This is a genomic window from Anaerostipes sp. MSJ-23 (assembly GCF_018918155.1).
In the GTDB taxonomy this organism is placed as follows: Bacteria; Bacillota; Clostridia; order Lachnospirales; family Lachnospiraceae; genus Anaerostipes.
Window position 1 is genome coordinate 115,343 of sequence record NZ_JAHLPY010000003.1, and the last position, 80,933, is coordinate 196,275.

At 36.7% G+C, this 80,933-nt stretch carries 89 protein-coding genes, 3 tRNA genes and 1 pseudogene (1 of these 93 cut by a window edge); 77 read left to right on the forward strand and 16 right to left on the reverse strand.

The window, feature by feature from the left end; all coding sequences use genetic code 11:
• Positions 1 to 317, forward strand: the 3' portion of a protein-coding gene (gene moeB, locus KQI71_RS04150; protein ID WP_216434369.1) for a molybdopterin-synthase adenylyltransferase MoeB. 784 nt of this gene lie to the left of the window's left edge; 317 of the gene's 1,101 nt are visible here — the last part of the coding sequence; its start codon lies off the left edge, out of view; it ends in the stop codon at positions 315 to 317.
• 93 nt (positions 318 to 410) lie between these two features.
• On the opposite strand, the gene KQI71_RS04155 is transcribed toward moeB, so the two are convergent.
• From KQI71_RS04155 to KQI71_RS04170, 4 genes are all read right to left on the reverse strand, one after another.
• Complete coding sequence (locus tag KQI71_RS04155; protein ID WP_216434370.1) at positions 411 to 1,439, reverse strand: sugar kinase; 1,029 nt, start codon at positions 1,437 to 1,439, stop codon at positions 411 to 413.
• A 3-nt stretch (positions 1,440 to 1,442) separates the two neighbouring features.
• A complete protein-coding gene (locus KQI71_RS04160) occupies positions 1,443 to 2,081 on the reverse strand; it encodes a bifunctional 4-hydroxy-2-oxoglutarate aldolase/2-dehydro-3-deoxy-phosphogluconate aldolase (RefSeq protein WP_216434371.1) in 639 nt (212 codons plus the stop codon).
• A 12-nt stretch (positions 2,082 to 2,093) separates the two neighbouring features.
• Positions 2,094 to 3,581 carry a tagaturonate reductase gene (locus KQI71_RS04165; protein ID WP_216434372.1) on the reverse strand — a complete coding sequence of 496 codons (1,488 nt, stop codon included), beginning with the start codon at positions 3,579 to 3,581 and terminating at the stop codon, positions 2,094 to 2,096.
• A 63-nt stretch (positions 3,582 to 3,644) separates the two neighbouring features.
• Entirely contained in the window at positions 3,645 to 5,126 is a 1,482-nt protein-coding gene (locus tag KQI71_RS04170; protein ID WP_216434373.1) for a UxaA family hydrolase, read from the reverse strand.
• Between the two features lie 376 nt (positions 5,127 to 5,502).
• On the opposite strand from KQI71_RS04170, the gene KQI71_RS04175 reads away from it, so the two are divergent.
• From KQI71_RS04175 to KQI71_RS04240, 14 genes are all read left to right on the forward strand, one after another.
• The gene (locus KQI71_RS04175; RefSeq protein ID WP_253287932.1) at positions 5,503 to 6,507 is read left to right on the forward strand and encodes a TRAP transporter substrate-binding protein; all 1,005 of its coding nucleotides are present in this window, start codon (positions 5,503 to 5,505) and stop codon (positions 6,505 to 6,507) included.
• 2 nt (positions 6,508 to 6,509) lie between these two features.
• Positions 6,510 to 7,007, forward strand: coding sequence for a TRAP transporter small permease (locus tag KQI71_RS04180; RefSeq protein ID WP_216434375.1), 498 nt, complete (start codon positions 6,510 to 6,512; stop codon positions 7,005 to 7,007).
• Positions 7,008 to 7,021: 14 nt separating this feature from the next.
• Positions 7,022 to 8,326, forward strand: a complete 1,305-nt coding sequence (locus KQI71_RS04185) for a TRAP transporter large permease (RefSeq protein WP_216434376.1) — start codon at positions 7,022 to 7,024, stop codon at positions 8,324 to 8,326.
• Between the two features lie 70 nt (positions 8,327 to 8,396).
• Positions 8,397 to 9,803, forward strand: coding sequence for a glucuronate isomerase (gene uxaC, locus KQI71_RS04190; RefSeq protein WP_216434377.1), 1,407 nt, complete (start codon positions 8,397 to 8,399; stop codon positions 9,801 to 9,803).
• A gap of 17 nt (positions 9,804 to 9,820) precedes the next feature.
• Positions 9,821 to 10,249 carry an HIT family protein gene (locus KQI71_RS04195; protein ID WP_216434378.1) on the forward strand — a complete coding sequence of 143 codons (429 nt, stop codon included), beginning with the start codon at positions 9,821 to 9,823 and terminating at the stop codon, positions 10,247 to 10,249.
• Positions 10,250 to 10,339: 90 nt separating this feature from the next.
• Positions 10,340 to 11,344 (forward strand): LacI family DNA-binding transcriptional regulator, encoded by a 1,005-nt coding sequence (locus KQI71_RS04200; protein WP_216434520.1) that lies wholly within the window; start codon positions 10,340 to 10,342, stop codon positions 11,342 to 11,344.
• Positions 11,345 to 11,467: 123 nt separating this feature from the next.
• Entirely contained in the window at positions 11,468 to 12,655 is a 1,188-nt protein-coding gene (locus KQI71_RS04205; RefSeq protein WP_216434379.1) for a phosphopentomutase, read from the forward strand.
• 127 nt (positions 12,656 to 12,782) lie between these two features.
• On the forward strand, positions 12,783 to 14,090 hold the full coding sequence (locus KQI71_RS04210) for an ATP-binding protein (protein ID WP_216434380.1): 1,308 nt from the start codon (positions 12,783 to 12,785) through the stop codon (positions 14,088 to 14,090).
• Positions 14,091 to 14,151: 61 nt separating this feature from the next.
• Positions 14,152 to 16,242, forward strand: a complete 2,091-nt coding sequence (glgX, locus tag KQI71_RS04215; protein ID WP_216434381.1) for a glycogen debranching protein GlgX — start codon at positions 14,152 to 14,154, stop codon at positions 16,240 to 16,242.
• 84 nt (positions 16,243 to 16,326) lie between these two features.
• On the forward strand, positions 16,327 to 17,187 hold the full coding sequence (locus KQI71_RS04220) for a class I SAM-dependent methyltransferase (RefSeq protein WP_216434382.1): 861 nt from the start codon (positions 16,327 to 16,329) through the stop codon (positions 17,185 to 17,187).
• Between the two features lie 173 nt (positions 17,188 to 17,360).
• On the forward strand, positions 17,361 to 18,365 hold the full coding sequence (locus tag KQI71_RS04225) for a rod shape-determining protein (protein ID WP_216434383.1): 1,005 nt from the start codon (positions 17,361 to 17,363) through the stop codon (positions 18,363 to 18,365).
• A 74-nt stretch (positions 18,366 to 18,439) separates the two neighbouring features.
• Positions 18,440 to 20,674, forward strand: a complete 2,235-nt coding sequence (recD2, locus tag KQI71_RS04230; protein ID WP_216434384.1) for an SF1B family DNA helicase RecD2 — start codon at positions 18,440 to 18,442, stop codon at positions 20,672 to 20,674.
• A gap of 91 nt (positions 20,675 to 20,765) precedes the next feature.
• Entirely contained in the window at positions 20,766 to 21,293 is a 528-nt protein-coding gene (locus KQI71_RS04235; RefSeq protein ID WP_216434385.1) for a helix-turn-helix domain-containing protein, read from the forward strand.
• Between the two features lie 78 nt (positions 21,294 to 21,371).
• The gene (locus tag KQI71_RS04240; protein ID WP_216434386.1) at positions 21,372 to 22,331 is read left to right on the forward strand and encodes a ribokinase; all 960 of its coding nucleotides are present in this window, start codon (positions 21,372 to 21,374) and stop codon (positions 22,329 to 22,331) included.
• 62 nt (positions 22,332 to 22,393) lie between these two features.
• Here the strand turns inward: KQI71_RS04240 and KQI71_RS04245 are convergent, their stop codons facing one another.
• On the reverse strand, positions 22,394 to 22,564 hold the full coding sequence (locus KQI71_RS04245) for a DUF362 domain-containing protein (protein WP_008393929.1): 171 nt from the start codon (positions 22,562 to 22,564) through the stop codon (positions 22,394 to 22,396).
• A 169-nt stretch (positions 22,565 to 22,733) separates the two neighbouring features.
• Here KQI71_RS04245 and KQI71_RS04250 point away from each other — a divergent pair, with 169 nt between their 5' ends.
• Positions 22,734 to 22,943, forward strand: coding sequence for a DUF1858 domain-containing protein (locus tag KQI71_RS04250; protein WP_216434387.1), 210 nt, complete (start codon positions 22,734 to 22,736; stop codon positions 22,941 to 22,943).
• Between the two features lie 114 nt (positions 22,944 to 23,057).
• Here KQI71_RS04250 and KQI71_RS04255 read toward each other — a convergent pair whose 3' ends face one another.
• Complete coding sequence (locus KQI71_RS04255; protein ID WP_253287924.1) at positions 23,058 to 23,762, reverse strand: adaptor protein MecA; 705 nt, start codon at positions 23,760 to 23,762, stop codon at positions 23,058 to 23,060.
• A gap of 226 nt (positions 23,763 to 23,988) precedes the next feature.
• On the opposite strand from KQI71_RS04255, the gene KQI71_RS04260 reads away from it, so the two are divergent.
• Complete coding sequence (locus KQI71_RS04260; protein WP_216434391.1) at positions 23,989 to 24,183, forward strand: hypothetical protein; 195 nt, start codon at positions 23,989 to 23,991, stop codon at positions 24,181 to 24,183.
• 46 nt (positions 24,184 to 24,229) lie between these two features.
• Here the strand turns inward: KQI71_RS04260 and KQI71_RS04265 are convergent, their stop codons facing one another.
• Positions 24,230 to 24,907 carry an N-acetylmuramoyl-L-alanine amidase gene (locus KQI71_RS04265; RefSeq protein ID WP_216434393.1) on the reverse strand — a complete coding sequence of 226 codons (678 nt, stop codon included), beginning with the start codon at positions 24,905 to 24,907 and terminating at the stop codon, positions 24,230 to 24,232.
• A gap of 118 nt (positions 24,908 to 25,025) precedes the next feature.
• Here KQI71_RS04265 and KQI71_RS04270 point away from each other — a divergent pair, with 118 nt between their 5' ends.
• The 12 genes and pseudogenes from KQI71_RS04270 (at position 25,026) to KQI71_RS04320 (ending at position 34,799) form a co-directional block, all read left to right on the forward strand.
• On the forward strand, positions 25,026 to 26,078 hold the full coding sequence (locus KQI71_RS04270) for an L-threonylcarbamoyladenylate synthase (RefSeq protein ID WP_216434395.1): 1,053 nt from the start codon (positions 25,026 to 25,028) through the stop codon (positions 26,076 to 26,078).
• Positions 26,059 to 26,502: pseudogene (locus tag KQI71_RS13075) on the forward strand (arsenate reductase/protein-tyrosine-phosphatase family protein); the annotation flags it as partial. The gene KQI71_RS04270 and the pseudogene KQI71_RS13075, both read left to right, overlap by 20 nt.
• A 42-nt stretch (positions 26,503 to 26,544) precedes the next feature.
• Entirely contained in the window at positions 26,545 to 26,973 is a 429-nt protein-coding gene (rpiB, locus tag KQI71_RS13080; RefSeq protein WP_253287933.1) for a ribose 5-phosphate isomerase B, read from the forward strand.
• Between the two features lie 390 nt (positions 26,974 to 27,363).
• Positions 27,364 to 28,047, forward strand: coding sequence for a F0F1 ATP synthase subunit A (locus KQI71_RS04280; RefSeq protein WP_216434399.1), 684 nt, complete (start codon positions 27,364 to 27,366; stop codon positions 28,045 to 28,047).
• Between the two features lie 33 nt (positions 28,048 to 28,080).
• On the forward strand, positions 28,081 to 28,299 hold the full coding sequence (atpE, locus tag KQI71_RS04285) for an ATP synthase F0 subunit C (protein ID WP_216434400.1): 219 nt from the start codon (positions 28,081 to 28,083) through the stop codon (positions 28,297 to 28,299).
• A 19-nt stretch (positions 28,300 to 28,318) separates the two neighbouring features.
• Positions 28,319 to 28,801 carry a F0F1 ATP synthase subunit B gene (atpF, locus tag KQI71_RS04290; RefSeq protein WP_216434403.1) on the forward strand — a complete coding sequence of 161 codons (483 nt, stop codon included), beginning with the start codon at positions 28,319 to 28,321 and terminating at the stop codon, positions 28,799 to 28,801.
• A 3-nt stretch (positions 28,802 to 28,804) separates the two neighbouring features.
• Positions 28,805 to 29,308: an ATP synthase F1 subunit delta gene (gene atpH / locus KQI71_RS04295; RefSeq protein WP_253287925.1), complete on the forward strand. Its 504-nt coding sequence runs from the start codon at positions 28,805 to 28,807 to the stop codon at positions 29,306 to 29,308.
• 7 nt (positions 29,309 to 29,315) lie between these two features.
• A complete protein-coding gene (gene atpA, locus KQI71_RS04300; protein WP_216434405.1) occupies positions 29,316 to 30,815 on the forward strand; it encodes a F0F1 ATP synthase subunit alpha in 1,500 nt (499 codons plus the stop codon).
• 10 nt (positions 30,816 to 30,825) lie between these two features.
• The gene (gene atpG / locus KQI71_RS04305; RefSeq protein WP_216434407.1) at positions 30,826 to 31,695 is read left to right on the forward strand and encodes an ATP synthase F1 subunit gamma; all 870 of its coding nucleotides are present in this window, start codon (positions 30,826 to 30,828) and stop codon (positions 31,693 to 31,695) included.
• A 22-nt stretch (positions 31,696 to 31,717) separates the two neighbouring features.
• On the forward strand, positions 31,718 to 33,106 hold the full coding sequence (atpD, locus tag KQI71_RS04310) for a F0F1 ATP synthase subunit beta (RefSeq protein WP_055196294.1): 1,389 nt from the start codon (positions 31,718 to 31,720) through the stop codon (positions 33,104 to 33,106).
• Positions 33,107 to 33,520 carry an ATP synthase F1 subunit epsilon gene (gene atpC / locus KQI71_RS04315; RefSeq protein ID WP_055159366.1) on the forward strand — a complete coding sequence of 138 codons (414 nt, stop codon included), beginning with the start codon at positions 33,107 to 33,109 and terminating at the stop codon, positions 33,518 to 33,520. It abuts the gene before it with no gap.
• A gap of 160 nt (positions 33,521 to 33,680) precedes the next feature.
• On the forward strand, positions 33,681 to 34,799 hold the full coding sequence (locus KQI71_RS04320) for a 4-hydroxybutyrate dehydrogenase (protein ID WP_216434409.1): 1,119 nt from the start codon (positions 33,681 to 33,683) through the stop codon (positions 34,797 to 34,799).
• Between the two features lie 111 nt (positions 34,800 to 34,910).
• On the opposite strand, the gene KQI71_RS12785 is transcribed toward KQI71_RS04320, so the two are convergent.
• Complete coding sequence (locus tag KQI71_RS12785; RefSeq protein WP_330655278.1) at positions 34,911 to 35,978, reverse strand: helix-turn-helix domain-containing protein; 1,068 nt, start codon at positions 35,976 to 35,978, stop codon at positions 34,911 to 34,913.
• Positions 35,979 to 36,388: 410 nt separating this feature from the next.
• On the opposite strand from KQI71_RS12785, the gene KQI71_RS12790 reads away from it, so the two are divergent.
• The 13 genes from KQI71_RS12790 to atpC (KQI71_RS04385) all read left to right on the forward strand — a co-directional run bounded on the left by KQI71_RS12790 (position 36,389) and on the right by atpC (KQI71_RS04385) (position 45,215).
• Positions 36,389 to 36,517 (forward strand): hypothetical protein, encoded by a 129-nt coding sequence (locus KQI71_RS12790; RefSeq protein WP_330655269.1) that lies wholly within the window; start codon positions 36,389 to 36,391, stop codon positions 36,515 to 36,517.
• Positions 36,514 to 37,728 carry an aspartate aminotransferase family protein gene (locus KQI71_RS04330; RefSeq protein ID WP_330655270.1) on the forward strand — a complete coding sequence of 405 codons (1,215 nt, stop codon included), beginning with the start codon at positions 36,514 to 36,516 and terminating at the stop codon, positions 37,726 to 37,728. The genes KQI71_RS12790 and KQI71_RS04330 overlap by 4 nt, the downstream gene beginning before the upstream one ends.
• 110 nt (positions 37,729 to 37,838) lie before the next feature.
• Complete coding sequence (locus tag KQI71_RS04335; protein ID WP_216434412.1) at positions 37,839 to 38,003, forward strand: hypothetical protein; 165 nt, start codon at positions 37,839 to 37,841, stop codon at positions 38,001 to 38,003.
• A gap of 187 nt (positions 38,004 to 38,190) precedes the next feature.
• Positions 38,191 to 38,427 carry an AtpZ/AtpI family protein gene (locus KQI71_RS04340; RefSeq protein ID WP_216434414.1) on the forward strand — a complete coding sequence of 79 codons (237 nt, stop codon included), beginning with the start codon at positions 38,191 to 38,193 and terminating at the stop codon, positions 38,425 to 38,427.
• Positions 38,417 to 38,821: an ATP synthase subunit I gene (locus KQI71_RS04345; protein WP_216434416.1), complete on the forward strand. Its 405-nt coding sequence runs from the start codon at positions 38,417 to 38,419 to the stop codon at positions 38,819 to 38,821. Before KQI71_RS04340 ends, KQI71_RS04345 begins: the two co-directional genes overlap by 11 nt.
• 22 nt (positions 38,822 to 38,843) lie before the next feature.
• Positions 38,844 to 39,572, forward strand: coding sequence for a F0F1 ATP synthase subunit A (gene atpB, locus KQI71_RS04350; RefSeq protein ID WP_216434418.1), 729 nt, complete (start codon positions 38,844 to 38,846; stop codon positions 39,570 to 39,572).
• A gap of 74 nt (positions 39,573 to 39,646) precedes the next feature.
• Positions 39,647 to 39,910: an ATP synthase F0 subunit C gene (gene atpE, locus KQI71_RS04355; RefSeq protein ID WP_216434420.1), complete on the forward strand. Its 264-nt coding sequence runs from the start codon at positions 39,647 to 39,649 to the stop codon at positions 39,908 to 39,910.
• Positions 39,911 to 39,935: 25 nt separating this feature from the next.
• Entirely contained in the window at positions 39,936 to 40,457 is a 522-nt protein-coding gene (gene atpF, locus KQI71_RS04360) for a F0F1 ATP synthase subunit B (RefSeq protein ID WP_216434422.1), read from the forward strand.
• Positions 40,442 to 40,987, forward strand: a complete 546-nt coding sequence (gene atpH / locus KQI71_RS04365) for an ATP synthase F1 subunit delta (protein WP_216434424.1) — start codon at positions 40,442 to 40,444, stop codon at positions 40,985 to 40,987. Before atpF (KQI71_RS04360) ends, atpH (KQI71_RS04365) begins: the two co-directional genes overlap by 16 nt.
• A 22-nt stretch (positions 40,988 to 41,009) precedes the next feature.
• Complete coding sequence (atpA, locus tag KQI71_RS04370) at positions 41,010 to 42,518, forward strand: F0F1 ATP synthase subunit alpha (RefSeq protein ID WP_216434427.1); 1,509 nt, start codon at positions 41,010 to 41,012, stop codon at positions 42,516 to 42,518.
• Between the two features lie 11 nt (positions 42,519 to 42,529).
• Positions 42,530 to 43,387: an ATP synthase F1 subunit gamma gene (gene atpG / locus KQI71_RS04375; protein WP_216434429.1), complete on the forward strand. Its 858-nt coding sequence runs from the start codon at positions 42,530 to 42,532 to the stop codon at positions 43,385 to 43,387.
• A gap of 14 nt (positions 43,388 to 43,401) precedes the next feature.
• Positions 43,402 to 44,805: a F0F1 ATP synthase subunit beta gene (gene atpD / locus KQI71_RS04380; RefSeq protein ID WP_216434431.1), complete on the forward strand. Its 1,404-nt coding sequence runs from the start codon at positions 43,402 to 43,404 to the stop codon at positions 44,803 to 44,805.
• Positions 44,806 to 44,810: 5 nt separating this feature from the next.
• Positions 44,811 to 45,215: an ATP synthase F1 subunit epsilon gene (gene atpC / locus KQI71_RS04385; protein ID WP_216434433.1), complete on the forward strand. Its 405-nt coding sequence runs from the start codon at positions 44,811 to 44,813 to the stop codon at positions 45,213 to 45,215.
• Positions 45,216 to 45,244: 29 nt separating this feature from the next.
• Here the strand turns inward: atpC (KQI71_RS04385) and KQI71_RS04390 are convergent, their stop codons facing one another.
• Complete coding sequence (locus KQI71_RS04390) at positions 45,245 to 47,668, reverse strand: cation-translocating P-type ATPase (RefSeq protein ID WP_216434435.1); 2,424 nt, start codon at positions 47,666 to 47,668, stop codon at positions 45,245 to 45,247.
• A 393-nt stretch (positions 47,669 to 48,061) separates the two neighbouring features.
• Between KQI71_RS04390 and KQI71_RS04395 the strand changes: the two genes are divergently transcribed.
• Positions 48,062 to 49,210, forward strand: a complete 1,149-nt coding sequence (locus KQI71_RS04395; RefSeq protein WP_216434436.1) for an iron-containing alcohol dehydrogenase — start codon at positions 48,062 to 48,064, stop codon at positions 49,208 to 49,210.
• A 49-nt stretch (positions 49,211 to 49,259) separates the two neighbouring features.
• Here the strand turns inward: KQI71_RS04395 and KQI71_RS04400 are convergent, their stop codons facing one another.
• A complete protein-coding gene (locus tag KQI71_RS04400) occupies positions 49,260 to 49,709 on the reverse strand; it encodes a CYTH domain-containing protein (RefSeq protein WP_216434438.1) in 450 nt (149 codons plus the stop codon).
• A gap of 103 nt (positions 49,710 to 49,812) precedes the next feature.
• Here KQI71_RS04400 and trmB point away from each other — a divergent pair, with 103 nt between their 5' ends.
• The 3 genes from trmB to KQI71_RS04415 all read left to right on the forward strand — a co-directional run bounded on the left by trmB (position 49,813) and on the right by KQI71_RS04415 (position 52,812).
• On the forward strand, positions 49,813 to 50,472 hold the full coding sequence (gene trmB / locus KQI71_RS04405; RefSeq protein WP_216434440.1) for a tRNA (guanosine(46)-N7)-methyltransferase TrmB: 660 nt from the start codon (positions 49,813 to 49,815) through the stop codon (positions 50,470 to 50,472).
• A 161-nt stretch (positions 50,473 to 50,633) separates the two neighbouring features.
• Positions 50,634 to 50,951, forward strand: coding sequence for a thioredoxin (gene trxA, locus KQI71_RS04410; protein WP_216434441.1), 318 nt, complete (start codon positions 50,634 to 50,636; stop codon positions 50,949 to 50,951).
• Positions 50,952 to 51,024: 73 nt separating this feature from the next.
• Positions 51,025 to 52,812, forward strand: a complete 1,788-nt coding sequence (locus tag KQI71_RS04415) for an ABC-F family ATP-binding cassette domain-containing protein (RefSeq protein WP_216434443.1) — start codon at positions 51,025 to 51,027, stop codon at positions 52,810 to 52,812.
• Positions 52,813 to 52,915: 103 nt separating this feature from the next.
• On the opposite strand, the gene KQI71_RS04420 is transcribed toward KQI71_RS04415, so the two are convergent.
• Complete coding sequence (locus tag KQI71_RS04420; RefSeq protein ID WP_216434445.1) at positions 52,916 to 54,094, reverse strand: AI-2E family transporter; 1,179 nt, start codon at positions 54,092 to 54,094, stop codon at positions 52,916 to 52,918.
• Positions 54,095 to 54,252: 158 nt separating this feature from the next.
• Between KQI71_RS04420 and KQI71_RS04425 the strand changes: the two genes are divergently transcribed.
• Both KQI71_RS04425 and KQI71_RS04430 read left to right on the forward strand, forming a co-directional pair.
• A tRNA-Lys gene (locus KQI71_RS04425) sits at positions 54,253 to 54,325 on the forward strand.
• A 71-nt stretch (positions 54,326 to 54,396) separates the two neighbouring features.
• A complete protein-coding gene (locus tag KQI71_RS04430; RefSeq protein ID WP_216434446.1) occupies positions 54,397 to 55,209 on the forward strand; it encodes a carbon-nitrogen hydrolase family protein in 813 nt (270 codons plus the stop codon).
• On the opposite strand, the gene KQI71_RS04435 is transcribed toward KQI71_RS04430, so the two are convergent.
• Positions 55,206 to 55,868, reverse strand: a complete 663-nt coding sequence (locus tag KQI71_RS04435; protein WP_216434448.1) for a TetR/AcrR family transcriptional regulator — start codon at positions 55,866 to 55,868, stop codon at positions 55,206 to 55,208. The two genes, KQI71_RS04430 and KQI71_RS04435, sit on opposite strands and share 4 nt — an antisense overlap.
• 115 nt (positions 55,869 to 55,983) lie before the next feature.
• Here KQI71_RS04435 and KQI71_RS04440 point away from each other — a divergent pair, with 115 nt between their 5' ends.
• The 14 genes from KQI71_RS04440 (at position 55,984) to KQI71_RS12690 (ending at position 67,492) form a co-directional block, all read left to right on the forward strand.
• Complete coding sequence (locus tag KQI71_RS04440) at positions 55,984 to 57,915, forward strand: penicillin-binding transpeptidase domain-containing protein (protein WP_216434450.1); 1,932 nt, start codon at positions 55,984 to 55,986, stop codon at positions 57,913 to 57,915.
• Between the two features lie 298 nt (positions 57,916 to 58,213).
• On the forward strand, positions 58,214 to 58,678 hold the full coding sequence (locus KQI71_RS04445) for a MarR family winged helix-turn-helix transcriptional regulator (RefSeq protein WP_216434452.1): 465 nt from the start codon (positions 58,214 to 58,216) through the stop codon (positions 58,676 to 58,678).
• Between the two features lie 12 nt (positions 58,679 to 58,690).
• Positions 58,691 to 59,116 (forward strand): zinc-ribbon domain-containing protein, encoded by a 426-nt coding sequence (locus tag KQI71_RS04450; RefSeq protein ID WP_216434454.1) that lies wholly within the window; start codon positions 58,691 to 58,693, stop codon positions 59,114 to 59,116.
• A gap of 6 nt (positions 59,117 to 59,122) precedes the next feature.
• Positions 59,123 to 59,977 carry a DUF5685 family protein gene (locus KQI71_RS04455; RefSeq protein ID WP_216434456.1) on the forward strand — a complete coding sequence of 285 codons (855 nt, stop codon included), beginning with the start codon at positions 59,123 to 59,125 and terminating at the stop codon, positions 59,975 to 59,977.
• A complete protein-coding gene (locus KQI71_RS04460; RefSeq protein ID WP_216434458.1) occupies positions 59,961 to 60,710 on the forward strand; it encodes a J domain-containing protein in 750 nt (249 codons plus the stop codon). The genes KQI71_RS04455 and KQI71_RS04460 overlap by 17 nt, the downstream gene beginning before the upstream one ends.
• Positions 60,711 to 60,724: 14 nt before the next feature.
• On the forward strand, positions 60,725 to 62,458 hold the full coding sequence (dnaK, locus tag KQI71_RS04465; protein ID WP_216434460.1) for a molecular chaperone DnaK: 1,734 nt from the start codon (positions 60,725 to 60,727) through the stop codon (positions 62,456 to 62,458).
• 174 nt (positions 62,459 to 62,632) lie between these two features.
• On the forward strand, positions 62,633 to 63,244 hold the full coding sequence (locus KQI71_RS04470) for a DUF3793 family protein (RefSeq protein ID WP_216434461.1): 612 nt from the start codon (positions 62,633 to 62,635) through the stop codon (positions 63,242 to 63,244).
• A gap of 54 nt (positions 63,245 to 63,298) precedes the next feature.
• Positions 63,299 to 63,730, forward strand: a complete 432-nt coding sequence (locus KQI71_RS04475) for a flavodoxin (protein ID WP_216434463.1) — start codon at positions 63,299 to 63,301, stop codon at positions 63,728 to 63,730.
• Between the two features lie 79 nt (positions 63,731 to 63,809).
• Positions 63,810 to 64,097, forward strand: a complete 288-nt coding sequence (locus KQI71_RS04480; protein ID WP_216434465.1) for a DUF2325 domain-containing protein — start codon at positions 63,810 to 63,812, stop codon at positions 64,095 to 64,097.
• A 258-nt stretch (positions 64,098 to 64,355) separates the two neighbouring features.
• Entirely contained in the window at positions 64,356 to 64,568 is a 213-nt protein-coding gene (locus KQI71_RS04485) for a FeoA family protein (protein WP_216434467.1), read from the forward strand.
• 88 nt (positions 64,569 to 64,656) lie between these two features.
• Positions 64,657 to 64,881: a FeoA family protein gene (locus tag KQI71_RS04490; RefSeq protein WP_216434470.1), complete on the forward strand. Its 225-nt coding sequence runs from the start codon at positions 64,657 to 64,659 to the stop codon at positions 64,879 to 64,881.
• A gap of 52 nt (positions 64,882 to 64,933) precedes the next feature.
• On the forward strand, positions 64,934 to 67,120 hold the full coding sequence (feoB, locus tag KQI71_RS04495; protein WP_216434471.1) for a ferrous iron transport protein B: 2,187 nt from the start codon (positions 64,934 to 64,936) through the stop codon (positions 67,118 to 67,120).
• A gap of 66 nt (positions 67,121 to 67,186) precedes the next feature.
• Positions 67,187 to 67,354 carry a FeoB-associated Cys-rich membrane protein gene (locus KQI71_RS04500; protein WP_216434473.1) on the forward strand — a complete coding sequence of 56 codons (168 nt, stop codon included), beginning with the start codon at positions 67,187 to 67,189 and terminating at the stop codon, positions 67,352 to 67,354.
• 3 nt (positions 67,355 to 67,357) lie between these two features.
• Complete coding sequence (locus tag KQI71_RS12690; RefSeq protein ID WP_256442115.1) at positions 67,358 to 67,492, forward strand: hypothetical protein; 135 nt, start codon at positions 67,358 to 67,360, stop codon at positions 67,490 to 67,492.
• 82 nt (positions 67,493 to 67,574) lie between these two features.
• Here KQI71_RS12690 and KQI71_RS04505 read toward each other — a convergent pair whose 3' ends face one another.
• Positions 67,575 to 67,973, reverse strand: coding sequence for a metal-dependent transcriptional regulator (locus KQI71_RS04505; RefSeq protein ID WP_216434475.1), 399 nt, complete (start codon positions 67,971 to 67,973; stop codon positions 67,575 to 67,577).
• Between the two features lie 335 nt (positions 67,974 to 68,308).
• Here KQI71_RS04505 and KQI71_RS04510 point away from each other — a divergent pair, with 335 nt between their 5' ends.
• From KQI71_RS04510 to KQI71_RS04520, 3 genes are all read left to right on the forward strand, one after another.
• Positions 68,309 to 68,563, forward strand: coding sequence for a transcriptional repressor (locus KQI71_RS04510; protein ID WP_216434477.1), 255 nt, complete (start codon positions 68,309 to 68,311; stop codon positions 68,561 to 68,563).
• Positions 68,564 to 68,710: 147 nt separating this feature from the next.
• Positions 68,711 to 69,445: a class B sortase gene (gene srtB / locus KQI71_RS04515; RefSeq protein ID WP_216434480.1), complete on the forward strand. Its 735-nt coding sequence runs from the start codon at positions 68,711 to 68,713 to the stop codon at positions 69,443 to 69,445.
• Positions 69,423 to 70,178 carry a glycoside hydrolase family 25 protein gene (locus KQI71_RS04520; protein WP_216434482.1) on the forward strand — a complete coding sequence of 252 codons (756 nt, stop codon included), beginning with the start codon at positions 69,423 to 69,425 and terminating at the stop codon, positions 70,176 to 70,178. Before srtB ends, KQI71_RS04520 begins: the two co-directional genes overlap by 23 nt.
• A gap of 52 nt (positions 70,179 to 70,230) precedes the next feature.
• Here the strand turns inward: KQI71_RS04520 and KQI71_RS04525 are convergent, their stop codons facing one another.
• Positions 70,231 to 71,148 carry a CPBP family intramembrane glutamic endopeptidase gene (locus tag KQI71_RS04525; protein ID WP_216434484.1) on the reverse strand — a complete coding sequence of 306 codons (918 nt, stop codon included), beginning with the start codon at positions 71,146 to 71,148 and terminating at the stop codon, positions 70,231 to 70,233.
• Positions 71,149 to 71,163: 15 nt separating this feature from the next.
• Positions 71,164 to 72,000 carry a CvfB family protein gene (locus KQI71_RS04530; protein ID WP_216434486.1) on the reverse strand — a complete coding sequence of 279 codons (837 nt, stop codon included), beginning with the start codon at positions 71,998 to 72,000 and terminating at the stop codon, positions 71,164 to 71,166.
• An 86-nt stretch (positions 72,001 to 72,086) separates the two neighbouring features.
• Between KQI71_RS04530 and KQI71_RS04535 the strand changes: the two genes are divergently transcribed.
• From KQI71_RS04535 to KQI71_RS04560, 6 genes are all read left to right on the forward strand, one after another.
• Entirely contained in the window at positions 72,087 to 72,491 is a 405-nt protein-coding gene (locus KQI71_RS04535) for a MazG family protein (RefSeq protein WP_216434489.1), read from the forward strand.
• A gap of 123 nt (positions 72,492 to 72,614) precedes the next feature.
• Positions 72,615 to 72,890: an HU family DNA-binding protein gene (locus KQI71_RS04540; protein WP_216434491.1), complete on the forward strand. Its 276-nt coding sequence runs from the start codon at positions 72,615 to 72,617 to the stop codon at positions 72,888 to 72,890.
• 79 nt (positions 72,891 to 72,969) lie between these two features.
• Positions 72,970 to 73,209 (forward strand): RNA-binding S4 domain-containing protein, encoded by a 240-nt coding sequence (locus KQI71_RS04545; protein ID WP_216434493.1) that lies wholly within the window; start codon positions 72,970 to 72,972, stop codon positions 73,207 to 73,209.
• A gap of 85 nt (positions 73,210 to 73,294) precedes the next feature.
• Positions 73,295 to 73,582, forward strand: coding sequence for a sporulation protein YabP (gene yabP / locus KQI71_RS04550; RefSeq protein ID WP_216434495.1), 288 nt, complete (start codon positions 73,295 to 73,297; stop codon positions 73,580 to 73,582).
• The gene (yabQ, locus tag KQI71_RS04555) at positions 73,582 to 74,055 is read left to right on the forward strand and encodes a spore cortex biosynthesis protein YabQ (protein WP_216434497.1); all 474 of its coding nucleotides are present in this window, start codon (positions 73,582 to 73,584) and stop codon (positions 74,053 to 74,055) included. The genes yabP and yabQ overlap by 1 nt, the downstream gene beginning before the upstream one ends.
• Before the next feature lie 4 nt (positions 74,056 to 74,059).
• The gene (locus KQI71_RS04560) at positions 74,060 to 74,329 is read left to right on the forward strand and encodes a septum formation initiator family protein (protein ID WP_253287926.1); all 270 of its coding nucleotides are present in this window, start codon (positions 74,060 to 74,062) and stop codon (positions 74,327 to 74,329) included.
• A 133-nt stretch (positions 74,330 to 74,462) separates the two neighbouring features.
• Here the strand turns inward: KQI71_RS04560 and KQI71_RS04565 are convergent, their stop codons facing one another.
• A complete protein-coding gene (locus KQI71_RS04565) occupies positions 74,463 to 75,266 on the reverse strand; it encodes an MBL fold metallo-hydrolase (RefSeq protein ID WP_216434499.1) in 804 nt (267 codons plus the stop codon).
• Positions 75,267 to 75,371: 105 nt separating this feature from the next.
• On the opposite strand from KQI71_RS04565, the gene KQI71_RS04570 reads away from it, so the two are divergent.
• The 6 genes from KQI71_RS04570 (at position 75,372) to KQI71_RS04595 (ending at position 80,734) form a co-directional block, all read left to right on the forward strand.
• Positions 75,372 to 76,772, forward strand: a complete 1,401-nt coding sequence (locus KQI71_RS04570; protein WP_216434501.1) for a SpoIIE family protein phosphatase — start codon at positions 75,372 to 75,374, stop codon at positions 76,770 to 76,772.
• A gap of 31 nt (positions 76,773 to 76,803) precedes the next feature.
• On the forward strand, positions 76,804 to 78,186 hold the full coding sequence (tilS, locus tag KQI71_RS04575; protein WP_216434503.1) for a tRNA lysidine(34) synthetase TilS: 1,383 nt from the start codon (positions 76,804 to 76,806) through the stop codon (positions 78,184 to 78,186).
• Positions 78,131 to 78,655 (forward strand): hypoxanthine phosphoribosyltransferase, encoded by a 525-nt coding sequence (gene hpt, locus KQI71_RS04580; RefSeq protein ID WP_216434506.1) that lies wholly within the window; start codon positions 78,131 to 78,133, stop codon positions 78,653 to 78,655. Before tilS ends, hpt begins: the two co-directional genes overlap by 56 nt.
• Positions 78,645 to 80,495, forward strand: a complete 1,851-nt coding sequence (gene ftsH / locus KQI71_RS04585) for an ATP-dependent zinc metalloprotease FtsH (RefSeq protein ID WP_216434508.1) — start codon at positions 78,645 to 78,647, stop codon at positions 80,493 to 80,495. The genes hpt and ftsH overlap by 11 nt, the downstream gene beginning before the upstream one ends.
• 67 nt (positions 80,496 to 80,562) lie before the next feature.
• Positions 80,563 to 80,644, forward strand: a tRNA-Tyr gene (locus tag KQI71_RS04590).
• A gap of 4 nt (positions 80,645 to 80,648) precedes the next feature.
• Positions 80,649 to 80,734, forward strand: a tRNA-Leu gene (locus tag KQI71_RS04595).
• The last annotated feature ends 199 nt before the right edge of the window (positions 80,735 to 80,933 follow it).

An 80,933-nucleotide genomic window follows, 5' to 3' on the forward strand; every position in this document is an offset into this window, starting at 1 on the left:
TTCCATGCTATCGCTGTATTTTTGAAGAGATACCAGAGAGTGGATCGATACCAAATTGTAGCCAGGCAGGTGTTATCGGTGCAATCGCTGGCATTATAGGAAGCATACAGGCTTTGGAGGCCATCAAATATATTCTGGATATCGGAGAGCTTCTAACAGGTAAGATGTTAATTTTTCATGGTCTTACAATGAAAATGAGAGTGGCAAACTTTGGAGAAAAAAATCCTGGCTGTAGAGTTTGCGGAGAACATGCCAATATTAAAGATATAAAAAAGAATGCGATGGAATATATGCCAAAGGGCTGTATGGTAAAATAGTATTTAAAAAGCGTACAAAGAACAATAGAAAGTTTCTTTGTACGCTTTTTCAAACTTAAGAGGTTTTTAAAAGGGAAAGTGCTATTAACTAACTTATCTTTGAACTCTTCCGCTTCCATCACTTTCCATTAAAGTGAGGACTTCTGATTCATAGATATAGTTAATATCACCAGGTATCGTGTGTTTAATGGCAGCAGCGGCAATGGCAAATTCTAGTGATTTTTCCATTCCCATGTTTGAGAGAATTCCATGAAGGAATCCAGAGGCAAACGAGTCACCGCCACCGACGCGGTCTACAATATGAAGGTTATAATTTTTTCCTTTATAAAGAGATGTTCCATCGCATACAGCGGCAGACCATCCGTTGTCGGATGCGCTGATGCTGTTGCGTAAAGTTGTAATGAGATATTTTAGATGGTATTTGTTGACAACATGTTTCATATGAGTTTCATCAACACAGATGCTGTATTCTCCATTGATGAAGTCGATACCATCTTCGTGATAGCCGAGGCATTTTGCTGCATCTCTGGCATTTCCGAAACAAATATCAGCATACTCCATAATTTCACGGAGTAGTTTTTGTTTTCCTTCAATATCTTCGGTCCATAATTTCGTACGGTAGTTTAAGTCGAAGGATATCTTTACTCCATGTTTTTTTGCCGATTTTAAGGCTTCCATTGTGACAGAAGCTGTCTGTGGGCTTAAAACTGGTGTGATTCCAGAGACATGGAATAAATCTGCATCCTGAAAAATGGAATCAAAGTCAAATTCTTCTGGTGCTGCTTTTGTAATAGCTGAGTCTTTTCGGTCATAAATAACACTAGAAGGACGGATGGAGGCTCCGTTTTCTAGAAAATAAATTCCGAGGCGATCACCGCCACGAGCGATGTGAGAACAATCTACGCCGAGTTTTTGTAAAGTACCAATTGCAGCATCACCGATGGAGTTGTTTGGTATTTTAGATAAAAAGGTTGTATGATGTCCAAGTTGTGTCAAGGATGCTGCGACATTTGCCTCAGCACCACCATACTGCACATCAAAAGAGGATGCCTGTAGGAAACGTTCATACCCTGGAGGGGAGAGACGTAGCATGATCTCTCCTAAAGTAACGATCTTAGCCATAACTTACCCCCTGATCTCTTTTACGATATCAGCAGCTTCTTTTGTTAATTCTTTGATCTTGTCAAAGTCTCCTGCATCAACAAGATTTCCTTTTACCATCCAGCTTCCACCGCAGGCAAAAATCTTGTCGTCTTTTAAGTAATCTCTGACATTACTTGGGTTGATTCCGCCAGTTGGCATGAATTTTAATGTTGTATATGCAGCAGAAACTGCGTGGATCATAGGAAGGCCACCTGATGGTTCAGCAGGGAAGAATTTTACAAGAGGAAGTCCTAATTCTACTGCCTGCGCTATTTCACTAGGAGTTACAACACCTGGTGTAACTGCGATGTTTTTCTCAAGGCAGTATTTTACGATCTCAGGGTTTAATCCAGGGCTTACGATAAATTTCGCTCCAGCAGCAACTGCTTCATCGACCTGCTCAATTGTAAGTACTGTACCAGCACCAACTAACATCTCTGGGTGTTTTTCATTCATGATTTTGATAGATTCGGCAGCAGCTTCTGTACGGAAAGTAACTTCCGCACAAGCAAGACCACCTTCGCAAAGAGCATCTGCAAGAGGCTCTGCATCTTTGCTGTCATTTAATACAACAACGGGTACAATACCATATTTTCCAAGTTTTTCTAAAATTTCGTTCATTTTATATTCCTCCTATTTCACTAATTTTTTCATGACTTCATAAGCACCATTTTCACGGATATCAGCAAGATAAGAAGCAACGGCAGCTTCGAATCCATCGATCGCGCTTAAGTCTTCACCCCAGAAGTCTTTGTTTGTGCAGACTGCATGAACAAGATCTTCTACAGAATCATCTTTGTGTGCTGCATAGAACTCAAGAACAGCTTTATCATCTTTGATCAGATAAGTGTTATCACCACGAGTTCCTACAAGACCTTCGTCAGTTAATTCCTGACCATTGAAGAATGCAATGTAGAATGCGAAAGAAGCAGTGATGCATGCTGGAAGTTTTTTCTTAAGATCAACATAACCTTTTAAAGAAGGCATAACTCTTGCACGCCATTTAGAAGTAGAGTTTAAGCTGATCGCTAATAACTGGTGATCGATAAATGGGTTTTTAAAACGTTCTGTTACAGAATGAGCAAATGCATCAAGTTCTGGTTTTGGCAGTGTTAATGTAGGGATGATCTCATCATAAATTGTCTGATTCATAAATTTGCAGATCACATCATCATGCATGCAGTCACGAACGATATCCTGTCCTGCAAGGTAAGCACCAAGAACGAAAGAAGTATGAGCACCATTTAAAATTCTTACTTTACGCTGTTTGTATGGTTTATGGTTGTCTGTAATCAGGATTGGAAGATCCGCTTTATCAACAGGAAATTCATCTTTAATAGACTGAGGTCCTTCAATAACCCAGAATCCAAAGATCTCACCTGTATCGATCAGGTTATCTTCATATCCAAGTTCAGCACAGATATCAGCAGCCTCTGCTCTTGGGTATCCTGTAACGATACGGTCTACTAATGTAGAGCAGAATGTGTTTTCTTCTTCTACCCAGTTGATGAATTCTTCAGACAGGTTCCACTGCTTTGCATATTTTAAGACACATTTTTCAAGTTCTTTTCCGTTATCATCGATCAGTTCGCAAGAAAGAATAATAAATCCTTTACCAGCCTCTTTACCGAATTTTTCAAAACGATGATATAAGAACTGAGTTAACTTTCCAGGATAGCTGTCTGCTGGAACGTCACTGAACTGACATGCTGGGTCATAAGCGATACCAGCTTCTGTTGTGTTACATGCGATAAAACGAAGATCAGGATTGTCAGCACATTTTAAAACTTCTTCAAAATCTTTATAAGGGTTTAAGCAGCGGCTGACACAAGAAATGACACGTTTTTTATTTACTTCATGTCCATCCTGGAATCCTCTTAAGAACAGAGTATATAAACCTTCCTGTTCATTAATCATATCAGCAAGACCAGGAGCAATTGGCTGGCATAAAACGACTTTAGAATTAAAACCAGCTTTTTCGTTTAATACATCGATAAAGTAGTCAACGAATGCACGTAAGAAGTTTCCTTCACCAAACTGAAGAACACGTTCTGGTGCATCTTCTAATAAATAACCATCATAGTTTTGTTCTTTTAATGTTGCATAAGATAATTTTTTCATAAGAATCAATAAGTCCTTTCTATAAAAATATTTATATATTGTTCAGAAAAGTTATTTATAAATTTATAATGTAACGCCTTGTTTAAAGATCGCCATATCATGGAATCCAGCTTCCTCAGATTTTGATTTCTTACCAGAAGCGATATCAATCACGAAATCAAATAAGTCTTTGGAAAGTTCTGCAGGAGTTCCATCTTCAACAAGAACGCCACAGTTAAAGTCGATCCAGTTCGATTTCTTATTTGCAAGAGCAGAATTGGAAGAAATCTTAACAGTTGGAACAGGAGAAGCAAAAGGAGTTCCTCTTCCAGTTGTAAATAAGACAATGTGAGCACCAGATGCTGCAAGAGCAGTGGATGCGACAAGGTCATTTCCAGGAGCACTTAAAAGGTTTAATCCATGGACTTTCACAGGTTCTCCGTAAGAGAGAACACCTTTGACTGGTGCGCTTCCGGATTTCTGTGTACATCCAAGAGATTTATCTTCTAATGTAGAAATACCACCTTTTTTATTTCCAGGAGATGGATTTTCATAAATTGTCTGATTGTGACTTTTGAAATAATTTTTAAAGTCATTTACAAGATTTACTGTCTCATCAAACAGTTCTTCTGTTTCACAACGGTTCATAAGCAATGTTTCAGCACCAAACATTTCAGGTACTTCGGTAAGAATCGTTGTTCCGCCTTTTGAGATCAGAAGATCGGAAAAACACCCAACCGTAGGATTTGCAGTGATTCCGGATAATCCATCACTTCCACCGCATTTCATACCAATGATTAACTCGCTGGCAGGAATCAGTTCACGTTTGTACTGACAGACTTGATCAGCAAGCTCTTTGATGATCTCCAGTGCATCTGCAATCTCATCTTCAGATTCCTGCGCAACAAGAAAACGGACTCTCTGTTCATCGTAATCACCGATATGTTTTTTTAATTCGTCAATGTTACTGTTTTCGCAGCCAAGTCCAAGAACGAGGACACCACCAGCATTTGGGTGATTGACAAGATCAGCAAGAATCTGTCTTGTATTTTCCTGATCATCTCCCATTTGGGAACAACCGTATGGATGAGGAAAAGCAACGATATCATCAATTGTTCCTGTCTTATATTTTTGAGCTTGTCGTTCAATGGCTGTTGCAACATTGTTAACACAACCAACGGTTGGAATGATCCAAATTTCATTTCTGACACCGACTTTTCCATTTGGTCTGCGGTATCCGTTAAAACAGACTGTATCTGATTGTTCAACAGGTGTTGGAATTTTATGATAAGAATAAGTAAGTAAATCACCAAGACTTGTTTTCAAATTATGTGTATGGATCCATGATCCGGTTAGAATATTTTCTTTGGCAATTCCAATCTGAGATCCGTATTTTATAACAGGAGCATTTTTAGTAATATTAGTTAAAGCAAATTTATGTCCCTGTGGAATATCTTCTATTAATACAATTTCCTGATTATCGACGGTGATCGTAGTACCTTTCTTTAATGAAGTTAAAGCAACGGCAACATTATCATCAGAATGAATCTTCAGGTAAGTTTTCATAAAATTGTGTTCCTCCTTTTTATAGATGGAAGGGTATCGGTATAGGTTTTCATGTGTTTCAATAGCTCAAAGGCAATACCCTTCCTGAAATATGAAATGTAAGAGCTTACATTCAAGCTACGCCTATTCGAGAAAAAAGTCAATAGAAAATATTCATGTATGCAAAATGCAACAATGTTTTGTGAAAAATAACCAAAAATATTAAAAAAATATTAGATAAAAACACAATTAAAAACAGATTGCCTTAAATGCTTAGTAAGGGTATAATGAAAATATAAATGTAAGAGCTTACACAAAGCATGAAACATTCAAGAAAAGAAAGGAAAGCATTATGAAACATGTAAAAAGGATCATTGCTGTGATGTTAAGCGTATGTATGTTAATCGGATGCGTAGGATGCGGTTCTTCTAATACAAATAAAGGAGAAGAAAGCCATTCAACGAAAAAGCGGATTATTCGTATTGCACATTCACAGGCAGAAACACATCCGGAACATATTGGACTTTTGAAATTTAAGAAATATGTAGAAGAGAAGCTGGGAGATAAATATGAAGTTCAGATTTTCCCGAACGAACTTTTAGGATCTCAGACAAAAGCGATCGAGCTTACACAGACAGGTGCGATCGACTTCGTATTAGTAGGAACACCAAACCTTGAAAACTTTGCAAAAGTATATGAGATCTTCAGTATGCCATATTTGTTTACTTCAGAAGAAGCTTATCATGCAGCGATGAATGATAATGCTTATATGAAGAAGATCTACGAATCTACAGATGAAACAGGATTAAGGGTAGTGACATGGTATAACGTAGGAACAAGAAACTTCTATGCGAAGAAACCGATTAAAACTCCGGATGATCTAAAGGGACTCAAGATTCGTGTTCAGCAGAGTCCGGCAAGTGTTAACATGGCCAATGCATTTGGAGCTGCAGCTTCTCCTATGAGTTTCGGTGAAGTTTATACAGCAATCCAGCAGGGTGTGATTGACGGAGCAGAAAATAACGAACTGGCACTGACAAGTAACAAACATGGTGAAGTAGCAAAATATTTCTCCTATAACAAACATCAGATGGTACCAGACGTTCTCGTTGCCAACTTAAAATTCTTAGATGGTTTAAGTGCGGATGAGAAGAAAGTATTTGAAGATGCAGCAAAACTTTCTACACAGGTAGAAGAAAAAGAATGGAACAAGCAGGTGAAGGAAGCAAAAGACTATGCACAGAAAGAAATGGGTGTAAAATTCATCAATGTTGATGTGCAGGCATTTAGAAACAAAGTACTTGGAGTACAGAAACAGATGTTAAAAGATAATCCAAACATCCGTGATTCTTACAAACACTTCCAGACATTCAACAAAAAATATGAGAAGGAGGCCAAATAGACATGGAATTTTTACAAATAATCCGAAAAGGACTCGATAAGGTCCTTTGTGCAGCATGTATTTTCTTATTTGGATTAATGGTTGTCATTGGTACTTATCAGATCGTAACAAGATTTATTTTTAACAGTCCAAGTACTGTATCTGAAGAATTATTAACTTACAGCTTTGCATGGATGTCTTTACTGTCTGCTGCATATATCTTTGGAAAAAGAGATCACATGAGAATGGGATTTTTAGCAGATAAAGTGACAGGATCTGCAAAGAAAGTCTTAGAGATTGCGATTGAATTATTAGTTGTAGCTTTCGCAGGAATCGCCATGGTCTATGGTGGAATCAACATCATGGGTCTTACAATGACACAGACAACAGCATCTCTTCCAGTAACTATGGGAGTGATCTATACGGTACTTCCATTATCAGGATTATTTATTGTAATTTATGGAATCTTAAATATCATCGATCTTGCCCAAGGTAAAGGTCTTGACCATCAGGAAAACTAGAGAGGAGAAAAAATATGAGTATCGCAATGATTTCAGGACTGATCATTTTAGTCCTGCTGGTAATTATGTTAGTTGCCGGAGTACCGATCGCAATCGCACTTGGAATTTCATCCGTATGCGCGATCCTTCCGGTTATGGATTTAAATGTAGCAGTATTAACAGGTGCCCAAAGAATATTCTCTGGTATTTCCGTATTTAGTTTGTTAGCTATCCCATTCTATATCCTTGCAGGAAATATCATGAACAAAGGTGGTATCGCCGTACGTCTTATCAATCTTGCAAAACTGATTACAGGACGTACACCAGGAGCTTTAGCCCATACAAATGTTATCGCAAATATGTTATTTGGTAGTATCTCAGGTTCAGGAACAGCCGCTGCATCAGCTATGGGTTCCATCATCGGACCAATCGAAAAAGATGAAGGATATGATCCAAGCTTTTCCGCAGCAGTTAATGTAGCAACAGCTCCAACAGGACTGTTGATTCCACCAAGTAACGTAATGATCACATTCTCTTTAGTCAGTGGAGGAACATCCGTAGCAGCCTTATTCATGGCAGGTTACATCCCAGGAATCTTATGGGGACTTGCATGCATGACAGTTATCTACTTCATTGCAAAAAAACATGGATACCGTGCAAAAACAAAATTTGCAGCAAAAGAAGCTGGAAGCATTATTTTTCAGGCACTACCTTGCTTACTGATGATTGTAATCGTAATTGGTGGAACAATTGCAGGTGTATTTACAGCAACAGAAGGAGCTGTGGTTGCAGTTGTATATAGCTTGATACTTTCTTTGATCTATGGGTCAATTAAATTAAAAGATATTCCAAAATTATTAAAAGACAGTGCAGAAATGACAGGAATTATTATTTTTCTGATCGGTGTATCAAGTATCATGTCATGGGTTATGGCATTTACTAATATCCCAACATTAGTATCTTCTGCATTATTATCCATCAGTAACAGCAAATATGTCATCTTCTTCTTGATTAACATTATTTTACTTGTTGTAGGAACATTTATGGATATGACCCCAGCCTGTCTGATCTTTACACCAATTTTCCTTCCAATCTGCTCAGCACTTGGAATGAGCACGATCCATTTCGGTATTATGATGATTTTTAACCTATGTATCGGAACGATCACACCCCCAGTTGGAACAACCCTGTTCGTAGGTGTAAAAGTCGGAGGAGTGAGACTCGAAGATGTGATCAAACAGCTGCTTCCATTCTTTGCGGTGATCATTGCAGTATTAATGTTGGTTACATATATTCCAAGCTTAAGCTTATGGCTTCCAAGTTTGATGGGATATGTATAAAATTTAAAAATGTTATAAAAAATTATAGATGTGCTTTTCATGGCACACTTACATAGAAAAGGAGTTAAAAATGAAAGAATTTATGGATAAAGAGTTTCTTTTAGAAACATCAATTGCACAGGAACTGTTCCATGAGTATGCAGAACAGATGCCGATTGTAGATTATCATTGCCATATCAATCCACAGGAAATTGCAGAAGATCGTAAGTTTGAGAATATCACACAGGTATGGCTTGGAGGAGATCATTATAAATGGAGACAGATGCGTTCTAATGGCGTAGATGAGTATTATATTACTGGAGATGCATCCGATCGTGAAAAATTTCAGAAATGGGCAGAAACATTGGAAATGGCAATCGGAAATCCACTGTATCATTGGAGCCATTTAGAACTGCAGAGATATTTTGGATATCATGGAGTGTTAAATGGAGATACAGCAGAGGAAGTATGGAATCTATGCAATGAAAAATTAAAAGAAGACAGCATGTCTGTAAGAAACTTGATTCGTCAGTCTAATGTAAAACTGATCTGTACAACAGATGATCCAGTGGATGACTTAAAATGGCATGAAGTGTTAGCAGCAGATGATACATTCGAAGTACAGGTATTACCAGCATGGAGACCTGACAAGGCAATGAACCTTGAAAAACCAGAATATGCAGATTATATCGCACAGCTTTCTAAAGTAAGCGGTGTAGAGATCAAGACATTTGAAGACTTAAAAGAAGCATTAAATATCCGTCTTGATTACTTTGCAGACCACGGATGCAGTGTTTCAGACCATGCGTTAGAATATGTGATGTATGCACCTGCAATAGCAGAAGAGATCGAAGCGATCTTTGCAAAACGTTTAAATAAAGAAGACATTACAAAAGAAGAAGAATTAAAATTCAAGACAGCATTTATGCAGTTTGTAGCAAAACAGTATCATAAGAGAGACTGGGTTATGCAGATTCATTACGGATGCAGAAGAGATAATAACACACCATATTACAAACGCCTTGGACCAGATACAGGATATGACTGCATTGACAATTATGCGCCAAGTGCACAGACAGCAGCATTTTTAGATTCTATCAATGCGACAGAAGAATTACCAAAAACGATTCTTTATTCTTTAAATCCAAATGATAATGAAGCAATTGGTACCATTCTTGGATGCTTCCAAGACTCATCTGTAGCAGGAAAAATTCAGCAGGGAAGTGCATGGTGGTTTAATGATCATAAGACAGGAATGATCGCTCAGATGACATCTCTTGCGAATCTTGGATTATTAGGAAACTTTATTGGAATGTTAACAGATTCTAGAAGTTTCTTGTCTTACACAAGACATGAATATTTCCGTCGTATTTTATGTAATCTGATTGGTGGATGGGTTGAAAACGGAGAATATCCTGACGATAGAAAAGCATTAAAGAAGATTATTGAAGGAATTTCTTATAATAATGCGGTAAAATATTTTAGATTTGATGTATAAGAAAAGGAAAAAATAAAATGAAAGATGAAAATTGCGCATATTGCGTAGAGGGTCAGCTTGTAAATATTTTTGGAATTAAAATTGGAGAATTAGAAAGTTCTAAAGTTTATTTGTTTCGTGAGCAAAGTCATCCGGGAAGGGTCATTGTGGCACATAAAAAACATGTTAGTGAGATTGTAGATCTTACGAAAGAAGAACGTGCATTATATATGGAAGATATTGCGAAAGTTGCAAAGGCAATGCATAAATTATTTCATCCCGATAAAGTAAATTATGGGGCTTATGGGGATACTGGTTCCCATCTTCACTTTCATATTGTTCCAAAATATAAGGACGGATATGAATGGGGAGGCGTTTTTGCCATGAATCCGGAAGATATTACTTTGAAAGATGATGCTTATGATAAAATGATACAAATGTATCAAAAAGAGTTATCCATTCATTAAAATAAAAAAAATGATACCTGTATTTGTTTTCACGTTACTGTTTTGTATGTTATACTTAAAAAGATTATAAAATGAAATGAGGGAACGGCTATAAATATTTATGATATTGCCAAACTGTCAGGAGTCTCGATTGCCACAGTATCACGTGTAATGAATGGAAGCCCTAAAGTAAGTGAAAAGACAAAACAGAAAGTTCTTGCAGTTATGGAAGAAAAAAGTTATACACCAAATATATTTGCAAGGGGGTTGGGACTTGATTCGATGAAGACAGTCGGAATTATGTGCCCGGATATTGCAGATGATTATATGGCAAAAGCGGTATCTTACTTAGAAAAACGTTTGCATAAATATGGATACGGATGTATTCTTGGCTGTAGTGGTTTTTCGCAAGAAGAAAGAGAAAATTATACAAAATTAATGTTGTCAAAAAGAATTGATACATTAGTAATGGTTGGATCTATTTATTCTGGAAGTGGAGATAATCCTGATGAAATTGCGTATATTAAAAATGCAGCCCAAAAGACACCTGTATTTTTAATTAATGGTCATTTAGAAGGTGAGAACATTTACTGTGCTTATGCAGATGATTTTCATGCTATGTATGAACTAACAACTTCAATGATTCGAAGAGGAAAGAAAAGAATTTTGTTCATGTATAATTCAGAGTCATTTAGTGCACGGCAAAAGATGGCAGGATATGAAGCAGCTTTGATTGATTCTGGATACCCTGTACTTGGTGAATTGAAATTTCGTACAAAAAATGAAATCCGTTATACAAGGGATATGTTATTACAGTATAAGAATCTTCAATTTGATGCTGTTATAGCTGTAGAGGATGAGATGGCTATTGGTGCGTTAAAGTATGCAAGAGTTAAGGGGATTTCTGTTCCGGAAGAATTATCAGTAGCGGGATATAATGATTCTAGTCTTGCAAAATGTTGTGAGCCGGAATTGACATCGGTAGATAGTAAATTATCGATTCTTTGTAATGTTACAGTAGATCATATGCTGGCTATGCTCGAGAAAAAAGAAGATATAGAACAATCAATAAAAGTCTCTTGTGAAATTAAAAAGAGATGTACTACGGATTTTTAATGAGAAAAAGGTTGCAGAAAAGTGAAATTTCCTGCGACCTTTTTTTCTACGTAGCAAACTTCTTTTCAAAACTTTTGTGTGGTACAATAAAGATAAATAAAAGCTCAAAAGGAGGTCCTTATTATGAAAAAATATCAAAGAGTGTTTATGATTGTATTGGATTCTCTTGGAATCGGAAGTATGGAAGATGCAGCAGATTTTGGAGATATGGGAGCAGATACGCTTGGACATATTGCAGAGCATGCCAGACATTTGAATATTCCAAATTTAAGGAAACTTGGTATTGCCAATATTCGTCCGCTTGCAGGAATAGAGCCATATGAGGATCCAATTGGGAAATTTACGAAATTAAGAGAAGCAAGTCTTGGAAAAGATACAATGACAGGACATTGGGAGATGATGGGGCTTCGAATTACGAAACCATTTCGAACATTTACAGAAACAGGTTTTCCAAAAGAACTAATTGAAGAATTAGAAAAAAGAACGGGAAGGAAAATTATTGGAAATCGAAGCGAGAGTGGAACGGTGATTCTTGATGAACTTGGAGAAGAAGAAATCAAGGAAGGTCATTTAATTGTTTATACATCTGCGGATTCGGTTTTACAGATTTGTGGAAATGAAGAAACAATGGGACTTGATACCTTGTATCACTATTGTGAGATTGCAAGAGAGCTTACAATGAAAGATGAGTGGAAAGTTGGAAGAGTCATTGCAAGACCCTACATCGGAAAGAAAAAAGGAGAATTTATTCGGACGGCCAATCGACATGATTATGCGTTAAAGCCATTTGGAAAAACGGCATTGGATGCATTGAAAGAACATGGATATGATGTAATTTCTGTTGGTAAAATTAAAGATATTTTTGATGGACAGGGAATTACGGAAGCTTATAAATCCAAATCATCTGTTCATGGAATGGAACAGACGATCGAACTTACAAAAAAGAATTTTCATGGACTTTGTTTTGTAAATTTGGTAGACTTTGATGCTTTATGGGGACATCGAAGAAATGTGCAGGGATATGCACAAGAATTGGAGCATTTTGATGAAAAACTTGGAGAGCTGATGCCTCTCTTAAAGAAGGATGATCTTTTGATTTTGACGGCGGATCATGGAAATGATCCAACATGGACTGGAACTGATCATACAAGGGAAAAGGTACCATTTCTTGCATGGTCACCGTCAATGCAGCATGGCGGCAGATTAGAGGAACAAGATTGTTTTGCTGTTTCCGGAGCAACGATTGCACAAAATTTTGGAGTATCTATGCCAGATGGATGTATTGGAACTTCTCTTTTAAATCAGCTGTAGTCAGATGAATAGGAAAAAAATGACAATAAGGCTTGTATTCTCGTTTTAAAAGGTATACAATCCTATCTAAGACGACTTTGTTGAGAAAAAAGCCGAAAATTTTAGAAGGAAGTTTGAGGAAGGCAATATGTACAAAATAGTTTCAAAATTATTAATATATGGAGATATGGATGAAGATTCGATCTTAATGCAATTAAGTGATATTTTCCGTTGCCTGGATGAGGGAACACAGAGCAAAGAAATATTAACAACAAGAATTTTTAAACAGGTGAAAAGAATTCTTGAAACGGCAACGGATTATGCGTTTGATAAAAATTTATGGCATAATTATTTGACATTTTTGTTGATTACAAATGAAAATCCATTCAGTATTACATGCGAGAAAATTGGAGCAAGCGAAGGAAGTGTTAATTATTTTGCCAAAAATGATTTTCATGCATTTAAAGAATTATTTGATTTTGATTTTTCTAAAGTGGAAGAATTACTCGAAATTGATTGCTTCAGCCGTATTTCTAATTATAAATCCATTGGAAAACCAGAACTTATGTATAACAAAAATGTAAGTGAAAAAGTTCGCGCATTAAGCGAACGTTTAGAAACAGCAAAAGATGAAAATGAATTTTTTGATATGGTAACAGACTTCTACAAGGCTTACGGTGTTGGAATGTTTGGATTAAATAAAGCGTTCCGTATTGAAGAATGTGGAGATAATGATATTCGCTTCCGTGCGATTAATAATATGGATAAAGTATTGCTTTCTGATTTGGTTGGATATGAAATCCAGAAGAAGAAACTGGTAGATAATACGGAAGCATTTGTACAAGGAAGAAAAGCAAATAATGTTCTTTTATTTGGTGATAGCGGTACTGGAAAATCAACAAGTATTAAAGCAATTGTGAATGAATATTATGATCAGGGATTACGTATGATCGAAATTTATAAACATCAGTTTAAAGATCTATCGAATGTGATTGCAAAAATCAAAAATAGGAACTATCGTTTCATTATTTATATGGATGACCTTTCTTTTGAAGAATTTGAGATCGAATATAAATTCCTGAAAGCAGTTATCGAAGGTGGTGTGGAAACAAAGCCAGAAAATATTTTAATTTATGCCACATCAAATCGTCGTCATTTGATTAAGGAAACATGGAATGATCGTAATGATGTAGAAAATAGCAATGGTATGCATAGATCAGATACAATGGAAGAAAAATTGTCTCTGGTTAATCGTTTTGGTGTTACAATTAATTATTCTAAGCCGAGCCAGAAGGAATATTTCCATATCGTTACAGAACTTGCGCATAAAGCTGGCATCACATTGAGTGATGAAGATTTATGTAAAGAAGCAAATAAGTGGGAATTAAGTCATGGCGGAATTTCAGGAAGAACCGCTCAGCAATTTATCAATCATATGCTTGGTATTCAGGCATAATTTAATCGCGGGGGCCCTTTGGGGCCTCTTTTTCTTTTTTAGAAGAAAGGTGGGTGGTTCAATGAGAATAAAACAAAAGGAACAATTAATTCCAGTGGATGAATATAAAGGGTTTCGGATACGTCCGGGATTTTTTTTACAGAATGGAGCAGTAGCAATCCCAGGCGGTGTTAGTTTTACTGTGCATACACAGGATGGGACAGGTTGTGAATTAGTCTTATTTAAACGAAAAGCAAAAAAACCATATGCAATCATTCCATTTCCAAAGGATTATTGCATTGGTCATGTGTATTCAATGATTGTTTTTGATTTGGATATTACGGAGTTTGAATATGCGTATCGTGTAGATGGCCCTTACGATCCACAGAAGGGACTATTATTTGATAAAAATAGATTGCTTTTAGATCCGTATGCGAAAGCTGTTACTGGACAAAGTCAATGGGGTGTTCATCCGGATTATGGATTTGCCTATCGAGCAAGAGTCGTGGCACAAGATTTTGACTGGGGAAATTCTAGTCACGAGGAAATTCCAATGGAAGAATTGGTGATTTATGAGCTTCATACAAGAGGATTTACAAAAGATGATTCTTCGAAGGTAAAATATCCGGGAACCTTTGAAGGAATAAAGGAAAAAATTCCTTATTTAAAAGATCTTGGAGTAAATGCGCTAGAGCTGATGCCAATTTTTGAATTTGATGAGACAAGAGAGAATCGTACGGTCAACGGGAAAAAATTATTGGATTACTGGGGATATAATCCAGTTAGTTTTTTTGCACCAAATACGAGTTATGCTTCTGGCAAGGAGTTTAATCACGAAGGAGATGAGCTAAAATCTTTGATTAAAAAGCTTCATGAAGAAGGAATGGAAATTATTCTAGATGTAGTTTTTAATCATACAGCAGAAGGAAATGCAAATGGTCCGTGTATTTCTTTGAAAGGTTTTGATAATAAGGTTTATTATATGTTGACGGCGGATGGACAATATTATAATTTCAGTGGATGTGGAAATACGTTAAATTGTAATCATCCAGTTGTGCAAAATATGATCCTTGATTGTCTTCGTTATTGGGTTATTGAGTATCGTGTAGACGGCTTTCGATTTGATTTAGCATCGATTCTTGGTAGAAGTGAAGATGGAACCCCATTAAGTAAACCGCCAATTTTAGAACGTCTTGCATTTGATCCGATTCTTGGAAATGTAAAATTAATTGCAGAGGCATGGGATGCTGGAGGTCTTTATCAAGTTGGAAGTTTCCCGTCATGGAACCGCTGGTCGGAATGGAATGGAAAATATCGTGATGATATGCGTTGTTTTTTAAAAGGAGATGGCGGAATGATATCGGCGGTTATGGAACGTGTAACAGGTTCTATGGATCTTTATAATCCTTCCATCAGAGGGGATGATGCTTCTGTAAATTTTATTACATGTCATGATGGATTTACTTTGTGGGATCTTTATTCTTATAGTCAGAAACATAATGAAGAGAATGGATGGAATAATACGGATGGAGATAACAATAATAATAGTTGGAACTGTGGTCAGGAAGGCGAAACATCAGATGAAGGTATTTTGAGACTTCGAAAGAAACTTGTGAAAAATGCAGCCGCTTTGCTTCTTGTTAGCAAAGGAGTTCCGATGCTTTTATCGGGTGATGAATTTTGTAATACACAATATGGAAATAATAATGCTTATTGTCAGGATAACAAAATTTCGTGGTTGGATTGGAATCGAAAAGAACAGTTTCAGGATGTCTTTGAACATTTTCGGAAGATGATTCACTTTCGAAAAGAACATCATGTTGTAAAAGGGCATGGGAAACCTTCATTTTGTGGATTACCATCCATTAGTTTTCATGGAGTGTGCCCATGGGAACCAGACCAGAGCTGGGAGTCAAGAGTTCTCGGTATCTTGTTTGCTGGCAGAAATCAGAAGGATACAGAAGATGAGATTGTTTATATTGGAATGAATATGTATTGGGAGTCTCATCATGTAGAATTACCACTTATGCCGGAAGGATATCATTGGGAAATTGCGGTAAATACAGCATGGAATCAGAATGTTTGTGTATATGATAACAATCATATCTGGATGGAAGAGAGAAGCGTTGTTATTTTAGAAGCAAAAAAAGATGATCAGAGACCTTGCGCATGAAATTATGTTTAGGCTATAATAAATAAGGAAGAGAAATCTTTAAGTATTATTACAGATTAAGAACAGAAAGAGAGAAAGTACGATATGTGGGCAGCAGATCAGTGGAAAGATTATGAAGTGTTGGATACTTCCGGTGGGGAGAAACTGGAACGTTGGGGAGATTATATTCTGGTTCGTCCGGATCCGCAGGTCCTATGGAATACACCAAAGAAATTAAAACAGTGGAAACATCCAAATGGTCATTATCATAGAAGCAGTAAAGGTGGAGGTCAGTGGGAATTTTTTGATCTTCCAAAGAAGTGGGATATTTCTTATAAAAATCTCAAATTTCATCTTCAGCCATTTAGCTTTAAACATACAGGTTTGTTCCCGGAACAGGCTGTAAACTGGGATTGGTTTTCTGAAAAGATTAAAAATGCAGGCCGTCCGGTAAAAGTATTAAATCTGTTTGCGTATACAGGAGGGGCAACACTCGCTGCAGCTGCAGCCGGAGCAAGTGTGACACATGTGGATGCATCCAAAGGAATGGTAAACTGGGCAAAAGAAAATGCACAGCTGTCAGGGTTAAGAGAGAAGCCAATTCGTTGGTTGATAGATGATTGTGTGAAATTTGTAGAAAGAGAAATTAGACGTGGAAATCATTATGATGGAATTATCATGGATCCTCCGTCTTATGGAAGAGGGCCAAAAGGGGAAATCTGGAAGATTGAAGAAAAGATTTATCCTTTTATCCAGCTTTGTACAAAGATTTTATCGGATGATCCGATTTTTTTCCTAATCAATTCTTATACGACAGGTTTACAACCAGCTGTTTTAAGCTACATGCTGGAGACAGAGGTAAAATCTAGATTTGGAGGAAGAGTCCTTTCAGATGAAATAGGGCTCCCTGTTAGCAAAAATGGACTTATCTTACCATGTGGAGCTTCTGGTAGATGGGAAAAATAAGGGAATTTCTTAAGTTTTGCTGAATTTTCAGGGAATCTGTAAAAAATGATTGAATTTTTTGACCAAATGTATATAATAAGAGAAGTATGTATACGAATAATTCAACATTAACATAATAACATAGAGAACTAACAAATATATTAAGAATAATTTGAAAGGGGAATTTATTTACCATGGCAGCAGGAACAGATATTGGAATCGATTTAGGAACCGCCAACGTCTTAGTGTACGTTAAAGGTAAAGGCGTTGTTTTAAAAGAGCCTTCCGTAGTGGCTTTTGATAGAAATACAAATAAAATTAAGGCAATTGGAGAAGAAGCACGTTTGATGCTTGGAAGAACACCAGGAAATATTGTGGCAGTACGCCCATTACGTCAGGGTGTTATTTCTGATTATACAGTAACGGAAAAAATGTTAAGCTATTTTATCAATCGTACGGTTGGTAAATCTTTATTTGGAAGAAAACCAAAAATTAGCGTTTGTGTACCAAGTGGTGCAACAGAGGTTGAAAAGAAAGCAGTAGAAGATGCTACTTATCAGGCAGGAGCAAGAGAAGTCTTTATTATTGAGGAACCAGTAGCAGCAGCGATTGGTGCAGGAATTGATATTTCTAAACCTTGTGGAAATATGATCGTTGATATCGGAGGAGGTACTGCTGATATCGCAGTTATCTCACTGGGAGGTGTCGTAGTAAGCACTTCAATTAAAGTAGCAGGTGATGATTTTGATGAAGCAATTGTACGTTTTATGCGTAAAACACATAATCTTCTGATTGGAGATCGTACAGCAGAAGAAATTAAGATTAACGTTGGTACTGTTTACAAACGTCCAGAAAACCTGACAATGGATGTTCGTGGACGTAACTTAGTAACAGGACTTCCAAAGACAGTAACCGTTACATCCGAGGAAACACAGGAAGCTTTAAGAGAACCTGCTTACCAGATCGTTGATGCAGTTCATAATGTTCTGGAGAGAACTCCACCAGAATTAGCAGCAGATATTTCTGACCGTGGAATCGTCTTAACAGGAGGAGGAGCTTTGATTCAAGGACTGGAAGAATTGATCGAAGAAAAGACAGGAATTAATACAATGACAGCAGAAGATCCACTGACAGCGGTAGCCATTGGTACAGGAAAATATGTTGAATTCCTTGCAGAAGACGATAAAAAGAAAAAATAAGATAAAAAATACGGGGCCAGGATATAAATCCTGGTCTTTTTTATACGATAAAAAACTTGAGGGAAGGTGAATGGATGGAACATCTGGAGGGATATGTGGAACATATTCGGTTTCGAAATGAAAATAATGGTTATACGGTTTTAAGTTTGGATACAGATGGTGATGAAGAAACGGTTGTCGGGCTGTTTCCTTTTTTAAATGATGGAGAGTATATTTCTATGGAAGGAGATTATATCGATCATCCAGTTCATGGCCCACAGTTTCAGATGAAAACCTATGAAATTTCGGCACCAAGTGATATTGATAGTATGGAGCGATATCTTGGCTCTGGTGCAATCAAGGGAGTTGGACCAGCAATTGCAAAAAGAATTACGAAAAAGTTTAAAATGGATACATTTCGTATCATTGAAGAAGAGCCAGAGCGTTTAGCAGAAGTAAAAGGAATTACAGAAAAAAAGGCAAGAACGATTGCGGTAGAATTTAATGAAAAGCAGGAAATGCGTCAGGCGATGATGTTTTTATCCGGCTATGGAATCAATCACAATTTGGCCGTTAAAATTTTTAAAGAATATGGAGATCAAATGTATACTATGATCCGTGAAAATCCTTATCGGATGACGGATGATATTTCCGGTGTGGGTTTTAAAATCGCTGATGAGATTGCAAAACGGGTTGGAATTGGAACGGATTCAGATTATCGGATTATTTCTGGTATTTTTTATACTCTAATGCGGGCTTTGAATGAAGGTCATGTCTATTTGCCAAAGCATATTTTGTGTAGAAATGCTGCCTATACACTTGGAGTAAGTGAACAAACTGTCGAAGAGCATCTTTTAGAAATGATGATTGATAAGAAGATTGTTATTAAGGAAGAAGAGGAAATTAAAATTTATGCAGCGCCTCAGTATTATATGGAAGTAAATACGGCAAGCATGCTTTGCGAGAGAAATCTTCGTTATGATGTTTGTGCTTCTGAGATTGAAACAACCATTGGTAGGATTGAGGAAGCGGATCAGATTACATTTGCTCAAAAACAAAAAGAAGCCATTAGGGCGACTGCAGAATATAGCATTGTGATTTTGACAGGTGGTCCTGGAACTGGAAAAACAACGACAATCAATGGAATGATTCAGTATTTTGAAACAGAAGGACTTGATATCCGTTTGGCCGCGCCAACGGGGCGTGCTGCGAAGAGAATGACAGAAGCAACAGGGTATGAGGCAATGACAATTCATCGTTTGCTAGAGTTAAATGGAGAAGTTAGTCATGATTTGGACCGGGAAGGCATGGCATTTGAAAGAAATGCCGCAAATCCTTTGGAAACAGATGTTATCATTATTGATGAAATGTCTATGGTTGATCTGTATTTGATGAATTCTCTCTTACAGGCAATTGTTCCGGGAACAAGGATCATCATGGTTGGAGATGCAAATCAGCTTCCATCGATTGGAGCTGGAAATGTATTGAAGGATATGATCAATTGTGGGCAGTTTAAAGTTGTGGAATTAAATCAGATTTTCCGCCAGGCGGAAGGAAGTCATATTGTGCGTAATGCGCATAGAATTCATCAGGGAAGAGGGATTGAACTTGATAATAAGAGCAGGGATTTTTTCTTTTTACAGAGAAATTCTATACAAGATATTCTTGGAGTGATGATTTATCTTGTGAGGGATAAACTTCCGGATTATGTCCATGTAAAACCATATGACATTCAAATTTTGACACCGATGCGAAAGGGAGAACTTGGAGTGGAACGACTAAATCAAGTTCTTCAGCAGTATCTAAATCCTCCGTCAGAGGAGAAAGAAGAAAAAGAAGTTGTATCTGGAATTTTGCGTGAAGGGGATAAAGTCATGCAAATTAAAAATAATTATCAGATGGAATGGAAAGTAAAAAATGAAAACGGATTTACGGTAGATAAAGGTATCGGGGTTTTTAATGGAGATATTGGCATTGTTACAGAAATTAATGATTTTACAGAGAAAGTTACGGTTCTTTTTGAAGATTCAAGACAGGTGGAGTATGGATATGGAATGCTTGATGAACTAGAACTCGCTTATGCAATCACAATTCATAAATCACAGGGAAGTGAATATCCGGCAGTAGTTATACCACTGCTTTCTGGGCCTAGAATCTTATTTCATAGAAATCTTTTATATACAGCCGTTACGAGAGCAAAAAACTGTTTAACGATTGTTGGAGATCGCCCAATGGTAAATGCAATGATTGGCAATGTAAATGAACAGAAAAGATATTCTACACTTGCCAGACGAATCAATGAAATTGCACAAGACAATTCATTTGAATAAAATGCCAAAAACCGTCGTCATTTAGAGGACGGTTTTTCTGTACCGGAAAGTACCTGCCTTTTATAATAAAAAGAAAGAAAGGAAGGGACTTATGAAAGAAAAGAAACGTATGATATCAGAGGCAGCCAGAGAGCTTGGTCTTGAAACTTATCATCTAAGAACTTGGGAAGATGAGTTTGGGTTGCTGATTCCACGAAATGAAAAAGGATATCGATGCTATGGAGATAAAGAAATACATACTTTTCAAAAAATACGAGATATGAAAGAAGAAGGCTTGGATGCAGAACAAATCAAACAGAAATTAAGCGGGAACATTATTCCCTTCCCAAAAGAAAATCCAGCAGCTTCCGCAGAAAAAATGGCTCATTTTCAAAATGTTATGGTAAAGATTATGGGGCAAGCAATCCGGCAGCAAAAGGAGTTTCTTGAAAAAGAGATTACAGAAAAAATATCAAAAGAGATGAAAGAACAATTCAGAATCCGGGAAAGGGAGGAAGAACGAAGATATCAGAAACTTGATGAGATGATTCGAATCCAGCAAAAAACAAGAGAAGAGATTGCTGCGACAAAAGAAAAACGTAGAATTCTATTTTGGCATCGTAAAAGACGGGAAAAGTAGGTTCCAATCAAAACGCTCTTTTAGTATAATGATGGAGAAGCGAAAAATATTATCATTTGTGCAAATGGAGAGTGGAACATGGAAAGAAAACCAAAGATGCTGGTGGTGGGAAGTTTTGTCAAAAGTCAGATTATTTCGACAAAAAAATTACCGGAAGAAGGAGAAACGATTCTTGGAAAAACTGTTTTTGCTACCTTAGGCGGAAAGGGTGCCAATCAGGCGGTGCAGATGGCAAGGCTTGGTGCAGATGTCACCATGATTGGAAAAATTGGACGAGATCAGAATGGCGAAGATTTGTTAGATGCATGTCGTCGGGAAAGTATTAATGTAAAACATGTACTGTATGACGCCAAAGAAGAAACTGGTTTTGCATTTGTTGTCCTAGAAAGACTTTTAAACGAACATGCAAAAAACAGGGTAATGGTCATTCCTGGAGCCAATATGACCATTCAAAAGGAAGAAATTGCTTTTTTAGAAGATCAGATTGATCAATATGATATGGTATTGCTTCAAAATGAGATTCCGCAGGAAATTAATGAAACAGTGGCTGAGTATGCCAGTAAAAAAGGGGTTCCAGTCATGTTAAATCCGGCTCCATATGAGCAATTATCAGAAAAATTGCTTCACTCTGTTACTTATATTTCTCCAAATGAGCATGAAGCAGCACATATGAGTGGAATTAAAATTCATAGAGATAAAGGAAGATTTAATTTAGAAGAGGCAAAAGTAGCAGCTTTAATTCTAAAGGGATGTGGAGTAGCGAATGTTTTGATTACCCTTGGAAAATCTGGAGCTTTTATGATGACAAAAGATCATTCTTATTATAAGCCAGCGCTTGAAAATATTGAGATCGTTGATCCTTCAGCTGCAGGAGAAGCTTTTGTTGGAGCTTTCTGTACGAGAATTTGTATGGGGGATAACATTGGAGAGGCAATGGTTTATGCAAACCATGCTGGAGCTCTGGCTGCATCCAGAATCGGGGCAATGCCAGCACTTCCAACGAAAAAAGAAGTAGAACAATTACTTTATGGGCAATAAAAAAGGATAACAAAAAGGAGATGCTGCCATTGCATCTCCTTTTGTTGTACGTTTTTTCAGGATTATTCCTGGCTGATAGCACCAGCTGGACATCCATCTGCGCAAGCACCACATTCCATGCATGTGTCTGCGTCGATTACGTACTGTCCATCTCCTTCGCTGATAGCTCCTGCTGGACAAGTTCCTTCACAAGCTCCACAAGAAATACAAGCGTCTGAAATTACATATGCCATAGTTAAATTCCTCCTCATAATATAGTTATAATAATCAATGGAAAAGCGGTTTCCCGCTTTCTGATTTTATTTTAATATACTTGCGAAAGAATAGCAAGAGATTTTGTTGTATTTTTAACGATAATGTAATATACTATAAATGTTGACTATTTTGATGGAGGAAAAAGAAATGAGTTTAATTTCAAAAGATATGGTAATTGCAGATCTGCTTGCAATCGATCAGAATTTCGCAGCAATTTTAATGGCATCTGGTATGGGATGTGTAGGATGTCCCTCTGCTCAGGGAGAGACATTAGAAGAAGCAGCATTCGTGCATGGTATGGATGTTGATGAACTTGTTGGAAGACTGAACGAATATCAGGCATCAAAAGAAGCATAATTAAGATCAGACTTGAAAAAATAATTGATAAAAATTATCATAGCAAAAGAAAGAAGCCATAGAACATATCACAAGGATTGTTCCATGACTTCTTTTTTTCATTCATATAGGCTTTTATTCGTAGTCTATCATTTCTTCTACGGCCTGTGTTTTAATAATCGGTACCAAATGTTCATTAAATAAAGCTTTTGTCGCATAAGTGTTTGGCAAACGTCTGCAGTATTCAGAGAGAACAGAATGCATCATATCCATTGTATTGTCTTTTGGATCATCTGTTTCAATACTTAATGTAAGATAATAACAATGATTGACTGGATCTTTATATAAACTGCTTCTTGTTGTGTAGTCTCTGATCATTTTTGCAGCAGCAGATACTTCTTCAAGTGTTTGGAAATAATAAATGTTTGTGCTGGAATCTGCCAAGGCAAGTCTCATAGGATCTTCCGTACCTTTTAGTGGATGGTCTGTCTGATGATTTAGAAGATCAAGGAGATCTTCTTCATTACCAACAGATATATGGTCGGAAGGCATATTTTTTGCCAGCTTTTTATAGTGTTCATTGAAATCTTCTGGATTATCTACCCGTGTAATGACAAGGATTAAGCATTCTTTTGATACAGGAATTGCCTCTACCATCAATGGAATATCGTTTGTCTCAAAACCTAATTCCGCAGAAGCCTTTTTCATTAATTCACGAAACAATCCTTTGGCTTTGTCAGAACCAAAAGCCAGTTCATTTAACAGGGTTTCCTTTCCTTCAAGATCTTCTTTATTTAAAGTACATCGGATTTGATTATCGCTGATACGTTCAATTTTCATGCTCATCACTCCTTTACTTTGATGTTATTATAGTATTACTTTTGAGATGTGTAAAGTACTTCTCATGTTTTTACAAAAATCTCCAAAAATATCTTGAAAAATTTTCCAAAAATGTATATGATTAGAATATGTCGCGACAGTATCTTACATAATGATAGATAGGATATCTTTGTATACCACGAAGAAACCATAACATGTAAGAAAAAAATGGATCGGAGGTTTTTTTATGACGAATCATGATGAATTATCTCATTATCTATCCATGGGTTTGGCAGTCCGTGTGGATGGTATTACGGTTGATAATCGTAATTTGGAACATATAAATCTCATATTAAAGGAAGATGATTCTTACATGAAGGAATTTGTCGGAAATAAGAAAGGAGAGATTTCTGCCGTTAATTTTCAAAAAATAAAAGAATGAATAAAATACAAAGAGCCAGAAGCCGGGGAATTTTTCCCGGCTTCCCCTATTTAATATTATTTAGATATGATTTTATACCATTAACAATACATTTTGCTGCTTTGTCTTGATAAGAATCTTTCATTAATAATTCTTTTTCTTCATTATTAGATAAAAAACCACATTCTACGATAACTGTTGGATATGGATTATCACGTAGAAGATAATAATCAGTATTTGCTTTCGATTTTCGATGATTGGAAGGATCGAGACCTTTCACAAGAGCATCTTGAATGGAATCTGCAAGAAGTTTACTTTTAGAAAATCCATGATAATAAAAAACTTGGGCACCGTGAACGTCACCACTCGGATAGCTGTTTTGGTGGATACTAATAACAGCAACCGGTTCCAAATCAAAGATTCGTTGTTTGCGGTTTCTTAAGTCAGATCGTTTGGAATCTTTGGAGAGATTGTAATCATCATCGCGTGTGAGATAAACTTTAAATTTTTCATGTTCTAGGGCTTTTTTTAATTTTAAAGAAAGAGCGAGATTAATATCTTTTTCTAGAACATTTCCAGAACCAACTTTTCCTGGATCTGAGCCACCATGCCCAGGATCGATCAGAATAATATTTTGGTGGCGCATTGTCTGACCAACTAAAATTGGAAATGCTACCGAAGATAAAAAAATAAAAAGGATCATAATCAGACATCCGATCACAAATATTTGTTTTTTTTGTTCCATAATCCAGTATCAACTTTCTTTTTGTATAATATATTCATGGAAATGCTATCAATAGAATCGAGACTTTTCTTTTAATACAAACAATGCTATAATAAATATTGTATGTTTAGGAGAAGATATGGAGACAAAATTAGTAAAAATTGAACAAATGAAAGACTGCCTTGATGAAATGAAAGAAGCAGCCAGATTAATTCGTGAAGGAGAAGTTGTTGCGTTTCCGACGGAGACTGTTTATGGCCTTGGTGGGAATGGATTGATGGAGTCTGCTGTGAAAAAGATTTATGCAGCAAAAGGAAGACCATCGGACAATCCGCTGATTCTTCATGTTTGTGACATGGAAATGGCACAATCTCTTGTAAAGGAGATTCCGAAACCTGCAAAAAGAGCGATGGAACATTTCTGGCCAGGACCATTAACTGTCATTTTACCAAGAGCAGATCATATTCCGGATTGTGTGACGGGTGGACTGTCAACAGTTGCAATTCGAATGCCTGCGCATCCTGCAGCTCTTGAGTTGATCAGACAGGCTCAGCTGCCGATCGCTGCACCAAGTGCAAATACATCTGGAAGACCAAGTCCTACAAAAGCAGAACATGTCTTTGAAGATTTACATGGAAAGATCCCAATGATCTTGGATGGAGGAGCAGTAAAGGTAGGAGTAGAATCAACGATTGTTGATTTTACGGAACCGATTCCAGTGATCTTACGTCCCGGACGAATTACAAAAGAAGAACTGGAAACCGTGATCGGTGGAGAAGTTCAGATGAATACATCTTTTAAAGGAATTGAGAATGGAGTGCCAAAGGCTCCAGGAATGAAATACAAACATTATGCACCGAAAGCAAGGATGGTTCTTGTTCTTGGGGAAGATACAACTTTGGTAGTGGAAAAAATCAATGCATTGGTAAAGTCCGCTCATGAAGATGGGAAGAAGGTTGGTGTTATTGCAACAGATGAGACCATCCATAAATATCACGCAGATGAAGTTCTGTCTGTAGGCAAAAGACAGAAGATGGAAACAGTTATAGCAAATTTATATGACGTTTTAAGACAGTTTGATCATAAAAACGTTGATATCATTTATTCTGAAGGATTCGAAGGGGAACCGTTAAGTGATGCGGTAATGAATCGTTTGGTGAAGGCAGCAGGCCATGAGGTCATCCGAATCTGAAAAGGAGAATGTTTTGAAAAAAATTATTATAGTGAGTACCAATAATACCTGCCGTAGTTTTATTGCGGAATCGGTGTTGAGGCAGTATCTGAAAGAAGCGAACCAGGAAGATGTGGAAGTTATTTCCCGGGGGCTGGTTGTTCTTTTTCCGGAACCAGTACATGCAAAAGCAGCTGATATGGTAAGAAACAGTGGGATTGAGATCGTTGATTTTCAATCGGCTCAGCTTCTGCAGGAAGAAGTAGAACAAAGTGATTTAATCCTTACGATGACAGAAGATGAAAAAGAAAAACTGATGGAAGAGTACCATGGATATAAAGAGGTTGCAACGATTAATGAATATGCTCGGGTAGAGGGAGCTGTCATTGATCCGTACGGTATGGAAGATGCTGATTATGAACGCTGCTTTATGCAGATTGTTCAGTTAATAAAAAAAATATGGGAAGAACGATTAGGAGGAAATCAGATGATTGGTATTGGAAGTGATCATGGTGGATACGCACTGAAACAGGCAGTGATGAAGCATCTGGAAGAAAAAGGATATGCGGTTAAAGATTATGGGTGTTTTTCAGAAGAATCCTGTGATTATCCTGTTTATGCCAAAGCGGTTGCACATGCGGTAAAAAAGGGTGAAGTAAAACAGGGTATTTTGATTTGTGGAACAGGAATTGGAATTTCAATTACAGCAAATAAGATTCCTGGAATCCGTGCAGCACTTTGTGGAGATACATTTAGTGCAAGAGCAACGAGAGAGCATAATGATGCTAACATTCTGGCAATGGGGGCAAGAGTCATTGGGGAAGGACTAGCTCTTGATATTGTAGATACATTTTTAGAGACAAAGTTTTCAAACGATGAAAGACATATCCGTCGTATCAACATGATCGAAGATTAGAAAAGCAAAAAAATTATTACAAAGAAATATTGCAGGGAGAAAAATGATAAATTTTTTCGAATCCTGCAATATTTCTTTTTTTAGCATTTTTAATCAAATGAGACTATTTAACTTTTGCTGAAAAATGACCATTTTTCAGTTCTTTTCAAGATTTATGGTATAAAAAATCTAGTAAAAATAACTAAATTTGTATGCAAACTACTGTGCAGGTTAAACAAAAAATATACACAATCTTAACAAAAAAAGAATTGACAAATAAAGACAAGAAGCATAGAATAACCACAAACAAGGGTGTTTACAAAAAAAGAGAGTAGGCGCCCATTTACTTTGCAGTATTATATTGTATACAATATAAGCAGCAGAGAATTCATAATAAAGAAGGTGAGGAGAATGGGTTCATTGGCAAATTACCTGATGGAAGAGCTTTCGCTTAAAACCAGTTTTGTTATTCCGATTGGTCCTGGAATTCCAGTTCCGCAATCCGCAGTAACAACTTGGGTGATTATGGCGATTGTTGTTGTGCTCTGCATCATATTTGTACGGAACCTGAAAGTCGTACCGGAAGGACCGCAAGTCTATGTAGAAGCCCTTGTAGGATTCATTTATGGATTTATTGGTGACTTGCTTGGAGAAAAAGGAAAGAGATATATTCCATTCCTTGGAACAATTCTGATTTATTTGGCTGTTTCCAATATTTCAGGATTTTTCAGAGCAACACCGCCTACAAAGGATCTAAATGTCACGGCGGGATTGGCCTTGATCAGTCTTTTCTTGATCATTTATTCCGGAATTCATGAAAAAGGTTTGAAAGGATATTTACACAGTTATGTTGAGCCGATGCCAATGATGGCAGCAATCAATATTTTGGAGTTGTTTACAAGACCATTATCACTTTGTATGCGACTTTTCGGAAATATCTTGGGTGGATTTGTTCTGATGGAGCTGATCACCTACGCAGCGCCGTTAATCGTGCCGTTGCCATTCAGTTGTTATTTTGACTTTTTTGATGGATTATTGCAGGCATATGTATTTGTATTGTTAACATCATTATTCATGAACGAGTCAATTGAGTAAAGAAAAATAAGTAAGAAAAAGGAGATAAGTATCATGGGATTAGCAGCAGTAGGAGCAGGTATTGCAGTATTAACAGGTTTAGGAGCAGGTATTGGTATTGGAGTTGCAACAAATGGAGCACTTGGAGCAATTGCAAGACAGCCAGAAGAATCAGGAAATATCAATAAAACATTATTACTTGGTTGTGCATTAGCAGAGTCAACAGCTATTTATGGTCTGGTTATCGCGATCCTGTTAATTGTATTGAAATAATAGATAGGAGGCAGAAGATATGTTTCTGAAATTAGACTGGGGCATTATCTGGCCGATTGTCAATATTATCATATTTTATCTGTTGCTTCGTAAGTTTTTATTCGGGCCGGTAAGTAAGATTATGGAAAAGAGAAAAGAAATGATTTCCAGTGATCTAAAAGAAGCCGCAAAGACAAAAACAGAGGCAGAAGGCATTAAAAAAGAATATGAACAATCTCTGGCACAGGCAAAAGATGAGGCAGGACAGATCATTTCTGATGCAAGAGCAAGAGCTAAAACAGAATATCAAGACAAGATGGATAAGGCAAAAGCAGATGTTGCTCTTATGAAAGAAAATGCCCAAAAAGATATTGAAGCTGAAAAACAGAAGACAATAGCAGGTTTGCAGACAGAAATTGCAGGTATTGCACTTATGGCAGCTTCTAAAGTTGTGGAAAAAGAAACAGATAACAAAGGCAATGAAAAACTTCTGGATGATTTCCTGAAAGAGGCAGGTGTCTAAGATATGAAAAGAATTTCCATGACATATGGACAAGTATTGTTTGATCTAAATGTTGCAGAAAAAAACATACAGCAGGCAGAAAGTATGTTTCGTGAAAATCCGGAACTTTTTAAGGCACTGGAAAACCCAACGATCACAAAAGAAGAAAAAGCAGCTGTGATCGATCGTCTTTTTTCCGATGATTTAAAGAGTTTCTTAAAAGTTGTATGTGAAAATGGTGATGTTGATTGTTTCGAAGAAGCATGTGAATATTATTATGAATTAAAGCGTCAGGAAAGCAAAGTAGTCAAAGCAGAATTTGATTACGTCACAAAGCCAAAGAAAGAGCAGCTTGAACGAATCAAACAGTATCTTAAAAAACAGTATCAGGCAGACGAGATAGATCTTAATCTTAAAGAAGATGCTTCTTTAATTGGAGGGTTTATCTTGAAAGTAAAAGATCATGTTTATGACAATAGCCTGAAAGGAAAAATGAAGAAAATGCAGCAAAGTCTTACATGGAGGTGAGAATCAGGTGAGCAGTATCAATCCGGAAACTGTCGTTTCTGTGTTAAAAGATCAAATTGAACATTATGACCAGAAGACAGAGGTTAAAGAAGAAGGACGTATTATTCAGATTGCGGATGGAATCGCAACGGTCTATGGAATGGATCAGGCGATGTACGGAGAACTGGTTATTTTTGAAACTGGTGTCCGCGGTCTTGTATTAAATGTAGAAAGAAACTGTATCGGATGTGTTTTACTTGGTTCCGATCATGGTTTAATGGAAGGCTCGAAAGTGGTAAGAACCGGAGTTCAGGCAGATATTCCGGTAGGAGATGCCATGATCGGAAGAGTCGTAAATGCCATTGGAGAACCAATTGACGGAAAAGGTGAAATTAAAACAGATGAAAGAAGACCAATCGAGCATGAAGCAGCAGGTGTTATTGACAGAAAATCGGTTGATCAGCCATTGCAGACAGGTATTCTTGCAATTGACTCAATGTTCCCAATCGGACGTGGACAGCGTGAGTTAATTATCGGTGACCGTCAGACAGGTAAAACATCTATCGCAGTCGATACGATCCTGAATCAGAAAGGACAGGATGTTATCTGTATTTATGTAGCGATCGGACAGAAAGCATCTACCGTATCACAGATCGTAACAACACTAACAAAACATGGGGCAATGGATTACTCTATCGTTGTATCTGCATCTGCAAGTGATCTTGCATCTTTGCAGTATATTGCACCATATGCAGGAACAGCAATTGCAGAACATTTTATGCACCAGGGAAAAGATGTATTGATTGTATATGATGATTTGTCCAAACATGCGGTTGCTTATCGTGCAATTTCCTTACTTCTGGAGAGACCACCTGGACGTGAAGCTTATCCTGGTGATGTATTCTATTTACATTCCAGATTGCTGGAACGTTCTTGCCGTTTGAGCGACGAACTAGGCGGAGGATCTATCACAGCACTGCCAATTATTGAGACACAGGCTGGTGATGTATCTGCATACATTCCAACCAATGTAATTTCTATTACAGATGGTCAGATCTTCCTGGAAAGTGAATTATTCTTCTCAGGTGTTAGACCAGCCGTCAATGTAGGTTTGTCTGTATCTCGTGTAGGTGGAGCAGCTCAGACAAAGATTATGAAGAAAGTAGCCGGAAATTTACGTATTGACTTGGCACAGTACCGTGAACTTGAAGTATTTACACAGTTTAGTTCTGATCTAGATGAAGGAACAAAAGCAACATTAAATTATGGTTCTCATCTGATTGAACTGTTAAAACAGCCACTGTATCATCCAATGGCTCTTCATAAACAGATTTTACTTCTGTTTGCAGCATCTCATAAGATGTTAAATGACATTCCTGTAAAAGAATTAAAAGCAGAGACAGAAGAAATGACAGCATTCTTTGAACAGAAATATCCAGAAACAGCGAAGAAGATTGATGAAGAAAAAGTATTAACGGATGAAATTGCGAAGGAATTAAATGAGGCAATTGAAGCCTATTTGAAGTAGGTGATACTTTATGGCAAATATTAGAGAAATTAAGACAAGGATGAACAGTATTGAAGATACATTAAAAATTACAAATGCAATGTATCTGATTTCTTCTTCTAAATTAAAAAAAGCCAGAAAACAGTTGGATGCCACAACACCTTACTTTGAAATGATACAGGCATCTTTGTTGGATATTACAGTACATACACCGGATTTGAATCATATTTTTCTATCTGGAAGAAAGAAAGAACATCCGAAAAAAGGTTATCTGGTCATGACTGCAGATCGTGGTCTGGCCGGAGCCTATAACCATAATGTGCTAAAAATGGCAGAAGAAGAAATTGATGATGATGCAAAACTGTTTATCATTGGTTATATGGGAAGAAATTATTTTGGAAGAAAAAATGCTGCCAGAATGGATGAAGATTTCTTCTATACAACTCAGGACCCAACCATTTATCGTGCAAGAAGAATTGCAGAAAAATTGATTGAAGAGTATGTATCAGGAGAACTTGATGAAGTGTATGTTATTTATACAAAAATGATTTCATCTATGGCATCAGAGCCTCGCATGATTCGTGTACTTCCATTAAATCCAGATGAATATGGAATCGCAGGAAAAGGAAAACGTACGCATATGACAGAATTTCAGCCTTCTGTAAAGGCTGTTTTGGACCGTCTGGCACCAAACTATATCAAAGGTCTTATCTATGGTGCAATGGTAGAATCTTTTTCTAGTGAATTGAATGCCAGAATGATGGCAATGGAAGGTGCAAGTAAGAGTGCAAGAGAAATGATAAAATCACTGGGACTCATGTATAACCGTGCCCGTCAGGCAGCCATTACTCAGGAAATTACTGAGGTGTGCGCCGGAGCAAAATCATTAAAGAAGAAGTAACAGTGAAGGAAGGGATAAAAACATGGAAAAAGGAAAAATCGTACAGATTCTGGGTCCAGTTATTGACGTGGAATTTGAAACAGAACAGCTCCCTTTGATTCATGACGCTTTGACAGTTGTTAATAAAGGAAAAGAAGTTGTTATGGAAGTGGAACAGCATATGGGAAATCGTACTGTGCGCTGTATCCTCCTGGCTGCCAGTGAAGGACTTCACAAAGGTATGGAAGTCACAGCAACTGGTGGACCAATCAAAGTTCCAGTCGGAAAACAGACATTAGGACGTATGTTTAACGTACTTGGAGAAGCTATCGATAAAGGAGAGCCTGTTGAGACAGAAGAAAAATGGGCGATCCATCGTGAACCACCAAAATTTGAAGACCAGAGTCCTGTTGTAGAAATGTTTGAAACAGGTATCAAAGTCATCGACCTTTTAGCACCATATGCGAAAGGTGGTAAGATCGGTCTGTTCGGAGGTGCCGGAGTCGGTAAGACAGTCTTAATTCAGGAACTGATTCATAATATTGCAACAGAACATGGAGGATACTCCATCTTCACAGGTGTAGGAGAACGTTCAAGAGAAGGAAATGACCTCTGGAATGAAATGACAGAATCCGGAGTTATCAAAAATACAGCCTTAGTGTTTGGACAGATGAACGAGCCACCTGGATCTCGTATGAGAGTTGCCCAGACAGGACTTACCATGGCAGAATATTTCCGTGATCAGGAAAAACAGAACGTGTTATTATTCATCGATAACATTTTCCGTTATGTACAGGCAGGATCAGAGGTATCTGCTCTGTTAGGACGTATGCCATCTGCTGTAGGTTATCAGCCAACACTGGCAAATGAAGTCGGTGCTTTACAGGAACGTATCACATCCACAAAGAACGGATCTATTACATCCGTACAGGCAGTTTATGTGCCAGCCGATGACTTAACAGACCCAGCACCAGCAACAACATTTGCCCATCTGGATGCAACAACTGTATTATCAAGATCAATTTCTGAACAGGGTATCTATCCAGCTGTAGATCCACTGGAATCAAGCTCACGTATTCTAGAGCCAGATGTTGTTGGAGAAGAACATTACGAAGTAGCAAGACGTGTAGAAGAAGCACTTCAGAGATACAAAGAATTACAGGATATCATCGCAATCCTTGGTATGGAAGAATTAGACGAAGAAGACAAGATTACAGTATATCGTGCAAGAAAGATTCAGAAATTCTTATCACAGCCATTTAGTGTAGCAGAAACATTTACAGGAATTCCTGGTAAATACGTTCCTGTCAAAGAAACAATCCGAGGATTTAAGGCAATCCTTGATGGAGAAATGGATGAATATCCAGAACAGGCATTCTTAATGGTCGGAACAATTGATGATGTAAAGGAAAAGGCAAAAGAGGTGATGTAAATGGCAGAAACCTTTTATTTTGAGATCATTGCCAGTGACAAAAAGTTCTACAGTGGAGCCTGTGAACATGTCATTTTCCCAGCAGTCGATGGACTTTACGGAGTATTAGCAAACCATGAAGACACAGTAACAGCTGTAGTCGCAGGAGAACTTCGTTTTAAAGTTGATGGAGAATGGAGAGTCTGTGTTGTCGGAGAAGGATTCGCAGATGTTACCAGAGATTTCGTGGTTATCGTGGTTGATACCGTGGAACGTCCAGAAGATATCGACATCATCCGTGCAAGAGAAGCCAAAACAAGAGCCGAAGAAAGACTAAAACAAAAACAAAGCCGTTTGCAGTATTATCATACACAGGCAGCATTGTCCCGTGCAATGGCAAGACTAAAAGTTACATCAAAATACGTAAAAAAATAAAATATAGCGAAGAAAGAGAGATCAGTGATCCGTGTATGTGGAAAGCTGGTCTTTTCTTTTATGCATGAAGTACAAATAAATGTAAATGTTTTATGCATACAACCTAATTGTGTTTGAGATAAAATGTGATAAAATTACCAAAAAAGGAGGAAAAACGACAATGAAACAGTTTTGTATAAGACCAACAATCAAACAGTTGGATACTGTTAGAGAATTTTGTGATACATATGAAATTAAAGAAGGAGATCTTGTTTTTGTCAGCAACTCTACGTATGAGCGTTATTTTAAAGATAAGATAAATGGTGCGATTGTTGTCAATTACCGTAAATACGGTTCTGGGGAACCGACCGATCTTATGGTAGAAGGTATTTATGAAGAAGTAAAAGACATGGATTATCATAGAGTTTTTGCAATTGGTGGTGGAACTATTTTGGATGTAGCTAAATTATTTGCATTGAAAAATATTTCACCAGTTGTAGATCTTTACGATGGAAAATTAGAGGTAAAAAAAGAGAAAGAACTGATCTTAATTCCAACAACCTGCGGAACAGGAAGTGAAGTGACCAATATCTCAATTTTGGAACTGACAACAAAGAACACAAAAATGGGATTAGCAGTCGACAAATTATATGCAGATGAGGCAGTCTTGATTCCAGAATTATTAGAAAGCTTGCCATTTCGGTTTTTTGCGACAAGTTCCATTGATGCGTTGATTCATTCGATTGAGTCTTATACATCACCGAAAGCCAGTCCTTTCACACAGATTTTTTCATTAAAAGCAATGAAAATGATTTTGGAAACATACAAGGCAATTGCAAAAGACGGAGAAGAAGCAAGAAAACCACTGATCGGACAGGTACTCCTGGCAAGTACCTACGCAGGAATCGCCTTCGGAAATGCAGGTTGCGCAGCCGTTCATGCAATGAGCTATCCATTGGGAGCAGCCTATCACGTACCACATGGAGAAGCAAACTATGCAATGTTTACAGGGGTTTATAAGAAATATCAGGAGATCGATCCAGATGGAAGTATCAAAGAATTAAATGAATACCTTGCAGAAATTCTTGGATGTAAACCAGAAGAAGTTTATGAAGAAATTGAGGTTTTGTTAAATCATCTGATTCCAAAGAAATCGTTAAAAGAATATGGTGTAAAAGAAGAGGAACTAGAAGAATTTACAGAAGTAGTCATGACAAAACAAGGTCGTTTGATGGCAAATAACTATGTGGAATTAGATCGCAATACGGTATATGGAATTTATAAACAGTTGTATGAATAATTAATTAAAAATGACTTATACATTGTGAGTATAAAAAGGCAGCGGGATACAATTATTTAGTATCCCGCTACTTATTTTTATAAAATTAAAATTGGTCTTTATTAGATAAAATTAATAAAAATATTTATAATTCCGAATGAAAAAGGCAGTCATTAGATGAAAACGTGAGATGGTATCATCTAAATTTAAATGCCAGTTTTCTTCTAAAACATGAATTCGATAAGTGATCGTGTTACGGTGACAGAACATGTTAGCAGCTACTTGCTGAATACTTCCATTGCATAACAGATACTGATGCAGTGTTTCTAGATAATTTGTATCATGAATTTGATCATAAGTTTCAATTGGTTCTAGATATTCTTTTTCATACTCCTGCAAAAGCTGCGGGTCATTAACAGAATGAAGCAGTTTGAAAAATCCCATCTCATTAAAAGAGATGATAGTCTTTTTTTGATTTTTGGCCATAGAAAGAGCAACCAATGCTCGTTGATAACTGGTAGAAAGATATTCTAAATTGTGAATAACGGTTCCAATTCCGGCATAAAAATGTAAGTTTTTATAGGAAAGTTGTAATGCCTTTATCGTATTATTCATTACTTTATAAATTTTTTCCTCATAACTGCTATGAAAAATAAAAACAAATCGATTTTTATAGAAAGCAATATGTAGAGGAAGATTTTCTGTTTTTATATTGCTTTCCATTTGGAAGAGAAGTCTTAATTTGAGATCTTCTGAGATTAGTTGATCTTGACAGTGAAGAATGCAAATATCATAAGAATTTATGCGAAGATAATTATATTCTTCTAATATACGTCTTGCATCTCGGTATTTTATCGTATCTTTTTCTATATAAGTAAGAAATGCATCTGTAATTGATGTATCCTGCTGTGTATCAACAAAAATACGGTTGTAATAATCTCTTGTAATATCGTAAATATGAATTTCCCATGGCATAGTGAGAAGTGGATAATGAGCATGATTACATAAATCTTTGATTCGTTGTGTGATATGTTCTGTCAGAATATAGTTTCCTGTATTTAAGATCATGCCACATGTATGGCTTTGGATCATAACGGAAATAAAATTATATAGGTCTTGTTCATTTTGGCATTTAATGCCTGTTGTAATAATTAATTCCCCGCCCTTTAAAAAATTGTGAGTAGAACTGTCTTCTGATATATAAACCTAATTCATAATGTGATGAAGTCCATCGATACCAGCAATTAATGATAAATGATATTGATTTTTGGTCGCAGTATAAATTTCATCTAATGTAAGTGGCATAAATTTCACTCCTGACAATATAGTATAAATATTCCTCCATGTTTTACCATAATCGAAAGCGTGCTGGTATGTTTTTTCTGGACATTTGTGCTTCGTACACAAGAAATCGGAAGAAAATTGTGAAGGGAGAATATACAAAAAGCCTGAAAAATATGGAAGAATAATGATATTAGGTACGACAAAGGTGTGGAAGAGAGCTTCTTGTCGTATTTTTTATAGGAAATTTCGATAAAATCTCCTATGAAATAAAAAGCCCTATTTGCGAAGTAAAACCGAAAACGGATGTACATAAGGAGGAGCAAGATATGTTAAGAACAGATTTACCAGAGATCATCACAGAAACATTACCAGGACCAAAAGCACAGGCAATCATCGACCGAAGAGAAGCAAATGTATTTATCCTGTTGTTATTGAAAAAGGGGAAGGAGCTATGATCCAGGATGTTGATGGAAATAAATTCTTAGACTGGATCGGTGGAGTTGGAGTTTTAAATATCGGATTTTCACAGCCAGAAGTTGTAGAAGCAGTCAAAGAACAGGCAGAAAAATACTTTCACGGAATGTACAATGTCGTCACACATGAAGGTTACGTTGCATTATCCGAGAAATTAGCTCAGATCGCACCAGTCAAGGGTGACAAGAAAAAAGTATTCTTCGCAAACAGCGGTGCTGAAGCCGATGAAAATGCAGTCAAGATCGCAAAAGCGTTTACGAAACGACCAAATATCATCGTATTTTCTGGGGCATTCCATGGAAGAACTTTGATGACAATGTCTATGACATCTAAGAAAGCATATGCCGTTGGAATGGGACCTTTCCCAGATGGTGTTTACCGTGCACAGTTTCCATACTACTATAGAAATCCAGAAGGGATGCCACAGGAAGCAGCATTAGATTACTATTTAGATTCTATCAAAGTAGTCTTTGAACAGTGTGGACCATCAGATATGATCGCAGCCATCGTTGTAGAACCATTACAGGGTGAAGGTGGATTTATCCCAGCACCGATCGAATGGGTCAAAGCAGTCAGAAAGATTTGTGATGAAAATGGAATCTTATTAGTTGCTGACGAAGTTCAGACAGGATTCTGTCGTACAGGAAGAATGTTTGCTACAAATTACTGGGAAGAAGCAGGTGTACAACCTGATATCCTGGCAACAGCAAAATCTATTGCAGCAGGTGTTCCTCTTTCTGCTATCATCGCAAGAGAAGAAATTATGGAAGCACCAGCACCTGGAATAATCGGTGGTACTTTCTGTGGTAATCCATTAGCATGTGCAGCAGCATTAAAAACGATTGAAATTATGGAGAGAGATGATCTTGCAGGACGATCTTGTGAAATTGGTGAAAAAGTTTCTAAGAGATTCAATGAATGGAAAGAAAAGTATCCAGTGATCGGAGATGTTCGTGGTCTTGGAGGAATGATTGGTTTGGAATTTGTCAAAGATCAGAAGACAAAAGAACCATATCCTGAATTTTCTTCTGCAGTTATCAATGGATGCGCAAAGAAAGGTTTGATGATCGAGGGGGCAGGAACTTATGGAAATGTTATCCGTTTCCTTGCACCTCTTGTTATGACGGATGAACAGTTAGAAGCAGGACTTAATATTTATGAATCTGTAATCAAGGAATTATTGGAAAAATAAGTAACATTATAGAGTGTAATTATAAAAGATATAAAAAGACAAACTTACTTTAAAAGAATGATAAAAGGCAGGGGAAATGATGTATCATTTTTGATTTTAAAGAACCTGATATGAATCGTCCATATAAGGTGAGCCATGGAAAGCTGGTTGGAGTGATCGTGATCATTCTTTCAGGGATCCTTTCTATATTTTATATTGTACCACTTCCATTTTCGAGTAGTGTATTGGTCGCACAAGAATGGATTGTACTTGGAGTAATTTTTTATTTTCATTAAGAGTAGAAAAATGAAATTATTATAATAGGAAGAGAAAGTTTTTCTCTTCCTTTTTTTGGAATATATAATGAGAAAAAATACCAAAAATTGGATAAAATATATAAAAAATAAAAAAATAGTGGAGTATTTTTGTGAAAAATGTTATAATCATAGACATAAAGATTCTGTTAAAAAGGAGGGTTCCTCAATGCATAAGTATGGGCCGGTGATTCGAATGTTGTCACTGGTTACACAGATTGGAATCACAATGCTAACTTCTATTTTTCTTTGTATGTTTATCGGAATATGGATTGATAAAAAATTTTCTACAAATCTATTTCCTCTATTTCTGATTCTTGGTATCATGGGAGGGATGCGAGGCGTTTATGCGCTAATCAGAAATATGCTGGAAGAAGATAACATGGAGGAAAAAAATGAAAAATAAGTTAAGACAGCTGGATGAAACATTTTTAGATTTAGTCGTTGGGATTGTTTTCTTTGGAGTGGTATCTGCAATTTTGGGTATGATAATAACCAGAGGAGATTTTTTGTATTTAACCGGAGCTGTAGCTGGTATGGTTGTTGCCATAGGGCTGGTTGTTCATATGACAGTAAGTGTAAAAAGGGCAGTTCATATGGATACACATGAGGCGACAAAATATATGGTAAAGTGTTCGATCATACGTTATGTAGTAATGTTACTGGTACTTGTTATAGGGATAAATGGTAGTCTTACATGTTTTTTGGCAATTGTTATTGGCTTTTTAAGCAGTAAGTTTTCTGCATTTTTACAAAGCCCGATTCATCGGTATATTACAAAGAGAATCCTGGAAGAATAACAGACGGAAAGGAGGGTATGCGATGGGAATGATCAAAGCCCCCATGATGCTTGCTACATCAGGAAATGATGTAGACTTCATGGTTCATGGGCTGATTCCTTTGAATTTTTTTGGACATCGTGTCTATATTACCACAACGCATGTGACGACACTGATCGTCATGGTGTTTATTCTTGTTCTTGCATTAATCGCAAGACATGCGGTTTTAAAAGGAGCAGAAAAACCAACAGGATTACAAAACGCGGTAGAAATGGTGATAGAAACTTTGGATAAATTGGTTCAGGGGAATATGGGCAGACATTGGAGGCCTTTTGTCAATTATATTGGAACAATTATGGTTTTTATCTTTTTTTCCAATACATCAGGATTGTTTGGGTTGAGGCCTCCGACTGCTGATTATGGAACAACGCTAGCGCTGGCATTGATGACTTTTGTTCTGATTCAGTTTAGTGCATTTAAGACAAGCGGACTTGGTGTTTTTGTCGATTTATTCCGACCAATTCCAATCTTATTTCCAATCAATCTGATTGGGGAATTTGCAACACCATTATCTATGTCATTGCGTTTGTTTGGTAATATCATGGCAGGAACAATCATGATGGCTCTCTGGTACGGACTTTTACCGGTTTTTGCAAAACTGGGAATACCGGCCTTTCTTCATATGTATTTTGATCTGTTTTCCGGAGCAATCCAGACATTTGTATTTGCGATGCTTACGATGACATTTATTACAGACAAACGAAATGCATAAGAGGGCAGATTTTCTATGAAGACTGCGTGAATTTATGACACATATTTATTCGGAAAAAACAGGAGGAAAAAAGAATGAATATTTCAAGTGAAGCATTTGTATTAGGGTGCTCTGCCATTGGAGCCGGGTTGGCATTGATTGCAGGTATTGGACCTGGTGTTGGACAGGGATACGCAGCTGGGCAGGGCGCATCTGCAGTAGGACGTAATCCGGGAGCAAAGGGAGATATTACATCTACAATGTTGCTCGGGCAGGCCGTTGCAGAGACAACGGGTCTTTATGGTCTTGTTATCGGTCTGATTTTATTATATGCAAATCCATTAATCGGAAAGCTTTAAAATATAGCCGAAGGGAGGCCAAGGCGTGGACGGAAGGATATTTGGACTCGATATTCAGCTTGGCTTTGATGTGATCTTTGAGGCAATTGCCATATTGATTATGTTTGTGCTGCTTTCGTACCTTTTGTTTGAGCCGGTTCGAAAGATACTGGAAGATCGAAAGAAAAAAGTTGCAGGACAACTGGATCAGGCACAGAAAGATCAGGAAGAAGCGGCCAGATTAAGAGCGGAATACGAGGGAAAAATAAAAAATATTGAAAAAGAAGCGGATGAGATTTTGACACAGGCAAGAAAAAAGGCCTTAAAGAGAGAGGAAGAAATCGTTCAGGAAGCGAAAGAAGAAGCAGCCAGACGAATTGCCCGTGCAGATCATGAAATTGAACTTCAGAAAGCCAAAGTGCAAGATCAGATGAAAAAAGAAATGGTTCAAGTTGCCGTAATGATGGCAGGGAAGATCATTGCAGAGAAGATTACAGAAGAAGAACAAGATTCACTGGTTGATGCGACTTTAAAAGAAATGGGTGATCAGACATGGCTTCAAAAGTAAGCAGAATCTATGGGGATGCCTATGTCAATCTGAAGCTTGAAGAAAAACAGCTTGAAAAGGCGATGGAAGAGACAAAAACTGTAAGAGAAGTACTTCGTTCTAATGAAGAGTTGAAACGTTTTTTGCATCACCCGCAGATTACAAAAGAAGAAAAAATGAAAACCATAGAAACAATATGGAAAGGAAATGTTTCAGATGATATGGTAGGCTTTTTAAGGATCATTATCCGTAAAGGCCGTAGCAGAGAAATGGATGGAATCCTTGATTATATTATAGAGCGAATTAGGAAGCTGCTTGGAATCGGATGTCTTGAAGTAACATCTGCCATTCCATTATCAGAGGAACAAAAAAAGAAAATCCGAGAGAAAGTGCTCGGAGGATCCGACTATCAGGATCTGGAAATTTCTTATAAGACAGATGTATCAATCATAGGAGGATTGATTCTTCGAATGGATAACCGAATTGTGGATAGTTCCATACGAACGAAATTGACTTCTATGGGAGATTATTTGTCAGGAATATCACGATAAAACAGAAGGGAGAGAGCCCTCTATGAATTTAAGACCAGAAGAAATCAGCTCAGTGATCAAAGAGCAGATGAAGCAGTACTCGGTAAAGCTTGAAACTTCTGATGTTGGAACGGTCATACAAGTAGCTGATGGAATTGCCAGAATTTATGGACTTGAAAAGGCCATGCAGGGTGAATTGCTGGAATTTCCGGGCGGCGTATATGGAATGGTATTGAATCTGGAAGAAGATAATGTAGGAGCAGTATTATTAGGAAACCAGAAAAATATCAATGAAGGTGATACCGTAAAAACAACAGGGCGTGTTGTAGAAGTTCCGGTAGGAGATGCCTTGGCAGGACGTGTTGTCAATGCTCTTGGGCAGCCAATCGATGAAAAAGGACCGATTGAAACAAAGAAACATCGTCCAATTGAACGTGTTGCGTCCGGTGTTATTTCAAGAAAATCCGTTGATACACCGATTCAGACTGGGATCAAGGCGATCGATGCTATGGTGCCGATTGGAAGAGGACAGCGTGAGCTAATCATCGGAGACCGTCAGACTGGGAAAACAGCGATTGCGATTGATACAATTATCAATCAGAAAGGTCAGGGAGTACATTGTATTTATGTTGCCATTGGGCAGAAAGCTTCTACCGTGGCAAATATTGTAAAAATATTAGAAGAACATGGTGCTATGGAATATACAACGATTGTTGCATCAACAGCAAGTGAGCTTGCACCACTTCAATATATTGCACCATACGCAGGTTGTGCGATTGGTGAAGAATGGATGGAAAAAGGAGAAGATGCATTAATTATATATGATGACTTAAGCAAACATGCAGCAGCTTATCGTACCTTATCTTTGCTTCTTCGAAGACCACCTGGACGAGAAGCTTATCCGGGAGATGTCTTCTATCTTCATTCAAGATTATTAGAAAGAGCAGCACGTTTATCGGATGAACTTGGAGGAGGTTCGTTAACGGCACTTCCGATTATTGAAACGCAGGCGGGGGATGTATCTGCCTATATTCCAACCAATGTTATCTCGATTACAGATGGGCAGATTTATCTGGAAACCGAAATGTTTCATGCAGGATTCCGCCCAGCAATTAATGCAGGACTTTCTGTATCACGTGTTGGAGGTTCCGCACAGATTAAGGCAATGAAAAGTATTGCAGGCCCAATTCGTACAGATCTTGCCCAGTACAGGGAACTAGCAGCCTTTGCTCAGTTTGGTTCTGAGCTTGATGATGATACGAAAGAAAGGTTAGCACAAGGAGAGAGAATCCGTGAAGTGCTAAAACAACCGCAGTATCAGCCATTGGCAGTAGAAAAACAAGTTGTGATCATTTATGCAGCAGTAAAAAAACATTTGCTTGATCTTAAGACAGAGCAGGTTCTAGATTTCGAAAAACAATTGTTTGAACTCATTGATACAAAATATCCAGAGATTTTTGAATCAATTGCGAATACAAAAGTAATCGAAGAAGAAATAGAAACGAAATTAATAGAAGCTATTGGTGAATGCAAACGTTCTTTTGGAAAGTAGGGTGATACGTCATGGCATCAATGATTGATATTAAAAGACGAAAAACCAGTATTGAGAGTACCGAACAGATCACCAAGGCAATGAAACTTGTCTCCACGGTAAAACTGCAGCATGCAAAGCAAAAAGCAGAAGAGTCTCTGCCGTATTTTCACAAGATGCATGAGACGATATCATCGATTCTTGCAGGGTCAGCCAATATAGAACATCCATATTTGAGTACAGGAGCATCTGATAAAAAGGCAATCATTACCGTATCATCAAATCGCGGACTTGCGGGAGGATATAATAATAATATTGTAAGGATGATCAGAGATAGTAAATGGAACAAAAAAGATGTTGATATTTATGCTGTTGGTCATAAGGCAATGGAAGTTCTTGCAAATCGTGGATATCACATTGCATCGGATGATTCGGAGATGATTAATGAGCCATCTTATGAGGATGCAAGAATTCTCGGAGAAAAAGTCCTAAAAGCTTTTGAAGATGGAGAAATTGGAGAAATTTATTTGGCATATACGGAATTTAAAAATACGGTTGTGCATATACCAAAATTAATCAAATTACTTCCTGTGGAAATATCGGCAGAAGAAGGAAAAGAAGGGGAAAAGACACTGATGAATTATGAACCAACAGCGGAAGAGGCACTATCTATGCTTATTCCAAAGTACATCTGCAGTATGATATATGGAGCATTTGTAACATCAGTGGCAAGTGAAAACGGTGCAAGAATGCAGGCAATGGATTCTGCAACAAGTAATGCGGAGGAAATGATCTCAACATTAGATCTTGCTTATAACCGTGCAAGACAGGGAGCAATCACACAGGAACTGACAGAAATTATTTCAGGAGCGGAGGCACTGAATGAATAGTAGGAGGAAATGAGATGGCAGATAATCATACAGGAAAGATTACGCAGGTAATTGGTGCGGTCCTGGATATTAAATTTCATGAGGGAGAGCTACCGGAAATTCACGATGCAATTCGAATTGAAACAAGAGATGGAGAAACTCTTGTTGTGGAAGTAGCACAGCATCTGGGAGATGATACCGTTCGCTGCATTGCCATGGGACCTACCGATGGATTGGTAAGAGGAATGGAAGCAATTTCAGAAGGCGGTCCAATTTCGGTTCCGGTTGGCGAGGCAACTCTTGGCCGTATTTTCAATGTGCTTGGTGAACCAATTGACAATAAACCGGCACCGAAAGATGTACGCAGACTTCCTATTCACAGACCGGCACCAAAATTCAGTGAACAATCCACAGAAACAGAAGTATTAGAAACAGGAATCAAAGTTGTCGATCTTCTTTGTCCATATCAGAAAGGTGGAAAGATCGGGTTGTTTGGAGGAGCCGGCGTAGGAAAAACTGTGTTGATTCAGGAACTGATAAGAAATATTGCAACAGAACATGGAGGATACTCTGTGTTTACTGGTGTAGGGGAAAGAACACGAGAGGGAAACGACCTCTATTATGAAATGAGTGAATCTGGAGTTATAGATAAAACGGCGATGGTATTTGGACAGATGAATGAACCACCTGGAGCGCGTATGCGCGTTGGACTTACTGGACTTACAATCGCAGAAGATTTCCGTGATCAGGGAGGAAAGGATGTATTATTATTTATTGATAATATTTTCCGTTTTACACAGGCTGGATCGGAAGTATCCGCGCTGCTTGGACGTGTGCCGAGTGCGGTAGGGTACCAGCCTACTCTACAGACGGAAATGGGGGCATTACAGGAACGTATTACATCGACAAAAAATGGTTCTATTACTTCTGTGCAGGCAGTATATGTACCAGCCGATGACCTTACGGATCCAGCACCAGCAACAACATTTGCACATTTGGATGCAACAACAGTATTATCTCGCTCAATTTCAGAGATGGGAATTTATCCTGCCGTAGATCCATTGGAATCTACATCAAGAATTTTGGATCCTAAAATTGTAGGAGAAGAGCATTATCAAGTAGCAAGAGGTGTGCAGGAAATCCTGCAGCGATACAAAGAACTTCAGGATATTATTGCAATTCTTGGAATGGATGAATTATCAGAAGATGAAAAGCTGATTGTTGATCGTGCAAGAAAAGTACAGAGATTTTTATCGCAGCCATTTTTCGTAGCAGAACAGTTTACCGGAAAACCGGGACAGTATGTATCTTTAAATGATACAATCCAGGGATTTAAAGAAATTCTCGAAGGAAAACATGATGATATTCCAGAAGGAATGTTTCTGAATGCAGGAAGTATTGAAGAAGTTGTAGAGCGTGCAGCACAAAAAAGCAGGTGATCCACATGGCAGAGAATTTAATGAAATTGGAAATCATTACCCCAGAGAGGATTTTTTATCAGGGTGATGTAAGTATGGTGGAGCTTACAACGACAGAAGGAGAAGTTGGAATTTATCCAAAACATATTCCAATGACTATGATCATCGCGCCAGGAATCTTAACGGTTACGGAAAGTGATGGGACAAAGAAACAAGCTGCTTTAATGAAAGGATTTTTGGAAATTACACAAGATTCCATGAATATTCTTGCAGAAGTGATTGAATGGCCCGAAGAGATTGATGCTGATCGTGTGCGACAATCAAAAGAGCGGGCACAGAAAAGACTCAATGAAAAACAAGAACAAGTTGATTTGGTACGTGCGGAAATGGCAATGCGAAGGGCACTTGTAAGGGAAAAGTTAATAGAGTGAAAAAGACAAAAAGCTGCATAGGCTGAGAACTATGCAGCTTTTTTGATTTTAATTTTTTTATATAATTCTCGCGATTTTTTTGTGATCTTGGTTAGTAAATAAAGAACTGGCTGTGTCGCAAGAGAAAAAATAATAAATAAAATGATGCATGGGATGGACATACCAGTCAATGCAAATAATTTTGGCAGGAAAATACTGCAGGCGATCAGTCCGAGGATTGAAAGAATAAAAACAGCAGCTCGAAAATGGTTTAATGGGCGGCAGATAGAATAAAGAATCATAAATCCTACGACTGCAAGTAACAAAGTTGCAGCTGTAGAAATATCGCTGGATGGAATATGAAATAGTGGTCCGCATATAACAAGGGCTGCAACAGCGATCAAATCCGTAATTCCTGCTGGTAATGCCTTTAGAATTACATTTGTAATAAAGTGTCCTTTGATGATATCTTTGTTTGGTTGGAATGCGAGAAAAAATCCTGGAATTCCAATCGTAAACATGCTGATTAGTGAAATCTGAGATGGCTCCAGTGGATAAGTAATCATTAAAACAGCAGAAAGCAAAGACATCAAGAAAGAAAAAATATTTTTTACAAGGAAAAGACTTGCGGAACGCTGAATGTTATTGACAACTCGTCTTCCTTCCATAACAACAGATGGCATACAGGAAAAATTAGAATCCAGTAGTACAAGCTGTGAAGCCTGAGCTGCAGCGTCACTTCCGGATGCCATAGCAATACTGCAATCTGCATCTTTTAATGCAAGTACGTCGTTTACTCCATCTCCAGTCATAGCAACAGTTTTTCCCTGAGCTTTTAAAGCTTGTACAAATTGCCGCTTTTGAGCAGGAGTCACACGGCCAAAGACAGTATATTTTGTAATAGCATTGGTGATGTCTTCTTCTGTTTTCAAAGTAGTAGAATCAATGTATTTATCTGCATTTAAAATGCCAGCATCTTTTGCAACTTCTGATACAGTGAGAGGATTATCCCCTGAAATTACTTTTACGTCAACTCCTTGTTTTGCAAAATAGGCAAAGGTTTCAGGAGCTTCTTTTCGAATTGGATTTGCAAGAAGAATATAACCAAGAGGAAGAACAGGTTCGGTTAATGCTTCGCCAGTTAATGTATGATTATATTCACCAAAAACAAGAACACGGTATCCCTTTTGAGCATAGGAGCGAATGTCTTTTTCAAAAAGAGAAAAGTCTTCTCGTAATACAAATTCGGGTGCTCCAAGAACATAAGATTTTTCTTCAAAAGTTACACCACTATATTTCGTAGCAGATGTAAATGGAGTAATGCCGAGTGCTTTTTTTCCTGTTGTTTTTGTAAAATACTTTTTTAAGGCATCCATTGTACTATTATCGTTGCTGATAGCTGTTACAAAATCACCAACTAAGTGAGAAAGTTCTGGCATTTTGGTTGAGTCATATTTTCTTGTTGGAACTAGTTTTTTTACTTGCATAGTATTTTCTGTAATTGTACCAGTTTTGTCAACGCATAATACATTGACACGAGCCAGGGTTTCAATGCTTCGCATATCATGAAGGAGTACTTTCTTTTTTGCAAGGCGCATCGAGCTTACAGCAAGAGCCATGCTTGCAAGAAGATAAAGACCTTCTGGAATCATTCCAATTACAGCAGCCACCATAGAAGTAACACTTTCAGAAAAAGTTTCATGATTTAGGAAAAAACTTTGTACAAATAAAATAATTCCAATTGGAATCAGTGCAACACCGACAAATTTAACAAGGCGATCCAGAGAACGAATCATTTCAGATGGTTCTCCTTTTTGCATAGATTTTGCTTCCAATGTTAGTTTGGAAATATAAGAATCAGCTCCAACACTAGTTAGTCGGGCATAGCACTCTCCTGCAACGACAAAACTTCCAGACATTAGGGAATCTCCAGTTTTTTTCTCAATTTCGTCAGATTCTCCAGTTAGGAGAGATTCATTCGCCTTCACTTGACCATTGACGACGATAGAATCCGCACAAATCTGATCGCCAGATTTAAAAATAACAATGTCATCAATTACAAGATTTTCCGAGTCGATATGGATCATTTCTCCATTGCGAACGACATTGGCATGTGGAGCATTTAACATATTCAATTTATCTAAAGTTTCTTTTGCACGAATTTCTTGAATGATACCGATAAGTGTATTTATAATAATAATAGGAAGAAAAGTAAGATCGCGAAAAGATCCAACGAGGCAGAGAAGGACTGCTAGGATGGCGAAGATCAGATTGAAATATGTAAATACATTTTCATGAATGATCTCTTGAACAGTTTGAGCAGGCGGATCTACATTAAAATTAGCCCAGCCACAAATTTTTCGTTCGTTAACCTGTTGATTGGTAAGACCTGTCTGATAGTCAGGTTCTAAACGTTTGATGGGTGTTTTCTCTATATTATAATCCTCTTTTGTTTCTTTTTTTATATTCTTCATGTTGCAGCTCCCTTATGTTTCTTATGCGACTTGTTTCTGTAGATTAAAAAAACAAAGAATGATTGGGTAGTAATACTTATTATACACCTTTTTCCATGAAAATTTCGTGAACATAGGTTTTTATTTGACTTTCTATGAGACAGGTGATACGATAAAACTGTGCAACGGAGCATTGTGTTTTTCACAATGCTCCTTTTTACTTTTTTCAGGTAAAAATGTACTTCTTCTTTTCTAAATGTAACTTTGTAAATTTTTCTATTGGAAATAATAAGATGCCAATATCCTATAAATTGTGAGTGGAAGCAAACAAGGACTCATTGGTGCAATTTTCCGAGAAGAAAGCCTTGACAAACATGCCAAGGGAGACTTGAAAAAATTAGGAGGAATCAGATAATGAGCGGATTTGAATTTTATATGCCGACAAAAATTGTTTTTGAGCAAGGTGCCATCAGAAAAGTTGCAAAAGAGGGAAAAGTACTTGGAAAAAAAGGATTAATTGTTACCGATGGTCCATTACTGAAAACAGGGATTCTTGATCCGATCTTTAAGGATTTTAAAGCAGAGGGAATGGATTATGTATTATGGTCAGAGATTGTTCCCAACCCGAGAGATGTGGATATTGAGTGCGGTGCAAAGTTTGCAGCGGAAGAAAAAATCGATTATATAGTAGCTGTTGGGGGAGGATCTGCGATTGATACGGCCAAAGCAATTGGAGCAATTAAAGAAAATGGTGGTAAGTGTAATGATTGGTATGAAGGAAATTTAAAAAAGAAAATTACGCCTTTGATTTGTGTACCGACAACTTGTGGTACTGGAAGTGAGGTTACACATGAGTCTATTGTAAATAATACGGTTACGATGGTAAAGGATTGTATCTGGGGCCCTGAGGTAAGTGCAGCAGTAGCAATTCTTGATCCGGACGTACTTGTAAATCTGCCAAAAAAAATTCTAGCATCTACAGGAATTGATGCACTAACGCATGCTGTGGAAGCGTATGTTTGTAAAGCAGCAAATCCATTTACTGATGCGTTGGCAATTTATGCGATCCGTTTGATTGGAGAAAGTTTGACGGAAGCCGTTGAAAACAGTAGTAATGAAGCCTATGTAAAAATGATGGCGGCAAGCTGTATGGCAGGTGCAGCATTTGGAAATTCAGATGTGGCTTCTGTACATTCGATTGCAGAAGCACTTGGTGGATATTATGATATTCCTCATGGAGTTGCCAATGCAATGATGCTTCCAGAAGTCAGTCGATTAAGTATACCAGGAGCACCACAAAAATATGCGGATGTTGCTAGAGCACTTGGTGTTCACACAGAAGGAATGACAACACAACAAGCCGCAATGGCCGGAGTTGATTATATGGAAATGTTATGTAGGAGGTTGAATATTCCAAAGTTTTCTGAACTGGATGTTGTAGATCCAAAAGATTTTGAGCGATTAGCGACAACGGCAGCAGAGGCATCTGAGACGGAAGATAATCCGGTATTATTTGATAAGCAAGATTTTATTGATATTTTTACAAGATTATATAAAAAATAAAAGAGATCGGAAGCATATCACAATGCTTCCGATCCCTTTTATTCTTGAACTAAGAATTACGGTTTGCGAGATTATTATTTTGATAACGAGGATCGAAAGTGACTTCATCATCAAACCATTCAGGACCATCGTATTCAAGAGCTGATTCTTTATTTGGAAATTCAACTTCCGCCATGATGAGTCCTTCATATTCGCCGTGAAAAACATCGAGCTCTATTAGATATCCGTGGCTGTCTGGAATCTTATAACGAGTTTTCTGAATCAGAATGCCATCTGTTTTTGGCAGTAGATGTTCGTAAGCTTGTTTATCCAGAGGAAATTCAGTTTCAGCACGTGCGAGAAGTCCTTTGGATTTATAAGTCAGAATATATTGTTTATTAATGCGGCGTATGCGAATGACTGGTTCCATGCACAAATATCCCTGTTCAATTTCAGAATGTGGATAGCTATCAAGGTTTTCAGGGAGATTGTGGACAATAAATTTACGTTCGATTTCCATGGGAATTTCCTCCGTTTTCTTTTTCTTTATTATAACCAGCGTCTATGATATAATCAACAAAGGATTTGAGAAAAAACAAAAGCAAGGAGAATTTGAGAAAATTATGCGATTGAGAAATGTACCAGGGGCGAGAGAAATGATCATTGAAAGCGATTATTCAATTCAAAATCCGCAAGAATATAAAGGAAAATGGTCACAGGAATTTGAAAATGATCATCCGATTCATATTGAAGTAGGGATGGGAAAAGGAAAATTTATTTTAGAAATGGCAAAAAGAAACCCACAGATTAATTATATTGGAATTGAAAAATATTCTAGTGTATTAGTGCGTGCGATAGAAAAAACGGAAGATTTTGAAGGAGATAATCTTCGTCTGATTCGTATGGATGCAGAAGATATTGAAAATGTTTTTGATCATGGAGAAGTGGATCGGATTTATCTGAATTTTTCAGATCCATGGCCAAAAGACCGTCATGCAAAAAGGCGTTTGACTTCTACAAGATTTTTAGAAAGATATGATCATATCCTGGCAACAGATGGATATGTTATGTTTAAAACGGATAACAGAGAGCTGTTCGATTTTTCTCTGGAACAGGTAAAAGAAGCTGGATGGATTTTAAAAGATTATACTTATGATCTTCATAACAGTGAATATAATGAAGGAAATGTTATGACAGAATATGAGGAAAAATTTTCTGCAAAAGGTAATCCCATTTGCCGTTTGAGTGCATATCGTCATCGTCTGGAAGATAGTTGCATATGATAAAGAAAAAGTGGTAATATAAGAATGAAACCAGGAAAATGTCAAAGAAATATTTGCTTATTTCTTTATCAACATCCATGTATTTATCATTGGATCTGCAAATTTTTTCGTTCACTTCATGAAGCAGAAAAATGTTTGTGCAGAAGATAGGAGATTACATTATGGAATATAAATTTACGAAGGAAAATTTTCAGGAAGAAGTTTTGAATGCAAAAGAACCTGTTTTGGTTGATATGTTTGCAACATGGTGTGGGCCATGTAAGATGATGGGACCTGTCATTGAAGAAATCGCAGCGGATTATGAAGGAAAAGTAAAAGTTGGGAAACTGGATATTGATCAGGATCCAGAACTGACAGCACAATATAAAATCATGTCTGTGCCGACATTTCTTTTGTTCAAAGACGGTCAGGTTGCAGATAAGATCATCGGAGGTGTTCCAAAAGAAACGCTGACAGAAGCGATTGAGAAATTATTATAGACACGAAACGGAAAAAGGCTCTGAGTAGATCAGGGCTTTTTTCTTTTGAAAAGAAAAACAGGAGAATAATTATATGAATATATTAAACGTTGAGCACATCAGCAAAATTTATGGAGAAAAGGTGATTTTTGATGATGTTTCTCTTGGAATTCATCAGGAGGATAAAATAGGTATTATTGGTGTTAATGGAACCGGAAAAACAACATTACTTAAGATCATTGCAGGACTTGAGGAAACAGACAGTGGAGAGGTCATTTATTCGAATGGCACACGGATTTCCTATCTTCCGCAAAATCCGGAATTTCATGGGAATCCAAGCATTTTGCAATATGTTATGGAAGGAAAAAATCATCAAGATCAGAAAGCACAAAGTGAGGCAAAAACAATTCTTACAAAGCTAGGAATTTATGATTTTGATGAAAAAACACAACATCTATCCGGAGGACAGAGAAAGAGAATTGCACTTGCAAGAACATTGGTTGATCCATCGGAAGTTTTGATTTTAGATGAACCAACAAACCATTTAGATAATGATATGGTTTTATGGCTTGAGTCATATTTAAATCAATTCCGAGGGGTATTGATTATGGTAACACATGATCGATATTTTCTCGACCGTGTAACAAATAAAATTGTTGAAATCGATCATGGGAAATTGTATGAGTATGATACAAATTATTCCGGATTTGTTACATTAAAAGTGCAGAGAGAAGAGATGGAACAAGCAACTGAACGAAAAAGAAAGAGTCTGCTTCGTGTGGAAATGGAGTGGATGAAACAGGGAATCAAAGCAAGAGGAACAAGGCAGAGGGCGAGAACGGAACGTTTTGAAGCTTTGAAAAATGCAAAAGGGCCACAGATAAAACAGGATGTTGAAATAGACTCGGTAAGTAGCCGTCTTGGAAAAAAGACGATTGAATTTGATCATATTTCCAAAGGATTTGAAGGAAGAGAATTCATTCGTGATTTTTCTTATATTGTATTAAGAGATGACCGCCTTGGCTTTATTGGACCAAATGGTTGTGGAAAGTCGACACTAATGAAGATGATTATGGGCATTCTTTCACCAGATGAAGGTGAGATTATCATAGGAGATACAGTAAAAATCGGATATTTTGCACAGGAAAATGCACAGATGGAAGAAAATATTCGTGTGATTGATTATATTAAAAATACAGCAGAGTACATCCAGACAACCAGAGGACAGGCAAGTGCATCACAGATGCTGGAAAGATTTTTATTTCCACCAGAACTTCAGTATACGCCACTAGGCAAACTTTCCGGTGGAGAAAAAAGGCGTTTATATTTATTAAAGGTTTTGATGGAAGCACCAAATGTTTTAATTCTTGACGAGCCAACCAATGATCTTGATATTGCAACATTGACGATTCTTGAAGATTATTTGGACAGTTTCCAGGGAATCGTTATTACTGTTTCACATGATCGTTATTTTTTGGATCGAGTTGTAAATCGTATCTTTGTTTTTGAAGAAAATGGAAGATTGACGCAATATGAGGGCGGCTATACAGATTATCTTGAAAAAACCAAAGATAAAAAAATTTCAGGACAAAAAACAGAGTTAAAGTCCGAAAAAACAAAAAAATTTCAAAAAGAGCATCAGAAGAAGTTGAAGTTTACTTTTAAAGAACAAAAAGAATTTGAAACAATTGATGATGATATTGTAGCATTAGAAGAGAAATTGGAACAACTGGATGGAGAAATTATGGCAAATGCAACAAATTCAGGGAAATTAGCTGAATTGACAACGGAAAAAGATAAGACTCAGGAAGAACTAGATGAAAAAATGGATCGTTGGGTATACTTAAATGATTTGGCAGAAAAAATAGAACAGCAATCATAAAACATAAAAGTCAATCATATAAAAACAACCAGAAAAGTAACAAGAAATTAGAATAAAAGTATGTGACTTACTGGTTGTTTTTATTTAAAGTTTTTTGAGCTTTTTATAATTTTGTATTTTCGATAGAAATTTGCTTTTGGTACAGACGATAGTTGACCCAATTTTCTATTAAATATTGGATGCATGCGAAAAATGGAACACCAAGGAACATTCCAAGTGGACCAAAATAGGCGCCTCCAACGGTAATAGAGAAGAGAATCAAAAGTGGTCGGACACCAGTTGAATCTCCAAGAATTTTTGGACCAAGAATTAATCCGTCAAACTGTTGAAGTATGAATACCATGATGATAAAAATAAGAGCTTTCATCGGACTTGCGATAAAAAGAATAAATGCGCCAGGAATAGCACCGATAAAAGGTCCGAAGTAAGGAATCATATTGGTAATACCAACGATAACGCTAATTAATACCGTATAAGGAAGACCAAGAATTGTCATTAAAACAAAACATAAGATTCCAATGATTAGGGAGTCTAGTGATTTTCCTACGATAAATCCAGAAAAGATTTTGTGACAATCTTTGCATGTTTTTAAAATAGAAGCTGCACGTTTTTTGTTAAAAATGGCAAGAATCATTTTTTTCATAGCTGTTTTTAGGATTTTTTTATCTGCTGTCATATAAATCGATACAATTAAAGCGATAAAAATATTAAACAACCATTTTGCAAAAGATAAAGTCATCGCATAAATCCATGGAATTAACTGGGTTAAAAGACCATTGGAAATATTCATAATTTTTGGAAGTACTTTTGTTTCTAAAATTTTTACAATTTCGGGGGAAAGCACATTTGTACTTGTTGCCTTATAGTGGGTAACAAATTTACCGATCATTTTATAAATGTCAGGAACCTGTTCTGCCAGTTCTTGAATGCTTTCGACTAATTGTGGAATGATAAAAATCAAACAAATGACTACGCCACCAAGAAACAGAAGATAACTAAATATAATAGAACAACCTCTGGAAAACTTTTTTGCCTTTTCCGGAAGGAGTCGGTAAAACAGTTTGTTATGAAAAAAAGAAATAACTGGATTTAAAATATATGCAATTAAAAATCCCATAAAGAATGGAAATAAAGTTCCCCAAAGTTCCGACAATAATTTCTTTGTAATATCCCATTGTGTAACGAAACGGAAGATAATACATCCAATTAAAATAACAGCAATTGAGTAGATGCTGATGGTAAAATATTTTTTATTTGATTCAAATTTATGATTTCCAGCCATATAAGTTTCTCCTTTTTTTCTTACTCTCATTATTATAAATTCTATCCAAAAGAAGTACAAGTTAAAAAAAATAAAAAAAGTACTTGCATTCTTTGAGAGAATCATATATAATAAATCTTGCGTCAAGGGAGCAAACCCCTTGAAAAGTGAATAAATATGCGTGATTAGCTCAGTTGGTAGAGCACCTGACTCTTAATCAGGGTGTCGAGGGTTCGAACCCCTCATCGCGTACTGAAAGCACTGTTTTTGGTTGAAGCACCGGGGATGGTGCTTTTTCTTTTATAGAAAGGAACGGGATTTTTATGGCAAGACTGGCATTGGCACAAATAACTTCTTCAGAGTGCTGGGAAGAAAATTTAAAGAAGGCAGAGCAATGGATGAAAAGAGCCAGTGAGCAAGGAGCAGATATGATTGTATTTCCGGAATACTTTATGATGTATTATCCTGCAAAAAGAGTCAACTATCATAAAGGAGCACAAACTCTTTATGGCCCTTTTGTATCAGAAATGAAAAGATTAGCAGAAAAATATCATATATGGACAGTCTTTAGTATGAATGAAGATTCAATCCAGGAAGGAAAGAGTTATAATACAACGGTTATTCTTGATGATCATGCGGTACAAAAAGCAATTTACCGTAAGAACCATTTGTTTGACGCATATACATGGCAAGAATCAACCGATACAATAAAAGGAGAAAAAATGTTCCTTCCATTAAGGACGCCTATAGGAGTTCTTGGTATTAGTGTTTGTTATGATCTTCGATTTCCAGAAACTGCAAGAATTGCAGCATTATATGGGGCAGAGGTTATGATTTATCCATCAGCATGGGTGAAGGGAGAAGGAAAATTTCTTGCATGGGAAACGTTACTTCGGGCAAGAGCAATTGAAAATGAAATGTTCGTTTTTGGATGTTGTCACTTTAGTGAAGAACATTATATGGGACGAAGTCTTGGATTTGGGCCTTTGGGAGAGAAAATTTTGGAAGGAAAAGAAAGAGAGGAATTACTTTTCTGTGAGTTCGATTCTGAGAAAATAAAAAAAGTACGACATGAAAATCCGGTGTTTAAGAATCGTCGTACTGATTTATATTCTGTATTTTTAAAAGAACGTTAAATTTTTTCAACAAGAAGTTTAAAGTCATTTTCAATTTTAAGTTCGTAATGACAAATGCTTTTAAGTGTACGATCGATCAGAGACTGAATTTCTTCTTTTTTATATCCGATATAGCCAAGAATCATAAATAATTCCATTGAGACAATATGGTTGCAGTATGCTATATCTGGTTGATGATACATCATTTGGATGATTTCTTTTTCAATTCCACAATCCATCTGAAAAAGGATGGATAAATCCTTTTGATTGATTTCGCAGTGTTTGTCGGTAATAGATTTCCAGAAAAGTTTTTTCCCTTCTATGATCTTTTGATTGTGAAAATGATGGCAGTGAAGTTCCATTAAAAATCTTGCGTAATGAGAGTCTATTAGAAGATGATGGGAAAAGAAAAAATAGGCATAATGGCGTATTTCTGGCTCCAGAGAGGTTAGAATCTGCCATAAAATTCTTGAAATTCCCGACCATACTTCTTCATAGACAGCAATAGATAAAGAATCTTTGTTTTTAAAATAATAGGCAATCATAGCACGATTAATATCTGCTTTTTCACAGATATGATCAAATGTTGTTTCCTGAATACCTTGTTCGTAAAATAGGTGAATACTTGTCTGTAAAATTTGTTGTTTTGTATGTCTTCCAGTGTTGTAAGATTTTGTCATGATCATTCTCCTTTTCTAAAGTATAACATATTTTTTTAGGATAAAGATGCAATCATTTAAAATACCTGTTAAAATAGAAGAAGGTAGAATTTGAAAGTAGAAAGGAGCTTTGAAAATGCAAATATTAAAAAGAGTTTTGCTGGCAGTGGCATTAGTCATAGCAGCGGCGGGTGCATTTTTGTTTTATAAGAATAATATTGCAAGTAGCCCAGGAGGGGCACTTTTAAATTATATGAAATGTCTGGAAAATGGAGATTACGATAAAATGTATGATATGTTGGATCAACAGAGTCAAGACAGTATTTCAAGAAAAGCATTTATTGAACGAAATGAAAAGATATACGAAGGAATTTCTATGAAAAATCTTCAGGTTTCTCTTACAACAAAAAAAAGAGAGCCAGTGGTAGGCTATCGCCTTTCTATGGATTCTTGTGCTGGAACGATTCGTTTTAGTGAGAGGGTTCGATTTCAAAAAGAAAAACACAGATGGAAATTGGAGTGGGATGATTCCGTTATCTTTCCAGGATTGGCTTCCACAGATAAAATAAGAATTAAAATATTGGAAGCAGATCGAGGGGAAATTACAGATCGTAAAGGAAGGACACTTGCTGGCCAGGGAACGATTTATGCGATAGGGATTGTTCCTGGAAAAATGAAAAAAGATACCGTGAAGAAGACAGCAAAACTTCTAAAAATGTCAGAAAAAGAAATTCAAAAGCAGATTCAACAGAAATGGGTGAAAAAAGGTTCTTTTGTTCCAATTTGTAAGACAGACGAATATCCTGAAGAAATTCTTGATATTGCGGGTATTATGGTTTCTAAAAGTAAAGACAGAGTTTATCCTATGGGAGAAGCTGCAGCACATTTGGTTGGATATGCACAAAATGGAGAAGGAAAGACTGGACTGGAAAAACTTTATGATGAAAAATTGCGCGGCACTGATGGAAAAATGATTTATATCCAAGACTCCAAAGGGAGCATGAAAGAAAAAATTGCAATTAAGGCAGAAGAAAATGGGCAGGATATTCAAACAACCATTGATGGAACACTTCAAAAGAAAATTTATGATCAGTATAAAAAAGATAAAAGTGCCCATGTTGCTATGAACCCAAAAACAGGTGAGATTCTTGCTTTGGTGAGTACGCCGTCTTATGACAATCAGGCATTGTCACTTGGTATGAATCATGATCAGTGGAAAGCAATTGTAAAAAATAAAGATCATCCAATGCAAAATCGTTTTAAAGGAATTTGGAGTCCAGGTTCATCGATGAAACCAATCGTTGGAGCAATTGGTTTGACTCAGAATAAATTTAAAGCATCGGATGATTTTGGAAACAATGGAACTAGATGGCGTAAAGATGGAAGCTGGGGAGGATATTATGTAACAACGCTCCATAACTATGCAAATCATAATCTAAGAAATGCGTTAATTTATTCAGATAATATTTACTTTGCAAAAGCAGCATTAAAGATTGGAAAAGATACATTTGAGAAACAATTGGAAGCCATTGGATTTCGGGAAAATATTTCTTTTCCATTCGGTCTTACACCATCTTCTTATGGAGGAAATGGCATTACCTCTGAAATACAACTGGCGGATAGCGGTTATGGACAAGGACAAATGCTTGTGAATCCTGTTCATATGGCAGCAATTTATTCTGCATTTTATAATCAAGGAAATATGCTGCAACCGCAGTTGATCAAGACAGAAGATTTAAAAAAGAAAATATGGAAATCATCTGTTTTCTCAAAGAGTGCAGTAGATACGATTTATAAAGATATGGTTCAAGTTGTAGAAAGTCCACATGGTACAGGAAGAGCAGCCCAGACTTCTGACCTTAAGATTGCCGGTAAGACGGGAACGGCAGAAATTAAGGCATCACAAGGAGATACAAAGGGAACAGAAATAGGATGGTTTGTGACGATTACGAAAAAAGCAGATAAATCACTGGAACTTGTATCAATGACAGAAGATGTAAAAAAACGTGGAGGAAGTGGTTATGTGGTTGCAAAAACGAAGAAAATATTGGAAAGCTATATGCAGTAGGTTTCTTCTTTTGATTACCATTGTATCACCTGGATTTAAATGCCTGTTTATTTCTAAAACATGAATTCAATAAGTGATTGTGTTACCGCAGCGAAATGAAAAAAACAATCAGAGAGCAGCTATATGAACACGTGAGTACTGTTATGTGTGAATCAAACAAAAAGCGTGCTGCTCAAAGATTGTTTTTTTATTTTTTATAAATTGTTCATAGTCTCTTCATTGACATTTTGAAGTGTCAGCTGTATTCTTTTCTATACGATTGATAACATTGTTAACTATCTGAAAACAGAGGTGAAAAATGAAAACAAAAGAGAAAAATATGGAACATGAGCTTCTTGTATTATTTCGAAAAATGATTCGTATAGATTTATCTGCTTATTTACAGGAACTTTCGAGAGAAGAATTTTATATGTTGGATCTTCTTTCCAAACAAATTCAAGAAAAAGAGATCGAAGGAATGAAAGTGTCTTCGATTGCGGAGGCATTGGATATTTCTTCCCCGGCAGTATCGAGAATGCTCGGAGGAATGGAACGAAAAGGATATATTCTTCGGAAAGTAAATCCGCACAATCGCAGAAATACGATTGTGAAAATCACAAAAAATGGACAGAAGATTTATGATAAAACAGAAAGTCAAATGAATCGTTTGCTTGATCATGTGACGAAGCGGGTGGGACAAGAAGATATGGAGGAACTTTTAAGACTCTGGAATCGAGTTGCAGAGGCATTTCTTGAGGAAACAAAATTTGAGTTAAAGATATAAAGGAGATTGATTATGAGAGAAAAATGGAATCAGTTTATGCAGGGAAGGTACGGATATGATGATCTGAGCCGTTTCCTGATGAAGGTATTTATTGCGGCAATTATATTGTCATTGTTTACAGGAAGAATTTATATTGCAGGGGTATTTTCTCTTGGGAGAGTTTTTTACTGGATTGCACTTATTTTAATTGTTTATAGCTATTTTCGAATGTTTTCAAAAAATATTTATAAACGTTCACAGGAAAATTTGAGATTCCTTGAAAAAACAAGAAATATCCGGAATTTTTTTTCAACACAGCAAAATCTTATGAAGCAGAGAAAAAAATATCATATTTATACTTGCCCGGATTGTAAACAGAAAATTCGTATTCCAAGAGGAAAAGGAAAAATAGAAATTCGTTGTCCAAAATGTGGAAGAACATTTATAAAAAGGAGTTAATACAACATGTTCGGTTACATCATTGTGAATAAACCAGAAATGAAATTTAAGGAATTTGATGTATATCATGGATTTTACTGTGGTCTTTGCAGGAAGCTTAAGAAGCATTATGGAAAGATCGGGCAGATGACATTGACTTATGATATGACATTTGTTGTACTGATGCTTACGAGTCTATATGAACCAGAAACACAGATTGGTGTGACAAAGTGTATCGCGCATCCTTTTGAAAAACATCCAACGAGAATAAACGATATCACGGATTATGCAGCACATATGAATGTTTTATTATCGTATTACAAATGTGAAGACGACTGGCAGGATGATCATAAATACAAAAAACTTCTGACGGCAAAAATGTTATACAAAAAAAGCGGATTTTCAAGAAATTTTTACCGTGAAAAGTGGAATAAGATCGAACAATTATTAAGACAGTTATCTGAAGAAGAAAAAAAAGGCAATGAAAATTTGGATGAGATGTCTGGGTTGTTTGGTAAGATCATGGCAGAAATTATGTTGTATCGAAAAGATGAATGGGAAGAACTTCTTACAAGGTTTGGTTTTTATCTTGGAAAATTTGTTTATTTGATGGATGCTTATGAGGATATAGAAGATGACATAAAAGAAGAAAATTATAATCCATTTCGTTCTATGTATCAGAAACCAGATTTTGATCAAAAATGTCATCAGATTTTGACAATGATGATGGCAGAATGTTCCAGGGCATTTGAACAGCTTCCGTTGATTGATCACATTGAGATCCTACGGAATATTCTGTATTCTGGAGTATGGTATCGATTTGAACAAGTACGGGCCAAAAGAGAAGAAAAAAAGGGAGAAAAGAATGGTAGATCCATATGAAATTCTTGGTGTGTCAAGAGATGCATCGGAAGAAGAAATTAAAAAAGCATATAAAAGGCTAAGTCGTAAATATCATCCAGATGCGAATTTGGATAATCCAAAGGCAGCGGAGGAAAAATTTAAACAAATCCAGCAGGCTTATCAACAAGTGATGAAGGAAAAAACGCAAGGTTACAGTCAAAGTAGTTATGGAGGTCCACAGGGAAGTTCATATGGTGGACAAGGTGGCCAATATACGCAGCAAGGTAATCCATATGAAGATATTTTCCGAGAATTTGGGTTTGGTGGTTTTGGCGGAAGCTATTATGGAGGCGGTCAGCAAAACACGAGTACAGGATATGAAAAAGATAACCATTTACGGGCTGCTGGAAATTATGTTCGTAATGGTTATTATCAGGAAGCAAGAAATGTGCTGGATGGCATGGAAATCTCAAAAAGAGATGGTAGATGGTATTATTACAGCGCTTGTGCAAATGCAGGGCTTGGAAATAATGTGACAGCTATGGAACATGCCAGAAAAGCAACGGAAATGGAACCTGGAAATATGGAATATCAGGCATTATATAACCAACTAAATGGAAATGGTAGCTGGTATGAGCAACGTCAGCAGACATATAGCAGTCCTTATGCAACCGGTGGTGACTGGTGCATGAAGCTGTGCTTGTTAAATCTTGCATGTAATATCTGCTGTGGAGGCGGTGGATTCTGCTGTGGAGGACCGTATTACAGATAATGGAGGAAAAAACAATGAGCAAGATCATAGGAATTGATTTGGGAACAACAAATTCCTGCGTAGCAGTTATGGAAGGTGGAAAACCGGTGGTTATTCCAAATAGTGAAGGACAAAGGACAACACCATCGATTGTTGCATTTTCTAAGAATGGAGAACGATTAATTGGGGAGCCGGCAAAACGCCAGGCAGTAACGAATGTAAAACGTACCGTTGCATCGGTAAAACGACAGATGGGAACAGATCGCAGGGTAAAAATTGATGGAAAAAAATATAGCCCGCAGGAAATATCAGCAATGATTCTTCAAAAATTAAAAAAAGATGCAGAGGCGTATCTTGGTGAGACAGTAGATCGTGCGGTTATTACGGTACCGGCATATTTTAGTGATGCACAAAGGCAGGCAACAAAAGATGCCGGAAAGATTGCTGGATTAAAAGTGGAACGTATTATTAATGAACCAACATCAGCAGCATTGGCGTATGGCCTCGATAAGTCAGTATCCCAAAAAATCATGGTTTACGATCTTGGAGGAGGAACTTTTGATGTATCTGTTATTGAAATTGGGGATGGTGTCGTAGAAGTTCTTGCAACTGCAGGTGATAATCATCTTGGAGGAGACGATTTTGATGCGCGAATTGTAGATTATTTGTTAAAAGAATTCAAAAAACAAGAGGGAATTGATCTATCCAAGGATCATACAGCTGTTCAAAGAATCATGGAAGAATCAGAAAAAGCCAAAAAAGAATTATCTACTGCTATGACTGTTCAGATCAACCTTCCATTTATTACAGCAACCTCAGATGGACCAAAACATATGGATATGACATTAAATCGTGCTAAATTTCAGGAATTAACGGATGATCTTGTTGATAGAACATCTGGCCCTGTGCATCAGGCATTGTCAGATGCAGGAATTTCGGCATCTCAATTAAATATGGTTCTTCTTGTTGGAGGGTCCACAAGAATGCCAGCCGTTTGTGATAAAGTAAAAGAACTGACTGGAAAAGAGCCAAGTCGAAATATGAATCCGGATGAATGTGTTGCTCTTGGGGCAGCTATTCAGGGAGGAAAAATGGCTGGAGAATCAGGATTAAATGAGATTCTTTTGATGGATGTTACACCACTTTCTTTATCAATTGAGACAGCAGGAGGAGTTGCTACAAGGCTGATTGAGCGAAATACAACAATTCCAACAAGATACAGTCAGATTTTTACAACAGCAGCTAATTTTCAAACGGCCGTGGATATCAAAGTTCTCCAAGGAGAACGTACAATGGCAAGAGATAATCAGCTTCTTGGAAATTTCCGATTGAAAGGAATTAAAAGGGCAATGCGCGGAGTGCCGCAGATAGAAGTTACTTTCGATATTGATGTCAATGGAATCTTAAATGTTTCAGCGAAAGATCTTGGAACGGGAAAAGAACAATCCATTACGATTACATCAAGTTCGAATTTATCGGATGAAGATATTGAACGTGCTATGCAGGAAGCAAAAACTTATGAAAATCAGGACCAAGAGAAAAAAGAAGCGATTGATATTTACAATGAAGCTGAAAGAAGTATTTATAAAGGACAGCAGTATCTAGCAGAAAAGAAAAAAGAATTATCGAGAGAAGAAAAATCAAATATAAAAACAGCAATGAAAAATCTTCAGAAAACGATGAAACATATCAAACCTCAGAATATTACAGAGGAAGATGGGAAACGGATTCGAGAAGCAAAGGATGCACTAGATCAGATAATATGGTAAATGCATAAAAAGAAATAAAAGCGGGAAGTTTATCTTAGTAGGAGTTTAAATTCCTTTCAAGCAAGGAATACTTTAATTGATAAAACTTCTCGCTTTTTCCTATGGACATTTTGGAAAAGATAGCGTATGATACAGGTAGTTAGTTAGTCAGGACTAACCTAAAGGAGGAACCAGATGAGGTATCGATTGGAATTAAGTCAGGTAAAGTGGAAAAAAAATATGCAAATGCAGATTGCAATGCATTGTGGTCCTGTATTTGCAGGAATCAAACCATCCAATACAGTTACTTTAAATCTTGAAGATTCTAGAGAATTGGTGGAAACTTTTCAGGGGAGTGAAATCAAATGTGCATTAATTTATGCAGGATCTGGAAAATGCTTATGGCTTTTATATCGCGAATGGGACGTTCAGCAATATTTAATGAAACCAGAGCATCAGAAATTTTTAAGGGACTGTGGATATTCATCCTTTCAGTTAAAAGACATTCTTCATGCACTAAGGGGACGGTATCATTCTTATCGAAATGGTGCACAAGAGTTCCCTCACGAGCTTGGCTTAATTCTAGGATATCCTCTATGTGATGTTTTGGGCTTTATACAACATCATGGTCAGGATTACCTGTATTCCGGATATTGGAAAATTTACGGAAATTTATCCAATACAAAAAAACTTTTTGATGCTTACGATCTGATCCGTTATCAGATGGTGAAGCAGGTAGAATACGGGAAATCTCTTAAAGAGATCATGGAAAGCTATAGCAGATACAGGGTTCCAAGTTACGCATGACAATAACAACGACATCAAACAAAAAAACAAAATGTTCGCAAGGAGGATATGGAAATGAGCGAAATCGTGGTTGCATACTGGTCAGGAACAGGAAATACACAGGAAATGGCAGAATATGTTGCAGAAGGAATCCGTGAAGGTGGAAAAGATGCAAAAGTTGTTTCTGTTGATGAAATTAGCGCTGCAGATTTAAAAGACGCACCAGTATTTGCACTTGGATGCCCATCTATGGGAGTGGAAACACTGGAAGAATCCACAATGGAACCATTTGTTGAAGAAGTAACAGGATTTGCTACAGGAAAAAACATTGGACTGTTCGGATCTTACGGATGGGGAGATGGAGAATGGATGCGCAATTGGGTTGACCAGATGGAAGAAGCAGGAGCTACTGTATATGGTGGAGAAGATGCCATTTGTCAGGAAGCACCAGATGATGATGCACAGGAAGCATTAAAAGGTCTTGGAAAAGAGCTTGCAGCTTTATAATTAAGAAAAAAATAATGGCTGGATATGTTTAATATCCAGCCTTACTTGAAACTTTAGATAGAATGAAAAGGAGAAAATTATGAGTGTGGTAATTATTGGGGGACATGACCGTATGGTTTGTCAGTACAAACAGATATGCAAGAAACATAAGTGTAAAGCAAAGGTATTTACTCAAATGCCATCTGCATTGAATAAAAAGATAGGAACACCAGATTTGGTTGTGTTATTTACGAATACGGTATCTCATAAAATGGTAAAATGTGCGGTCGCAGAGGCAAAAAATAAAAATATTGAAATTGTAAGATGTCATACAAGCAGTCAGGCGGCATTAACAGAAATTTTAGAAGAAAGATGTAAAGCAGTGTGAAGATCTATGTACAGAAAAAATGATTGCAGTTAAAGAAGAATCCTTCCACAGGGAAAGGTTCTTCTTTTATTGTAATCATAAAAATAAGATTGTTTCTTTTAAAAAAATATGACAGAGAGATATTGACAGAAAAAAAATAATCTGCTATGGTACAAGGTAGCAATGGTTAGAAAATGCTAACTTTTGTTAGGAAAAACTAATATTTGTTAGCAATAACTAATCCCAAAAATAGTATATTTACGAAGGAGAAGATAAAAGATGATGCCTTTGATGATGGTCGGAATCGGCGAAAGATGTGAGATCAAAAAAGTCGGTGGAAATGACGAAACAAGAAGATTCTTGGAAAATCTTGGATTTGTAGCAGGAACAGAAGTTGAAATTGTATCAGCAATCGGAGGAAATGTGATTGTAAATATCAAAGACTCTAGAGTTGCGATTAATAAGGATATGGCAAAGCATATTATGGTATAGGCTTGTTATATTATTCTGATGCTCATTTTTTATTACATAAAATTCATCGGAATGGAATAGATAGAATGTTAAGAAAGGAGATAGCAGCATGACTTTAGGAGATGCAGCGGTAGGAACAACTGTTGTCGTAACAAAAATTAGTGGCGATGGTGCTTACAAACGTCGTATCATGGATATGGGAATCACAAAAGGAAGTGAGCTTTATATCCGTAAAGTGGCACCTTTAGGTGACCCTGTTGAAATTACAGTAAGAGGCTATGAGCTTTCTGTAAGAAAGAACGACGCTCAGTGCGTAGAAGTAAAAGAGGCATAGGAAAGACTTTACATGAAAATGGACGTAAGTCCAAGGGAGGTAAAAAGAAAAAATGGCTATTAATATCGCGCTTGCGGGTAATCCGAACTGTGGTAAAACAACCATGTTCAATGCCCTGACAGGAGCCAACCAGTATGTTGGTAACTGGCCGGGAGTTACCGTTGAAAAAAAAGAAGGAAAACTAAAGGGGAAGAGAAAAGGTGAAGATATTACGATCACTGACCTTCCTGGTATTTATTCTTTATCACCGTATACTTTGGAGGAAGTGGTTAGTCGTGACTTCCTTTTAAATGAAAATCCAGATGTCATTATTGACTTGGTAGATGCGACAAATATTGAACGTAACTTATATTTGACAACACAGCTGATTGAAACTGGTGTACCGGTTGTTATCGCTTTAAATATGGCAGATTTGTTGGAAAAACGTGGAATTAAGATTGATATTGAGCGTCTTTCCATGTTACTGGATTGTCCAATTGTTCAGACATCAGCATTGAAAAATGAAGGTCTTGACGAAGTTGTTGACGAAGCAATCCGCGTTGCAAAGAAAAAGACTGTAGATCTTCCAAAAGAGATCTTCTCAAAGGAAATTGAATCTGCAATTACAAGAGTAAAAGATGTACTTCCAACATCGATTACAGAAGACAAAAAAAGATGGTATGCAGTTAAATTCCTGGAAAATGACAGCAAGATTGTAGAAAGTACAGGTCTTGCAGGTTCCGGAGCAGCTGTTGTTGAAGAAAACAGAAAGAAAATTGAAAAGGCCCAGGATGATGATATGGAAAGTATTATCACAGACGGACGTTATCAATTTATTCAGAAAGTTGTATCAACAACTGTGAAAAAAGGTGGAGCAAAATTAACAGTATCAGATAAGATTGACCGTATCGTAACAAACCGTATTCTTGGTATTCCAATCTTTATCGCAATCATGTTTGTTGTTTACTATATTTCTGTAACAACTATTGGTACTCTTGTAACAGACTGGACAAATGATACCTTTGTCGGAGAAATCATTCAGCCGGCTGTCAGTGGATTCTTGACAAATATTGGTGCTAGTGATTTAATCAATGATCTCGTTGTTAATGGTGTTATCGGTGGATTAGGAGCTGTTCTTGGATTCGTTCCTCAGATGGCAATCTTATTCCTCTTCTTATCTGTCCTTGAAGATTGTGGTTATATGGTACGTATCGCATTCGTTATGGACCGTGTATTCCGTCACTTTGGATTATCAGGAAAATCTTTCATTCCTCTTCTGATTTCTTCAGGATGCGGAATCCCTGGTATTATGGCATCTAAGACCATTGAACAGGACAACGACAGAAGACTGACAATTATGACAGCAACATTTATCCCTTGTGGTGCAAAACTTCCAGTTATTGCCATGATGGGTGGTGTTATGACAAGTTATGCAACAGGAAGCTATGAAGCTGGTGGACTTATGGCACCAATCATGTACTTCGTTGGTATTGTAGCCGTATTAGTTGCAGCAATTATCTTAAAGAAAACAAAACCATTTTCTGGAAAACCAGCTCCATTCGTAATGGAACTTCCACAGTATCATATTCCATCTGCTAAGACAGTATTGCTTCATGTATGGGAAAGATTAAAAGGATTCATCATCAAAGCTGGAACAATTCTGTTCCTTGCATGCGTTGTAATGTGGTTCTTAAGTGGATTCGGATTTACACATGGAAGCTTTGGAATCGTAGAAGACAGTGGAGACAGTTTATTAGCTGTAATCGGTGGATTTATCGCACCAATCTTTGCTCCACTTGGATTTGATAACTGGCAGGCAGTTGCATCTTCTTTATCAGGATTCTCCGCAAAAGAATCTATTGTATCTACAATGGGTGTCCTTGCAAATGTAACAGGAGACGCTTCCGAAGATGCAGTAACAGTAGCACAGGCGGTAAGACAGTGGTTCCCAACTTCCGTTGCAGCCTTCTCATTCTTACTGTTTAACCTGTTAGATTCTCCTTGTCTTGCAGCAATTTCTACAATGGCAAAAGAAATGCAATCTAGAAAATGGTTCTGGTTCGCAATTCTTTTCCAGAATGTATTCGCTTATGTTGTTACATTGATTGTATATCAGTTAGGAACATTTGCAACAGGCGGATCTTTCGGTGTTGGAACTGTTGTAGGTATCGTATTATTGATTGTAATGTTATATTTACTGTTCAGACCAGATCCATATAAAGATCAAAAAGTTTATGCTAAGAGATCCGTTCAGGAATAATAGATATTAAAATAAGGAAGCTGGGTGCGATGCATCCGGCTTCTTATTTTCAAAGGAGGGAGAAGCATGCTGGCAAATATTGTTATTGTACTTTTGATTGTAGGATATTGTGCTTATATCATTTATACTCGATTGATTAAGAAAAAAGGTGGGTGTGGCGGTGATTGTGCCGGATGCTCTGGATGTAGCAGCCATACGGATTTTAATAAGCACTCACACAAGAAAGGGAAATAGCTTATGGGAAATTCAACAGGTTCTATGTTTTATGCATTTGCAATTTTTATCATTCTTTATATCGTTGGAGTTTCAGCTTATCAGATTTATAAATTTATTCAAAAAAAATTAAAAAATCGTGGAGATTCTTCAAAATAGAGAAAAGAAAAATGATAGTATAGAAATTGTAAAAGAAAAAAGATGCTTTGGTCACTTCCTAAAAGTTTCCAAAGCATCTTTTTTAATTGTTATCTTTTTTTAATGTATTTAGATGTTCCTGAGAACGCAGATGTTCTTTAATTGCATCAAAACTTTCAGGGCTAATTACATGTTCCATGCGACATGCATCCTCTGTTGCGATCTCAGTTGGTACACCGAGATTAACGAGCATGGTAGATAAAACCTGATGTCGTTCATAAATAGTTTCTGCGATTTTTCGTCCGGCATCTGTCAGAGAAATAAATCCATCATTATCCATGATAATGAGATCAGCCTGACGAAGATTTTTCATAGCGACACTGACGCTTGGTTTGGAAAAATTCAGTTTGTGCACGATATCAATCGAGCGAACTGCTCCTTTTGTCTGGCTCAGGATAAGAATAGTCTCTAAATAATTTTCAGCGGATTCTTGTACTTTCAAAAAAGATTCCTCCTTGATTAAATCATATTTTGCGTACAGTGCAATACTTCCTTCATTCTGTTTCTATGTAATTTTAGCATAAAAACAAGGTGTTTTCAATCCGTGGTATTTGAGAAAAAATGTTGGTAGATAAATATACAAAAAAAATACAAAAAAATTGAGAAAAATAGTTGACAAATTGGTTAGACAATGCTAACCTATAAGTGAATTAGATGAGACTAACTCATCGATCCTTATATAGTTTAATAATCAATGATGGAACATGATAGACGGATAGAGTGACATGCCATAGGCTTTATCCGTCCATTATGTAACAAAGGACAGGGTGTAAGATCATGAGTCAAGAACAAGTAGAAAAAGCATTACAAAAAAATGGAAAAAGAATTACCCAGCAGAGAAAGATTCTTCTGGATGTTATATTAAATGGTCAGTGGGAATGCTGCAAAGAAATTTATTATGAAGCAGTTAAGCGAGATCCTACGATTGGAATGGCCACTGTTTATCGTATGATGACAACATTGGAAGAAGTCGGTGTTATGGAGCGCAGATGTGTCTTCCGTGTAAGAGACGAGATAGAATTGCCTTCTTAGTCTGGTATGACAGACAGATGAGACTGTTTGTTTAAGATTAGATCCATACATAACAAAACAAAGCAAAAATTAAGAAAGTATTTGGTTTCTTTCAATGAAATCAAATACTTTTTTGTTTATAATAAAAAAAGAAAGGAGAGAGCGTTTGTGAAAAAAACAATATGGACAATCTTATTTTTTTTATGTGCTGTAGTTTTTTGTTATAGTGGGTGGAAGTTGTATCAGTCTCTTTATTCTTATAAGGAAGCAGATCATGAATATCGGGAAATTAGAAAAATTACTGAAAAGAAGGAAAAATCAGGAATTGATTTTAAAAAATTAAAAAAGATAAATCCAGATATTATAGGATGGATTTATATAGAAGGAACTAGGATTGATTATCCAATTGTACAAGGAAAAAATAATCAAGAATATCTTCATAAAACAGTTCAAGGGAGGAAGAATGCTTCGGGATCTATTTTTATGGATGCAAAAGGGAAAAAAGATTTTACTTCTGATAATAATGTGATTTATGGACATCATATGCGTAATGGATCCATGTTTGCAGATCTTATGAAATTACGAGAAAATTCTTTTGTAAAAAAACATCCTTATATCTTTTTGTATACTCCAAAATATAAACTTCGTTTAAAAATTATTTCTGCATATGCAAAACCTGCAGCTGGTGCACAGATTCCAATTGACTTTTCTAGTCGGAAAGAGAAGAAAAAATATATGGAAAAAATACAAAGAAGCAGTGAGATTTTAGAACAAACAGCGTACAAAAGAATTCCGAACCATCTTTATACTTTTGTAACATGTAGTTATGAAAGAAAAGACAATCGGACATTTGTTCATGCTGTAGAAAGTGAAAGAACATATGAAATGGAAACGAAGAAATAAGATAAAAAAATGGATAATAGCAATTATAGGAGGTTTGACTATTATTATAGTGATAGCAGTACTATGGGAAATTCGTAATATTGGTTGGCCAATTACGACAAAGGTACATAATGGAAAAATTCAAGTGATCGATGTTTCGTTTTATAATGGTACAATCAACTGGAAAAAAGTAAAAGATCAACAGATTAATCATGCGATGCTGAAAATAGGATCAGGGATTGATAGGAATCATAGGGGGAGTGAAGATAAGAAGTTTGCAGTAAATGCTCGGAATGCAAAGTATGCTTCCATTTATCGTGGCGTTTATTATTATTCTTATGCAAAAAATATAGATGATGCAAAAAAAGAGGCACAGCATTGTATTTCTATTTTAAAAAAACATCAGATAAAACCATCTGATTTAGATTTGCCGGTTGCACTTGACATAGAAGAAAAAAGTGTTTTTCAGACAGGAAGAAAAAATGTGACGGCAATTACAGTAACATTTTGTAAGGAAATAAAAAAAGCCGGCTACACACCAATGATTTATTCACAGGCATATGCTCTTAGAAATTATTTTGATTATAGTAAAATAAAAAGTTATAAAATATGGGTAGCACATTATACAGAGGCAATAATTCCTGCAATTCCGTTCTCTTATCAAATGTGGCAGTATACATGTAAAGCATCGATTCCAGGAGCAAATACAAAAAGTGGACATTGTGATGTTAGTTATTACCGAGTAAAATATTGAAAGGAGCTGGAATTTCCAGCTCCTTATCATTAAATGGATGATTCCATCAAAATTAATGTAATTGTCCTGCAACTTCTATAATGAAAGCAATAAAAATACAAATGCCAATAGCAATCCAGTAAGAAATACTGGATGCTTTTTCTTTTGGCCATGTTTTACGGATATCTTTTGAAAACCAAGTTTTTATATAACCAAGTCTTCCATTGAGTTTAGCAATCGCAAGGAACAGAAGAATACTCAAAACAGCTCCTAAAAAAGCAGATGGGATTAATATAATGACAGAATCCCAAGTTGTAGTTTGTGCTACTGTCGAAGAGTTTAAAATCTTTGACAAGGTTCCTGAATGGTACATTATATATGATATAGCAACTGAAAGTCCGTTAAAACACATATGCATCAGCATCGTAGAAAAAATACTGTCGGTAGCTTCTATAACGAGTCCAAAAACGAGTCCAAGAAAGAAAGCATAACAAAATTGCTGAAAGTTCATATGCGCAAGTCCGAAAAACAATGCAGATAGTAAAATTCCCTTGATAGGATTTGCTTTTCGAAGTCCAGAGTAGATAATTCCACGGAAAGTCATTTCTTCTACAAGACCAGGAAGGAATGCCATAGTGGTCAAAGCAGGAATTAATCCGTTGGAAAGCTGGCGATTGATGGAAGATGTTGTAATATCCTGAAAAATCATCGTGCCCATTTGGCTGATAAGTGAGGCAAATGGACGAATCGTAAGTGACATAAGAATCACAAGAATTATGGAACCAACATGCATTTTATGAAGACGTAATGTCTTTTTGATGTCTTTTCCACTGATTATGGTAAATAAAATGCCGCATAGAGCGATTCCAACATATACGATAGCATTCGTGATCTGCGAGTTTGGAATCAAGATGGAGACCCCAAAACTTAAACACCAAAAGACGCCAAGATACAACAAGCAAAAAAATCCGGTCGATTGAAAATATTTCATACGAAAACATCTCCTTTATTTTTTGATGATGCCTGTTTTGGTAATAGTGATTTTTCCTTCTTTCAAAAGGCGACCGACGGCTCGTTTAAAAGCATTTTTGCTAAGTCCGAGTTCTCTTTCAATTACGGCTGGTTTTGCCTTATCATTAAATGGAAGACGACCATCATAACTATCAATCGTATCCATGACAAGTTTTGCATCACGGTCCATTTGAAGATAAGCTTTTTCATGAGGGCTTAATTCCAGTTTGCCATCTGGAGCAACTTTTGTAATACGAAGATGAAGTTGTTCACCGATGGAGATTTTCTCATGGATCTCTTTTTTAGGAATTCGTCCAAGGTACTGGTCTTCTACAGCAACGAATGCTCCATATTCTGGATGAATATTATAAATTGTTCCCATAACCCAGTCATTGACATGATAAGAATGATCCTGAGATAAAAGTTGTCCGATTTTCATTGTAGCACATAAACGAGAACTTTTATCGATGTATAAAGAAACAAGATATTCTTTACCTGCACGAACTCTTCCGAGCTGCTCTTTAAATGGAAGGAAAAGATCCTTTTCCAGTCCCCAGTCAAGAAATGCACCAATAGATCCTACTTCCTTTACCATAAGTGGACGGATTGCGCCAAGTGTGATTTTAGGAATGTGAACAGTGGCAATTGGACGATCTTCAGAGTCTTTGTAGACAAAACATGAAATTTGATCTCCAATAGAGGCACCATCTGGTACTTGCTTTGCGGGAAGTAGGATACTTCCTTCGGTAACATCTTTTTTGTCATTGACATAGACACCAAAGTCTTTTTTCTTTACAATATATAAATCTTGAAATTTTCCTAATTGAATCATTGTTTCTCCTCTTTCTGTAATTATTCTTATCACAGTATATCATAGTTTCCTTAGGTTGTGGTAAAATAACGACAGGAGGAATTGTTATGGAAATAAAAGAACAGTATTCTTTTGATGAATTAGTAAAAATCATAGAGGAACTTCGAGGAGAGCATGGATGTCCATGGGATAAAAAGCAAACACATAAGACATTGATTCCATGTCTTAGGGAAGAGAGTGAGGAAGTAGTAGAGGCGATTGAAAAAAATGACATGGAAAATTTAATGGAAGAACTTGGTGATGTGTTGCTTCAAGTAGTTATGCATGCAAGAATCGGAGAGGAAAACAAAAAGTTTGATATAAATGATGTGATTACTGGAATTTGCCAGAAAATGATACGTAGGCATCCTCATGTTTTTGGTGGGATACAGTTTCAGGATGAGGAAGAGCTCCTTTTGAACTGGGAAGAAATTAAACGTCAGGAAAAACAACTCAAAAAGAAGGCAAAGTAGCATAAAATCAAGGTTTTCGTATATTTTTTACTTGACAAACAGGACAAAAAACTATAGGATTAGCTTATGCAAATTCAAGAGCATAGATAAATATGTTTGGATTGAGATTAGGAGGAATAATAAATGAACAAGACAGAATTAGTTGCAGCAATTGCAAAAAGAACAGAATTGTCTAAAAAAGATGCAGAAAAGGCATTAAAGGCATTTACAGATGTCGTAGCTGAAGAGCTTAAAAAAGGTGAAAAAATCCAGTTAGTTGGATTTGGAACATTTGAAGTAACACAGAGAGCTGCAAGAGAAGGAAGAAATCCTCGTAGTGGTGAAGTTATGAAAATTGCTGCTTCTAAAGCACCAAAATTTAAAGCAGGAAAAGCTTTAAAAGACATTGTAAACGAATAGTTAAGAAGTTCATTTAATTTTTACAGCTGTCGGTTTCTCGTTTAAGAACCGGCAGCTTTTGAGTTTTTAGGAGGTATATATGCGCTTAGATAAATTTTTAAAAGTTTCACGTTTGATCAAAAGAAGGACCGTTGCTAATGATGCATGTGATGCAGGTCGTGTCAGTATTAACGGGAAAGTAGCCAAGGCAGGAACAAATGTAAAACCAGGAGATCGTATTGATATCCAGTTTGGAAATAAAGAAGTTTCTGTTGAAGTTTTAGCTGTTATGGATACTGTAAAAAAAGATCAAGTAGCAGATTTATATCGTTATTTATAAGCATGTTTTTTTAAATCTTTTCATAAAATATACCCTGGAGAGGACATAAGCGTTTCCGTATATTAAAGTGGAAGGAGAAACAGATATGATCGAAGACAGACAACCTTTAAAGACGCATAAGATCAGTCTTTTAAACAGATCCCTTGGTGTGATTACTGGTGTTCGAGATGTTGTATCTTTTGATTTAAATGAAATCATTTTAGATACAGAACAGGGACTTTTGATGATTAAGGGAGTTAATCTCCATGTAAAACGCCTGTTAGTGGAAAAAGGTGAGGTGGAGATTGATGGAAAAGTGGATAGCTTTTTGTATTCGGATATGGAAGAGTCAAAGGGAACAAAAGAAGGGTTTCTTGGAAGGTTGTTTAGATAATGAAAGAAGCAGTGATCGGACAATTGTTCTTTTTTTTCGCCTCTGTTTTATTTGGAAGTATTTTACTGCTTGGGTATGATATTATGCGTGGATTTCGGAGAGTATGGATACATCATCGTTTTTTCGTTATGCTGGAGGATATGATTTTCTGGTTCCTGTCAGGTGTAGCAAGTTTCCGATTTTTATGTTGGTACAATCAGGGACAGTTGAGGGGATTTTTCTTCTTTGGATTAGGAATTGGAATGATTTTTTATTATAAAAAAATTAGTATTTATACAGTGAAGATTTCTAGCTTTTTATTTGAAAAAATACGAAATAGTATAGTATGGAGCTTTCAGAAAATAGCAGCTCCATTTGTACATATCAGAATTCGAATTCGATGGAAATTGAAAAGAGAGAAGAATGATATTAAAATGGTACTGAGGAGAGCAAACAAAAGAGGTGATCAGAGTGAGAAGAAAAAGGAAATTTAGACGAATGAAAAAAAGAACAAAAGTTCTTACATTTATGGTAATGCTTTTTGTTATTTGTGTCTTTTGTGGATATACTCGTCTGCATCAAAAATCAAAAGTACTAGAAAAAGAACAGAAACAAGTAGAGGCTGATATCCGGAAAGCAAAGAAAAAGAAACAAGAATTGAAAGAGAAGAAAAAGTATATAAAAACAAGAGAGTTTGTGGAAAAAACAGCAACAGAAAAATTTGGTTTGTTGTATCCGGATGAATATTTGTTAAAACCGAAAGAATAACAGAGAAAATGTACGAAAAAGATTGAAATTTCAGGTTAATCGGTATATCATGAAACTGTGAATACACTCATATAATTTTCAAGGTAAGAGGCGGAGAAAGAATTCTTCGTCTCTTACCTTTTTAAATTTAAGATTAGAATGTTAAAATATCCTGGTCTTGTGGAACATATAAGTTTCCAGTGTAGAATGCAAGCCCTTCTTTTTGATAATTTTCCTGCCGATGTGCGATATCTTTATCCTCGGTATGCCATAGAACAAGATTTGGAATATTTAATTGTTGTGCCAACTGGCAGGCATCTTTTACGGTACTATGATGTTTTTCATATGGTTTGAAAATATCTCGGTCACGATAAAGACAGAATGCTTCATGAAGAAGCCAATCGGATCCTTCAATAAAAGGAAAAAGACTTTCATGATATGGTTCATCTCCTGGGAATGCCAGTTTTATGCCTTGTTCCATTTGCAGAGAGAAACCGAATTGTTTTTCTTTTGTTGATTCGATATCAAAAAAAGTAAACAGATCACCGAGAATTTCTTTTTGATCTTTATGTTTAACAATGTGAAATAACATGCGATCATCAAAATATTTATGAAATTTTTTGCCAACGGTTAGGCGTGTGAGTGTTTTAATTGTATCTTCCAATTCTTTGTGACAGTAAATATTTAAATTTCCTTTATAAGTCCCTTTGTTCATCGCTGTTCCAATCATCCGGATCATCCAGACCATTCCTAGAATATGGTCATTATGAGCATGAGTAACAAAAATATGATGGATGTGTTCGAGAGGGATGGAAGCTTGATCAAGAGCAGATAAAATTCCATTTCCACCTCCAGCATCTACAAGAAAATATTCTTCTCCTTTTTTCATGGCAAAGCATGTGTTATAGCAGTGAATAGCCTGGGCATTTCCAGTACCAAGAACAATTAATTTTTCCATGAGAACTCCTTTTTATGTTTTTTCTTAATTATACGATATTTTTGCATTATATCGACAAAAATTTTTATGAAAAATATTTATGATAGGCGCAAGGAGGGATTGTGTATGGAAATTGTAAGAAAAAAAGAAGAAGAAGAAAATCGATTATTTTTGGAATTTCAGGAGATGATTGATTATCATATGAAAGAAATACAGCAATGTTTGATGACTGCAGGAAAGTTATTTTATGACTGCGAGGAAGAAGAAGAGCAAGGACGTCTTGGGAGAGAGATAGTGGAAAGTGCAGTTTTAAAAGAATGTGTCGGATGCCATGAGAAATATTATTGCCATTTTACAATGGAAGACAAAGATCGGCTTGGAAAGTTAATGGAAGCACAAGGTGGTTTAAGTGTGGCAAATTTTAGAAGTTGTCATTCTTGTCGCAGGGAGCAGGATTTTGTCGATGAAATCAATCGTATTTATGAGCGAGAATTATTTTTGGAATCGCTAAGACGTGGGGTTGTTCAGCTTCAGCGTATGGTAGGACGGCAATATATGGAAGCTGGAAAAATGCTTGGAAAATTTTCTGAAGGTGGATTTCATTTATCAAAAGAAAATCAGGATATTTATGAAAAAATTTTTCATGGATTTGCAAAGAGTTCGATTAAAGTAAGAGAAATTTATTTTTATGAAAATCATGAAAATGGCAAACAGATTTATTTGTTCTTGAAGAAAAAAAGGGGAAAAGAAATGACATCCAGGCAGGTAGCAGCTCTCTTATCTGATTGTCTGCAAAGAAAAATGCAATTGATTCCTGGACAAAAAAAGATTATTGGAAATCGTTATGAAATGCTTGGATTTACGCCAGCAGTAAAATTTCATATTCTTGGGGGAATTGTTACAAAACCAGCGATAGAAGGTCAGACCAATGGAGATAGTTTTTCGATGGGAAATATCGGAGAAAGAAAATATGTTGCAATGATTTCTGATGGAATGGGAGTCGGAAAAGAAGCAGGAAAGCAGAGTCGTAAAACGATAGAAATGCTTGAGGAACTTCTTGGAGTTGGAATGAAAGAGTCACAAGCAATTTGTCTCCTAAGGTCTATGTCTATTTTTCAGCAAAAAAAAGATCAGTATGCAACACTTGATTATTTTCAGATGGATTTATCAGCCGGCGTCGGAACTTTTTTAAAAATTGGTGCGTGTCCATCTTTTTTTAAACGAAAAGGGAAAGTGGAAGTTTTAGAAATGGAAGAGCTAATTGCAGGACTTCCTATAGAAGAAGAGCTCCCGTTTTATAGAAAAAAAATGGAAAGTGAAGATCTTTTAGTACAGCTAAGTGATGGAGTTTTGGATTCCATCGGAGAAGATGCAACCGCAACCATTGTAGAATATATGAAGGAAATTCGCTCCATTCGACCACAGGCATTTGCTGAAGAGCTATTTGAGAAGATTGTGTCGACGGATGGATATGAGAAAAAAGATGATCAGACGATTCTTGTTCTTGGAATATGGGATAAGTATTGAATAAATTTGTTTAGAATGATAAAGTTAAGGTATGGAAAAAGTAAAGACATTTATTGAAGAAAAATCATTAATAGAAACAGGAGATCACATTATCGTAGGTGTTTCTGGTGGTGCAGATTCTGTTTATCTGCTTCGGGTTTTGTGTAGTTTGCAAAAAGAGAAAGATTTATCGATTACGGCAGTGCATATTAATCATCAAATTCGAGAGGAAGCTGTAAGAGATCAGTGGTTTGTGCAAGATTTATGCAAAAAACTTGGAGTTTCATGTGAAGTGTTTTGCGTTGATGTAAAAGGACTTGCTCAAAAAGAAAAACTGTCGATAGAGGAGGCAGGAAGAAAGGCAAGGTATGATATTTTTTACAAAAAGCAAAAAGAACTTCAAGGGAAAATTGCAGTAGCCCATCATAAAAATGACCAAGCAGAGACTTTTTTATTTCGAGTTTCAAGAGGAACAGGAATTGATGGTGCTGGGGCAATGAAAGCAGCAGATTTTCCGGTGATTCGGCCATTATTATCAATGACAAAACAGGAAATTAAAAAAGAATTAGTACAAATAGGACAAACATGGGTAGAAGATGCAACAAATGCAGATGATACATATGCCAGGAATCAGATTAGAAATCAAGTGATGCCAAGACTTGAAAAAATCAATGAAAAAACAGTAGAGCATATTTGTTTTCTGACAGAAGATATACAGGAAGTCATGGGATATTTAAAAGAAAATATCAAAAATGCTTACGAGTATGTGGTTATAAAGAAGAATAGAAGTTTTCTATTAGATATTGAAAAGCTTGAGAGAGAGCATTCTTGGATTCAAAAACAAGTCATAAAGCGGGCAATGGAGGAATTGGCAGGAAAGAAAAAAGATTTGGAGAAACGCCATATTTTTGAATTGTTAGATCTGACAAAAAAAGAAACTGGAAAACGGATTTCCCTTCCTTATGGGATAATCGCTGAGAAAAGTTATCAGATGATTCTTTTATATCAGGAGAAAAATTATGATAATTCTGCAATTTCTGGGGAACTTTTGCAAGAGGAGACGAACGATTTTGGAAATATAGAGGAAAAAGATTGTATCCAAATCATTGATTATGATAAAATAAAAAAAGGTATACGATTACGCTGCAGAGAACCGGGAGATTTTTTTACATTTGGACCAGATGCCAAGAAAAAATCTTTAAGCCGGTATTTTATTGACGAAAAAATTCCGAGACATCAAAGAGATACGATTCCGTTGGTGGCAGATGGCAGCCACATTATATGGATTATCGGTCGGAGGATCAGCAGCTATTATAAAGTTTCGGAGAATACGAAACGATATTTAAAACTAAAGTTTATAAAAGAAGGAGAAAAAACAAATGCCAAAGATCAGAGAGTTAATTTCAGAGGAAAAAGTAAATGCAAGAATTGCTGAAATGGGGGCAAAAATCAGTGAAGATTATAAAGGAAAAGAAATTCACTTAATTGCAATCTTAAAGGGAAGTGTATTTTTTGCCTGTGAGCTTGCAAAGAGGATTACGATTCCGGTAACACTTGATTTTATGTCTGTTTCCAGTTATGGGAATTCCAGAGAATCTTCAGGAATTGTAAAAATTTCAAAAGACCTGGATGAACCAATTGCAGGAAAAGAAGTACTCGTTGTGGAAGATATTATTGATTCTGGAAAGACATTAAATCATTTAAAACCGATGCTTTTAAGCAGAGGGCCAGCATCTTTAAAACTTTGTACTCTGTTAAGTAAACCGGATCGTCGTGAAGTTGATGTAGATGTGGAATATATTGGTTTTGATATTCCGGATGAATTTGTTGTTGGTTATGGACTTGACATAGCGCAAAAATACCGTAATCTTCCTTATGTAGGAATAGCGGAGGATGACGAATAAGAGAGGAGACAGGAATTTGAACTCAAGAAAGAGCAGCAATGGATTTCTGATTATTTTGATTTTGCTTGTTATTGGAATTTATTATGTGGCAAGTAATTTTCATATGGGGGGAAATGATTATTCCTATCAGAAATTCCTGAATGATGTAAAGGCAGAAAAGGTTGTAAGTGTTACAATCGAGCAGAATAAAGAAGTACCAACAGGAAAACTGACTGCTTATTATAAGGATGATAGTTATAAAAATTGTGAGCTTACGGATGTGAATCAAACGATCAAAGATATTAAGGCAGATTCACCAAAACTTGTGAATAAAGTTAACATTAAAGGAATTAATCGAAGTGGAGAATTGATTTCTAACTTGCTTGGAATTCTTCTTCCATTAGGCGTTGTTGTGTTCTTTATGATTATGATGATGCGCCAAAATGGTGGTGGCGGCAATGGAAAAATGATGGATTTTGGAAAGAGTCGTGCAAAATTAAATAATCCAAATGGAAAGAAAGTAACATTTCATGATGTTGCTGGCTTGGATGAAGAAAAAGAAGAACTCGAAGAAGTTGTAGAATTTTTGAAAAATCCAGGAAAGTTTATGAAAATTGGAGCTAGAATTCCGAAGGGAGTTCTTCTTGTGGGGCCTCCGGGAACTGGTAAAACTTTACTTGCCAAGGCTGTTGCAGGAGAAGCGAATGTTCCATTTTTTAGTATTTCTGGGTCAGATTTTGTGGAAATGTTTGTTGGTGTAGGTGCAGCACGTGTTCGTGACTTGTTTGCGGAGGCAAAGAGAAATGCGCCATGTATCATTTTTATTGATGAGATTGATGCGGTTGCAAGACGAAGAGGTTCTGGTCTTGGCGGTGGACATGATGAAAGAGAGCAGACATTAAACCAGATGTTAGTTGAGATGGATGGATTTGGTGTCAATGAAGGAATTATTATGATCGCAGCGACAAACCGTGTTGACATTTTGGATCCAGCGATCTTAAGACCAGGACGTTTTGATCGTAAAGTCGGTGTAGGACGCCCTGATATTAAGGGAAGAGAGGAGATCCTTAAGGTACATTGCAGACAGAAACCTCTTGGAGATGATGTAGACCTTCATGAGATTGCAAGAACAACTGCAGGTTTTGCAGGAGCGGACCTTGAAAATCTGATGAATGAGGCAGCCATTCATGCAGCGAAGGATAATAGAGCTTATATTACAAAAGAAGATATTGATAAATCATTTATCAAAGTTGGAATTGGAACGGAGAAGAAGAGTCGTATCGTTCCAGAGACAGAAAAACGCATTACGGCATATCATGAATCAGGTCATGCACTTTTATTCCATTTGCTTCCTGATGTAGGTCCAGTTTATACGGTATCGATTATTCCGACAGGAACAGGTGCAGCTGGATATACTATGCCATTGCCAGAAAATGATAATGTCTTTATGACAAAAGGCAAAATGATTCAGACGATTATGGTAAGTCTTGGAGGACGTATTGCAGAAGAATTAATTTTTGATGATGTTACAACAGGGGCATCTCAGGATATTAAACAGGTAACTCAATATGCAAGAGCTATGGTGACACAGTACGGAATGTCTGAGAAACTTGGATTAATCAATTATGATAATGGGGAAAGTGATGAGGTATTCCTTGGAAAAGAAATTGGTCAGCAACGACCATATGGAGAGGAAACACAGACAATCATTGATCATGAAGTCAAGAGAATTGTGAACAAGTGTTATCAGGATGCAAAAGCAATGATTGAGGAACATATAGACGTTTTACACAAGTGTGCGGGACGTCTTCTTGAGAAAGAAAGAATTGATCGTTCAGAATTTGAGTCACTTTTTGAATAAAAATTAAAAAAAGACTTGCAATTTGCCTGACAATACAGTATAATCTTTAATTGTCAGGTAAATGCTTGGTGGGATTCCCGAGTGGCCAAAGGGGGCAGACTGTAAATCTGTTGGCAACGCCTTCGAAGGTTCGAATCCTTCTCCCACCATTTAGCCGCAGTGGCGGAACTGGCAGACGCGCAGGACTTAAAATCCTGTTCGAGTTAAATCGAGTACCGGTTCGATTCCGGTCTGCGGCATAATAGAAAGTACTTCAGATTTATTGTCTGAAGTACTTTTTTTCTTTATAGGAAAGTTCGCCTTTGGCTCCTTTCCAATGAAAAATAGCTCACGTAAAAGTGGGCAAGACAAATAAATGATCATGGAATTAGAAGAGATAAAAACCTTCTTCACCAAAATCATCATCGAGATTATCTTCATTTAAGAAATCATCCATGT

Bases quoted from the DNA above. Each gene is read 5' to 3' on its own strand.
- KQI71_RS04155 (WP_216434370.1), bottom strand. From the start codon at position 1,439: ATGGCTAAGATCGTTACTTTAGGAGAGATCATGCTACGTCTCTCCCCT.
- KQI71_RS04160 (WP_216434371.1), bottom strand. From the start codon at position 2,081: ATGAACGAAATTTTAGAAAAACTTGGAAAATATGGTATTGTACCCGTT.
- KQI71_RS04165 (WP_216434372.1), bottom strand. From the start codon at position 3,581: ATGAAAAAATTATCTTATGCAACATTAAAAGAACAAAACTATGATGGT.
- KQI71_RS04170 (WP_216434373.1), bottom strand. From the start codon at position 5,126: ATGAAAACTTACCTGAAGATTCATTCTGATGATAATGTTGCCGTTGCT.
- KQI71_RS04175 (WP_253287932.1), top strand. From the start codon at position 5,503: ATGTTAATCGGATGCGTAGGATGCGGTTCTTCTAATACAAATAAAGGA.
- KQI71_RS04180 (WP_216434375.1), top strand. From the start codon at position 6,510: ATGGAATTTTTACAAATAATCCGAAAAGGACTCGATAAGGTCCTTTGT.
- KQI71_RS04185 (WP_216434376.1), top strand. From the start codon at position 7,022: ATGAGTATCGCAATGATTTCAGGACTGATCATTTTAGTCCTGCTGGTA.
- uxaC (WP_216434377.1), top strand. From the start codon at position 8,397: ATGAAAGAATTTATGGATAAAGAGTTTCTTTTAGAAACATCAATTGCA.
- KQI71_RS04195 (WP_216434378.1), top strand. From the start codon at position 9,821: ATGAAAGATGAAAATTGCGCATATTGCGTAGAGGGTCAGCTTGTAAAT.
- KQI71_RS04205 (WP_216434379.1), top strand. From the start codon at position 11,468: ATGAAAAAATATCAAAGAGTGTTTATGATTGTATTGGATTCTCTTGGA.
- KQI71_RS04210 (WP_216434380.1), top strand. From the start codon at position 12,783: ATGTACAAAATAGTTTCAAAATTATTAATATATGGAGATATGGATGAA.
- glgX (WP_216434381.1), top strand. From the start codon at position 14,152: ATGAGAATAAAACAAAAGGAACAATTAATTCCAGTGGATGAATATAAA.
- KQI71_RS04220 (WP_216434382.1), top strand. From the start codon at position 16,327: ATGTGGGCAGCAGATCAGTGGAAAGATTATGAAGTGTTGGATACTTCC.
- KQI71_RS04225 (WP_216434383.1), top strand. From the start codon at position 17,361: ATGGCAGCAGGAACAGATATTGGAATCGATTTAGGAACCGCCAACGTC.
- recD2 (WP_216434384.1), top strand. From the start codon at position 18,440: ATGGAACATCTGGAGGGATATGTGGAACATATTCGGTTTCGAAATGAA.
- KQI71_RS04235 (WP_216434385.1), top strand. From the start codon at position 20,766: ATGAAAGAAAAGAAACGTATGATATCAGAGGCAGCCAGAGAGCTTGGT.
- KQI71_RS04240 (WP_216434386.1), top strand. From the start codon at position 21,372: ATGGAAAGAAAACCAAAGATGCTGGTGGTGGGAAGTTTTGTCAAAAGT.
- KQI71_RS04245 (WP_008393929.1), bottom strand. From the start codon at position 22,564: ATGGCATATGTAATTTCAGACGCTTGTATTTCTTGTGGAGCTTGTGAA.
- KQI71_RS04250 (WP_216434387.1), top strand. From the start codon at position 22,734: ATGAGTTTAATTTCAAAAGATATGGTAATTGCAGATCTGCTTGCAATC.
- KQI71_RS04255 (WP_253287924.1), bottom strand. From the start codon at position 23,762: ATGAAAATTGAACGTATCAGCGATAATCAAATCCGATGTACTTTAAAT.
- KQI71_RS04260 (WP_216434391.1), top strand. From the start codon at position 23,989: ATGACGAATCATGATGAATTATCTCATTATCTATCCATGGGTTTGGCA.
- KQI71_RS04265 (WP_216434393.1), bottom strand. From the start codon at position 24,907: ATGGAACAAAAAAAACAAATATTTGTGATCGGATGTCTGATTATGATC.
- KQI71_RS04270 (WP_216434395.1), top strand. From the start codon at position 25,026: ATGGAGACAAAATTAGTAAAAATTGAACAAATGAAAGACTGCCTTGAT.
- rpiB (WP_253287933.1), top strand. From the start codon at position 26,545: ATGATTGGTATTGGAAGTGATCATGGTGGATACGCACTGAAACAGGCA.
- KQI71_RS04280 (WP_216434399.1), top strand. From the start codon at position 27,364: ATGGGTTCATTGGCAAATTACCTGATGGAAGAGCTTTCGCTTAAAACC.
- atpE (WP_216434400.1), top strand. From the start codon at position 28,081: ATGGGATTAGCAGCAGTAGGAGCAGGTATTGCAGTATTAACAGGTTTA.
- atpF (WP_216434403.1), top strand. From the start codon at position 28,319: ATGTTTCTGAAATTAGACTGGGGCATTATCTGGCCGATTGTCAATATT.
- atpH (WP_253287925.1), top strand. From the start codon at position 28,805: ATGAAAAGAATTTCCATGACATATGGACAAGTATTGTTTGATCTAAAT.
- atpG (WP_216434407.1), top strand. From the start codon at position 30,826: ATGGCAAATATTAGAGAAATTAAGACAAGGATGAACAGTATTGAAGAT.
- atpD (WP_055196294.1), top strand. From the start codon at position 31,718: ATGGAAAAAGGAAAAATCGTACAGATTCTGGGTCCAGTTATTGACGTG.
- atpC (WP_055159366.1), top strand. From the start codon at position 33,107: ATGGCAGAAACCTTTTATTTTGAGATCATTGCCAGTGACAAAAAGTTC.
- KQI71_RS04320 (WP_216434409.1), top strand. From the start codon at position 33,681: ATGAAACAGTTTTGTATAAGACCAACAATCAAACAGTTGGATACTGTT.
- KQI71_RS12790 (WP_330655269.1), top strand. From the start codon at position 36,389: ATGTTAAGAACAGATTTACCAGAGATCATCACAGAAACATTACCAGGA.
- KQI71_RS04330 (WP_330655270.1), top strand. From the start codon at position 36,514: ATGATCCAGGATGTTGATGGAAATAAATTCTTAGACTGGATCGGTGGA.
- KQI71_RS04335 (WP_216434412.1), top strand. From the start codon at position 37,839: ATGAATCGTCCATATAAGGTGAGCCATGGAAAGCTGGTTGGAGTGATC.
- KQI71_RS04340 (WP_216434414.1), top strand. From the start codon at position 38,191: ATGCATAAGTATGGGCCGGTGATTCGAATGTTGTCACTGGTTACACAG.
- KQI71_RS04345 (WP_216434416.1), top strand. From the start codon at position 38,417: ATGAAAAATAAGTTAAGACAGCTGGATGAAACATTTTTAGATTTAGTC.
- atpB (WP_216434418.1), top strand. From the start codon at position 38,844: ATGGGAATGATCAAAGCCCCCATGATGCTTGCTACATCAGGAAATGAT.
- atpE (WP_216434420.1), top strand. From the start codon at position 39,647: ATGAATATTTCAAGTGAAGCATTTGTATTAGGGTGCTCTGCCATTGGA.
- atpH (WP_216434424.1), top strand. From the start codon at position 40,442: ATGGCTTCAAAAGTAAGCAGAATCTATGGGGATGCCTATGTCAATCTG.
- atpA (WP_216434427.1), top strand. From the start codon at position 41,010: ATGAATTTAAGACCAGAAGAAATCAGCTCAGTGATCAAAGAGCAGATG.
- atpG (WP_216434429.1), top strand. From the start codon at position 42,530: ATGGCATCAATGATTGATATTAAAAGACGAAAAACCAGTATTGAGAGT.
- atpD (WP_216434431.1), top strand. From the start codon at position 43,402: ATGGCAGATAATCATACAGGAAAGATTACGCAGGTAATTGGTGCGGTC.
- atpC (WP_216434433.1), top strand. From the start codon at position 44,811: ATGGCAGAGAATTTAATGAAATTGGAAATCATTACCCCAGAGAGGATT.
- KQI71_RS04390 (WP_216434435.1), bottom strand. From the start codon at position 47,668: ATGAAGAATATAAAAAAAGAAACAAAAGAGGATTATAATATAGAGAAA.
- KQI71_RS04395 (WP_216434436.1), top strand. From the start codon at position 48,062: ATGAGCGGATTTGAATTTTATATGCCGACAAAAATTGTTTTTGAGCAA.
- KQI71_RS04400 (WP_216434438.1), bottom strand. From the start codon at position 49,709: ATGGAAATCGAACGTAAATTTATTGTCCACAATCTCCCTGAAAACCTT.
- trmB (WP_216434440.1), top strand. From the start codon at position 49,813: ATGCGATTGAGAAATGTACCAGGGGCGAGAGAAATGATCATTGAAAGC.
- trxA (WP_216434441.1), top strand. From the start codon at position 50,634: ATGGAATATAAATTTACGAAGGAAAATTTTCAGGAAGAAGTTTTGAAT.
- KQI71_RS04415 (WP_216434443.1), top strand. From the start codon at position 51,025: ATGAATATATTAAACGTTGAGCACATCAGCAAAATTTATGGAGAAAAG.
- KQI71_RS04420 (WP_216434445.1), bottom strand. From the start codon at position 54,094: ATGGCTGGAAATCATAAATTTGAATCAAATAAAAAATATTTTACCATC.
- KQI71_RS04430 (WP_216434446.1), top strand. From the start codon at position 54,397: ATGGCAAGACTGGCATTGGCACAAATAACTTCTTCAGAGTGCTGGGAA.
- KQI71_RS04435 (WP_216434448.1), bottom strand. From the start codon at position 55,868: ATGACAAAATCTTACAACACTGGAAGACATACAAAACAACAAATTTTA.
- KQI71_RS04440 (WP_216434450.1), top strand. From the start codon at position 55,984: ATGCAAATATTAAAAAGAGTTTTGCTGGCAGTGGCATTAGTCATAGCA.
- KQI71_RS04445 (WP_216434452.1), top strand. From the start codon at position 58,214: ATGAAAACAAAAGAGAAAAATATGGAACATGAGCTTCTTGTATTATTT.
- KQI71_RS04450 (WP_216434454.1), top strand. From the start codon at position 58,691: ATGAGAGAAAAATGGAATCAGTTTATGCAGGGAAGGTACGGATATGAT.
- KQI71_RS04455 (WP_216434456.1), top strand. From the start codon at position 59,123: ATGTTCGGTTACATCATTGTGAATAAACCAGAAATGAAATTTAAGGAA.
- KQI71_RS04460 (WP_216434458.1), top strand. From the start codon at position 59,961: ATGGTAGATCCATATGAAATTCTTGGTGTGTCAAGAGATGCATCGGAA.
- dnaK (WP_216434460.1), top strand. From the start codon at position 60,725: ATGAGCAAGATCATAGGAATTGATTTGGGAACAACAAATTCCTGCGTA.
- KQI71_RS04470 (WP_216434461.1), top strand. From the start codon at position 62,633: ATGAGGTATCGATTGGAATTAAGTCAGGTAAAGTGGAAAAAAAATATG.
- KQI71_RS04475 (WP_216434463.1), top strand. From the start codon at position 63,299: ATGAGCGAAATCGTGGTTGCATACTGGTCAGGAACAGGAAATACACAG.
- KQI71_RS04480 (WP_216434465.1), top strand. From the start codon at position 63,810: ATGAGTGTGGTAATTATTGGGGGACATGACCGTATGGTTTGTCAGTAC.
- KQI71_RS04485 (WP_216434467.1), top strand. From the start codon at position 64,356: ATGATGCCTTTGATGATGGTCGGAATCGGCGAAAGATGTGAGATCAAA.
- KQI71_RS04490 (WP_216434470.1), top strand. From the start codon at position 64,657: ATGACTTTAGGAGATGCAGCGGTAGGAACAACTGTTGTCGTAACAAAA.
- feoB (WP_216434471.1), top strand. From the start codon at position 64,934: ATGGCTATTAATATCGCGCTTGCGGGTAATCCGAACTGTGGTAAAACA.
- KQI71_RS04500 (WP_216434473.1), top strand. From the start codon at position 67,187: ATGCTGGCAAATATTGTTATTGTACTTTTGATTGTAGGATATTGTGCT.
- KQI71_RS12690 (WP_256442115.1), top strand. From the start codon at position 67,358: ATGGGAAATTCAACAGGTTCTATGTTTTATGCATTTGCAATTTTTATC.
- KQI71_RS04510 (WP_216434477.1), top strand. From the start codon at position 68,309: ATGAGTCAAGAACAAGTAGAAAAAGCATTACAAAAAAATGGAAAAAGA.
- KQI71_RS04520 (WP_216434482.1), top strand. From the start codon at position 69,423: ATGAAATGGAAACGAAGAAATAAGATAAAAAAATGGATAATAGCAATT.
- KQI71_RS04525 (WP_216434484.1), bottom strand. From the start codon at position 71,148: ATGAAATATTTTCAATCGACCGGATTTTTTTGCTTGTTGTATCTTGGC.
- KQI71_RS04530 (WP_216434486.1), bottom strand. From the start codon at position 72,000: ATGATTCAATTAGGAAAATTTCAAGATTTATATATTGTAAAGAAAAAA.
- KQI71_RS04535 (WP_216434489.1), top strand. From the start codon at position 72,087: ATGGAAATAAAAGAACAGTATTCTTTTGATGAATTAGTAAAAATCATA.
- KQI71_RS04540 (WP_216434491.1), top strand. From the start codon at position 72,615: ATGAACAAGACAGAATTAGTTGCAGCAATTGCAAAAAGAACAGAATTG.
- KQI71_RS04545 (WP_216434493.1), top strand. From the start codon at position 72,970: ATGCGCTTAGATAAATTTTTAAAAGTTTCACGTTTGATCAAAAGAAGG.
- yabP (WP_216434495.1), top strand. From the start codon at position 73,295: ATGATCGAAGACAGACAACCTTTAAAGACGCATAAGATCAGTCTTTTA.
- yabQ (WP_216434497.1), top strand. From the start codon at position 73,582: ATGAAAGAAGCAGTGATCGGACAATTGTTCTTTTTTTTCGCCTCTGTT.
- KQI71_RS04560 (WP_253287926.1), top strand. From the start codon at position 74,060: ATGAAAAAAAGAACAAAAGTTCTTACATTTATGGTAATGCTTTTTGTT.
- KQI71_RS04565 (WP_216434499.1), bottom strand. From the start codon at position 75,266: ATGGAAAAATTAATTGTTCTTGGTACTGGAAATGCCCAGGCTATTCAC.
- KQI71_RS04570 (WP_216434501.1), top strand. From the start codon at position 75,372: ATGGAAATTGTAAGAAAAAAAGAAGAAGAAGAAAATCGATTATTTTTG.
- tilS (WP_216434503.1), top strand. From the start codon at position 76,804: ATGGAAAAAGTAAAGACATTTATTGAAGAAAAATCATTAATAGAAACA.
- hpt (WP_216434506.1), top strand. From the start codon at position 78,131: ATGCCAAAGATCAGAGAGTTAATTTCAGAGGAAAAAGTAAATGCAAGA.
- ftsH (WP_216434508.1), top strand. From the start codon at position 78,645: ATGACGAATAAGAGAGGAGACAGGAATTTGAACTCAAGAAAGAGCAGC.